Raw genomic sequence first — 81,381 nt, forward strand, 5'->3', positions numbered from 1 at the left:
TTTCGGTCCAGCCCTTCTTCTCGAAGTGATGGTGGATCGGCGCCATCAGGAAGACGCGCCGGCCGGTCATCTTGAAGAAGCCGACCTGGATGATGACCGACAGCGTCTCCATGACGAAGAGGCCGCCGATGATCGCCATGACGATCTCGTGCTTGGTAGCAACGGCGACGGTGCCGATCGTGCCACCAAGCGCCAGCGAGCCGGTGTCGCCCATGAAGATGGCGGCCGGCGGCGCGTTGAACCAGAGGAAGCCGAGGCCGGCGCCGATGACGGCGCCGAGCACGACGGCAAGCTCACCGGTGCCGGGCACGAAATTGATCTGCAGGTAATTCGCAAACACCACGTTGCCGGCGAGATAGGCGATGACACCGAAGGAGGCGGCGGCGATCATCACGGGCACGATGGCGAGCCCGTCGAGCCCGTCCGTCAGGTTGACGGCATTGCCGGCGCCGACGATGACGAAACCGCCGAAGACGACGAACATGATGCCGAGATTGATCAGGAAGTCCTTGAAGAAGGGAAAGGCGATCGAGGAGCCGAAGGTCGAGCCGGCGGTCCCCGAGGCAAGAGCGGTGCGCATCATGAAGTAGACGGCGATGCCGGCGATGACGAACTCGATGCCGAGGCGGGCCTTGCCGGAAAAGCCCTTATGGCTCTGCTTCGTCACCTTGAGATAATCGTCGTAGAAACCGATCGCGCCGAAACCCAGCGTCACCAGCAGCGTGGCGACGACATAGACGTTGGAAAGATCGGCCCAGAGGAGCGACGCCCCAACGATGCCGGCCAGGATCATCAGACCGCCCATGGTCGGCGTGCCGGCCTTCTTGAAATGCGTCTGCGGCCCGTCGGCGCGGATCGGCTGGCCCTTGCCCTGCCGGATGCGCAACGAATTGATGATCGTCGGCCCGAACAGGAAGACGATCAGTGCGGAGGTGAAAAGAGCGGCGCCCGTGCGGAAGGTAATATATCTGAACAGGTTCAGAAACTTGAAATATTCCGACAGTTCGACAAGCCAGATCAGCATTCAGGGCCCCTTGTTACCCGATCAAAGTTCGCGTTGCGTGTCGGAAAATGCCGGGAACTTGTCAAGAAGCGCGGCGACGATCTTGCCGAAACCGATGCTCAGAGACGATTTCACCATCAACACGTCGCCCGGGACGACCGAGTTCAACACGTAGTCCGTCAATTCGTCCGTCTTTTCCCGGTATTCGACATGGACGCTTTCCGGCAGTGATTCCTTCAGCGCGGCCATTTCGGCGCCCGCGAGCCAGACATGTTCGATGCCGGCCGCAAGCAGCGGCCCGGCGAGGTCGGTGTGGACCTTCTCGGCATATTCGCCCATCTCGAGCATGTCGCCGAGCACGGCGATGCGGCGACCGCGGCCGGCCGGCTCGGCGGCCGCCAGCAGCGCGATCGCCGCCCGCATCGAAGCGGGATTGGCATTGTAACTCTCGTCGATCAGCGTGAAGCTGCCGTTGCCGCCGCCGATCGAGAGCCGGTGGCGCTTGCCCCTGCCCTTCTCCGGCTTCAGCGTCGCAAGCGCTGCGATTGCCTTGCCCATGTCGGCGCCGACGATCCTGACGACGCCGAGTGCAGCCAGCGCATTTTCGGCGATGTGGCGGCCCGGCGCGCCGAGCGCGACCTCCAGCGTCTCGCCGCCGATCGTCAGCCACAGCGTCGAATTTTCGTCTGAGCCGTTGAACTCGGCGAGCCGGAATTCGGCTTTCGCATGCTGCCCGAAGGAATGGATCTGTTCGATGCCGAGCGACTGCGCCGTACGGTCGAGGAAATTGAACTGATCGTTGTCGCGGTTGAGCACGACATCGCCGCCGGGCTCCAGCCCCTCGAAGATCTCGGCCTTGGCGGCGGCGATCTCCTTGATGTTCTTGAAATTGCCGAGGTGTGCCGGTGCGATCGTCGTGATGACGGCGACATGAGGGCGGATCATCGCCGCCAGCGGCCGGATTTCGCCCGGATGGTTCATCCCGACTTCGAAGACGCCGTAATCGGTATCGCCAGGCATGCGCGCCATCGTCAACGGCACGCCCCAGTGATTGTTGAAGGAGGCGACGGAGGCATGCACCTTGCCGGAGGGCGACAGCACGTGCCGCAGCATCTCCTTGGTGGTGGTCTTGCCGACCGAGCCGGTGACGGCGATGATCTTTGCGCGCGAACGCTCGCGGGAAGCCTGCCCCAGACGGCCGAGGGCTGCGAGCACGTCATCGACGACGATCATCGGCACCGTCAGGCGGCCCATGGCCGGAAGCCTCGCTTCGCTGACGACGAGAAGGGCCGCGCCGTTCGCCATCGCCATCGACGCATAATCGTGACCGTCGACGCGGTCGCCCTTGATCGCGAAGAAGGCCTCGCCCGGGCTGATCGAGCGGCTGTCGATGGAAATTCCGGTGATGCCTTCGGGCGGAGTGCCGAAGGGGCGCCCCGCCATCGCTGCGATCATGTCTTCGGTCGTCCAGAGCCAGCTCAAGATTTCAGTTCCTCCAAGGCCTTGCGCACCTCCGCATGATCGGAGAACGGCAATGTGACGCTCCCGATCGTCTGCCCTTCCTCATGTCCCTTGCCGGCGACGATCAGCGTATCGCCCGATTTCAGCATGCCGACCGCTTCGCGGATCGCGGTGGCGCGGTCGCCGATCTCGGAGGCGCAGCCTGCTGCGGCCATGATCTCCGCCCGGATCGAGGCCGGCTCTTCCGAGCGCGGATTGTCGTCGGTGACGATGACGACATCGGCAAGACGGCAGGCGATTTCGCCCATGATCGGCCGCTTGCCGCGGTCGCGGTCGCCGCCGCAACCGAAGACGACGACGACGCGGCCGGTCGTGAATGGCCGGACAGAGTTCAACACGTTTTCCAGCGCATCGGGCTTATGGGCATAATCGACATAGGCGAGCGCGCCGTCCTTGGTATGACCGACGAGCTCGAGGCGGCCGGACGCACCGACGAGTTTCTCGAGCGCGGCCATCGCAACTTTCGGCTCGACGCCCGTCGACATGGCAAGGCCTGCGGCGACCAGCGCATTGGCGACCTGGAAATCGCCGGCCAGCGGAATGTCCACCTCGAAGATCTGGTCGCCGATATGGATCTCGGCCATCTGCTTGTGACGGAAATGCTCGACGCGTTTCAGCGTGAGGTAATCGCCCTTGCGCCCGACGGTTCGAACGTCATGACCGGCATCGGCAGCGGCCTTGACCGCTTGGCGCGACCAGGGATCGTCGGCGAAGATCACCGCCGGCGCACCCTTCGGCAGCAGCCTATGGAAAAGCCGCATCTTGGCGGCCATATAGACCTCGACGGTCGGATGATAATCCATATGGTCGCGGCCGAGATTGGTGAAGGCGGCGGCGGCAAGCTTGACGCCGTCGAGCCGGCTCTGGTCGAGACCGTGACTGGAAGCCTCCATCGACGCATGGGTGACGCCCTCGTCGGCAAGTTCGGCCAGGAGCTTGTGCAGCGACACCGGATCGGGCGTCGTCAGCGCGCCATATTCGTTGCGCGTCGGCGAGACCACGCCCGTCGTGCCGATCATCGCGGCCGCATGGCCTGCATGCGCCCAGATTTGCCGGGTGAACGAGGCGACGGAGGTCTTGCCCGCCGTGCCGGTGACGGCGACCATGGTCTCGGGCTGCCTGCCGTAGAACCGCGCGGCGGCGATCGAAAGGAAGCGGCGCGGTTCCTTGACCGCAAGCACCGGAATGGAAGCATCAACCGGCTGGGAGGCGATCGCGACGGCAGCGCCTCGGCCGGCGGCATCGACGATGAAGCCCGCGCCATCCGCCTTTGTGCCGGCGACCGCGACGAAAGCGTTGCCCGGCGCCACAAGACGGCTGTCCGAAGACAGGCCTGAAATATCAAGCAGGCCTGCCGGGCCTTCGAGCTGTGCTTCAAGTTCCGGAAACTGATCTCCGGCCAAGTCTCGCAATTTCATCGAATGCACTTTTCCCTCTTGAAGCCGATCCGCCCCTCGCGAATCGGCGCCGATATTGATTCACGCTCAATAAGACACCAGCAAGGCCGATCCGCCGTCCCCGAATTTCGGCTCGATGCCGAGGATGGGCGCCGCGCGGCGGATGATATCACGGGCAATCGGACCGGCCGTACCGGCGGAGAGCGTTCCGCCATATTGTTTCTCGCCGGTCTTCGGCTCGTCGCAGAAGGTGATCACGGCATATTGGGGATTGTCGATCGGGAAGGCGGCAATGAAGGAATTGAAGTTCAGCGTCGAGGAATAACGCCCGTTCACCACCTTGTCGGCCGTGCCGGTCTTGCTGCCGACGGCAAAACCGGGCACACGGGCCACGCGCCCCGAGCCCTTGTAGCCGTTGAAATCAAGGAGATAGCGGACCGCGTCGCTGGTCGACTTCTTGAGGACCTGCGTGGCGATCTGATCGGCCTGTTCGCGCGTGCGCGGCAGGAATGTCGGTTCGATCAGCTTGCCGCCGTTGACGAGAGCAGCCGCCGCCACCCCCGTCTGCAGCGCCGTCGTCGAAACCCCGTGTCCGAAGGAAATCGTGATCGAATTGATCTTCTTCCAGACGCGCGGCTGGCTCGGCATCTTTACTTCCGGCAATTCGGTCTGCATTTTCGTCAACAGGCCGAGCTTGGTCAGATAGTCCTTCTGCGAATCGATGCCGACGATGTCGATGACACGCGCCGTGCCGATATTCGACGAATACTGGAAAATCTCAGGCACGGTCAGCCAGCGGCGCTGCCCGTGAAAATCGTGGATGGTGAAGCCGCCGATATAGATCGACTTGCTGGCATCGAAACTGTCGGTCATCTTCACCTTGCCGCTGTCGAGCGCCATCGCCAGCGAAAAGGTCTTGAAGGTCGAGCCCATTTCGAAGGTGCCGTTGGTCATCCGGTTGAGCCAACCCTCCTTGGCCCCTTCCTGCGGATCGTTCGGATCAAAATCCGGCGCCGATGCCATGCCCAGCACTTCTCCGGTATGCACGTCGATGACAGCTGCACCCGCACCCTTGGCCTGAAAATTGTTGACGGCGTTGACCACAGCGTCTCGGACGATGTTCTGCACGCGCAGGTCGATCGAAAGCCGCACCGGCTCGAGCGGCTGGTCGCTGGTCATGCCGACCGAGGCGAGATCGGCAAGCCCCTGATCGTCGATGAACTTCTCCATGCCGGCAACGCCGCGGTTATCGATGTTGACGTAACCGAGGATATGCGCGGCGGTCGGGCCGCCCGGATAGAAGCGGCGCTTCTCCGGCCGGAAGCCGATGCCGGGAATGCCAAGTGCGAGGATCTGGCTCTGCTGCTTCGGCGTCAGCTGCCGGCGCAGCCAGGCGAAATGCGAGGTTTTGACCGAGAGCTTTTTATAGGTATCCCGAACGTCGAGCTCGGGCAGAACCGTCGCAAGCTTCTCGACCGCCTCGTCGGGATCGACGATCTTGTTGGGTTCGGCAAACAGCGAGACGGTGCGGATGTCGGTCGCCAGAACTTCGCCGTTGCGGTCGAGAATGTCGGGACGCGACGCCATCAGCCGATCGGGCGGCAGGATGCTGGAGACGACCTCCTGGTCCTTCATCGCATATTCGACGAGACGGCCGCCGATGATGACGTAGACGCCCATGAAGCCGAGGATCAGCAGGCCGACGCGGCTTTTTGCCTGTCCTGATTTCTTCTTGCGCGACCCCTCGATCGCCAGGCCGGCGGGGGACGGACCGCCGAACCGGTTATAGACGCCGGCGGAGAAATGCGCCTGGCTCTTCAAGACCATGATGCGGGAAAGAAACGACATTATTCCACCGACCCCGTTTCGATCTGGTCTGCATCATCCTCTGCCTCGCCGCGCGGCGCGGGCATTGGAACCGGCTGGGCCTTGGTGGTGACCTGCGTGCCCTTGGCAGCGTCCGGCGCGCTTTTCGCGCTGGCCACGGTCGCGCCTTTGGAGCCGGCTTTGGCCTCCGTCACGTCAGGCATGGGAACCTCGGATTTCAACATCGGCAATTCCTTGGCATGCACCAGCGCCGTCGAATCCGTCGGCTGCAGCTGCAGTTCGCCCTCATAGGCCTTGACCAGCCGCTCCAGACGGTTCGGCTGTGATTGCAGCGCCCAGTCGGCCTTGAGAAGGTCGATCGTGTCCTCCTCGAGCTTGATCTCGGCTTCGAGGCGATGGACCTCTTCGAGCTTCAATTCGGCGCGATGCTTGATCGTGTAGGTGACGGCCGCGGTGGCCGTCATGACGCCGATAAGCACGAGATCGAACGTTTTCAGCACATCAACCTCCAAGCTTTCCGAGACTGGCGAGATTGGGAAACCCAAAGAGCGACATATCGGCAGCCTCGGCGGCGGCCTCCGTCCTCAGGCCGGCGCGCAGCTTGGCGGAGCGGGCGCGCGGATTGATCTCCGCCTCAGCCTCGCTTGCCGAAACCATCGGTTTGCCGATCGCCACAAAGGTCGCTGCCCGCTCATGCGCGACCGGCAGATGCCGCGACCCCGACGCCTTGCCGGCGCGGTCGGAGAAGAATTTCTTGACGATGCGATCTTCAAGCGAATGAAAAGTGACGACGACCAGCCGGCCGCCCGGCTTCAGCACCGCCTCCGCCGCAAACAGCGCCTGCGCCAGTTCGCCGAGCTCGTCGTTGACGAAGATGCGCAAAGCCTGGAAGACGCGGGTCGCGGGATGTATCTTGTCCTTCATTTTGCGCGGCGTGACGAGTTCGATGAGACCGGCAAGATCACGCGTCGTCTCGAACGGTTTTTCCTCGCGGCGCTTCTCGATCGCATGTGCAATGCGCGGCGCCTGGCTTTCCTCGCCGAGAAAATGGAAGATACGGATCAGATCGGCGACCTTGGCGCGATTGACGACATCGGCGGCCGAAACCCCTGTCGCCGACATGCGCATGTCGAGCGGCCCCTTCTTCTGGAAGGAGAAACCGCGCTCGGCCTCGTCGATCTGCATCGAGGAAACGCCGATATCGAGCACGACGCCATCAAGCCCGCCTTGCGGCGCATGATCGGCAAGATGCGAGAATTGCGAATGGACGAGCTTGAGACGGCCACCATGGGCGGCGACCATCGCCTGGCCTGCGGCAATCGCGCTGGGATCGCGGTCGAGAGCGATCACCTCCGCGCCGGCCGCAAGGATGGCCGAGCTGTAACCGCCCGCACCGAACGTACCATCGAGGATGAGCTTGCCGGGCGAAGGCGCCAGAGCTGACAGCACTTCATCGAGAAGAACCGGAATGTGACGAACCGGTCCGCCACCGGCATCAGTTGAACCTCCGCCAGGATTCGCCGCCATTCCGTTCCCTCGCTCTTTCAGGAACGCTTGCCCGCCAGCTTGCGCTCCCCTCGTGCCTGCGTCTGCGCAGCCATAAAAGCCTGCGGCTGCCAGAGCTGAAAATGATCTGCCCGACCGACGAAGGTCACTTCGTCCGAGATACCGGTAAAGCCGCGGATGAAATCCGTGACCATCAACCGCCCCTCGGCATCGAGCCGCATGAAGACCCCGCCTCCGTGAATCAGAAGCGACATCTCGTTCGCATCCGGCGAAAACGGATCCTCCGCAGCAATCTGCCGTTCGAATCTTTCGAGAAGATCCGGACCGCCGACGCTGATCGCCGGAAACACAAAGTCCTGAAAGCAATAAAGCTCCTGGACATTGCGCTGCGCCAGCACGGAACGAAACGCCGAAGGCACGGAAACCCTGCCCTTGGCATCGATCCTGTTGGTCGCATTCGAAAGGAAGCGGCTCATCACACGAAACATCCGTTCCCGCAGGGATCCGGACCAAAAGACGCCCGAAACTCCCGATATCAGGCACAGCTTCGCAAGCCGGATGAGTAAAAACCCCTCCGACGCTTCCGGAGAGGAAGACGCCTTTGCTTTGCGATGAATGGGCAGGTGATTGCCCTGATGCAGTGCAGGTTTGGGATAGCATGGGACCATATGGGCGTCAATGGGATGCGCCTGTTTTGCAATAGACGCATGATCAAAAATTTATAAGCCGTTAAGTTTAACAAAGGGTTAGGATCACCCTCCTGCAAGCGACGCGCGACAGTGCTTTCGCAAAAACAACTTTCGCGCAGAGGATTGTATAAGCATCCGCTTGAAAACTGTCGATTTCAGCGGCTTACCTGGAGGTGATTCGTCAAATCGGAGATTTTCGTGCCACGAAAGTTAATCGCCAGTTGGCCTGTAAGCCGGGTTCTGTATGGCTCCGGCGTGAACCGGAACGTGGCAGCCATTCCTCTGGGACAGCGTTCGCACGCTGCCTCGCGCAACCCACCCGGATGACTGGCCTGGAAACCGGCCGGAAGGCCTTTCGGCCTGCCACGTCATCCCTATTCGGTCTTGCTCCCGGTGGGGTTTACCGTGCCATTTCCGTTGCCGGAGATGCGGTGGGCTCTTACCCCACCCTTTCACCCTTACCTGTCGTGACAGGCGGTCTGCTTTCTGTGGCACTTTCCCTGAGGTCGCCCTCGCCGGACGTTATCCGGCACCGTGTATCCGTGGAGCCCGGACTTTCCTCACCCTACCGCCTTTCGGCATTGGTAAAGCGCGGCTGCCCGGCCAACTGGCAGGGCTCACATAAACGAGAGAGAGCGCAATTTCCATCAAAAATGACAGGCTTAGGAAAATTGCGGTGTGAAATCCGTGGAATAGCCCTGCTGGCTGATCCTGCCTGACAAAAGCAGCTCCGCCCCGAGCCGTCCGATTTCGTCCGAACTCTTGGCCGACGTGCCGGCACAACCCGTCAGCACAGCAATGGCAGGCGACGAGCTGTAGCCGATCATCGGGTAGCCGCTTTCCGTATAGGACACCACGCAGGCGGCCGTCGAAATCGAAAGCGGCGCCAGATCGGGCACCAGCTCGGCAGCGATGCGCTGAAGATGCGTCCGCACGGTTTCGCGCCCCTCCGTTCTGAACCAGGCGCGTATCTCCGCCTCGTCACCGAGCACCAGATCGTCCGGATCGCCGCCGATCTTCAGATAGAATTTGCCGTCGGGATAACGGATCGGCGGCAGCAGATAGATATGGATGCCGGGCATATCGAGAATGAGCGACGGCATGGTCGCAAGACGCTCGGCATCGGCCTCGCTCACCTCGAAAAGCGTGACCGTCCGGCCATAAACCGTCATTGCAACGGGACGCGGCAACAGATTCTCCGCAATGGAAAATCCGCCCGCGGCGAGCAGCACCTTTTCAGCGCGATAGGTCAGGCCACCGGCCGTTCTGACGACAGCCGACCCGCCCTCCTCGCGGATAGAAACGGCATGGTCGCGGATGACGGCGGCACCCGCCTTTTCCGCCAGCAGCGACTGCGCCTTGACCAGCTTGCGCGGGCTGATATGTCCGGCGCCCCTCGCCTCGAAAACCCCGGCGCAGTCAGCGGGAAAGGCAAAGAAAGGAAAGGCGGCCTTCAGCCCCGCCTGGTCGAGAAGGCTGGTTTCGACGCTAAGCGAAACGGCGGCCTGTCGCGTCTCCTCGAGGTATTCGCTTCCACCAGGCGCGGCGACGACGCAACCGACCTCGCGATAAAATTCGATGCCGCTGTCGCGAGCGATCTCGCCATAACGGCCGATCGAGCGGTTGGCGAGCAGAGCCCAGTTGCCGTTGGGATCGATGGTGCGGGTGATGCGCCCCTCGTCGTAATGGCTGGCGAAGACGCCCTGATGCGCCTTGCGGTCGGCCGGCTCGTCCGGGCCGATCACCGCCACGCCATCCACTTGGCGCGCCAGATGCCGCGCGGCTGCCGCCCCCATCAACCCGCGGCCGACGACGATATATTTGAAATCGACTGCCATGATGCTCCCTTTCAGGCAAAGACCGGCGTCAGTTCGCCGCCGAAATCCGTGTCGCCAAGCCGCCCTTCGGTCAGAAGCACCGCGCCCAATCGTCCAAGTTCGTCGGAGGATTTGGCGGCGACGAAATTGCCGCCGGTCAGCACCGCGATGCGCGGCGACTGCGTAAACCCGGCATAGGGATAACCGGTCGGCGTGAAATTCGCCACGCACGGCCCGGATGTCACCGGGCAGCCGGCAAGCGCCGGCATCAGTTGCAGGGCGATGCGGCAAAGATGATCGCGCTCGGCAGCGCTTCCGTCGGAACGGAACCACGCGCCGGCATCCTCCAGCCGATTGATGGAAAGCGTCTCGGTATCGCCGCCGAGCTTCAGATAGATTCTTCCGTCGGGATAACGCACCGGCGGCAGAATATAAATGTGATCTTCTTCGCGGTCGCCGAGCACGATCGTCGACGGCATGTCGCCGAAGACCGCCATTTCGCGCTCACCGATTTCATAGAAGACGACCGTGCGCGCCATAACCTTGGTGTCGACGGAACGCGGCAGCAGCGCATGAAAATTGCTGAAGCCGCCAACCGCCACCAGGACCCTCTCGGCGCTGTAGCGCCTTCCGTCGACCGTCACCTCGACATGGGCACCGGTGTCGCGCACGGATGTCGCGGTTGCCTCGATCAGCGTAACGCCACCCTGTTCCGCGAGCATAGCCTGGGCGCGCACGAGCGCCCGCGGATTGATATGGCCGGCGCGCTTGCGTTCAAAATAGCCGCTGAAATCGGCATCGACGGCAAGATAGGGAAAGCGCCGCGAAAGGTCCGACGATGCGATGGTCTCGATGTCGCTGCCGAGCGTCCGGCTGACGGTCAACGCCCGATCGATATAGTCCTGCTCGCTCTTGTCAGGCGCTGCAAAGAGGCAGCCGACTTCCGAAAAGAAGGAAATGCCGCTCCTTGCCTCGATCTCACGGTAGCGGTCGAGCGCGCGGGCGGCGAAGGTTCCCCAGGCCAGATTGCCATCGAACGTCCGTGTAATACGCGCCTCGTCGTAGTGGCTGGCGAAGACGCCATCATGAGCTTTGCGCTCAGCCGGCTCGCGCGGGCCGATCAGCGCGATGCCGTCGGCCATCGCAGAGAGATGCCGGGCGGCCGCGGCACCCATCATGCCGCGTCCGATGATGATGAACCTGAAATCGACTGCCATATCCCACCTCGCTAAATTCCAGCGATACCATGGCAATCATCTTGAATCATCCAGCTCTTGTCAGGGATAAGCGCTTCAGGCTCAGAGCATTGCGAGAACCTTGCCGCAATAGGACTTGGACACCGGGTTCATGCGCGTGGCGCCATGACCGGCATTGTATTTGAGGATGGTGTTGCAGGTCTCGCCACCACCGAGATCATGGGCGGCAGCCAGATATTTCATGCCGTACTTGATGTTGGTTTCCGGATCGAACAGGCCCTTGGCGCTGCCGGAATAGCCCATCATGCGGGCAGTTGCAGGCTTTATCTGCATCAGGCCGATTTCACCGTGGCTGCCGCGCGCATTCGGATTGAAATTGCTTTCGATACGGATGACAGCGGTCGCAAGCGCAACCGGTACATCATATTGGTTCGCATATTTGCTGATCAGTGCGGAATAGGAATTGCCGGAAACATTGGCGACGGGATAACCGCTCTGGCGCTCGACCGTCTTCAGTGTGCGTTCCGCCGTCTTGAGCGGACGCTTCGCCGGCTTGACCGAACGCTCCGCTTTCTTCAACGGACGTTCTGTCTTCTTCGAAGGACGCTCGACTTTCTTCACCGGCGCATCAGCTCGCACACCCCAATCATTCGCAAAGGCAAAGCTATTTCCGGCCAGCACCATGCCAACGCATGTTGCAGCAACAACAATCAGTTTTCTCATGTAGTCTTGAACACTCCGACCCAAAGAATTTCCGGACGGCGCGCCTCGCTGTCATAATGAATACCAGATCAATGACCGATCTGGATTCGCGGCAATTCTTATTCGTTTCACATAGCGCCCGTGGTTTAACTCGAAAATAACCCCGAGTACCGCTTGGCGGAGGTTCTTAGACCATCGCAATGAGGAGATAATAGGGAAATGATGTGGCAGGCCGATTTTCGCGCTGCAGTGCGAAATTCGGCGTTCAGTAATTGTCGAGGAATCAGGAATAACGCGGCAAAGCCGACAGTAGCCGGTGCAACGTGTCGATCGTCGAGAAATCGGCGATGCCATCTATCCGTTCGGGCCGAAAATGCCGCTGGAAAGCTTCCACGTCGCCTGCCGTTTTTTCTGAAAATTGCCCCGTGATTTCAGTGCTGTAACCATAGAGCGACAGCATCGACTGCAGTGCTTCGACGGGTTGGCCGGCATCGCCGCGCTGTAAGAAGCGTCCGCCGGTTATCGTTGCCGGTTCGACCCAGTGCCCGATGCCCGCCCGGTGGAGCTCCGCCCAGGGGAATTTTTCACCCGGATCGACCTTGCGAATCGGGGCGACATCGGAATGCCCGAGCACGCGTTCCGGCGCGATCGACCAACGTTTGACACAGTCCCGACACAATTCGATCACCACCGCGATCTGCTGTTTCGGATAGTCGGGAAGGCCGCCGGGATGGCCGGCATTGGCGATCTCGATGCCGATCGACAGCGAATTGATGTCGCTCTCGCCATGCCAGCTGCTCTTCCCGGCATGCCAGGCGCGCCGCGCCTCCGGCACGAGTTGGATTACCTCGCCGCTCTCATGCACGAAATAATGGCTGGAAACCTGGCTTTCGGCGCTGCAGAGCCAGTCGAGCGCGCCATCCGGCGTCGGCATGCCGGTATAGTGCAACAGGATCATATCCGGGCGACGCCCGTCGGCCCGCTCCCCGTGATTGGGCGACGGCCGCACGCAAGCCCCCGTGTAATCCGCCTCGAAGGAGGTCATGCGGCGCGGCGTTCCTTCTCGATTGCCGCATAGGCTGCGTTGAGTGCCGCCATGCGCTCATTGGCAATCACATGGAATTCCTTCGGCACGCCGCGCGAGATCAGTCGATCGGGATGGTGTTCGCTGACGAGGCCGCGGTAACGGCGGCGGATCGTCGGAAAATCGTCGGAGGGCGACACGCCGAGCACCTTGTAGGGATCGCCGCCGGACGAGACATGGCGGGCGGCGATCTGCTCGAAGCGGGTCTCGCTCATCTGGAAGATCGCGCCGATGTGACTGAGGAAATTCAATTCCTTTTCATGAATCAGCCCGTCGGCCTTGGCGATATGGAAAAGGCCATCGAGCACGTCTTCCAGCACGGTGCAATTGGCCGCACAGGTAATGCAGAGCGCGGAGAGACGTTCGGCATAGGCCTCATAGCCGGCAACATCCTGACGCGCGAGATTATAAAGTCTGGCGACGTTCTTCGCTTGATCCTGCGGAAACTCGAAGATTTCCCGGAAAGCCTCGACCTCCCTCTCGCTGACGATGCCGTCGGCCTTGGCCATCTTTGCCGAAAGCGCGATGATCGCCACCGAGAAAGCGACCTTCCGCCGTGTCTCCGGATCGCCTTCGAAAACCGTGCGGATGGCCTCGACCACCGCGGACAGCGCGTTGCCCGCAATATTGCCAATGGCATTCACCAGTTTTTCCCAGAAGGACATCGAAAATCCCGCGTACTTGTCAACTTATAAGCAAACAGCTTGACCAAAGAATCGTAGCCTTTGCAAGGCGACGATTGGTCCTAGGCGCGAACACAGTTTTCACGATTTGGTAATTGTCGCACCACAGCAAGCGATTCACCCCTTCAATTGAGTGAATGGCGCGCACCGCCCCACCGGTCTAAGCTGTTCGAGACGCGCGCGCAATTTCCACAACAGTTCTCGGTCCGCGTATCGGGCTTGAAACGATTATATCAGCTCTTCCGGCGAGAAAGGGTGAAAAGGCAGCGTTTTTCGTAAATTCTTTACTTTACAGGCCCCTTTCCCTGCCGCATCCATGCGTTAATGCATGTCGCCCGGAACTCTACGGCGGCACCGGGACACGGCATGCACAAGCAACGGGCAAACGCATCGCATAAACGAAGGCCGATGCGACGCGCCTTAGCCAGCGCCGCCGCATCGAAACGCCATAGGAGGAATCATGGCCAAGCAGAAAGTTGCAATGCTGACCGCCGGAGGCCTCGCACCCTGCCTTTCCTCCGCTGTCGGCGGCCTCATCGAACGCTACAGCGACGTTGCCCCTGAACTCGATATCGTCGCCTATAAGTCCGGCTACCAGGGCGTACTGCTCGGCGACAGCATCGAGATCACACGTCAGATGCGTGAAAAGGCGCCGCTGCTGCACCGCTTTGGCGGCTCGCCGATCGGGAACAGCCGTGTCAAGCTCACCAACGCCGCCGACTGCGTCAAGCGCGGCCTCGTGAAGGAAGGCGACAACCCGCTGAGGGTCGCCGCCGAACGCCTTGCCGATGACGGCATCACCATTCTCCACACGATCGGCGGCGACGACACTAACACCACAGCTGCCGACCTTGCGGCCTACCTCGCTGCCAACGGCTACGATCTGACCGTCGTCGGCTTGCCGAAGACGGTCGACAACGACGTCGTGCCGATCCGCCAGTCGCTGGGCGCCTGGACGGCCGCCGAAGTCGGCGCCCATTTCTTCGACAATGTCGGCAACGAGCAGACCGCCGCCCCCCGCACCCTCGTCATCCATGAGGTCATGGGACGCCATTGCGGCTGGCTGACGGCCGCCACTGCCCGCGCCTATCTCCAGCGCACCAGCCGCAATCAATATGTCGATGGCCTGATGATGGATGCGCAACTGAAGGGCATCGACGCCGTCTATCTGCCCGAAATGGCGTTCGATCTCGATGCCGAGGCCACCCGGCTGAAGGAAGTCATGGATCGCACCGGCCATGCCACCGTCTTCGTGTCGGAAGGCGCTTGCCTCGACGCCATCGTCGCCGAGCGCGAAGCCGCCGGCGAGACCGTCAAACGTGATGCCTTCGGCCATGTGAAGATCGACACGATCAACGTCGGTGCATGGTTCCAGAAGCAGTTCGCCAGCCTCCTGAACGCCGAGCGTTCCCTCGTGCAGAAATCGGGCTATTTCGCCCGCTCGGCGCCGGCGAACGCCGACGACCTCAGGCTGATCCAGAGCATGGTCGACCTCGCCGTCGAAAGCGCTCTCAATAAGGTGTCCGGCGTCACCGGCCACGATGAAGCGCAGAATGGTAAATTGCGCACTATAGAATTCCCGCGCATCAAGGGCGGGAAGGCTTTTGACCTTTCGACGGCATGGTTTGCCGAAGTCATGGACAATATAGGCCAGAAATACAAAGAAGCATGATTGACGGATGGTTAATAAGGTGTCTTTGCTTGTTCCTGAGGAATGGGAGGAGACACCATGTCGTTTGAAGCCTGGCTCGCTTTTGCGGCCGCATCCGCCATTATGCTGGCCATACCGGGACCGACGATACTGCTCGTCGTCTCATATGCGCTTGGCCATGGACGCAGGATGGCGTTTGCGACGGTGAGCGGCGTGGCGCTCGGCGACTTCACCGCGATGACGGCTTCACTCTTCGGTCTCGGCGCCGTCCTTGCCGCCTCTGCCACTCTTTTCACTGTCCTCAAGTGGATCGGCGGCGCCTACCTGATATGGCTCGGAATCAAGCTCTGGCGGGCTCCTGTCATCGGCGAGCCGGTTGCCGACAACGACAATCTTCCGGAGGAAAGAACGCTCAGGATTTTCCTCCACGCCTACGTCGTCACCGCCCTCAATCCGAAGAGCATCGTCTTCTTTGTCGCCTTCGTGCCGCAGTTTCTCAACCCGGCCCTCCCCTTCTTCGGGCAGATGGCGATCATGGAAGCGACCTTCCTCGTGCTGGCGATCCTCAACGCTTCCACCTACGCATTCCTCGCCCATAGGGCGCGCGGACTGATTCGCAAGGCAAGCGTCCAGCGCGCCGTAAACCGAACCGGCGGCACCCTGCTGATCGCTGCGGGCGCCGTAACGGCCGGCTATCGCCGTATTGCGGCTTAGAGCCTTTCCTGGTCAGATTGAAGCATTCTGCCGGAGCAGATTTTCGTCAGGGCAGAGGCGATTGGCGATGGGCATCCCCCTCGGTATGTCTGAGCCGATCGCCTCTGATCCTCACGAGAGATGCCCGGCCACCGGCCGCACCGCTTCGCCGTGGCGAAGCGATAGGCGCGTCCGGCAATCCCCAAGTGTTGCAGATTTGCCAAGCAAATCTGCGGGAGGGTTGGCTGAAACGGGCCGGCTGGTCGACCATCCGACTCCCTTTGAGCCACAGAGTGATGCAATCTGACCGGGAAAGGCTCTAAAAATATTCCGTGGTTGCCGGAATGCAACGAATACGTTAATGGGGTCGGCAGGGTTTAAGCTTTTTAGTAACTTTTATAACGCTGCTGGGGCGGCGCGATTTCACGAAAGTGACGGAATGGTAGCGATCGGATTGTCCGGCCTGAAACGCAGTCTTGTCGTTTCTACGGTGCTCTGCTGCAGCGTGATGACCGGCTGCACGAGCGTCGAATACACCTCTCAGGCCGAACTGACAGCCGCCCAGACCGTGGTGCCGACACCCAAGCCCGGCGAAGACGCCACACTGGCCGCAGTCCCGACGGCCGAGGGCGCAGCTGGCCTGGCGGTCGCAGGCGCCATACTTCCGCAAACGCAGACGTCGCCCTCTCTGACCGCAACGGCGATGCCGACGGTTGGCGCGTCTCAGCCCGCCGATCTCACCATGCAGGCGGGCATACAGCCGGCAGCCTATGCGCAGATCCCCCTGACGCCCGAGATGACGGCGATCCAATCCGTCGTGCCGACGCCGCGTCCGGTGACCCCGGCACAGCCGGCGACGCAGCTTGCCTTTGCCGCGACACCGCAGAACAATGCACTTGCCGCACTTGCGGCAGTCGACACGACGCCCCGTTCCAGCATGGATTACGGCTTCGACGAGTCCGGTCCGATCGATCCGCCGACGGCTCCACCAATGTTCAGCGACGACGATAAGGACGACGCGCCGACCGTCGAGAAGAGTTTCGTCACCAAGCTCATCCAGAAATATTCGAAGATTTACGCGATTCCCGAGACGCTGCTCCACCGCATCGTCCATCGCGAGAGCCGCTACAATCCGAAGGCTTACAACAAGCGCGGATATTTCGGCCTTATGCAGATCAAGTACAATACTGCCAAATCGATGGGCTATGACGGTGCGCCGGGCGGTCTCTTCGATGCCGAGACCAACATCAAATATGCCGCGAAATATCTGCGTGGCGCCTGGCTCGTCTCCGACAACAAGGAAGATGATGCCGTCCGCCTCTATGCGCGGGGCTATTATTATGACGCCAAGCGCAAGGGCATGAATGACATCGCCCAGGGCAATTACTGACAACCACCAGAAGAACGGATTCGACGCTGCCGCCTATGGCTGCGTCTCGACCTGCCGCTCTGATCCGGCCTGCTGTTGCGGCACCCGCGATTGCGGAGACGCCTCCAGGACCGCCTTGAGAAGCGCCTGCGGCTGATAGCCGAGCCAGCCCGGCGTCAGGCCGAGCCGGACGACGACCAGATTGGCGGAGGGCACGATCGCCATGCTCTGCCCGTCATGCCCCGACAGCCAGAACGTATCCTCCGGCAGCCCGAACGCGGCGTTCGAGCTGCCGGGCGCAAGCCACGCCTGGCCTTGCGTATAGCGGCCGTTCGACGCTGCCGTCGGCGTGCGCATGGCGCCGACGAACCCCTCCGGCAGCAATCGCCGGCCATTCCAGACGCCATCCTGCAGCAGGAACTGTCCGAAGCGGGCCCAGTCATGCGCCGTCGCGTAGAGATAGGAGCTTCCGGCAAAGGTGCCGCGCGCGTCGAGTTCGAAGACGGCGCTGCTCATGCCGAGCGGGGAGAAGAGCGCGTCATGCGGATAGGAAAAGGCTGCCTGCGCATTGCCGACCCTGTCCATCCAGATGCGTGACAAGAGCACCGCCGTGCCGCTCGAATAGCGGAACCGCTGCCCGGGTGCCGCCTCCATCGGCGCATTGGCCGGCAGCGATACCATGTCGGGATCGAGATACAGCATGCGCGTCACATCGGCGACGCTGCCATAATCCTCATTGAAGGCGAGGCCGCTCTCCATGCCGAGTAGGTCGGAAACCTTGATCCTGGCGCGCTGATCGTCCTTCCACTGCGCCATCAAGTGATCGTCGTCGAAGGAAACCTTGCCGTCGAGCATCAGCCGGCCGAGGATGGCCGCGTTCACCGTCTTCGTCATCGACCAGCCGATCAGCGGCGTCTTCGACGAAAATCCGCGGCCATAGGCCTCGGCGATGATACGGCCGTCGCGCACCACCACAATCGCCCGCATGGCCGGGCCGACAAATCGGGCATCGGTCAGCACCGCGGCGATCTTCGCGTCCGGCTGAATGCCGCTGCCCTCGCCTTGCGGCCACACCCCGTCATTCGCCTGCATCTTGGCCGGTGCATCGAACGGCACCGCATTAATCGCCGCCTCGAAATTGCCGTCCGGCACGCTGGTGCAGCCGAGCGCGCCGCGATAGAGCGCATAACTCGGTGCGAACAGCCCCATGAAGCGCGCCGTCACCCGGCCGCTGTCGCGCTCGACACTGACGCGCACCAGCCTCAGCAGCGGATTTCCCGGCGCCTGGACGTCGTCGTGCAGCACATCGTCGGCATCCCGGCCGGCAATGAAGACATTCGAGCAGACGATCTTGGCGGCGTAGCCATCCCCGACGCGCAACAGCTCCGGCGGCCGGACGAAGAGCCAGCCGGTCCCGGCGGCGATGATGAGAACCACAAGGAGAGCAAGCGCCTTCAGGACACGCAGCACAAATCGCATGGCATTCCTCCATGCCGGGAGAGAAGCAGGAATCGCGCCGGTCGGAAAGGGGCCGGCGCGAAGAAGGCGCACCATTCCGATCACTCTTCATTGATGCCGGAGCCTCCCGGGGACCGGCGCCCACAGCCCGCGTCATCAAACTGTAGCAGTGGCGCGCTACACGCCCTGAACGCTAAAAAGGTGACAGACTCATGTCAGAATTTGCACCGGATGCCGGCTTCCGCAAGAACCGGAAACTCAAGGACGCCCTTCTCCGCCACAAGGCTTTTTCGAAGGAAGGTTTTTCCGAGCGTCTCTTCGGCCTCCTCTTCTCCGGCCTCGTCTACCCGCAGATCTGGGAAGATCCGGATCTCGACATGCAGGCGATGGAGCTGAAGCCCAACCATCGCATCGTCACCATCGGCTCCGGCGGCTGCAACATGCTCGCCTATCTCTCCAAGGCGCCGGCCTCGATCGACGTCGTCGATCTCAACCCGCACCATATCGCGCTGAACCGCCTGAAGCTTGCAGCCTTCAAGCATCTGCCGGATCACGACGACCTCGTCCGCTTCCTGGCGATGCCGAACGAAAAGTCGAACAGCCGCGCCTTCGACCGGCATCTTGCCGCCAGGCTCGACGAGGCGACCCGCAGCTACTGGAACGGCCGCAAGTTCGGCCGCCGCCGCGTCACCGTCTTCGACCGCAACATCTATGAAACCGGCCTGCTCGGCCGCTTCATCGGCGCAGCTCACCTTCTTGCCCGCCTGCACGGCGTCAAGCTTCGCGAGATGACCAAGACCCGCTCGATCCGCGAGCAGCGCCAGTTCTTCGACGAACAGATCGCGCCGCTTTTCGAAAAGCCGGTCGTGCGCTGGATCACCGGCCGGAAGAGCTCGCTCTTCGGCCTCGGCATACCGCCGCAGCAATATGACGAACTCGCAAGCCTTGCCGCCGATCATTCGATCGCGCCGGTGCTGAAGCACCGCCTGGAAAAGCTCGCCTGTCATTTCCCGATGCGCGACAACTATTTCGCCTGGCAGGCCTTCGGCCGCCGCTACGGCACGCAAGAGGAAGGCCCGCTGCCGACCTATCTGAAGCCGGAGCACTATGAGGTGATCCGCGCCAATGTCGACCGCGTGAACGTCCACCACGCAAGCTTCACCGAGCTTCTGGCCCGCGAGCCGGCCGCCTCGCGCGACCGTTACATCCTGCTCGACGCGCAGGACTGGATGACCGATGGGCAGTTGAACGAAGTCTGGCGGGAAATCACCCGCACGGCGCGCGACGGCGCCCGGGTGATCTTCCGCACCGCCGCCGAAAAGAGCATCATCGAAGGCCGCCTGTCTCCCTCGATCCGCGACCAGTGGGAATACTTCGAAGGGAAGTCATGCGAACTGACCGCGCTCGATCGCTCGGCGATCTATGGCGGCTTCCACATCTACGGGAAGAAGGCGTGAGCAAGGTTGGCACGGAGACGGCGGGAATGAGCGACGAACATGCCAGCCTGATGGATGGCATGTACCGTTACCAGCGCCATATCTACGACCTGACGCGCAAATATTACCTTCTCGGCCGCGACAGCACGATCCGCAATCTCGACGTGCCCGAGGGCGGCACCCTGCTCGAAGTCGGCTGCGGCACCGGTCGCAACATGGCCTTCGCCCACAGGCATTTCCCGACCGCCCAGCTGTTCGGCCTCGACATTTCCCAGGAAATGCTGATTTCAGCACGCAAGACCTTCGCCACCAAAGCGACTATCCCGGAATTCCGCGTCGCCGACGCCACGGCCTTCACGCCACGCGAATTCGGCGTTAGCGGTTTCGACCGCATCCTGATCTCCTATGCCCTGTCGATGATCCCAGACTGGGAGCGCGCCGTCGATGCGTCGATCGCCGCGCTCAATCCCGGCGGTCAGCTGCACATCGTCGATTTCGGCCAGCAGGAAGGTCTGCCGCGCTGGTTCCGCCGCATGCTGCAGTCCTGGCTTGCAAAATTCCACGTCACCCCGCGCTCCGATCTGCGGGAGGTTCTGGAAGCGCAGGCTGAGGAGCACAATGCGCGATTGTCGTTCGAAACCGTCGGCGGCGGTTATGCCTGGCGGGCGGCTATTATCAGCAAGCGCACATAATTCGCTTGAAACTAACCGATTTTTTACGTTGATATGGTGAAAGGAGGGTTATTCCCTCTGCGGGACTCGTCTTTTTCGAAGGTCAGGCTGTGGGGCAAAGAGATCATTCGGTTCACGACGGGATACCCATGCGCCGGCTTTTGTTTTGCGTTGTGCCTCTGGCCATCATGCTCGCCGGCTGCTCCTCCTCCGGTTATGACTCCCTCGAAACGGCATCGATCAACCCGAAAACGCGCTTCAAGGACACCGATCCGCAGAATTTTGGCGCGAAGCACCCGCATCAGAACGATGTGCACGGCATCGACATCTCCAAATGGCAGGGTGATATCGACTGGGCGAGCGTGAAGAATTCGGGCGTCGCCTTCGCCTTCATCAAGGCGACGGAAGGCAAGGACAGGCTCGATGCCCGCTTCGATGAATATTGGCGCGAGGCCCGGGCCGCCGGCATCCCGCACGCTCCCTATCATTTCTATTATTTCTGCTCCTCGGCCGACCAGCAGGCCGATTGGTTCATAACCAACGTCCCGAAGGACGCCATGCGCCTGCCGCCGGTGCTCGACGTCGAATGGAACGGCGAATCGAAGACCTGCCGCTATCGCCCCGATCCGGCAACCGTGCGCGCCGAAATGCAGCGCTTCATGGACCGGCTGGAGGCCTATTACGGCAAACGCCCGATCATCTACACTTCGGTCGATTTCCACCGGGAGAATCTCGTCGGCTACTTCCCGGATTATCATTTCTGGGTGCGCTCCGTGGCCAAGCACCCCGAGGCGACCTATTCCGACCGCCGCTGGGCCTTCTGGCAGTATACCTCGACCGGCGTTGTTCCCGGCATCAAGGGGCCGACCGATATCAACGTCTTTGCCGGCAGCGCAAAGAACTGGAACAACTGGGTCGCGACCGTTTCCAAGGATAGAAATTCTTAGTAACGTCTTTCAATCTTTCTTGCTTCCGTCACATTCCTCTGTGAAAGCGACGGCATCCATTTGCTATTTTGCTATAAGGACCGCATTCATGCACCGCTCGCTCACAAGCCGCTCTGCACTCGCCCTCCTGTTTGCCCTCACCATTGCCGGCGGCGCGGCCGCCCAGCAGGCGCCTGCTGCCTCCGCCCCCTCGACAGCGCCCTGCGGCGGCGATCTGTCCGCCTTCCTTGAGGGCGTCAAGGCCGATGCCGTTGCCGCGGGCGCCAGTGCCGCGGCCGCCGACCAAGCTCTTGCCGGCGCCGAAATCGACCAGAAGGTGCTTAGCCGAGATCGCGCCCAGGGCGTCTTCAAGCAGACCTTCCTCGAATTTTCCCAGCGTACCGTCAGCCAGGCCCGCCTCGACATCGGCCGCCAGAAGATGAAGCAGTATGCCGACGTCTTTGCCCGGGCCGAGCAGGAATTCGGCGTTCCCTCCGGCGTCATCACCGCCTTCTGGGCGATGGAAACCGATTTCGGCGCCGTCCAGGGCGACTTCAACACCCGCAACGCGCTGGTGACGCTGTCACACGATTGCCGTCGCCCGGAGCTCTTCCGCCCGCAGCTGATCGCTCTCATCGAGATGGTCCAGCACGGCGACCTCGACCCTGCCACCAATACCGGCGCCTGGGCCGGCGAGATCGGCCAGGTGCAGATGCTGCCGCGCGACATCATCGCCTACGGCATGGACGGCGATGGCGACGGCCATGTCCGCCTGAAGCAGAGCAGCCCTGACGCCGTCCTGACGGCGGCGAAATTCATCCAGCACCTAGGCTTCGAGCGCGGACAGCCCTGGCTGCAGGAAGTCACCCTGCCTGACAATCTGCCCTTCGAGAAATCCGGCCTGGGCGGCACGATGAAGGCCAGCGAGTGGTTCGCGCTCGGCGTCAAGCCGCGCGATGGGAACACCGCTTTCGGCGATCTCGAGGGCGACCTTGTGCTGCCGCAGGGCCGCATGGGACCGGCCTTCATCGCCTATCCGAATTTCAAGATCTATCTCGAATGGAACAAGTCGTTCATCTATACGACGTCGGCGGCCTATTTCGCGACCCGCCTTTCCGGCGCCCCGACCTATCTCAAAGGCACGCCTGAACAGGGGCTTGCCAACGACCAGATGAAGACGCTGCAGACCAAACTCCAGTCGCTCGGCCACGACGTCGGCGAGATCGACGGCATCCTCGGCTCCGGCACGCGTATCGCGATCCAGAAGGAACAGCAGCGCCTCGGCATACCGGCCGACGGCTGGGCGACGCCGGCGCTTCTTGACGCCCTCTGATCGCCGCTTCCGCCCGCCGCTCGCTTCGCAAGAAACGGGTGGCGCCACGCGCCGTCGGCGTTAAAGCTGATGGTGAGGGTCCGCGATCGGGTGTCGACGCGACGGCGGCGGCGCAGCTTGGGATGGAGGAAGGCGGCATGGACAACAGAATGAATGCCTGGACCTGGAGCCTGCTGCTCCTGCTCGGTCTCATCTGGGGTGGCTCTTTCTTCTTTGCCAGCATCGCCGTTCAGCATGTCCCGCCGCTGACCCTCGTCTTCCTCCGTCTGCTGCTGGCCGCGATTGCGCTGCACATCTACATCGCCGGCCGTTTCGGCATCTATCCGATCCTGGAAGCCCGCTGGCGCGAATTCCTGATCCTCGGGCTCATCAACAATGCCCTGCCGCACGCTCTGATCTTCTTCGGCCAGACCCGTATCGGCGCCGGACTTGCGGCGATCCTGAACGCGACGACGCCTATTTGGACCGTGTTGATCGCCAACTACGTCACATCAGACGAGAAGCTATCATCTGCCAAGATTGCCGGCTGCCTCGTCGGCCTGGCCGGAACGATCGTGCTGATCAGCCCCAGCCTGTCGGCCAGTGGCGAAGCGCCGCTCTGGGCGCTGCTGCTTCCGGTACTTGCCGCTGTCTCCTATGGGTTCGCAGCCACCTACGGCAAGCGGTTCAAGACTATTCCGGCCCCCGTCACCGCAGCCGGCCAGCTGACGGCGTCCTCGTTGATCACCTTGCCGTTGTCGCTCTTGGCCGATCGCCCCTGGACGCTCCCCTGGCCGTCACTCGATATCGTCGTCGCCGTACTGGCTCTGGCGCTGGTGTCGACCGCCTTCGCCTATATTCTCTATTTCCGGATCATGGCGGCGGCCGGCGCCACCAACGCCTCGCTCGTCACGCTGCTGGTGCCGCCGAGCGCCATCCTTCTCGGCGTGCTTTTCCTCGGCGAGCGGCTCACCCTTGCCGAACTCGCCGGCATGGCGCTGATCGGCTTCGGCCTTGTCATTCTCGACGGCCGTGCCTATCGCCTGCTGGCCAGGCCAGCGTGAAGAATGGTTGCAAATCCCGCATGATTTCAACCGCTTGACTATGCGCCATGTTTCAGGCGCATAGGTAAATCGGCAATCGCCCGATTTAACCGCATGTTAAATTCTGTGAATAAGATTTTGTCGCGAATACGCGTTGAATTTCAACAGCTTGCGGATTCACTGTTCGACTTATCCACCGCCTCGTTCTGCGGTGCAGCACAGATTCCGCTTCCCAACCGACACATTTCCGACATATTATTGTCAGGTTAACGCGAGGAGACAGACATGGGACTCACGCAATCCTTGAATGTTCTGTTGGTCAGTGCAGCGTTTGCCTTCGTCCTGTCCATGCTCTTTATCTGAGTTGGCCGGCGGGGTGTGACGACTGGTAGTACCTGAACTCCCCTGATCAATCCGCCAATGAAAAAGCGCATGTCCCGCCCGACATGCGCTTTTTACTTTGATGGACGCGGAAAATCAGGCAGCCGCGCCGGCGTTTTTTGCCGCCCGGCGGGAGAGGCCGAGATTGTCGAGCACGGCGGAAACCAGCGGCGAACGGTTCATCGTATAGAGATGGAAATCGCGGATGCCGCGCCGGACGAGATCTTCGATCTGCTCGGCGGCGACATCGGCTGCAACCTTTGCCCGCTCTTCGGGCTTGTCGTCGAAGCCCGCAAAACGCTCATCGAGAAAGCCGGGGATGATCGCGCCGCAGGCGCCGGCAAAACGTTTGAGCTGCGTCAGGTTCTGGATCGGCATGATGCCGGGCACGATCGGGATCGAAATGCCGGCCTGGCGCACCCGCTCCAGATAACGCTCGAAATTGTCGTTGTCGAAGAAGAACTGCGTCAGCGCCCGGTCGGCACCGTTGTCGGCCTTGCGTTTCAGCATGTCGATATCGGCGGCCGTGTCGCGGCTCTCCGGATGCTTTTCCGGATAGGCGGAGACTGAGATTTCGAAATCACCGATCGCCTTGAGGCCGGCCACCAGCTCCGCCGCATTGGCATAGCCGCCGGGATGCGGCTGGTAGGGTGCGCCGGCGCCGCCCGGCGCATCGCCGCGCAGCGCCACGAAATGCGTCACGCCGACCTTGCGGAAGGTCTCGATCATCTGATGCGTCTCTTCCTTCGTCGCGCCGACGCAGGTGAGGTGCGAAGCGGTGGCAAGCGGCGTCTGCGACAGGAAACGCGTGACGGCGGTCAGCGTCGGCGCCTTGGTGGTGCCGCCGGCGCCATAGGTCACCGAGACGAAATCCGGATCCCAGTCCTGCAGCTCGCTGACGGTATTCCAGAGCTGGCCTTCCATCTCTTCCGATTTCGGCGGGAAGAATTCGAACGAGATCCCGATGTCGCGCGCCTGCGCTTCGTTTTTCAAAGCCATTGTCATACTCTCCCGGCAAATGTAGGTTCGGCGCCTTCGCTTAGTTGCGAAGCCATGAGGCGCCTCGGATCGCGTGCGAGCCAGACGGTGACCGTCAGCCCCTGCCCGCTCTGCTGACCCGGATGAAGATCGACGACCTGCTCGACGTCGAGCCCGGCCTTGCGCAGCCAGTCGGACATCGCCTGGTGCGAAAAGCCGAGACGCACATGCGCATGCTCGTCGCGGAGATATTCGAGCGTATGCGGTGCAAGGTCGATGACGACAAGCCGGCCGCCCGGCCGCAGCATGCGCGCCGCTTCGGCGATGGCAATCTCCGGCTGGTCGAAGAAATGCAGTACCTGATGGATCGTCACCAGGTCGAAATCCTGTCCCTCGAACGGCAGGTTCAGAATATCGGCGTGGCGCACGGTGGCCTTGGTGATGCGGCACTTGTCGAGATTGGCGCGCGCCACGCTCAGCATGTCGCGGCTGGCGTCGACACCGATCGCCCGGCGGTAGAGCCCGGCCAGGAGTTCGAGGATGCGGCCGGTGCCGGTGCCGAGATCGAGCAGCGAATCGATCGGCTGGCTGCCGAGCAGCCGGATGACGGCGGCATCGACTTCCTCGTCAGCCGCATGCAGGCGGCGAAGCTCGTCCCATTCCGCCGCGTTGCGGCTGAAATAGGCCTGCGCCCGCTCGGCCCGCTGGCGTTTGACCGCCGACAGTCGCTCGCCGTCACGAAGGACGGTCGGATCGTTTTCGGAGACATGCTTCAGCAAGGCCCGCACGAGCATTGCCGCCTTGCCGTCCTGCTTGAGCCGGAAGTAGGCCCAGGCGCCTTCCTGATAGCGCTCAATCAGTTCGGCCTCGCCGAGCAGCTTCAGGTGGCGGGAGATACGCGGCTGGGACTGGCCGAGAATTTCGGTCAGATCGGTGACCGTCAGATCGCCGGCGTCGAGAAGCGCCAGAAGCCGCAGACGCGTGGGCTCGCCGGCCGCCTTCAAGACGTCCACCAAACCATCCAGTCCAAGCTTCAAAGGTTCGTTCATCATCGGCCCAATCAAGATATAAAGATATCTTTATGTGATTTGAAAAGCGGTGGCAAGCGGCAATTCGCACGCTCCGCGAAATTGCCTGCTCAAATTGCGACAGGGCCGGACATGAAAAAGCCCCGGTCGAACCGGGGCTTTCTCAATCGAAAAGAGGGACGATCAGCGCGTCAGACGCTTATGCGCCTGGCTGCCCGGGTTGAGAGCATCAGGGCCGAGGCGGCGGACCTTGTCCTCTTCATAATCCTCGAAGTTGCCTTCGAACCATTCGACATGGCCCTCGCCTTCGAAAGCCAGAATGTGCGTCGCCAGACGGTCGAGGAACATGCGATCGTGGCTGATGATGATGGCGCAGCCGGCGAAGTTCTCCAGCGCGTTTTCAAGCGCACCCAGCGTTTCCGTGTCGAGGTCGTTGGTAGGTTCGTCGAGCAGCAGAACATTGCCGCCCGCCTTCAGCATCTTGGCGAGATGAACGCGGTTACGCTGACCGCCGGAGAGATTACCGACCTTCTGCTGCTGATCGCCGCCCTTGAAGTTGAAGGCGCCGCAATAGGCACGGGAGTTCATGTCGAACTTGCCGAGCTTGATGATTTCGGCGCCGCCGGAGATTTCCTCCCAGACCGTCTTGTCGCCCGCAAGCGCGTCACGGCTCTGGTCGACATAACCGAGATGCACGGTCTCACCGATGCGGATCGAACCGCTGTCCGGCTTTTCCTGGCCGGTGATCATCTTGAACAGCGTCGTCTTGCCGGCGCCATTCGGGCCGATGACGCCGACGATGCCGCCCGGCGGCAGCTTAATCGACAGGTCGTTGATCAGCGTGCGGCCCTCGAAGCCCTTGGTGATGCCCTCCATCTCGATCACCACCTGGCCGAGGCGCTCGCTGACCGGGATGATGATCTGCGCGTCGCCGGGACGCTGCTTCTCGGCGGCATCCACCAGCTGCTCGTAAGACTTGATACGCGCCTTGGACTTGGCCTGACGGGCCTTTGGGCTGGACGCGATCCATTCGCGTTCGCGGCTGATGGCCTTCTGGCGCGAGGCCTCCTCGCGACCTTCCTGCTCCATGCGCTTGGCCTTCGCCAGCAGATAGGCCGAATAATTACCTTCGTAAGGGATGCCGCGGCCGCGGTCGAGTTCGAGGATCCATCCGGTGACGTTGTCGAGGAAGTAGCGATCGTGGGTGATCATCATCACGGCGCCGGGATAGTCGCGCAGATGCTTTTCGAGCCAGGCAATGGTTTCGGCGTCGAGATGGTTGGTCGGTTCGTCGAGCAACAGCAGATCCGGCTGCGAAAGCAGCAGGCGGCAGAGCGCGATACGGCGGCGTTCACCACCGGACAGGCTGGTGACATCGGCGTCGCGTGGCGGGCAGCGCAGGGCTTCCATCGCCATCTCGACCCGGCTTTCCAGATCCCAGAGGTTCTGGCTGTCGATGATGTCCTGCAGCTTGGCGCCCTCTTCCGCGGTCTCGTCGGAATAGTTCATCATCAATTCGTTGTAGCGATCGAGGATCGCCGTCTTCGAGGCAACGCCTTCCATGACGTTTTCGAACACCGTCTTGTTCGGGTCGAGACGCGGTTCCTGCTCGAGATAGCCGACAGTGGCACCCTCGGCCAGCCAGGCTTCGCCGGTATACTCCTTGTCCTGGCCGGCAATGATGCGCAGCACAGTGGATTTACCGGCGCCGTTCGGCCCGAGGATGCCAATCTTGGCATCCGGGTAGAAGGAAAGGTGGATGTTCTCCAGGATCTTCTTGTTGCCATAGGCCTTGTTGAGGCCGGACATATGATAGATGAATTGACGTGCCATGCTGCGCTGCTCCGGGCGGGAAACTTCGTTTCGTGCCGCTATGTAGGCGAAACAGCGCCTGTGGGCAACGCCGAAACCCGGTTTAGGCAGGATTCCGGTCAGAAGCCCGCCGCATCGACGACACCTTCATCGCAGCCGAAAGAGGTTTTTCCCGCCCCCTGGATCAGATCGCCAAGCCCCGCGCTTTTCGCCGACGCCGATCCGGCAGCCTCCGAAAGCCCGATCGTCAGGCCGCTGATCATCTTGACATTGCCGGCCCGCCGGCAGCTCATTTTGACGCGGTCGCCGGCGCCCGGCCCGAAGCTCTTGTCGAAAGCCGCCCTGATCGCTTCGGCCTTGACCGGTTTGCCGATATTGGCAGCGAAAAGCTCGCGCACCGCCGAGGCGTTGAGCCCACCCAAGAGATGCACGCCGACGCCAAAATAATCCTCGGCGCTCATTTTCGTGCAGGTGCCGTGCTTCGTCCATTCATGCCGTTCCAGGCCGGATTGCGTGCCGGGCATCGCCTTTGCCAGCGCCGCCTGTGTCTCGGCCGAAAGCGTCACCTGAGGCAAGCTAGCCCATTTGCCGTCCTTGTCAGCGGCCTTCTGATCGTCGCTGACGCCGCAATAATTCTGCCGCATCGGCCAAAGACCGTGCAGCGAGAAGTTCGTCGCATCATGGCGTTCGCCGGTCTGGCTTGCGCATTCAGCCTTCTTCTGGTTCGTCTGGCAAAAGGCGGGCTGCCAGCTCGCCGCAAGAATGAAACGGGTGCGCCCGTCGGCCTGCTGCGCCATGGCGGCGCCAGCAAGGGCCATCGATACGGCGAATGTCAAGGTACGCAACTGCATGCTGCTCATTTCAACCCCCATAGAAGAACAATGCGGGAACAGATAAGCACAAAGAGTAAACGACAGCAACCCTGAATCGCAATATTCTTGTAATTTGTTATCGACTGCATGTCGCGCTTTAAAGTCACGCAACCGACGCTTTGTCACTTTGAGTTGAAGCATAATTTCTCAAATCGATTTCGCTTTAGGAAATTATGCGCTAGCGATCTGTTCTGCTGCGGCTGGAAGGATCCGAATGTTTTCTGAAACGCAATGGCTCTCCGTGCCGGGAGCATCGCTGGCCTATCACCATGCCGAAGCCACCGGCCCCGCATGCGGCATTCTGATGATATCGCACGGCCTGGCGGAGCACTCGAAGCGGTATCGCCGCTTTGCCGAGGCGATGGCGGCGCGTGGCTATCACGTCTATGCCCATGATCACCGCGGCCATGGCGAGACGACGGCACCCGACGCTCCGATCGGCCGCTTCGCGCGGCGGGAGGGCGTCGAACGGGTGATCGGCGACATCATGGCCATGCGCGCTCATGCGGCCTCGCGCCATCCCGGGCTGAAGGTCATCCTCTTCGGCCATTCGATGGGCGGTCTCATAGCGCTCAATGCCGCCGTCACCGCTCCGGCCGACTTCGACGCTGTCGCCGTGTGGAATTCCAATTTCGCCGTCAGTCTTGCCGGCCGCGCCGCCCAGATCATCCTCACCACCGAACGCATGCTGAAAGGCTCGGACGTGCCGAGCGGCCTCCTGCCGAAACTCACTTTCGCCGCCTGGGGCCGGTCCATCGCCGACCGCCGCACGGAATTCGACTGGCTTTCGCATATTCCCGACGAAGTCGACAAATATGTCGCCGACCCTCTTTGCGGCTTCGACGCCTCGGTTTCGCTCTGGCTCGATGTCTTCGAACTGACCTTTCGCGCACCGCAAAAGATCCATCTCGACCGGCTGCGGCACGACCTGCCGATCCATCTGGTCGGCGGCGCAGAAGATCCGGCGACCGAGCGTGGAAAAGCCGTGCTCTGGCTGTCAAACCATTTGAAAGGTCAGGGCTTCTCCCGTATCAGCACTCAGATATATCAGGACATGCGGCACGAAACGCTGAATGACACCGGCGCAGAGACAGCCATTGCGGACTTCGCAAACTGGTGTGACGACGCGGTCGGCAATAGCCGGAACGGCCAAAATCCCGGATGACGAGAATTCCACCATGAGCAGTACCTCCGCCCGGCCCGTTTCGTCCCCTTCCGACGTGACGATGGGGCTTGCGCTTATGTTTCTTTCGGTGATGTTCTCGCCGCTTATCGATATCTTCGCCAAACTTGCCGTCGTCACCATCCCCTCCGCCGAGATCACCGCCGGCCGCTTCGCGGTGCAGGCGCTCTGCATGCTGCCGATCGTCATATGGCGGCGCAGCTTTGCCGATTTCTCCTGGCGCCAGAGCCTGTTCCATGCCATCCGCGGCCTGATCATCACCATCTCGATGATTTCCTTCGTCACCACGCTGAAATACATGGCGGTCGCCGATGCGATCGCGATCTTCTTCGTCGAGCCGATTATCGTGACGATCCTCGGCGGCATTTTCCTGAAGGAGATAATCGGCTGGCGGCGCTACACGGCCTGCGGCGTCGGCTTCTTCGGAGCGTTGCTGATTATCCAGCCGAGTTTCGACGAAGTCGGATACATCGCGCTCCTGCCCATCCTCACCGCACTCTGCATCGCCATATTCGTGCTGATGACCCGCGCCCTGTCGCACAAGGAAGATCCCTGGGCCATGCAGTTTCAGATGGGCATCTGGGGCCTCATCTTCTGCGCTGTCCTGCTTTTTGCCGGCGATGGCAGCGGCTCCGATATCTTCGATCCCGTCATGCCCGCAGGCAGCGCCTGGTTCTATGTCGCCGGCGTCGGCGCCATGGCCGCGATAGCGGGCATCTTCGGCGTCTACGCCTATCGCGCCGCACCGGCTTCGACGCTGGCGCCGCTGCAATATTTCGAGATCGTCTCGGCCACGATCTTCGCCTGGCTTGTTTTCGGCGACTTTCCGGATGCGATCAAATGGCTCGGCATCATGATCATCATCGCCTCCGGCATCTACATCCTTTGGCGCGAGCGCCGCTTTGCTTCCAAACCCGTATCCGATACATCTGAGGTGACGCTGGCGCCGTAGATTGCCCGGGAGGACCATGACCGAGAGCCTGACGAAAAAACCGCCGCTTGCCGGCATCCGGGTGATCGAACTCGCCCGCGTGCTGGCCGGCCCCTGGGCGGGACAAATGCTCGCCGATCTCGGCGCCGATGTCATCAAGGTCGAAAATCCCGACGGCGGCGACGATACGCGCCAATGGGGCCCGCCTTTCGTCGAAGGTGCCGACGGCGAAAATCTCTCGGCCGCCTATTACCACGCCGCCAATCGCGGCAAACGCTCCATTGCCGCCGACCTGAAAAGCCCCGAAGGCCAGGATCTCGTCCGCCGCCTGGCATCCACTGCCGACGTGGTGATCGAGAACTTCAAACTCGGCGGCCTCGTCAAATACGGGCTCGACTATGAGAGCCTGCGCAGACTGAACCCCAAGCTCGTCTATTGCTCGATCACCGGCTTCGGCCAGACCGGCCCCTATGCCAGCCTCGCTGGCTACGATTACATCGTCCAGGGCATGTCCGGCTTCATGTCGATCACTGGCGAGCCGGACGGCCAGCCGATGAAGGCGGGTGTGGCGATCGCCGACATCTTCACCGGCATCTATGCCGTCTCGGCGATCGAAGCCGCCCTGATCCATGCTTTGAAAACCGGCGAGGGCCAGCTCGTCGACATGGCGCTGCTCGATGTGCAATCGGCCGTGCTCGCCAATCAGAACATGAACTACCTCGTCTCCGGCGCTGCACCGACCCGGCTCGGCAACGCCCATCCGAACATCTCGCCCTATGAGGTCGTGCCGGCGGCCGATGGCTACTTCATTCTTGCAGTCGGCAATGACGGCCAGTTCGCTCGCCTCTGTACCATCCTCGGGCTTGAGACGATCGCCGGCGACGAACGTTTCGCCACCAACAGGGCCCGGGTCGGCAATCGGGCCGAGCTGCGCCGGCGCGTCTCGACCGAGACGCTGAAATGGCAGAAAGCGGACCTGTTGAAGGCCTGCGAAGAGAACGGGGTGCCTGCCGGCGCGATCAATACGATCGAGGAGATGTTCGCCGATCCGCAGGTGCGCGCCCGCGGTCTGCGCATCGACCTTGCGGATGCCGCCGGCACGCTCATCCCCGGGGTCAGGACGCCGGTGGTGCTGTCCGAGACGCCGCTGCATTACGTCAGGCCGAGCCCGCGCCTCGACGAACACAGGGAAGAAATTCTGGCGGAGCTCGCCGAGCGCGAGAGGGAGGCATCGTCATGAAGAAGACCGGTGGGGAACTGATCGTTGAGGCGTTGCAGGCCAATGGCGTCAAACGCCTCTCCTGTGTGCCCGGCGAGAGTTTCCTCGCCGTTCTCGATGCCCTGCGTGACAGCGATATCGATGTCCTCGTCTGCCGCCAGGAGGGCGGAGCGGCGATGATGGCGGATTGCTGGGGCAGGCTGACCGGTGAACCCGGCATCTGCATGGTCACCCGCGGCCCCGGCGCCACCAATGCTTCCGCCGGCCTGCATATATCAAGACAGGATTCGATCCCGATGATCCTCTTCATCGGTCAGGTGCAGCGCGAAGCCCGCGAGCGCGAGGCCTTCCAGGAAGTCGAATTCCGCCGCGCCTTCACCGAATTCGCCAAATGGGTTGGCGAGATCGACGATGCCGCCCGGATTCCCGAGTTCGTCACCCGCGCCTTTGCGATCGCAACCTCCGGCCGCCCCGGCCCCGTCGTGTTGACGCTGCCGGAGGATATGCTGCGCGACGAAGTCGAGGCGCCCCGCCCCAAGCGTTACGTCAGCGTCGAGGCGCATTCCGGCCGCAGCCAGATCGACGATCTCTATGTCAGACTGCTGAAGGCCGAGCGGCCGATGGTAATCCTCGGCGGCACGCGCTGGGATGCCGATGCCGTCGCCGATTTTGCAGGCTTTGCCGAGCGTTTCCAGCTTCCCGTCGGCTGCTCCTTCCGCCGGCAGATGCTGTTCGATCATCTCCATCCCTGTTACGCCGGCGATGTCGGCATCGGCATCAATCCTGTCCTCGCCAAGGAAATAAAGGAAAGCGACCTGCTGATCCTTCTTGGCGGCCGCATGTCGGAAATGCCGTCCTCGTCCTATACGCTGATCGATATCCCCTACCCCCAGCAATCGCTGGTGCACGTCTATCCCGATGCTTCCGAACTGGGACGCGTCTACCGCCCGGACCTCGCCATCTGCGCCGCTCCTGATAATTTCGTCGCCGCACTCGCCGATCTCGAAGCGCCGGCCGAACCGCACTGGGCGGAGCGCACGCAGCGCATGCATCAGGCCTATCTTTCCTGGTCGAAGCCGCCGGCAACAGGTCCGGGCGCCGTTCAAATGGGCCCGATCATGGAATGGCTGGAGGCCAATACCGCGGCGGATACGATCTTCACCAACGGCGCCGGCAACTACGCTACCTGGCTGCACCGCTTCCATCGTTTCCGCCGTTTCAATACCCAGGCCGCCCCGACCTCCGGCTCGATGGGTTATGGCCTGCCCGCCGCCGTCGCCGCCAAACGGCTTTTTCCCGAGCGCGAAGTCATCTGCTTTGCCGGCGACGGCTGTTTCCTGATGCACGGCCAGGAATTCGCGACCGCCATCCGCTACGGCCTGCCGATCATCGCAATCGTCGTCAACAACGGCATGTACGGCACCATCCGCATGCATCAGGAACGCGAATATCCCGGCCGCGTCAGCAGCACCGATCTGACCAATCCCGATTTCGCAGCCCTTGCCCGCGCCTATGGCGGCCACGGCGAGACGGTGGAACGGACGGAGGAATTCGCCGCAGCCTTCGAGCGGGCGCGCGACAGCGGCAAGCCGGCAATCATCGAAGTCAAACTCGATCCCGAGGCGATCACGCCGACCCGCACGCTCTCGGAAATCGCCCAAACAAAAAGCCGGTAAGCCCGTGACCAGCCCCATTTGGATTGGTCACGCACCTACCGGCTTTGATGCAATTCTGCAGCGGCCTTAATGCATGTCGCCCGGAAGTGTGCAGCGGTTCCGGGACAACGACATGCATAAAAACAAAGGGCTAAAGCGCGTCGCATGAATCAAATTTGATGCGACGCGCTTTAGTCGATCGCGGCCGTGACGATGAACTCGACCTTGTATTTCGGTGCAGCGAGCTTGGCTTCGCTGGTGGCGCGCGCGGGCGGATTGGCCGGATCGATCCAGGCTTCCCAGGCGGCGTTCATCTCGGCGAAATAAGCGATGTCGGAGAGATAGACGATCGTCTGCAGGATCTTCGACTTGTTGCTGCCTGATGCAGCCAGCAGGCGGTCGACTTCGGCAAGCGAGGATTTGCACTGGTCGGTGACGCTTTCGCCCTCGCCGACCTGGCCTGCGAGATAAACCGTGTTGCCGTGAATGACGGCGCCGCTCATGCGCGCGCCGACGTCGATACGCTTAATGCTCATCATAGTCTCCTGAGTGAATGGAAAAGTGACGGCGCTGCGGTGCAGCGCCGGAAAATCGGCAGCCGGAATGGGCCTAGCTGCGGATATGGTGGGTCTTCTGGTAGATCGCCGTCGAGCGGGCGCCGGAGCGGCAATAGCCGAGCATCGGCCGCGGGAATTCATCGAGCGCATCGACCATGCCCTGCACCGCCTCCTCGGTCACGCCCATTGGCCCAACAGGCACATGGGTGATCTCGAGGCCGAGTTCCCGCGCGCGCGCCTCGATGACCGAGAACGCGGTCTGATCCGGGCTCTCATGGTCGGGGCGGTGGCAGACGATCGATTTGAACCCCAGCGCCTTGATCTCGTCGAGGTCCTCGAGCGTGATCTGGCCCGAAACCGAATATTCATCGTCGATCTGGCGAATATCCATCGTCCTGTCTCCTCATAAATCCTGGGCTGAAGGTCTACGACGGAGGCCGGCGAGCGTCAACAACACTTCACTCAGAGGAAGGCAAAGCTCAGCACATAGCTGCGGCTTTCGCCGGGCGCCAGCATATTGAATTCGCCGGCGGCCTCGAGCTCGTCACGCAACACCCAGCGATGCGAGACCGGCTCTATTCCGATGATATGGGCCGGCGCCTTCTGGTTCCGCCAGACCTGCAGATAGGGCAGCGTATCGGCACGGAAGCGCACACTCAGTGTCCTGCCGCCGATCGCGGCGATCGGTCCGAGACGGACCTCCGCCAGGCCCGCCTCCGTCGCCGGCGCCGGCACGCAGAAGATACCGCCCGGCTCCTCGCCGAATGCCCAGGGGAAACCGCCATTCTCCAGCATCCGCCCTTCGAGCCGCGTGCCCGCGTCGAGCCATTTGCCGCCGGTGTTGATGTGATACATCAGGAAGGTCGGCACCGTCCGGTCGCTGATATTGACGACCCGGTCCTCGAGCCGTACTTCGCCGGTCGCCCCGTCGATCCGCCATAGCCGCTCGATGCGCTGCGGCAGTCCCTCGACGGTGACAATGTTGATATCGGCGCGGCATTCGGCATTGCCGTTTTCGTATTTCGTCCACAGCACCTTGGCCGCATGGCCGGAGGCCGATCCGTGCAGCGGATAGACCTTGCCGTCGGCCCGGCCGGCAATCGGCTGGCGATGGCGGATATGATCCGGCCCGCAAGTGAAGAGGAAGCCTTCGAGCGAGTGATCGATTCGCGGATCGCCGTCATCGGGGATGGCGCGCTTCGGCGCGATGTCGACGCCTTCAACGATGCATCCGCCGATATCCACCACCGATGTTTCATCGAGCATCAGACGCGGCCCGCTTGCGGCGGCAAATTCGATCATCTCGGGTCTCCTCAGAGATTTATCGGCCGCCGTAGGGTTAAGTTTCGCACTGCCATTCGTCAATCCGCGCCGTTTCCATCTTGTGTTTTTGCCGCAACCATGGACTTTGCGGAACTGACGCAGAGACGCAAACGTTTATGAGTAAAAGGAAATCTTAGGGATTTTCATATTTTGTTCAGCACGGTTTCAGAAATTCCACACTAGCGTCAAAATTCGCGGGTGTGTGTCGGCCCAGTCACTGTTCGAGGTGTGAGACGTGAATCGCTTTTTGAAGTCGGCATTTTCGCTTGCGGCCCTGCTGGCAGCCGTTGCGACTGCAGCACCGGAAGCCGGCGCGCAGCAGTTTCGTGACCGCCGGCAGAGCGACGTCGTCCTGGTCACGCCGACCGGCGAAATCCTCGACTATGTCCCGCGCGGCTATATCTACGCTCGCGACCGCAGCGGCAATCGCGTGCTGATCGACGACTACGGCAATGTCGTCGCCACCGAGATGCGCGCCCGCGGCTACTACCCGCCGCGGCCCGGCCCGAGCGACGTCTACGCCGACCAGAACGGCAACGATCCCTATTATGCCGACGACAATTCCTATCGCGATACGCGTTATTCCGAACGCGGCGCCGTCACCGGCGGCATTCCGCGCGACGCTGCGATCGAACGCCAGCCGCTCGGCGAGGAGCCCTTTCCTGACGACAACAGCATCGGCAATCCGCAGTCGGGCGACGATTACGCCTCTATCGAGCCTGACCAGCAGCTTCCGCCTGCCGACGCGCCCACGACCGCACCCGACGAACCCGTCATCACGCTGAAGAACAAGTCGAAGCCCGAGATCGTCGCGCTGCAGGTCTTCCTTGATCGCGCCGGCATCTCGCCTGGCGTCATCGATGGCCATATGGGCTCGAATGTCACCAAGTCGATCTATGCCTATGACCAGATGACCGGCTCGAAGCTCGACCCGAACGACACCGACGCCATCCTCGAAGAACTGCGCATGAACGGCGGTCTGCCGATCGTCAGCTACACGGTTACGCCGGCCGATGCCGCCGGCCCCTTCGTTGCAGCGATCCCGGAAGACTATTCGCATAAGGCGCTGCTGCCGTCGCTTGCCTTTACCTCGACCACCGAAATGTTGGCCGAGCGCTTCCACATGGACGAGGCCTTCCTCAAGGAGATGAACCCCGGCGCCGATTTCAGCGTCCCCGGCACGGTCATCAAGGTCGTCAATCCGGGCGAGCCGAAGAGCGGCGAGGTTGCCCGTATCATCGCCGACAAGGGCCGCAAGCAGGTCTTCGCCTATGACGGCGCCGGCAATCTCATTGCCGCCTATCCGGCCTCGATCGGCTCCACCGACACGCCCTCCCCGTCGGGCACCGTGACTGTCGAGCGCGTCGCGTTCAATCCCGGCTATACCTATAATCCGAAGATCAATTTCCAGCAGGGTGCCAACGATAAGATCCTCAACATTCCGCCCGGCCCGAATGGCCCCGTCGGCACTGTCTGGATGGCGCTTTCCAAGCCGACCTACGGCATCCACGGCACGCCGGAACCCTCGAAGATCGGCCGCACCCAGAGCCACGGTTGCATCCGCCTGACCAACTGGGATGCCACCGAGCTTGCGAAGATGGTCAAGCCGGGCGTGACAGTCGAATTCGTCGATTGAGCCATTCTGACGATAACGCGACAAGGCCGCCGGATCGCTCCGGCGGCCTTGTCGTTTCATATCGGAGATTTCAGGCGGCCGAGCGGACCATCGGGCTCGTCGCGTAGGCGGATACCGTCAGCCGGACCGGCAGCTTGCGCATCATCTCCTCGGCGAAACAGGTGGCGTTTTCGCGCGCCTTGTCGAGATTGCTGACGCGAGTCGGATCGATCGTGTGCAGCGTGCCGCCACAGTCGAAGATGTCGCGGAAGGCGGAGCGCTCGATGATCGCCGTATCCAGCACCGGCACGTGCCGCTCGCTGAGCAGCGACTTGACGAGCTGCAGCGCCCGGGTCGTCACCATCGAATTGACCCGGGTCAGCACCACCGAATGGCCGATCTTGATGCCTGCCTTCTCGTCCAGATATTGCAGCAGCTCCAGCACCTGTGCGCCGCCGCGCGCATCCATCGCACAGCCCTGGATCGGGATCAGCACGTGGTCGGAAAGGCCGACGGCGGTGGCGAGCAGCGGATTGCGCGCACCCGGCAGGTCGACGATGAAGTAGTCGGTATTGTGCTTATTCTCGCTGATATGCTGCGGCAGTGAAGCGGTGGTCACGAAATCGATCACCGAAATATTGGGCACGTGACCCGAGATCTCGTGCCAGCGCGAAATCCAGTGCTGCGGGTCGGCGTCGAGAATGGTGACGCGGTAGCCGTTGCGGGCAAGCTCGGTTGCGAGCAGCAGAACAGCGGTCGTCTTGCCGGCGCCGCCCTTGGTGTTTGCGAATGTGATGACAGGCATGTTCGGTCCTCGAAAGGAAATGGTGCGAGCCGGAATTGCTCTTTTACGCACCATCGGAGAGCATCGTGCGGTTAATCCATCCTTTCTAATCATGGTTAACAAATTCTAAACACGCGCGGTAAAATTGCAGCTGGTATTTTTCATATCGCTAAAATTCAGAATGTCCCCGAAATTGAAAAAGCCCGAAAAGCCAAAGCTTTCCGGGCCAGTCCGCGGGTCCGCTCTCTATCGTCTCAGAAGCAATCCCTGAACAGCGCCTTGGTGTTTTCGAGCGTCATGGCAACCGGGTTGCCGCCGGCACTCGGATCCTCGATCGCCATGGCCGACAATTCGTCGATGCGGTCGGAGGCGATTCCCATTGCCGTCAGCGTTTCCGGCACGCCGAGATCGGAGCGAAGCTTCAGCACATAATCGTAGAAGCCGTCGAAACCGCCCGAAATGCCGAGATAGGCGGCGGCGCGGCCGATCTTCTCTTCGATCGCCTTGCGGTTGAAGCGCAGCACCGCCGGCATGACGACCGCATTGGTCATGCCGTGATGGGTGTTGTAGACGGCGCCGACCGGGTGTGACAGCGCATGGATGGCGCCGAGCCCCTTCTGGAAGGCGACCGCGCCCATGGCGGCGGCCGCCATCATGTTGGCGCGGGCTTCAAGATCGGTGCCTTCCCGATAGGCGCGCGGCAGGAATTCCTTGACGAGCCGCATGCCTTCGAGCGCGATGCCAGCCGACATCGGGTGATAGAAGGGCGAGGAATAGGCTTCCAGGCAATGGGCGAAGGCATCCATGCCCGTGCCGGCCGTGATGATCTTGGGCATGCCGACCGTCAGTTCCGGATCGGAGATGACGACTCCAGGCAGGAACTTCGGATGAAAGATGATCTTCTTCACATGCGTTTCGGAATTGGTGATGACGCTGGCACGGCCGACTTCCGAACCGGTGCCCGCCGTCGTCGGCACCGCCACGATTGGGGCAATGCCCTCGAGGCTCGCGCGCGTCCACCAGTCGCCGATATCCTCGAAATCCCAGACCGGCCGGGTCTGGCCGGCCATGAAAGCGACGCACTTGCCGAGGTCGAGGCCCGAGCCGCCGCCGAAGGCGACGACACCGTCATGGCCGCCATCCTTGAAGGCCCTGACGCCGGCTTCGAGGTTTTTCTCGTTCGGGTTCGGATCGACATCGGCAAAAATCGCCCGACCGAGGCCGGCATCTTCGAGGATGTCGAGTGCGTTCTTGGTAATCGCCATCGAAGCGAGACCGCGATCGGTGATCAGCAGCGGCTTTTTGATGCCGAGGCTCTTGCAGGCATCGGCCAGTTCGCTGATGCGGCCCCGGCCGAGCTTAACAGACGTGGGATAGCTCCAGTTTGCGGTAATGTTGCTGCTGCTCATGCTGTGACTTTCTTCAGGTGGAAGGATTTCGGACGGGTCAGATTCTGGAAACCGATGATCGACAGCGAGCCGCCGCGGCCGGTTTCCTTGACTCCGGTCCAGCAGAGCGCTGGATCGAGGTAGTCGGCGCGGTTCATGAAAACGGTGCCGGTTTCGATCTCGCGGCCGAGACGCGCTGCCCGCTCGGCATCTTTGGTCCAGAGCGAAGCCGTCAGCCCGTATTGGCTGTCGTTCATCAAGGCCAGTGCCTCCTCGTCGCTCTTCACCTTCATGATGCCGACAGCCGGACCGAACGTCTCCTCGCGCATGAAGGCCATGGAATGGTCGACATCGACGAGAACCTGGGGTGCAAGATAGGCGCCCCCGTCATCCTGCGGGAAAAGTTTCGGGTCGACCAGCGCCTTGGCGCCCTTGGAAAGCGCATCGGCGATCTGCTCGCGCACCACCTTGGCGAAACGCTTGTTCGCCATCGGCCCAAGCGAAGTTTCGGGATCGAGCGGATTGCCGAGCTTGTAGTTCGACACCCAGGCGACCGACTTCTCGACGAAGGCGTTGTAGAGCGATTCATGCACATAGACGCGCTCGATCCCGCAGCAGCACTGGCCGGAATTGTAGGTGGCGCCGTCCATCAGCGTATCGACGGCCGCCTCGAGATCGGCGTCTTCCATGACGTAACCCGGATCCTTGCCGCCGAGTTCGAGGCCAAGACCGGTGAAGGTGCCGGCAGCCGCCCGCTCAATCGACCGCCCGCCCTCGACCGATCCGGTGAAATTGACGAAATTGAAACTACCGGCGGCAATCAGCGCCGAGGTCGTTTCGTGATCGAGGAAGACGTTCTGGAACACGTCCTCGGGAACGCCGGCCTCGGTAAAGGCCTGCACCAGCCGCTCACCGACGAGCAGCGTCTGCGAGGCATGCTTCAGCACCACCGTATTGCCGGCCATCAGCGCCGGCGCGATCGTGTTGATCGCCGTCATATAGGGATAGTTCCACGGCGCGACGACGAAAACGACGCCATGCGCCTCGCGCTCGATGCGCCGTTCGAACCGCTCGCTTTCCTCGACGACAACAGGCGCCAGCGCATCGGCCGCGATCGAGGCGACATAGTTGGAGCGCTCGTTGAAGCCCTTGTATTCGCCGCCATACTTGACCGGCCGGCCCATCTGCCAGGCAAGCTCCGGCACAACGGTGTCGGACATCTCGTTCAGCCGCGCGACACCCTTCAGCACCAGCTGCACGCGCTCTTCGAGCGGCCGTTTCGCCCAGGCCTTCTGCGCCTTGCGGGCGCGCAAGACAGCTTCCTTGGCGGCCTCGAGCGAAAGTGCTTGACGCTCCGCGTAAACCGATCCGTCGACCGGTGAAATGCATTGGATCATTGCCATGATCGATTTCCGTCCTCGTATTGATCAAAAAATTCATCGAGGCCATGCGCCCCTCATCCGCCTGCCGGCACCTCTCCCCGCCTGCGGGGAGAAGGGGATATGCCGCGACCTCTCCGTTCCCCACCAACGTCTCGCAGGGCACGTCCCCTCTCCCCGTTTAAGGGGTCCGAAGGACGGGTCGAGACCCGCGGCTCGACCCCGGTCAGGGGCAAGCCCGCAAATGCCTATTAAGCTCTTTCGAACCCGCGCGCCACTTCCCAATCGGTGATGCGGCGGTCGTATTCTTCCTGCTCCCATTCGGCGGCACGGGTGTAATGGTCGATCACTTCGTCGCCGAAGGCTTTGCGCAGCATTGCCGATTCCGTCATCGCCGTCGTCGCTGCGCGCAGCGTGCGCGGGATTTCGCGAATATCCTTGCCGCCATAGGCGTCGCCGACGAAGGGAGCTTCCAGCTCCATCTTGCTCTCGATCCCGTCGATGCCGGCGGCAAGCAGCGCGGCAAAGGCGAGGTAGGGATTGAGATCGGAGCCGCCGACGCGGCATTCGATACGGATGCCCTTGGTCTCCTCGCCGCAGAGGCGGTAGCCGGCAGTGCGGTTGTCCTTGCTCCAGATCGCCTTGGTCGGCGCAAAGGTGCCGGCCATGAAGCGTTTGTAGGAATTGATGTAGGGCGCCAGGAAATAGGTGATCTCGCTGGCATGGGCGAGAAGCCCGGCAACATAATTATGCATCAGCGGCGACATGCCGTATTTGCCGGTATGGTCGAAGAATAGCGGCTTCTCCTCCAGGCTCCAGAGCGACTGGTGGATATGCGAGGAACTGCCGGCGGCGTTGTAATTCCACTTGGCAAGGAAGGTGATGGCCTTGCCTTTCGACCAGGCGATCTCCTTGCAACCGTTCTTGATGATCGCATGCCGGTCGGCCATGGCGAGTGCGTCGGCATAGCGCACATTGATCTCCTCCTGGCCGGCCGAGGCCTCGCCCTTGGAGTTCTCGACCGGAATGCCGGCCCCCTGCAGCCCGGTGCGGATCGCCCGCATCACCTCCTCCTCCTTGGTGGTCTGGAAGATGTGATAGTCCTCGTTATAGGCGCTGGTGAGTTTCAGGTTGCGGTAGCCCGAAGCATGCGCCGCCTCATAGCTCTGGTCGAACAGGAAGAATTCGAGCTCGGAGGCCATGTATGCCTTCATGCCCATGTCTTCGAGGCGTTTCACCTGCTTCTTCAAGATCGCGCGCGGCGAATGGGCGACCTCCTCATGGGTGTGATGGTCGAGTACGTCGCAGAGCACCAGCGCCGTACCGTCAAGCCAGGGGATGCGGCGCAAGGTCGAAAGATCCGGCTTCATCGTATAGTCGCCGTAACCCTTTTCCCAGCTCGTCGCCTTGTAACCGGAGACGGTCTCCATCTCCATGTCGGTGGCGATCAGATAGTTGCAGCTGTGCGTTTCCTTCCAGGCGCTCTCGACGAAATATTCCGCCTGGAACCGCTTGCCCATCAGCCGGCCCTGCATGTCCACTTGGCAGGCCAGAACCGTATCGATGCGCCCTTCGGCGACATCCTTCCTGAGATCGTCGATTGTGTAGCTGCTGCTCATGATTGATCCGCCTGACATTGGAATTGAGAAATCGGGGCAACGAAATCGCATGCGCTCGGCCGAAAGGTACGGCCCCATGCCTTTTCGTTGATCCGGTGGCGGGGCCGCAGGAGCGGCCCCGCCATTCGAGAGGGAAGTGTCGACGCCTAGTTTTCGCCGCTTTCGCCGACAGCCGCTTCGGCAGCCGCGATCTCGGCTTGGCGCTTTGCCACTTCAGCACCGATCGGCGGACCCTTGAAACGGCGGCTTTCGAAGCCGAACCAGACGATCGCCGTGACCACGAGGAAACCGACGGTGATATAGAGCGCCCATTCGTTCGGCGGCTGGATGCCGAGAACGAAGATCAGGATCATCGCGATGACGCTGAGCACTGCGAAGAGCTTGAACATGCCTTCGCCGAGATTCCACGGCCCCATCTTGTCCCACTTCGCTGTCCCCCAGGCGAACAGGCCGAGCGTGATCGGGATCGCGAAGGAGAAGAACAGGAAGATGACCGTGCACGAGACAACGATTGTATAGACCGGCGTATCACCGATCGACACCAGCGAGGAACCCCAGACGAACAGGACCGACAAGATCGAACCGGTCCAGATCGCAGCGACCGGCGTGCGGTACTGTGGGCTGACTTTCGACAGCGCCTTCGACGCCGGCAGGCCGCCGTCGCGCGAGAAGGCGAAGATCATGCGCGAGACCGAAGTGACGGTCGCTAGGCCGCACAGCCACTGGCTGATGAAGATCGCGAGATAGAGGATGTCCTTGACAACAGGATTGACCTGGCTGTCCATCGCCCAGAAGAACACGTTCCAGCCCTGTTTTGCCGCGTCGTCCATGTTCGGTAGCATAAGGACGAAGGCGCACAGCATGATATAGCCGAACAGCGCCGACCACAGCACCGACGAAACCATGCCGCGCGGAACCGATTCTGCGGCTTTGACCGTCTCTTCCGAGGTATGGGCCGAGGCGTCATAACCGGTGATGGTGTAGATCGGCAGCAGCAGTCCGAGAAGGAAGACCCAGGCGCCCGAGGTGGAGGGCCAGACGTTGCCGCCGGCTTCACCGGAATAGTTGGCGAAGGTGAAGAGGCGACCGAACTCGTAGGAGGGAGCCGCGATCAGGCAGACGACCGCCAGCGCGATCGAGCTTGCGAAGATCAGATAACCCGAAAAGTCGGTCAGCTTCGCGGTCAATCCGATGCCCATATGGTTCACCAGCGCCTGCGCGCCGGTGATGATCACCAGGAAGATGATGCGCACCGTCGTCGAATCGGTCAGCCCGAGATAGGTGGTGCCGAACGACCCCATGAAGAAATAATAGGTGCCGACATTGATGGCGCCGAGCACGGTGACGAGGCCGAGCAGGTTGAACCAGGCGGTCAGCCAGCCGGTGAAGCGGTTGCCGAGGATCGAGCCCCAGTGATAGAGGCCGCCGGCCGTCGGATAGGCCGAGCTGATCTGCGCCATGGCCACGGCGAAGACGAGCGAGATGAAGCATCCAACAGGCCAGCCGATGCCGATGGCGGCTCCGCCGGCACCGGAGGTCGCCTGCGCCAGCGAATTGATGCCGCCGGAGAGAATGCAGATGATGGAGAATGAGACGGCGAAGTTCGAGAACGAGCTCATGCGTCGTTCGAGTTCCTGGGCATAGCCCATGGAATGCAGGATGTGCACATCCTGCTTCTTGTCCAGTTCGGAATAATCCGACATGACTTCCCCCTGTTCACGATCGGCCGCGGGATTGCGGGCCGGTTCAGTGCCAATTGCCCGCGGCATTTGCGCCGTGCGGACGTTCGCAGTTAGACTGCTCCCTCGGGTCTTCTTTTTTATCGGGCGTCCAGGCTTTGCTGGAGCAGCCCCGTTAGATAGTCGGCCATGACCCCTTGGCCGACATCGTCTGCGATGAGGTCGTTGCGGACCTCGATCATTACATTGCGCAAGCCGTTCGAAAGCCCGTGCAGGATCAGCGTGTGGGTCACGCCATCCTCGGGTCCGTAGGGCTGGTTGCGTTCCGTCCTGTAAAGCGGCGCCCCGGCGGCAGCCTCCAGCATCCGGTCAGCAAGGCGGCTGTCCTCATCGTGCAATATGCCGAGTTCCACCGGGCGCTCACGGCCGTGATAGACCGGTGTGAAGCTGTGGATCGTTACGATGACGCTGTCTTGCGCCCTCGCCCGCCGATCGCGGATCAACCTGCGAACGGCGTCGTGAAAGGGCACGTAGAGGGCGTCGGTGCGCGCCAGCCGTTCTTCGGCGGTCAGATCCTTGTTGCCGGGAATGGCATAGATCTCGCTTTTCTCAGGCATGGCGCCAGGCGAGCTCGGCGGCCGATTGCAATCGTAGATGAGCCGGGAGAAACGCTGGTAGACGAGCGTCGCATCGAGCCCCCGCGATATGCCGCGGGCGACTGAAAGCGCCCCCGGATCCCAGGCAATATGGCTCGCGAGTGCTTCGCCTGGCAGGCCAAGATCGCCGAATTGGACGGGGAGCGTATTCGAAGCATGCTCACAGACGAGAAGCACCGAGCTCCGGCCGCCGGCGCGTTCGATCCCGACGCAATCGCCGTCGGCTTCACTGAGAATTTTCGGCCGGGCCAGCACCAAGGGCGCCACTCCTTAACAAATTCCTTATAAGAAAAGAATTCTTCAGGTTCCGACGAGTGTCAAGCATTCCCTGAAAATTTCTTTTCATGACAGTAGTTGACATGGATTGTGACAGCGTTGTTAACTTCGATTGGGAAAATGGCGCCAGACCATCCCGGGGAGCAATCAGGTGACAGTTGCGTCGAAGACGGTTTCGGACGTCATACACTCGCATTTCGGGCTGTTGACGCGTGCTGAAAAGCAACTGGCCGAAAGCCTTCTCGACAATTATCCGGTTTCGGGCCTCGGCAGCATCACCACAATCGCCGAGAATGCGGGGGTCTCGACGCCGACCGTGGTGCGCATGGTGCAGAAGCTCGGCTTCAAGGGCTATCCGGACTTTCAGGCGCACCTGCATCTGGAGGTCGAGGCGACCATCTCCAACCCGATCGCCAAGCACGATCGCTGGGCGCAGAACGCACCGGGCACCCATATTCTCAACCGTTTTGCCGATGCGATCATGGGCAATCTGCGCCAGACGCTGACTGACCTCGACACCGCGACCTTCGACAGCGTTGCTTCGCTGCTTTCCAATCGCAAGCGCGGCCTCTATTTCGTCGGCGGCCGCATCACCGGCGCGCTTGCCGAATATTTCTTCACCCATATGCAGGTGATCCGGCCGGCGACGACGCTGCTGTCATCCAATTCCAGCAGTTGGCCGCAATATGTCCTCAACATGAATGCCGGCGACATTCTGATCATCTTCGACATCCGCCGCTACGAGCAGGAGATGGTGAGTCTCGCCACCGCCGCCCGCAAGCGCGGCGCCGAAATCGTCGTCTTCACCGATCAATGGGGTTCACCCGCCGCCAAACTTGCCCGCCACGCCTTCCGCGTCCGGATCGAAGCGCCCTCGGCCTGGGATTCCTCCGTCGTCACTCTTTTCATCGTCGAGGCGCTGATCGAGGCCGTTCAGAACTCCACCTGGGACGAGACGAAGGAGCGCATGAAGACACTGGAAGGCCTGTTCGAGCAGACCAAGCTTTTCCGCAAACCGGGCTAGGAGGACAAGACCAAAGGGAGGAAAAACAATGGCTGATTTTTACGGAAACAGATCGCGCTGTCGCAAATGATACATCTGTCACAAGCGCCTGCTATTCATGCAAAACCACCGTCATGCAGCCGTCACACAAGCTTCATGTAAGCTCATTAACAGCATCGCCAGACACTGAAAACCCGAAGGAGAACAACAGTGATCTCTAACATTTCTCGACTTCTGTCGCTTTCTACTGCGATGATCGTGGCTTCGACCGCGATTGCCGCTGCAGAACCGAGCGCAGAACTTATCGCCGCCGCCAAGAAGGAAGGCACGCTGACCACGATCGCTCTTCCGCACAGCTGGTGCGGCTATGGCGACGTCATTGCCGGCTTCAAAGCGAAGTATGGTATCGAAGTCAACGAGCTGAATCCGGATGCAAGCTCGGGCGACGAAATCGAAGCCATCAAGGCCAACAAGGGCAATACCGGCCCACAGGCCCCCGATGTCATCGACGTCGGCCTCTCCTTCGGCCCGTCCGCCAAGAAGGACGGCCTGATCCAGCCTTACAAGGTTTCCACCTGGGATTCGATCCCGGACAGCGCCAAGGATGCTGAAGGCTACTGGTACGGCGACTATTACGGCGTTCTCTCGTTCCTCGTGAACAAGGACCTCGTCAAGGAATCGCCGGCCGACTGGGCAGATCTGAAGAAGAGCGACTATGCAAACAGCGTCGCGCTGGCAGGTGATCCGCGCAGCGCCAACCAGGCTGTCCAAGGCGTTTATGCCGCTGGTCTTTCCGCATCGGGCGGTGACGCCGCCAAGGCGGGCGAAGAAGGCCTGAAGTACTTCGCCGAGCTCAACAAGAACGGCAATTTCGTGCCTGTCGTCGGCAAGGCTGCGCCCTTCGCACAGGGCTCCACGCCGATCATCATCGCCTGGGACTACAACGCGATGTCCTGGGGTGAAAGCCTGAAGGGCAATCCTCCGTTCGAAGTCGTCGTTCCGAAGACGGGCGTCGTCGCCGGCGTTTACGTCCAGGCAATCTCCGCCTTCGCTCCGCACCCGAATGCTGCCAAGCTCTGGATGGAATATCTCTATTCCGACGAAGGTCAGCTTGGCTGGCTGAAGGGCTATTGCCACCCGATCCGCTTCAACGATCTTGCCAAGAACAACAAGATCCCGAAGGAACTGCTCGACAAGCTGCCGCCGGCAGCAGCCTATGAAAAGGCCGTCTTCCCGACGCTCGAAGAGCAGGCCGCCGGCAAGGAAACCATCACCAAGAACTGGGATAGCGTCGTCGGCGCCAACGTTAAGTAAACTCCGATCCGGCCTCCCCGCCCTTAAAGGCGGGGAGGTTTCCTCACTCCGATGCCCAGGATGAGCTTTTCATGAGTACCGTTTCAACGCCGATGGTGAGCAGCGCCCCCTTGATCAACAAAGACCGCGTGATCGACTGGCTGGGCATTACACCCTTCATCATTTTCTCTCTGCTGTTCCTGATCATCCCCACGCTCTATCTCGTGGTGGGCGCATTCCTGACGCCCGAGGGCGATTTCACGCTGAAGAATATCGGCGATCTTTTTACTCCATCGATCATGAGCGCCTACTGGATCAGTATCAAGGTCTCGGTGGCGTCCGCTCTCGGCGGGGCAGTGATCGGCTTCTTCCTCGCCTGGGCCGTCGTGCTTGGCGGCCTGCCCGCCTCGGTGCGCTCGACGCTGCTGACCTTTTCCGGCGTCGCCTCGAATTTCGCCGGTGTGCCGCTCGCCTTCGCCTTCCTGGCAACGCTCGGCCGCACCGGCCTCGCGACGGTCTTCCTGCGGGAATGGTTCGGCTTCAATCTCTACGGCACCGGCTTCAACCTGCTATCCTTCTTCGGTCTCACCATCACCTATATGTATTTCCAGATCCCGCTGATGGTGCTCATCCTGACGCCGGCACTCGACGGCATGAAGAAGGAATGGCGCGAGGCCTCGCAGATCCTCGGCGCCACCAACCGCCAGTACTGGACGATGGTTGCCCTGCCGATCCTCTGGCCGAGCCTGCTCGGTACCACGCTCCTGCTCTTCGCCAACGCCTTCGGCGCCATCGCCACCGCCTTCGCGCTGACCGGCAGCTCGCTCAACATCGTGCCGATCCTGCTCTACGCGCAGATCCGCGGCGACGTTCTGCACAACGCCAATCTTGGTTACGCCATCGCGCTCGGTATGATCGTCATCACAGGCGTCTCCAACGTCCTTTACCTCATGCTGCGCATGCGCGCCGAGCGGTGGCAGAAATGAAAACACAACGCCTTGGAGCCTGGATCGCCATCATTCTCGGCGCGTCCTATTTCATCATTCCGCTGATCGGCACCATCGAGTTTTCGCTGCGCATGCGCCGCGGCGAATACAGCTTCGATGCCTACCAGTCGGTCTTCTCGGACGCCCAGTTCCGCGAAACCTTCGGCTACTCCATGCTGATGGCGCTGCTGACCATCATCTTCGGCATGCTGCTCGTCGTGCCGACTGCCTATTGGGTGCGGCTGCGGCTGCCGCAGATGCGCCCGGTCGTCGAATTCATCACGCTGCTGCCGCTGGTCATTCCCGCGATCGTCATCGTGTTCGGCTACCTCAGAATGTACAACTCGTCGTCCTACCTGCCCTTGACGGGTTCGACGACCGGCACGAACGCCCTGCTGGTCTTCTCCTATATCACTCTGTCGCTGCCCTACATGTACCGCGCCGTCGATACCGCCATGCGCGCCATCGACGTCCGCACGCTGACGGAGGCGGCCGAAAGCCTCGGCGCCCGCTGGACGACCATCATGTTCCGCTGCATCTTCCCTAATGTCATGAGCGGCGTGCTCTCCGGCGCCTTCATCACGCTCGCGATCGTCATGGGCGAGTTCACCTTCGCCGCCCTGCTCAACCGCCCGGCCTTCGGGCCCTACCTGCAGCTCGTCGGCGCCAACAAGGCCTATGAGCCTTCGGCGCTCGCCGTCATCGCCTTTTCGATCACCTGGCTCAGCATGGGCCTGCTCAATCTCGTTTCCCGTTTCGGCAAAGCCCGCCCGGCAAAGGCTTAAGGTAACTGGCTCATGTCTTTTCTCACACTGAACAATCTCCAGAAATCCTTCGGTCCGGTCCAGGTCGTCAAGAATTTCAACATGAACATCGAGAAGGGCGAATTCATCTCCTTCCTCGGGCCGTCGGGCTGCGGCAAGACGACGGTGCTGCGCATGATCGCCGGCTTCGAAACCCCGACCGGCGGCACGCTGACCATCAACGGCAAGGACCAGAGCGCGCTGAAGCCGAACCAGCGCAATATCGGCATGGTCTTTCAGGCCTATGCGCTGTTCCCCAACATGTCCGTACGCGACAACGTCGCCTTCGGCCTCAAGGTCGCCGGCGCCCCGAAGCCTGAGATCGACGCCCGCGTCAAGGAAATGCTCGGCCTGATCAAGCTCGATCACCTGGCCGACCGCTATCCCTACCAGCTGTCGGGCGGCCAGCAGCAGCGCGTAGCACTTGCCCGCGCGCTCGCCGTCAAGCCGCAGGTGCTGCTGCTCGACGAGCCGCTGTCGGCCCTCGACGCCAAGATCCGCGTTTCGCTACGCGAGGAAATCCGCCAGATCCAGCAGCAGCTCGGCATCACCACGGTTTTCGTCACCCATGATCAGGAAGAGGCGCTGTCGATCTCCGACCGTATCGTCGTCATGAATGCCGGCAAGGCCGACCAGATCGGCTCGCCATTCGAGATCTACAACAAGCCGGCCACGCGTTTCGTCGCCTCCTTCGTCGGCACGCTGAACCTCATCGAGGCCAAGGTCGTTGATCCTGACGCCAACCTCATCCAGATCGGCGACCAGAAGATCACGCTGAAGCAGTCGGTCGCGGCCCATAAGGCCGGCGAGACCATCTCGCTGGCGCTGCGCCCGGAAGCGGGCTCGCTCTCCGACACCGCCAGAAGCGATACGGCGCTGACCGGCCAGGTCGTCTCGGCCCACTTCCTCGGCTCGGTCATCCGCACCCGCATGAATGTCGGCGGCAACGTCATCTCCTTCGACATGTTCAACAGCCCCGGCGTCACTCCGCCGCAGGCCGGCGAAACCGTGACGCTGCGTTTCATGGCGGCTGATCTACTCGTCATCCGCGACTGATTTCGCGCACACCGTTCATGCAAAAGGGCGCCGCGAAAACGGCGCCCTTTTACATCGCTCGGAATGATGGGATCGTTCAGCGGATCGCCCGATCGTCCGCATCGAAGCGATGCACGCGCGCCTGATCCGGCGTCGCATAGACGATCTCGTCGGGCTTGTACTGGTGCTCGCCGAAGAGGCGCGCCGTCAGCAGGCCGTACTGATCGGATTCCAGATAGATGATCGTGTCGGCGCCGAGATGCTCGACATGCACGACCTTCGCCGCCCAGCTCCCCTGCTCGCGCGACAGCGTCATATGCTCGGGACGCACGCCGATCGTCTTGGCGCTGTGGTCGCCGACCTTCTCCCCCGCGATGAAATTCATCTGCGGCGAACCGATGAAGCCGGCGACGAATACATTGGCCGGGCGATTGTAAAGCTCCATCGGCGAACCGATCTGCTCGATCGTGCCGGCATTCAGCACGACGATCTTGTCGGCCAGCGTCATCGCCTCGACCTGGTCATGGGTGACATAGATCATCGTCGCCTTCAGGCTACGGTGCAGCCGGGCGATTTCGAGGCGGGTCTGAACGCGCAGCGCCGCATCGAGGTTCGACAGCGGCTCGTCGAACAGGAAGAGTTCCGGTTCGCGCACGATGGCGCGGCCGATCGCGACGCGCTGGCGCTGACCGCCGGAGAGTTCGGCCGGACGCCGTGCCAGATAGGGCGCGAGCGACAGCATGCCGGAAGCCTTGCCGACACGGCTGTCGATCTCGTTCTTGGGCGTGCCCGCCTGCTTGAGGCCGAGGCCCATATTGTCCTTGACCGTCAGATGCGGATAAAGCGCATAGGACTGGAACACCATGGCAATGCCGCGCTTGGCCGGCGGCGTCAGCGTCTCGTCGCGGCCATTGATGACGACGGCGCCCGAGGTGACATCCTCGAGGCCTGCAATGCTGCGCAAGAGCGTCGACTTCCCGCAGCCCGACGGCCCGACGAAGATGACGAATTCGCCGTCTTTGACTTCAAGGTCGATGCCCTTCAGCACTTCATGCGTGCCATAGGTCTTGCGGATGGATTTGAGTTGAAGCGATCCCACTGATTTTTCCTTACAATCTGACCGGCTGGCCGGTACGCACGCTCTCGTCGGCGGCAAGGCAGATGCGCAGCGACGCCACCGCATCCGCCATATGGCGGTCGAGGTTGAGATCCTCGCGGATCGCCCTCAGCATGAAGGCCTGTTCCAGGTCGCAGAGCGCCTGATGACCGGGCTCGCCCGTCATCCTCATATCCTGGTCGGGCCGGATGAATTTGCCGTCCGGGCCGGTCTCGGCCGTGTGTAGACGGATCACCGAGGTTTTGGTGTGCGTGTCGATATCGTCGGACTTGGCGTTCGGATCCATGACGATCGACACCGCCCCCTTCGGCGACATCACGTCCTTCACGAAGAAGGCGGTCTCCGAAATCATCGGCCCCCAGCCGGCCTCGTACCAGCCGACCGAACCGTCTTCGAAAAGCACCTGCAGGTGGCCATAATTATACATCCCGGCGACGATCTCATCGGAGAGCCGCAGTCCCATGCCGCGCACTTCGACCGCCCTGGCATCGGTGATCTGGCACATGACGTCGACATAATGCACGCCGCAATCGACGATCGGTGAGGTCGTCTGCATCAGCGACTTGTGCGTCGCCCAGGTCGGGCCGCTGGACTGCTGGTTGAGGTTCATGCGGAAGACGTAAGGCGGGCCAAGCTTGCGCGCTTCCTCGATCAGCTTCGTCCAGGACGGGTGATGCCGAAGGATATAGCCGATCACCAGCTTGCGCCCCGCCTTCTTCGCCGCCGCCACGACACGCTCGGCGTCGGCGACAGTGGTCGCCAGCGGCTTTTCGACGAAGACATGGCAGCCGGCCTCGAAGGCGGCGACGGCATAATCGGCATGGCTGTCGGAATAGGTGTTGATCGAGCAGAGGTCCGGCTTCAGCTCTGCCAGCGCCGTCATGAAATCGGGATGGATCGTATAGGCCTGCAGCTCGGGCTCCAGCTTCGGCGTCGAGCGGTTGACGAGACCGACGATCTCGAAGCCGGGATTGTTGTGATAGGCAAGCGCATGGCTGCGGCCCATATTGCCGAGACCGGCAACGAGAACGCGGATCGGTTTTTCCTGGCTCACTTGACGGCTCCCGAGGTGATGCCGCGGATCAGCTGCCGCGAGAAGATGACGTAGAGGACGAGGATCGGCAGGATCGCCAGCGACAGTGCCGCCAGCACCGCATTCCAGTTGGTGACGAACTGGCCGATGAAGATCTGCGAGCCGAGCGTGACCGTCTTCGTGGCCTCGGAGGGCGCCAGGATCAGCGGGAACCAGAGATCGTTCCAGATCGGGATCATCGTGAAGACCGCGACGGTCGCCATGGCCGGCCGCACCAGCGGCAGCACCAGACGGAAGAAGATCGCGTATTCGGAAAGCCCGTCGATGCGCCCGGCATTCTTGAGATCATCGGAAACCGTGCGCATGAATTCCGACAGGATGAAGATCGCCAGCGGAATGCCCTGCGCGGTATAGACGAGGATCAGCGCCGTCAGCGTATTGACGAGGCCTGCCGCCACCATGCCCTGCAAGATCGCCACGGTGCCGAGACGGATCGGGATCATGATGCCGATCGCCATGTAGAGACCGAGCAGCGCATTGCCGCGAAAACGATATTCCGACAGCGCAAAGGCGGCCATCGCGCCGAAGAGCAGCACGAGCAGGATCGAGATGATCGTCACGATGAAGCTGTTCTGGAAATATGTGGCGAAATCGCCCTGGCCGAGTACGGTCTGGTAGCCGACAAGGCTGAAGGTCGACGGTGTCGGGATCATCAGCGGCTCGCGGAAGATCGAGGCGCGATCCTTGAACGAGTTGACGATGGTCAGGAAGACAGGAAACAGCGCGACCAGCGTGTAGGCGGAGAGCGCCAGATGCACGAGGCCGGTGCGGATGGGAGATGTGCGTGCCGTGGACATGCGCGCTCCTCAGAACTGGTAGCGACGCATGCGCCGCTGGATGACGAAGAGATAGAGCGAGACGCCGGCGAGGATGATGAGGAACATCACGGTAGCGATCGTCGCGCCCATCGAGCGGTCGCCAAGCTGCAGCTGGAAACCGAAGAAGGTGCGGTAGAGCAGCGTGCCGAGAATGTCGGTCGACATGTCAGGCCCGGCCAGCGCTCCCTGCACGGTGTAGATCAGGTCGAAGGCATTGAAATTGCCGACGAAGGTCAGGATCGAGATGATGCCGATCGCCGGCAGGATGAGCGGCAGCTTGATCTTCCAGAATTGCGCCCAGCCGGTGATGCCGTCGCATTCGGCCGCCTCGATCACCTCTTCGGGAATGCTGAGCAGCGCGGCATAGATCAGCATCATCGGGATGCCGATATATTGCCAGTTGGAGATCAGCGACACGGCGATCAGCGCCGATCCGGGCTTGCCGAGCCAGGGCGCGAACAGGAATTTCAAACCGATGAGATCGAGCATCCAGGGCGCCACCCCCCAGATCGGCGACAGGATCAGTTTCCAGATGAAGCCGACGATGACGAAGGAGAGCAGCGTCGGCAGGAATATCGCGGTGCGGTAAAAGGCCACTCCGCGCAGCTTCGGCACCGAAAGCAGGGCAGCAAGCGCAATGCCAATCGGGTTCTGCACGCACATATGGATGGCGAAGAAGATCAGGTTGTTGACGAGCGCATTCCAGAAATCATGCGCCCAGCGCGGATCGCCGAACAGCACCTTGAAATTCGCGAGCCCGACGAAGGCCGGCTGACCGTCGACGGTATTGTAGAGCGAAAGCCTGAGCGTCTCTATGAGCGGCAGCACCATGACGGCGGAATAGACGATCACCGCCGGCAGCATGAAGACGAAGATGTGCCAGCGCACCGGGCGCTTGATCGGGACGATATCGATCGCCTTGTCGGTTTCGCTCATGGCTTTTGCCTGTTCTTGTCGAATGGCCGCGAGGCGCAGCTGAGATGGAAAATTTGCTCCCGCCCTAACCCTCTATCCGCCTGGGAAGAGGGCACGCGCCCTGATGACATTGGGCTCTGGGAGGTCGCTGCGAGTCTCCTTCTCCCCGCGAGCGGGGAGAAGGTGGCCGGCAGGCCGGATGAGGGGCTGCAAACGCCGCCCCTCCGCATCATCACTTGGCCGGCTTGTACCAGCTGTCGAGGCCCTTCTGGAGCTTTTCGGCAGCGACCTTCGGCGTATCTGTGCCGTTGATCACGTTGGCCGACTCGACCCAGGTCTCGTTTTCAAGGTTCGGCGTGCCGCGCGACAGGATCTGATAGGTCGAGCGCACGGTCGACTTGAACGGACCGCGCCAGGAAACGAATTCTTGAGCGAGCGGATCGGACATCTTGACCGGGTTGGAGTTCAGGCTGAAGAAGCCCGGCAGCGCATTGGCATAGATATCGGCGAACTCGGGCGAAGCGACCCAGCTGAGGAATTTCTTGGCTTCCTCGGCATGCTTACTCTTCGAATTCAGGGCAACGCCGATGTCGGGATGGTCGGAAATGTAGCCTGTGTCGCCGGCCTTCGGAACCGGCGGCGGGAAGGCGCCCATCTTGAACTGAGCCTGCGTGTTGAACAGCGCAATCTCCCAGGAACCGGCCGGATAGATCGCGGCGCGGCCGAGCGTGAAGAGGTTCTGGCTGTCCGAATAGGTCTGGGCTTCGAAACCGTCACCGAGATAAGGCTTCCACTTGGCAAGCTCCTCGAAGGGCTTGACCCATTCCGGATCGGTCAGCTTCTGCTTGCCCGCAATCAGGGCTTGGCGGCCCTCTTCACCCTTCCAGTAGTTCGGGCCGATGTTCTGGTAGCCCATGGTCGCGGCTTCCCAGAGATCCTTCGTACCCATGGCGAGCGGGATGTAGGTGCCGTCGGCCTTGATCTTGTCGAGCGCTGCGTAGAACTCGTCCTGCGTCTTCGGCACGGAGATGCCGAGCTTGTCGAAGGCATCCTTGTTGTAGATGAAGCCATGGATGACCGATGCCATCGGCACGCAGAAGGTCGACTTGCCGTCGTCGGTGGTCCAGGCGGCCTTGGCGACCGGTGAGAAGTTCTCCATGCCAGGTAGGCTGGTGATGTCGACGAGCTGCTTCTTGTTGAAGAGTTCGAGCGAGGCGTCGAACGGACGGCAGGTGATGATGTCGCCTGCGGAGCCGGCATCGAGCTTGGCGTTCAGCGAGGCGTTGTATTCGGTCGGCGCGGTCGGCGAGAAGACGATCTTGATGCCCGGGTTCTTCGCTTCGAAGGCCGGAATGATCTTCTCCTGCCAGATCTGCAGGTCGTCATTGCGCCAGCTTTCGACTGTCAGCGTGACGTCGGCGGCATGCACGAGACCGGCCGACGTCAGAAGGCTGGAGGCAAGCAGCAAGCTTTTCAGAGCAGTGTTTTTCATTTCCCTCTCCTGGGTTTTGAGCGCCGCAAGGCGCTGTTTTCGATCTGAAACAAGCAGTTGGCATGCTTGAGGAAACACCCAACGCCTCTTGGAGGGCCGCCAGCACCTGCCGGCCCCGAAAGCTCGACGGACGCAAAGGCGAATCGCTTGCGGCCGGACTGCGCGCTGCCCCATCACCTGCATCGGGCGCGGCAAAATCGATCGGGAAAAGCCGATGGATGCTGAACTTCGCCACCGGCCTGACGGGCGGCGGTCGTTCTCGATCATCCTCGAAGCGGTTCCGGCTTCTTAGCTGCCGGTTTTCGTTGGCTTCGATGTGCTGTTCCCTTTTACCGAATTAAGGCCAAAAAAATACCAATTGTCCAGTCGATTTTAACTTTTCGCCCTCAAAAAATTTATTTAAAAATTTTTGCCAATAAAATCAATATGATAAAAAGACGAATTTTCTCCATATTTCCCACTTGGTAAATGGTATTTTTTTGGTATTGTATTAAAAAACACGGGGAACGGCATATTCGGAGGCGCGATGACGGAGCTTGCAATCGGCATAGACGGCGGCGGAACGAGCTGCCGGGCCGCAGTGGCGGATGGAAACGGCAATATCATCGGCCGCGGCAAAGCAGGCCCGGCCAATATCCTGTCCGACCTGGAAAACTCTCTTCGCAACATCGTCGAATCCGCCCGGCAGGCGTTGCGCGATGCCGGGCTTGCCGATGAAACAATCTCGTCGGTTGCCTCGGTCGTCGGTGTCGCCGGCGCCAATGTCACGGATTATGGCCAGCGAATCGAAAAGGCCCTGCCCTTTGCCGAAGGCCGCGTCGTCACCGATGCGCTGATCGCCCTGCAGGGCGCGCTCGGCGACTCCGACGGCATCGTCGGCGCCTTCGGCACAGGCTCGGTCTATAATGCCCGCAGGAATGGCCGGCTGAATGGCATCGGCGGCTGGGGCTTCGTCGTCGGCGACCAGGCGAGCGGCGCCCGGCTCGGCCGCGACCTCATGGAACGATCACTGCTCGCCCATGACGGCGTGCGTCCGGCTTCTGCGATCACCGAAGCGCTGATGGCCGAATACGGCAACGATCCGGAGCGCGTCGTCGAATTCGCGCATTCGGCAAGACCGATGGATTTTGCCCGCTATGCACCTGTTGTCTTCGACCATGCGGCCAAGGGCGATGCCGTCGCGGTCGGCATCGTCACGGTTGCGGCAACGGCGATCGGCGAAAGCCTTGACGCACTGCTCTGGCCCGAATGCCCATCGATCTGCCTGCTCGGCGGCCTTGCCGGAGCCTATGAGCCATGGCTTTCCGAACGTTACAGATCGCGGCTTGCCAGCCCCAGGGGCGATGTCCTGCAGGGTGCGGTGGAACTCGCCGTCAAGCTTTTGAACGACCGGCAGAGAGGTGCGGCATGACCGACGACCTCGCTACCCTCCTTTCCCTGCAGCGCCTGCAGGCCGCCGGCACCGGCCCGCTCTATGTCAAGCTGCGCCGCACGCTCGAAGAGGCCGTGCGCACCGGCACGCTCGGTCACGGCGATGCGCTGCCGCCGGAACGTGATATCGCCGAATTTGCCGCCGTCAGCCGCGTCACCGTGCGCAAGGCGATCGACGAACTCGTCGCCGACGGCCTCTTGGTGCGCCGCCACGGCTCCGGCACCTTCGTCGCCAAACCGGTTTCAAAGGTCGAGCAGCGCCTTTCGCAGCTCACCTCCTTCACCGAGGACATGGCGCGCCGCGGCATGACTTCCCGCTCCGAATGGCTGCACAAGGGCGTCCACACCCCCTCGCCCGACGAGATGATGATCCTCGGCCTCGGCACCGACGTGAAAGTTTCGCGCCTCTCCCGCCTGCGCATCGCCGATGATCAGCCGCTGGCAATCGAGAATGCCAGCGTCTCCGGTGAATTCCTGCCCGATCCGTCCGTCGTCACCAATTCGCTCTACGCCGAACTCGAACGCCTCCAGGTCCGCCCCGTGCGCGCGGTGCAGCGCATTTCCGCAACCAATATGAAGGAAGCCGACGCCCAGCTTCTCGGCGTCCCCGTCGGCGCCGCCGGCCTGTCGATCGAGCGCATCTCCTATCTCGGCTCCGGCCGCGCCGTGGAATTCACCCGCTCGCTCTATCGCGGCGACGCCTATGATTTCGTCGCCGAGCTGACGATCGGGGTGACCTGACGGAGCCGGGAAGTGAACCACTTCTCAGCTTACCATTCATTCAATCGATCTCTGAATACGGCGCCTCCAGCGACTGCCAAGACTCGGCATTATGCCGCGTCCTCGATCTCCTCGTCCGCCTTACGCGGCACGTAGTTCAGCACCGGCCCGAGCCAGCGCTCGACCTCGGAAACCTCCATTCCCTTGCGCTTGGCATAGTCTTCCACCTGATCGCGCTCCACCTTGGCGACGCCAAAATAATAGGAGTCGGGGTGGCCGATATAGAGGCCAGACACGGACGAGCCGGGCCACATCGCGTAGCTTTCCGTCAGCTTCACGCCCGCGGCATGTTCCGCATCGAGCAACTTGAAGAGCGTCTTTTTCTCGGTGTGGTCGGGCTGAGCCGGATAGCCTGGCGCCGGACGGATGCCGGCATAGGCTTCGCCGATGAGGTCCTCATTGCTGAGGTGCTCATCCCTGGCATAGCCCCAATATTCGCGCCGCACCTGCTCGTGCATGCGCTCGGCAAAGGCTTCGGCAAAGCGGTCGGCCAGCGCCTTGACCAAGATTGAGGAATAATCGTCGTTCGCCCGTTCGAAGCGTTCGGCGATGGCGATCTCCTCGATGCCGGCCGTCACGACGAAACCGCCGACATAATCCTGCACACCGCTTGTGACAGGTGCGACGAAATCGGAGAGGGCCACATTCGCCCGTCCGTCCCGCTTCGAAAGCTGCTGACGTAGCGTGTAGAAGGTAGCCAGCTCCTGGCTGCGGCTCTCGTCAGTGAAGAGGCGGATATCGTCGCCGACAGCGCCGGCCGGCCAGAAGCCGATGACGGCGCGCGGCCGGAACCACTTCTCGTCGATGATCTTCTTCAGCATCGCCTGCGCATCGGCCCAGAGCGCCCGCGCCGCCTCGCCCTGCTTCTCGTCCTCGAGGATGGCCGGGAAACGGCCGCGCAACTCCCAGGTCTGGAAGAACGGCGTCCAGTCGATGTACTTCGCAAGGTCGGCCAGATCGTAATCCTCGAACACCCGCGTGCCGAAAAACTGCGGCTTCGTCGGCTGGTAAGCCGACCAGTCGATCTTATGGGCATTCTCACGCGCCCGCGGCAATGGCAGCCGCACCTTCTCGGCTTCGCTGCGCGCATGGGCGGCCGCCACCTTGGCATATTCGGCTCTTGTATCGTCGACATAGCCCTGGCGCGTCTCCGGCGACAGCAGCGCCGAGACGACGCCGACCGCGCGGCTTGCATCGGTGACGTAGATCGCCTGGCCCTTGTTGTAGCCGGGATGGATTTTCACCGCCGTATGCACGCGGCTGGTGGTCGCGCCGCCGATCAGCAGCGGGATCTCGAAACCCTGACGCTCCATTTCGGCCGCCACATGCACCATCTCGTCGAGCGACGGCGTGATCAGGCCGGAAAGGCCGATGATATCGACCTTCTCGGCGATTGCCGTTTCGAGGATCTTCGTCGCCGGCACCATGACGCCGAGGTCGACGATCTCGTAATTGTTGCAGGCCAGGACGACGCCGACAATGTTCTTGCCGATATCGTGCACGTCGCCCTTGACCGTCGCCATCAGGATCTTGCCGGCCGAACGACGTTCTTCGCCGCCGTTGAGGCGCTTTTCCTCTTCCATATAGGGCAGCAGCACGGCGACCGCCTGTTTCATCACGCGCGCCGACTTGACCACCTGCGGCAGGAACATCTTGCCCGAACCGAACAGATCGCCGACGACGTTCATGCCGGCCATCAGCGGCCCTTCAATGACGTGCAGCGGCCGGGCGGCCTGCTGACGCGCCTCCTCGGTATCGGCTTCGATATATTCGGTGATGCCGTTGACCAGCGCATGTTCGAGGCGCTTCTCGACACTCCATTCGCGCCAGGAGAGGTCCTGGACGCGGCCTTCCCTTGCACCGGCGCCACGGAAGCGCTCGGCCACTTCGAGCAGCCGCTCGGTGCCGTCGGGCCGGCGGTTCAGCACCACGTCCTCGCAGGCCTCGCGGAGTTCAGGATCGATGTTGTCGTAGACCGCCAGCTGGCCGGCATTGACGATGCCCATGTCCATGCCCGCCTGGATGGCGTGGTAGAGGAACACGGCGTGCATCGCCTCGCGCACCGGCTCATTGCCGCGGAACGAGAAGGACAGGTTCGAGACGCCGCCGGAGATATGGACGAGCGGCATGCGCTCGCGGATCGTCCGCGTCGCCTCGATGAAGTCGACGCCGTAATTATTGTGCTCTTCGATGCCGGTCGCCACCGCGAAGATGTTCGGGTCGAAGATGATATCCTCGGGCGGGAAGCCGATCTTTTCGGTCAAAAGCTTATAGGCGCGTGTGCAGATTTCCACCTTGCGCTCATAGCTGTCAGCCTGCCCCGTCTCGTCGAAGGCCATGACGACGACGGCAGCGCCGTAATTGTGCAACAGCCGCGCCTGGGCGAGGAAATTCTCCTCGCCTTCCTTCAGCGAGATCGAGTTGACGATCGGCTTGCCCTGCACCCGCTTCAGGCCGGATTCGATGATCGAGAATTTCGAGCTGTCGATCATCACGGGCACGCGGGCGATATCGGGCTCGGCGGCGATCAGGTTCAAGAACTCGACCATCGCCTTTTCGGAATCGATCAGGCCCTCGTCCATGTTGATGTCGATCACCTGGGCGCCGTTCTCGACCTGATCGCGGGCGACATCGAGCGCTGCCGTGTAATCGGCATTGGTGATCAGCTTGCGGAACTTCGCCGAGCCGGTGACGTTGGTGCGCTCGCCGACATTGACGAAGGGGATGTCCTTGGTCAGCTCGAAAGGTTCGAGGCCCGACAGCGACATGAAGGGGCGATGCTCGGGAATCGGCCGCGGTTTATACTTGGCGACGGTCTCGGCGATCGCCTTGATATGTTCAGGCGTCGAGCCGCAGCAGCCGCCGACGATGTTGACCAGGCCTTCGCGCGCGAAGCTGTCGATCTGGGCCGCCATCAGCTCCGGCGTTTCGTCATACTGGCCGAATTCGTTCGGCAGGCCGGCGTTCGGATAGGCGCAGATGAAGGTGTCGGCGACGCCCGAAAGTTCCTGCAGATGCGGACGCATCGCATTGGCGCCGAGCGCGCAGTTGAGCCCGATCGTGAAGGGATTGGCGTGGCGCACCGAGTTCCAGAAGGCCGACGGCGTCTGGCCGGAGAGCGTGCGGCCGGAAAGGTCAGTGATCGTGCCGGAGATCATCACCGGCAGGCGCACGCCCTTGGCCTCGAAGCGCTCCTCGCAGGCGAAGATCGCCGCCTTGGCGTTCAGCGTGTCGAAGATCGTCTCGATCAGAATGATATCGGCGCCGCCGTCGATCAGCCCGTCGATCTGCTCGCCATAGGCGGAGCGCAGATCGTCGAAGGTGACGGCGCGGAAACCCGGATTGTTGACGTCGGGCGAGATCGAGGCGGTGCGGTTGGTCGGGCCGATGGCGCCGGCGACGAAGCGGCGGCGGCCATCCTCACGCTCGGCGCGCAGAGCCGCGCGGCGGACGATCTCGGCGCCCTCCTTGTTGAGGTCGTAGACGGCGCCTTCCATCGCGTAATCGGCCTGCGCGATGCGGGTCGAGGAGAAGGTGTTGGTCTCGAGAATATCGGCGCCGGCCTTGGCATAGCGGTAGTGGATCTCTTCGATCGCATCCGGCTGGGTCAGGATCAGAAGGTCGTTATTGCCTTTCTGATGGCAGGCGCAGCCGATGAAGCGGGTGCCGCGGAACTGGTCTTCGTCATAGCCGAGCCCCTGGATCTGCGTGCCCATGGCGCCGTCGAGGACGAGGATGCGTTCGCTCGCGGCTTTGCGCAGCGCTGCGAAAACTTCATTGCCGTCACGCTTGCCCGTTTCCGGACCAAAGAGGTTGTCAAACACGGGAGGCTCCTTGACGTCGTAAGACCAGACAGTCCAAATCACATAAAGATATCTTTATGTCAATATATGCCTGTCGATTTCGTGCTTTGCAAGCCTCGCCAGATGACAGGCTTGAACGGCCTCTATATAGGCAATTGATACGCATTGCCCACAAATCGGAGGAGTATCATGGCACCCGCAACCGGCAACGCTGCGCTTGGAAACTGGACGAGCCGCGCCTATCATCGCGCCTGGCTGCTTGACCAGGCAAACGGCCTCTTCGATTTCTTCCAGCACAATTCGGTCAATCCCAGGGGCGGCTTCTACGACCTCGACGATACCGGCAAGCCGCTCGACGCCGAGGGGCAGATCCGCAGCATCCATATTGCGGCGCGCGCCGTGCATTGTTTTGCCATCGGCGCCCTGCTCGGCCGTCCGGGTGCTGCCGACCTCGTCGACCACGGCATGGACTATCTCTGGAACCATCACCGCGACCTAGAGAATGGCGGCTATTTCTGGTCGCTCGACAATAATGGTCCGGTCGACAGCAACAAGCAGGGCTACGGCCACGCCTTCGTGCTGCTCGCCGCCTCCTCCGCCAAGACGATCGGCCATCCGCTCGCCGACGGCATGCTTGCCGACATCACCGAGATCCTCAACACCAAGTTCTGGGAACCCCGCCACGGCGCGATCGCCGAGGAATTCACCGCCGACTGGCAGCCGCTCGACGGCGGCGCCTATCGCGGCCAGAACTCCAACATGCACCTGACAGAAGCGCTGATGGCCGCCTTCGAAGCGACCGGGGACAAGCAATACCTCACCAAGGCCGAAAGCATCGCCGATCTCGTCATCCGCCGCGCGGCCGGCTCGGTCGACTGGCGCGTCGCCGAACATTTCGACGCCGAATGGAAGCTCGACAAGCAATATTATCATCCGAACGAAATGTTCCGCCCGGCCGGTACGACGCCCGGCCACTGGCTGGAATGGGCCCGCCTCATCCTGCAGCTCTGGGTGCTCGGCGGCAAACGCATCGAATGGATGCCGGATGCGGCCAAGGCGCTCTTCGAGCAGTCGATGGCACTCGGCTGGGACAGCGACAAGGGCGGCTTCTTCTATACGCTCGATTGGAACGACACGCCCGCCAAGCGCAACAAGCTATGGTGGCCGGCCTGCGAGGGTGCCGCCGCCGCCCATTTCCTCAACGAGCATCTGCCGAGCGACTACCACGAGGAATGCTACCGCAAGATCTGGAACGTGATCGAGCGCGCCTTCATCGACCACAAGAACGGCGGCTGGCACGAGGAACTGACGGAGGATCTCGTTCCCTCGCATTCGCTCTTCCCCGGCAAGGGCGACATCTATCACGCCCTGCAGGCCTGCCTCATTCCGCTCTTCCCGGCAACCGGCAGCCTGACGAAGGGTATCGCCGAGGCCGGCGGCAGACTCTGAGGTTCACGTCCGACACCCGTCGGCGCAGCCAACGCCCGCTCAGAGCGGGGCAAGCCGCAGCGTATCCAGATCCTTCGCCAGCATCAGCGCCAGGGCCTCGACCACGAGATTATGGTCGTCGCGCTGCGGCAGGCCGGAGACGGTGACGGCGCCGATGCAGCCGGTGCCCTTGACGTTGATCGGAAAACTGCCGCCATGCGGCGCATAATCGTCGCCGGAAAGGCCGTTGTCCTCGACGGTCTTGCCGTCTTTTCTCAGCTTCAGACCGGAGGCATAGCTGCTGCGGAAATAGCGCAGCACCATGTTGCGCTTGCGGCGAACCCAGTTGACGTTGTCGGGCGTCACGCCGGGCAGCGCCGCATAGAAGACCGGCATCGAATGCAGGGTCACGTCGATCGCAACCCCGAGGCCGCGCTCGGTGGCGAGTTCTTGCAGGAGTTTGCCGAGCTGCCATGCCGTCGTCAGGTCGAAGGCGTCGAAACTCAGCGCTTTTTCCTGCTCCGCGATCCGGTTGAGATCGTCGTCGAGTGTCATGATAAGGCGCTCCTCTGCCGCAATGATCCGTTGCAGACCATTCTCGCCGCAGGCGGAAAAGTAAAGCAAAACTTGGACCTGCCCTGATGTCAGAACTTCGGCGTCAGCATCTCGAAACGGTCGCGTGTTGTGGTGCAAGTATCGCCGCCGAGGCGCGCAATGGCATCGATCGCGGCCGGATCGACATGCAGCCGTTCCGGATCGACGACGCCGTCGCGGTAATGTGCATAGACGATCTCGCCCATGATGATCTGCCGCGAGCGGCCAAGCTCGAGCGTCACATGCCGCCGGCACTCGAAGGCGGCCGGCGCCTCGGCGATATAGGGTGACGCCACCTTCTCGCCCGGCAGCGCCGTCAAGTCCGCTTCCTTCAGTTCGTCGACGCCGCGCGGATATTTGGCGCCGCAGACATGCATCGCCTCGGCAATGGCAAAGGAGACGATATTGACCGTAAAAACCTCGGTCATGCGGATATTGTGGCCGGTGTCCTTGAACGACATGTCGGCATTGTTCTCGACGCCGATCGCCAGGATCGGCGGATCGGCCGACAGGCAGTTGAAGAAGCTGAAGGGCGCGGCGTTGATCCGCCCGTGCTCGTCGACCGTCGTCACCAGCGCGATCGGCCGCGGAATGATCGTGCCGATCATCAGCTTGTAACGCTCGCGCTCGGAAAGCTCTTTGAAGTCGAAGGAAACGGCCATGGCTCAGCCGAGCTTTCCGGCCGGCGAGAAGGCGCTCATCGCACCCATGAAAGGTTTCGGCAACGGCGAGGCGTAGGAGCCGCGCTTGCTGGTGGAAAGCCCGAGCGAGACCAGCGCCTCGGCCTGCTTGACGGCGGCCGAGACACCGTCGACGACGGGCACGCCGTAGATTTCCTGCAATTCCCTTGCGAGATCCGTCATGCCGGCGCAGCCGAGCACGATCGCCTCGGCGCCGTCCTCGGCCAGCGCCCGCTCGATCTCGGCCCTGAGCTTGCCGATCGCGCCCGAGGCCGCGTTCTCCAACTCCAGCACCGGAATGTCGGAAGCCCGCACCTTGGCGCGCGCACCCATGCCGTAACGGCGCACCAGATTGTCGATCAGCACCCGCGAGCGCTCCAGCGTCGTCACGACGGTAAAACGCTGCGCCAGGAAACCGGCCGTTGCGACGGCGGATTCGCAAAGCCCGAGGATCGGCACATCGGCGAAGCTCCGTGCCGCGTCGAGCCCGGTATCGTCGAAGCAGGCGATGACGGCCGCGTCATAGCCGGCCGCCTGCCGTTCCTTCAGTTCGGCAAGCAGTCCGGGGATCGCCAGCGCCCCGTCATAATGGCCCTCGATGGAAACCGGCCCCATGCGCGCGGTGGAGGCGATGATTTCCGTGCCGGATGCGGCAACCGCGCGCGCCGCGGTCGCCGCCTTCTCGGTCATGGAGGCGGTGGTGTTCGGATTGACGATGAGAATGCGCATGTCAGTGGATCTTTGCCTGTCGCCGGCTGAGCATGGTCATGATGCCGAGGGCGATGAGAATGATGGTGAAGGAAAACAGCGTCGTCACCGTGCCGAGCGCATAGAGCACCGGCGTCGTGACATTGGTCGTCATGCCGTAGATTTCGAGCGGCAGCGTATTATAGGTGCCCGACGTCATCAACGTGCGGGCGAATTCGTCATATGAGAGTGTGAAGCCGAACAGGCCGACGCCAACTAGGCTCGGCGCGATCATCGGCAGCACGACATGGCGGAAGGTCTGCCAGGAGCTGGCGCCGAGGTCGCGCGCCGCCTCTTCATAGGCCGACGAGAAACGGTTGAAGACGGCGAACATGATCAGCACGCCGAAGGGCAGCGTCCAGGTCAGATGCGCGCCGAAGGCCGAAGAATACCAGGCAGGCTTCAGCCCGCCCTCCTGGAAGACGACGCCGATACCGAGCGAGACGATGATCGACGGCACCACGAGGCTGGCGACCGTGGCATAGAACAGCACGGTCGAACCGCGGAAACGGCGGCGGAAGGCAAGGCCGGCGAGCAGCGACACGACGACGGTCACCACCATCACCATCAGCCCGAGCGAGAAGGAGCGGCGGAAGGAGGCGCCGAAATCGCCGACCGCCTGCTTTTCGAACAGGTTGAAGAACCAGTGCGTGGAAACGCCGTTCATCGGGAAGGTCAGGCCGCCATCCGGTCCCTGGAAGGAGAGAATGAGGATCGCCGAGAGCGGGCCGTAGAGGAACAGCACGAAGACGGCGAAGAAGAGCGCCAGCAGATAGAATTCGAGGCCGCGTTTCTCGTGGTTCATCTCAAAGCTCCTTGCGAATATCGACGACCCGCAGGATCGCCGCGACCATCAGCAAAACGACGGCGAGCAGCACGACCGCATTGGCGGCAGCTGCCGGATATTGCAGCAGCGACATCTGGTTCTTCATCATCAGCGCCACCGAGGCGCTCTGGCCGCCGGACATCACCTGCACGGTCGAGAAATCGGCCATGACGAGCGTGACGACGAAGATCGTGCCGATCGCCATGCCGGGTTTGGCCAGCGGAATGACGACGTTCCACAGCACCTGCCAGCCCGAGGCGCCGGCATCGCGGGCCGCCTCGAACAGCGACCGGTCGATGCGCATCAGCGTGTTGAAGATCGGCGTCACCATGAACAGCGTGTAGAGGTGCACCATGGCGAGCACGACGGCGAAATCGGAATAGAGCAGCCATTCGATTGGCTGCGGGATGACGCCCATTTCGATCAGCGTCGAATTGACGAGGCCGTTGCGCCCGAGCACGGGGATCCACGAGATCATGCGGATGATGTTCGAGGTCATGAACGGCACGGTGCAGATGAGAAAGAGGATCATCTGCGTCGAGGTCTTGCGGATGTGGAAGGCCAGGAAATAGGCGACCCAGAAACCGATGACGAGCGTCAGCGCCCAGACGATGGCGGTGAATTTCAGCGTGTTGAGATAGGTCTTCCATGTCACCCACGAACCGAGTGTATCGGTGTAGTTCATCGTGAGGAAATCGGGATAGAGGCCGGCGAAATCATAATCCCAGAAGCTGACGACTGCGATCATGGCGATCGGCAGCAGGAAGAAGAAACCGAGAATGGCGATCAGCGGCGTCGCCTGGAGATAGGAGATGGCGGAGGGGGAGAGACGGAAGGCGCGTCTGCGGCGGGCGCCGTGGCTGCCTTCTTCCGTTTCTGCTGCGATGGTTGCCATGTCAGGTTCTCCGATCTGATTACGTCAGGTGGACGGAAGCGTGCAGCCCCCTCATCCGCCTGCCGGCACCTTCTCCCCGCTGGGGAGAATCGCGGCGGCGTCTCGGCCACCGCAAACCTTGCGTCGGTTGGGGAGGGGAAAGCGGCAACCGCTTACGCCGCGATGAACTCGTTCCAGCGGCGGACCATGTAGCGGTCTTCGTCCATGACGGAGTTCCAGCAGGCCACAGCACCCATGCGGGCTTCGAAGGCGCCGCCGTCGCGCACGGCGCCGGCCTTCTCCATGACCTTGCCTTCCGGCGACAGAATATCGCCCTGAGCTGGCTTGCCCTCGATCCAGTAGCCCCATTCGTCTGCCGTCATGAAGTTCTTGGCCGTCTCCATGCAGGCGGAATAATAGCCCTGGCGGTTGAGGTAGCCGCCGACCCAGCCCGATGTGTACCAGTTGATGTATTCATAGGCCGCATCGAGCTCGGCGCCCTTGAGGTGCGAGGCAAGGCCGAGGCCGCCGCCCCAGGCGCGGTAGCCTTCCTTCAGCGGCTGATACTTGCAGGCGATGCCCTTGGAGCGGACGGCGGCGACAGCAGGCGACCACATGGACTGGATGACGACCTCGCCCGAGGCCATCAGGTTGACCGACTCGTCGAAGCTCTTCCAGAAGGCGCGGAACTGGCCGTCGCCCTTGGCCTTGATCAGGAATTCGATCGTCTTGTCGATCTCTTCCTTGGTCATGTTGCCCTTGTCGGCATATTTGATGTTGCCCATGGCTTCCATGATCATCGCCGCATCCATGATGCCGATCGACGGGATGTTGAGGATCGAGGTCTTGCCCTTGAACTTCGGATCCATGATGTCGGCCCAGCTGGTGATGTCGCGGCCGACGAGATCCGGGCGGATGCCGAGCGTATCGGCGTTGTAGATGGTCGGAACCATCGTCATCCACTGCGTCGGCTCCTTGGCGAATTTCTTGGAATCCTGCCCCTCGACGAAGCCGACCGTGTGCGGCGCCGTGCCCTGGGCGATGACGCTGTCCGGCTTCATCTTGCCGTTGATGAACAGCGGCACGATCTTGTCGTAATATTTGAGCTTCTTGACGTCCATCGGCTGCAGCACGCTTGTCGGAAACACCTTCTTGGCGATCCAGTATTCGATGTCGGCGATGTCGTAGCTGTCGGGCTGGGTGACGGCGCGCTGGGCGGCGGCGTCGGAATCGGTCGCCGTCATCTCCAGCGTGATGCCGAGATCGGCTTTGCACTTCTCGGCGATCGCATTGATGTTCGAAACGCCGGTGCCGAACTGGCGAAGCGTGATGTTCGTCTTCGCCCAGATGGTGGGAAAGCCGGTGATGGCGCCGGAGCCGGCGATGGCGCCGACGGCGGCAGCACCCGTCTTCAAGAGCGTGCGGCGGGACAGGCCCTTCGCAGCCTTGGTCGATGTCGTTTCAGTCGTCATGTCAGTTCCCCTTTTTGTTGACGCGGAAGGTTGGTTGATGATGGTTCATCGGAAGAGCGGCCGAGAAGCACGGCATCCTCGAGCGCCCAGCTGAGCGCGACGGTCTCGCCGATGGCGACCGGCCGGGCGAAATAATCGCTGTCGTCGGCAATGACGGTGAAGTCGTCGCTGCCGGCGCCGACAACGGTGATCTTCACCGAAGAGCCGCGATATTCGACGTTGGAGACGATGCCGTTGAAGCCGAGTGTCCATTCGGTCGCCACCTGCAGCCGCACGCGGTCGGTGCGGATGCCGATATCGACAGGCTCGCCGACCTCCCTGCCCGCGCCGCGCACGGAAAAACTCTGCCCCTCCGGCACGGTCATGACGAGCACGCCGTTCGCGCTCGATGTCACCCGGCCGGTGAGCACATTGTGATCGCCCATGAAGCGGGCGACGAAGGCGGTCGCCGGCCGCTCGAAGACTTCGCGCGGCGCGGCCGCCTGCTCGATCCGGCCGTCATTCATGATGACCATGATGTCGGCGAGCGCCATCGCCTCTTCTTGGCTGTGGGTGACGTGCACGAAGGTGATGCCGAGCGATTTCTGCAGTTTCTTCAGCTCGGCACGCATGCGGATCTTCAGGAACGGATCGAGCGCCGACAGCGGCTCGTCGAGCAGCAGCGCTTCCGGGTCGGTGATCAGTGCGCGCGCCAGCGCCACACGCTGCTGCTGGCCGCCGGAAAGCTGGGCCGGACGCCTGCTGGCATAGGGCTCCATCTGCATCAGCTTCAGCATTTCGAGCGCCTTGGCCCGCCGCTCCGCCTTGTCGACGCCCTTCATCTTCAAGCTGAAGGCGACGTTGTCGATCAGGTCGAGATGCGGGAACAGCGCATAGGACTGAAACATCATCGCCGTGCCGCGCCGGGCCGGCGGAAAATCGGTGACAACAGTATTGCCGAGCCGGATATCGCCGGAGGAAATGCTCTCATGGCCGGCGATCATGCGTAGCGTCGAGGTCTTGCCGCAGCCGGACGGGCCGAGGAAGCAGCAATAGGAGCCGGCCGGAATCTTCAGGCTGATCCCATGGACGGCAGTCGTCGCCCCATAGACCTTCGAAACGGATACTATATCGATCTCTGCCGCTTTCGACATCATGCCTTCCCCTGTTTGGGAGAAGATGATGCATCTGCCGTGCCAATCCGATTTCAGCAGAGCAAAGCATTGTAAATAAATGACTTTAACAAAAACGAGCCCGCAAGAGCAGATAATGAGCATGGCATCGTCTGCACATGATTTAGGCTATTGTTCGCAATTTACGCAAAAAATCGTATACAATTAGCCGTCGCTTCGTCAACAAATTCCGTTTAACTTTTGCCGCGAAGCCGGATATGGTTTGCCCGTCATCAGGGAACAGAATTTCATGAAATCCGCCGTCAAGGCTCAACAGGCCGAAGACTCCGCCGAAACCGGCGCGCAGCAGATCCGCGATGCCATTCGCGAGGCGATCGTCGAGCGCAGGCTTTCCCCCGGCACCAAGCTCTCCGAAAGCGATGTCGGCAATCTCTTCAACGTCAGCCGCACGCTTGCCCGCGCCGCCCTTCAGGCCCTCTCCTATGAGGGTCTCGTCAGCGTCGAGAAGAACCGCGGCGCCTTCGTCGCCTATCCCTCCCCCGACGAGGCCCGCCAGATCTTTGCCGCCCGCCGCCTGGTCGAGCCGGGCATACTCCGCGAAGCAGCAGCGCGGATCACGCCCGGCGACATCAGCCAGTTGAGACAGCTTCTGCTGGAGGAAGGCCGGCTGATGAGCGAGCGCGGCCAGACGGCGCGGCGCGCCGAGATCAAGGCGTCAGGCGATTTCCATCTGATGCTGGCGGAAATCTCCGGCAATGCGATCATGCAGCGCTTCATGGAGGAGCTCGTCGCCCGCTCCTCGCTGGTGATCGCGCTTTACGGCCAGTCGACGGCCTCAAGCTGCGGCCATTCCGAACATGGCGATATCATCGCCGCGATCGAAAACGACGATCTCGACCGCGCCTGCCAGCTGATGCTGCATCACATCGCCCATATCGAGGCCGATCTCGATCTGCGCGAGCGCAAGAGCCTCGGCCTCAAGGAAGCTTTCGAACTCTGACGGTAGCGCCCGCGCGGGTGCTTTCAGCCACGCCGTGCGGCAGTCACCAGGGCGTCGTCTTCGGCAGGCTGTCCAGGGCCTCGAAAATCTCCTCGGCCGTGCGCGGCTCGCTCGAACGCAGCTTCACCGTTCCGTCACGCCCGATCAGGATCAGCCCGAACTCGCCCGACGGCGGCCCCTGCAGCCGCTCTCTTACATCGTCTGCATCAAGCTCCCAGGCATCGTCGAACAGCGAGAAGGCGCCGCCACCGGCGATGATGAACACTTCGACATCTTCCTCGATGAGACGCATGTGGGCATTGCGCAACCATTCGTCTTGGATCACCGCGCGATCGTCCTGCGCATCGGCGAAGATGATCAGCACCCGCTTGTTGTCGCGAAACTGTTCGAGCGATTGCGGAAGTTCCGGCTCACGCCGCGGTGTGCCGATGATTTCTTGAACGATGGATTTCAGCATGGTGGCATTCCTCGCCCGTCATCTTGCTCCGGGCTGTGTCTGTCGCATTCCAGCGCCGGCGCACAAAAGGCGCAGAGAACGCTGGTACGCGCTGAATGACTGAATAATTCCCAACCCTGTGCGAATTGGGATCACGGAAATAAACGGCTGGGAATAAGGGAGGTTCCGCCGAAACAGAAAAGGACCGAAGTCCTAAAGCGTGTCGCGATCTTTCAGATTCGCTTGCCACGCTTTAGGTCTTGATTCCGGCATGTCGTAATCGCAAAGCTGCACAGTTTTGCGCGACGCGCGTGTGCGATCCTTTTCCTGTCAGTCGCGGCTCTGGTCTTCGGCCGCATGCGCCGAAACGGCGACGAGATCCGCCGTGCCATTGGCGAGAAGACGTTTGCGCACCAGCACGCGCATGACGCGTGCCGCCGTCGAGAAGGTCATCTGGTCGAGCGGACCTTCGCCTTCCCACGGCTTGGTCAGCCGCTCGGTGACGGCGCCGACGATATTCATCGGCACGATGTCGGTGCATTCGCGCATGGCTTCGAAAACGAAGCTGATCGGGATGACCCGTCCTTCGTGGGTCACGATCGGTTCGGTCAATTCAATGTCCCATTCCTCGAAGGCGTAAAGTGCTTCGCGGAACAGCTGCTGGAGGGTAAACGGCGCGTGGCCGTTGTGAAGTGGCGGCAGGGCATTCATCATGTCTGTCTCCTCTTGATGGATTGAAGCCAAAGTCCTCCTGGATCGGTCGGCTTCGACGCGGGGAACGCAGCTTTTTGCCCCTCGCAGACCGAATAACACGATTGATTCTATAGAGTAACGCGCTAGGGATAAAGCCCATTTCTCCGCCGAAACGGAAGCCGTTTGCTTAACGGTATGAAATTCCTGCATGTTTTAGGCGAAATTTTCTCACCACACGCCATTCTTGAAAATCCATGCCAGCCGCGCCCGGGCGTTCCGGAATGGTTCAAAAGGCCGAAAAAACCGAGAAAAATCACGGAACTTTTGCGGCTGTAATCTGTTTTGTTCTCACACTTCGCAAAAGTAGATGGGGTTACCACCAATGACGCAAATCCGTGAACCGGAGCGGCGGGCCAGGGTCCTGCGCGGCCGCCCCTATAGTCTTGACGAATTCGCCTCCAAATATGGCCTGCGCAGGGAGCAGGCCGAAAGCCTGTTCACCCGTTTCGGACCTTCCTCGATCGAACTCGATTTGCTGATGGCAGCCAAGCGCCGCGCGCCTGTTCTGCCGGACAGAATTGCCCAATAACGCCTTTCACGAACGGAACCGACAGATGAGCGACAGACGCCACGAATGGATCAGCAAACGGGCCTACGCGATCTGGGAAGAACAGGGCCGCCCTGACGGCCGGGACGACGAACACTGGCGCCAGGCGGTTGCCGAGCGCGACGCGCTGGAACGTACGCAGGCCTCGATCGACGGCCGCGAGGTGCTGGTGAAATTCCGCCCGAAGCCGCCACGGCCGGAACTGCCGCGCCAGGATTGGATCAATCCTTCGACAAAGGTCGGCTGAGCCGGCCATACGATTTAACAATCAGCCCAGCCACACGGCACCTCGACCAGCGGGGGCTGGGCGCTTCAACCCACATTTATTGCCGGAGCAGACGCCGGTGGCCGACCGTCGTCCTTCGAGGCCCTGCGGGGCACCTCAGGATGAGGGGGGAGAGGGTGCGGCTTGTGGTCGGCGTGCCATGTGGCGGTGGTTTAACCCGCGTGTCATGCCGTGTAGAGACTCTGGCTTGCCGCTCCGCCCTCCGGTGAGGCGTGCCGCGCCCTCTCTCCGCCCTCATCCTGAGGTGCCCCGCAGGGGCCTCGAAGGACGAGGTCGGCCACCCGCAGCCCGAAGGTCGGAGCCTCGAAGGACGGGGGCGGGTGGCTGGCCGATCCAGCGCCGCCCGATTGCTGCCCGATCACCCCCCATGCTAGCCTGCCGTCATGGAAGTCACCGTCTACATCCTCCGCTGCAGCGACGGCTCATACTATACCGGCCTCACCAAGCAGGAGATCGAGGCGCGTGTCTGGGAGCACAATGCCGGAACCTATGACGGCTACACCGCCAAGCGCCTCCCCGTCGAACTCGTCTTTACCGAAACCTATGACCGCATCATCGACGCCATCGCCCGCGAGCGGCAGATCAAGGGATGGTCGCGCCGTAAGAAGGAGGCGTTGATTGCCCTGGATTACGAGGCCTTGCCGGAACTGTCGAAACGGGGGCCCGCAGGGCTGAGTAAGCGGTGGCCGACCCTGGTCCTTCGAGGCCACTGCGGGGCACCTCAGGATGAGGGCGGAGAGCGGGAGCGGCCTGCCTCACCCGGAGGCGGAGGACGAGTGCGACGGGCCTCACCGGAGGGCGGAGGGAGGGCGCGACCTGCCTCAACGGAGCGGCAAGCCGGAGCTCCAGCCATGGCGCTTCGATCAACCCGCCTGCCACACGGCCCAGCGTCGGACTCCAGCCACACGACACCACAATCAGCCCTCATCCTGAGGTGCGCAGGCCGAAGGCCGCAGCCTCGAAGGACGGGGTGGGTGGCTCGGCGCTTTAAGCTTATCCATTGCCGGAGTAGACACGGTAGCCGACCCTCGTCCTTCGAGGCCCCTGCGGGGCACCTCAGGATGAGGGTAGAGAGAGGCTGCGGCCGTGCAACCACAGGGTGGAGAGAGGGCCCAACCTGTCTCACCGGCGGGCGGGGAGAGTGTAACGAGCGCCGCTCTCGCGGAGCAATGCTTTCCAAGCCGACCGATGGAAATCTCGCTCTTCAGCCAGGAAGTGTCAGTAATGGCACAGTCTAGCCGCTTCTCCGACCGCCAACTGTTCCCGCTCGAAACGTTTCGTCAAGCATATTGGCACAAAGACGGGGGATAAGCGCGATCCCCCTCCCCGCCGGCGACATTGCCGCTCGACACCCTCTTTGCAAAATCGGAAACGGGTAGGAATGAAAACCGACTCATCGGCCGAGCGCGGGTTTCATCTCGCCGGGGGGCCGGTTTCGATGCCAGGCGATGCTGTTCATATCGGGGAAAAGACTGAAATCGTCCGCCAGGGCAAACCTGTCAGAAACCCTTGTGCTCCTGGCAAAGCGCCCGATGAACCTCGGTCCAGAACAGCGCCAGCGGACTGTCGCCGTTGCGTTCGGCAACGAGGGCGCGGATCAAGGCTTCGGAACCTGCCATGTCCTGCCAGCTGGATTTCAGGCCTTTGGCGGCCTGTTGGCATTCGGCAATCTCGAATGGTCTCGTGCTGTCCATATGAGGCCTCCTTATGAAGGCGCTAGCAGGTGGTGCCCGGATTGTCACTCCCGCATATGTGGGGATGCCTTGTATTTTAGATGGTCCTCACGGTAGGATTGAAGCAATTGGGACGATGGAAATGATCGAGAATACTTACAGCGACAAGTTCGAACCCGCTTTCGAACAGATCAAGGCTGCGCCCAATGTGGATGCCGCCATCCGTATTCTCCAGGCAGAATACGGCCTCGATTTCGTCACCTACCATCTCGCCCAAACCATTGCGAGCAAGATCGATTCCCCCTTCGTGCGCACAACCTATCCGGATGCCTGGGTCTCCCGCTACCTCCTGAACAGCTATGTGAAGGTCGATCCGATCGTCAAGCAGGGTTTCGAACGCCAGCTGCCCTTCGACTGGAGCGAAGTCGAGCCGACGCCGGAGGCCTATGCGATGCTGGTCGACGCCCAGAAGCACGGCATCGGCGGCAACGGCTATTCCATTCCCGTCGCCGACAAGGCGCAGCGCCGCGCGCTGCTGTCAATGAACGCCCGCATTCCGGCCGAGGAATGGGCCGAACTCGTGCGCCGCTACCGCAACGAATGGATCGAGATCGCCCATCTGATCCACCGCAAGGCCGTCTATGAGCTGCACGGCGAGAACGACCCGGTGCCGACATTGTCGCCGCGCGAGATCGAGTGCCTGCACTGGACCGCGCTCGGCAAGGATTATAAGGATATCGCGGTGATATTGGGCATTTCGGAGCACACCACCCGCGACTACCTGAAAACCGCCCGCTTCAAGCTCGGCTGTGCCACGATTTCGGCGGCCGCCTCGCGGGCGGTGCAGCTGCGCATCATCAATCCATAGCGCATTTCCGTTTTCTTCGATCCCTGTTTTCGCAAGCTAGATTGAAGACGTTGAAGCGTTGCCACGCTTCAACGGCTTGCTTTGCGCATGGCGCAAACCCCAATCCTCATACTTTTGGGCTAATCCCCCCATCTGGGGGGGCCCATCTGAGGGAATTTCCGATGCGGCCCGCCTGAACCATTGTGCCTTCCACGAACTGCAAACGCTGGAGGGCAAAATGTTCGTTATCATTCAGGCACATGAATATCAGAAATACGCTGCCGTACTCGACCAGATGTTCCGCCTGCGCAAGAAGGTCTTCGCCGACACGCTCGGCTGGGACGTTCCCGTTATCGGTCCTTACGAACGCGACAGCTATGATGCGCTCGCACCGGCCTATCTCGTCTGGTGCAACGACAGCCGCACGCGCCTTTACGGCGGCATGCGCCTGATGCCGACGACCGGCCCGACCCTGCTCTACGACGTCTTCCGCGAGACGTTTCCCGCGGCCGCCGAGCTCGTCGCCCCCGGCATCTGGGAGGGCACGCGCATGTGCATCGACGAAGAGGCGATCGCCAAGGATTTCCCCAATATCGATGCCGGCCGCGCCTTTTCGATGATGCTGCTCGCGCTGTGCGAATGCGCGCTCGACCACGGCATCCATACGATGATTTCCAACTACGAACCCTATCTCAAGCGCGTCTACAAACGCGCAGGCGCCGAAGTGGAAGAACTCGGCCGCGCAGACGGCTACGGCAAGTACCCCGTCTGCTGCGGCGCCTTCGAAGTGTCGGATCGCGTGCTGCGCAGGATGCGCGCCGCCCTCGGCCTGACCCTACCCCTTTATGTCAGACATGTTCCGGCCCGCTCGGTCGTGACGCAATTCCTGGAGATGGCAGCATGAACCGCCTCGCTGAAACCGCAATGCAAAAAGATATCAGCGCCTTGGAGCGCCACGTGCTCGCATCCCGCGACATCGCCACGCAGATAGGAGATCCCTTCCTCTCCTATTTGCTCTCGATGGCGCTGTTTACGATCTACGAGAAGAAGGCCCATCACGAGAACGAGGCGCTGAAGAGCAGCTTCCGCTGAGGGTGCGGTTCCCTCCGCCCCGCCTGAAGAGGAGCATGGCTCCCGGCGCCTCGCGCGCAGCCGCAAAACCTGTCCCCGTTTTGCGGCTGCGCGAATCACGTCATCAAGGAATCGATCGTCGTAATCAGCGTATCGTGCATATAGGGTTTCGGCAGGAAGGCTGCGTTGGCGGGCAGCGCCATCGGATCGAGCCGCACCATGCCCGAGGTGATGATGATGCCGATATTCGGCCGCATCGCCCTCACCCGCTTGGCAAGCTGGATGCCGTCCATCGACCCGGCCATATTGACGTCGGTGAACAGGATATCGACATCCTGCCGGCTCTTCAGCACCACCATCGCCTCATCGGCATTCGCCGCCTCCAGCGCCACGTGTCCGACATCCTCCAGCACATCGAGGATATTAAACCGGATCAGCGGCTCATCCTCCACGATGAGCACCACGGCACTGTTCGAAGCCACCATCTGCAAACGCCCTTTTCATGCGGAATCTGATTCGAATAAGTGTACCCCGCGCGGCAAGGTTCCAGTGCTTTTGCCCGTGATATATGCATCATCCACAGATGTTGCCTTGCCCGCTTGTAGCTCCCTGCAATTTGGGCTAGAGCGAACCGATGCTGCGGGAACCATTGCCCCGGCATCACGGTGCCGATCTTCGGCGCCACGGCGCCGGCCACCGGCGTCAGGGCCTGTAGCTCAATGGTTAGAGCCGGCGGCTCATAACCGCTTGGTTGGGGGTTCGAGTCCCTCCGGGCCCACCATTATTTTTTTAAACCGCTGTAGCCGGACGTGATTTTTCGGAATTTGACACGGACTTCCGGAATTTTTGAAATTGCTTCAAAACCGCTTAAAAGTTGATTTGAGGGCCTCCCTCCTCCGGCCCTGCTATGGGCGCTTGAGATGAAAGCCGAAATACTCGCAGGGCGCCCCATCTACGGGGTTCGTGTACTCTGCATGCCGCCACGTAGACATCTGGCGCTCCGATGACAGGATCTCTTCTATTTTGCGCCTAGAGAAAAACCAGTGCGGCACGGACATGGTGGCGACCGTCGGAGAGACATATTCGACCGTCAGTCGGTCCTCGCCGTCGTTCGTCAAGGGGATGAGTGGAAAGATGAAATGGGACGCGTCAACAGAAAGAAGCCGCTCGATAGTCTCATAGGGTCGAGACAGAACTTGAAAGACACAACTGGCAACGACGACGTCGGCCGAGGCCTCTTCATCCAGCCTGTCGGCGAATGAAAGCTCCTCGTTGCCAAACGCCTCAGTGGCGAGCGAGGCTGTTCTCGGAAGATCGACCACGAGCCATTGGAGGCGATACTTTTTGGGAAGCAGTCGCCTGACGTGAAAGTAATGCGCGCCCATCGCGCCGCCGTAGTCGATCACCTTGATCGTATGACCGATATCAGCCGCAGCCAGAAAAAATGAGGAGAGAAACGGCGCTATGTGTGGATGGATATCCGCTCTGTCCGACTCACGGATTTTTGCAGTGTTGCGCATTGTGATGTCGAGGATCGCATCCGACTGATAGCCCTCACCGCAGTCCGCGAGGGCCTCATCATAAGTGCGATAGTCACCAAAGAACCCAACGCGCGGTCCGGCCTCCGGCTGAGGAACCTTTCGTAACTGCCTCGCGACACGTAATAATGCTGGAGGTATCAATTCGCGTGCTAGATCCTTGATCATTCCCCCTCCAACGAATTGTTTTTGTGCTGCTGACCCCGAACATTAGCGAATGACGCCCTAGGCGGCAATGATGAGTTCCTTCGCATTGGTACCGGATTCGCCGGCAATCGAATAGGTCAATTCGATGGGCGTCATTTGGCATCCGCTGAATACCTGTCGGATTTCAGGAACATCGTTAATCGAGAAAATGAAACGGCCTTTGATCGTCGTAGCGGTCGGCCATAGCTGCGAACTGGTCTCGGCCGAACAGGCGCTTTGCCGCGGTCTCCTTCGCTGCCGAAGTAGGGCGGATCGAGATAGAAGAGTGTGCTCGCCCGGTCGATTGTGAACGCCAGCCAGTCTAGGTTCTCTGACCAGCCACTGAAGTTTCATCCGGCTGCGATTAGACCGTTTGCGAGGGCGAACCATGTAATTTTCATCGGCTTGGATACATCGAAGTTGAAGATTTCGGTGGCGATTGCCGACTCCTCGACGCAATGTCGGATAGCGCCTTCTGGGCTTTTTGGACTTGCTCATCGACCTGACGGCTTTGATCAGCGCAGCGACAGCGAGATGCTCGACTGAACCGTGATATACGCCTCGGGTATCGCCCCATTTCGTGGGGGTGCGGTGGGGCAAAAGCGCCGGTTACGGCGAGGTAAAGACGGTGACGGCAGCGCTAAAACGGGTAGCGATCATTAAATCCTCCATGATCCACTACGCATCGCATGAGGCGATTAACTCTGGCTGATACATTTACCTAAAATTGCACTCGTCGTTACCAATCACCCCTGAAACGGTACGGCCATGCGACGGGTCGCCGTTCCGATTCGCATGTTGAACGCGTGGTCCGCCAAGGCCGTGGCAGGCAAAGCCATCCTAATAACTGCAAGAACGCCCATCGCTCGGCCTGAATCCATCCGTGCATGCCGGATTAAGCGGGCGACCTTCCTGATAGTAACCGCCGTTGATCGACGACGTCTGATCGAGATCAGGGGACGAAGTGCAGGCCGAAGTGATCGTGGCAAGGCTGATCAGCGTTCCGGTCGCGACAAGTGCGAAAAGGCGGTTCATCTGAGCTTCTCCTTCGGAGGGCTTGGGTTTAGCCCAAGCGCCCAGTCTACCACGCCACGTCGGCAGCCGCCGAGGATTTATGGTGGCGGAGTGGCCCCGACGGGTTCTTCTAACGCCAATGTGATCATCCACTGTCACATAACTGTCATGCAAAATTGCCCATTGCGACGGCAGCTTGGGCAAAATATATGCTGCCGACTAACAAAAAAAAGAATGAGTGAAATGCCATGAGTGCCATACAGAAGCTTTTCAACCGCAATCTCCTGTCCCGTTTCGTGACCGGTCTCGGTGCGGTTCCCCAGCGTTTTCGCGAAGCCCGCGAAGAGCGCAAGCCTGCCATCCATCCCTCTTTCATGGATGATTTCGGCGCTTAATTCAGCGCGGCATCCTTCGGCGGTCACGGCAAATCCGGTTCCGGATGATGTAATGCTTTCCGCCAGGGATAGCGAAGTAAGCCGAATGCGCTCCACTGCGCAGTTGCGGTCCTAGCCACACAAGCTCCCCACCCTCCGTCGTCCTCGGGCTTGACCCGTGGAACCACGGATGCGCGTCCTCAGTTGACCGCGGGCGCCGGTTCGCCCCAACTTGATATCGGTTGGCCGGCCTTGGTCGCCACGCGCGCATCGTAGAGCGCGAGCGAAGCCTGCAGCTGACGCATATCGTTGCAGCGGTTGATGATGCCGCCGATATATTGCACGCAGTCGCTGGCGCTGCCCTGTACCGAGCCCGTCGCCCAATCCTTGACGAGGCCGTCGGCGCCCACCAGGAAATAGGAAAGCCGGTTATTCTCAGACACGGTGGAGCTGCCGACCATGCCGGCGAAATTCGTGCCGGTCTCGGTTTTGGCGGCGGGCGCCATATGCCGGTAGACCGTCATGCCGTTCGTCAATGGCGTCGCGCCGATCATCGGGCCGTAGGTGGCGTCGGAGCCGGAAAGCCGCGCCATCGGCGACTGGCCGAGATTGGCGATCTCCGTATAGGGTTTGCCCAGCGCATAGCTGGTGAATGAGCGGTTGGCGGCGTTCTCCGCCTTTTCCGCCACCTGAGAGCAGCTTGCCAGGCCGATGGCGAGGCCGATTGATAGAATTGTTATGAAGCGCATGTTGTCCCCCTTGCCGGGCACAGCGTGTCCGGAAGCCCCTGTTTCTTAACCCGCCGTATTTGCTATCAGGTTTGGGGGATTTGGGAAGGTGGCGGGGTGGAAGACGCAGGAATGGAGAGGCCCTGCCGTGGCCGCCCTCCTCTGTTACTCAATGTCGCGCCCAGTTCGAACTCCACTCCGCACCCGCATATTTTTCTCTCACCACACGCGCACCCTTCCCTTCCGCCGCAATAGCTTCACAATCAACCGACAGAACGTTCATCCGGGAAACGACAACTAGGGAATGAAACATGGCGCTGTACCTGTCCAAGACTGTTCTGATGACTGCCCTTCTGGCCCTGCCGCTGGCGGCGGCAGCGCCTGCAATGGCGCAGGAGGCGAAGCCGCGCGAAGCGGTGATCTCGGTGACGGGGGATGGCGAATCGTCCATGGCGCCCGACATGGCCGTCGTCACGCTTTCCGTCGTCAAGCAGGCGAAAACCGCCCGCGAAGCGCTCGATGAGAACAACAAGGCGATGAAAGACGTGCTCGGCGCGCTGAAGAGCGGCGGCATCGCCGAGCGCGATCTGCAGACCTCCGGCTTTTCCATCCAGCCGCAATACAATTACCCGCAGCCGGTCGACGGCCAGCAGCAGCAGCCGCAGCTGATCGGCTACCAGACCATCAATTCCATCACCGTCAGGCTCCGCGATCTTGCCACGCTCGGCCAGGTGATTGACCAGTCCGTCACGCTCGGCATCAATCAGGGCGGCGAGATCCAGTTCACCAACGACAAGCCGGAGGCCGCCATCGAAGAGGCGCGCAGGAACGCCGTCGCCGAAGCGGTCAAGAAGGCGAAGACGCTGAGCGAAGCGGCCGGCGTCAAGCTCGGTCGTATCATCGAGATCAACGAGAATGAGCCGCGCCCGCTGCCGCAGCCGGCCTATCGCGCCACGATGATGAAGGAAGCCGACGCGGCCGTTCCCGTCCAGGGCGGCGAGACCACCTACCATGTCAGCGTCACGGTGACGTTTGCGATCGAGCGGTGAAATGAAGGCGCCGCGCGTCCTTTCCGACGTGCGGCATTCAGACCGTTGATGAAGTCGGTTCAGTTGCCCTTTCGACATGTTCGGCCTGGTGGCCTGCCAAGACCCCTCCCCAACCCCTCCCCACAAGGGGGAGGGGCTAGCTGCGGCCCGCGGCGGCCCTCAAAAAGAGACGTCTTTCTGGCTGTTAGCGTTCCACGAATTGCTCCGATGGAAATTATGCGAAGCGGTGCAGCAAGTTAGCCCCTCCCCCTTGTGGGG

75 protein-coding genes, 1 tRNA gene, 1 other RNA gene and 1 pseudogene (1 of these 78 only partly in view) are annotated in these 81,381 nt (G+C 61.6%); 31 read left to right on the top strand and 47 right to left on the bottom strand.

Translation table 11 applies throughout. From position 1 onward, the window contains the following. The 13 genes from mraY to K6M89_RS09355 all read right to left on the bottom strand — a co-directional run. Positions 1-1,024 carry the 5' portion of a phospho-N-acetylmuramoyl-pentapeptide-transferase gene (mraY, locus tag K6M89_RS09295; protein WP_085737793.1) on the bottom strand. The gene continues 77 nt to the left of window position 1, outside the view, so the window shows 1,024 of its 1,101 coding nt (coding positions 1-1,024); it begins with the start codon at positions 1,022-1,024; its stop codon lies off the left edge, out of view. Positions 1,025-1,045: 21 nt separating this feature from the next. Then, entirely contained in the window at positions 1,046-2,485 is a 1,440-nt protein-coding gene (locus tag K6M89_RS09300) for a UDP-N-acetylmuramoylalanyl-D-glutamyl-2,6-diaminopimelate--D-alanyl-D-alanine ligase (protein ID WP_222139220.1), read from the bottom strand. Continuing rightward, the gene (locus K6M89_RS09305; RefSeq protein ID WP_222139289.1) at positions 2,482-4,002 is read right to left on the bottom strand and encodes a UDP-N-acetylmuramoyl-L-alanyl-D-glutamate--2,6-diaminopimelate ligase; all 1,521 of its coding nucleotides are present in this window, start codon (positions 4,000-4,002) and stop codon (positions 2,482-2,484) included. The genes K6M89_RS09300 and K6M89_RS09305 overlap by 4 nt, the downstream gene beginning before the upstream one ends. Positions 4,003-4,008: 6 nt before the next feature. Next, entirely contained in the window at positions 4,009-5,769 is a 1,761-nt protein-coding gene (locus tag K6M89_RS09310; protein WP_097604902.1) for a peptidoglycan D,D-transpeptidase FtsI family protein, read from the bottom strand. Then, positions 5,769-6,248: a cell division protein FtsL gene (ftsL, locus tag K6M89_RS09315; RefSeq protein WP_222139221.1), complete on the bottom strand. Its 480-nt coding sequence runs from the start codon at positions 6,246-6,248 to the stop codon at positions 5,769-5,771. The genes K6M89_RS09310 and ftsL overlap by 1 nt, the downstream gene beginning before the upstream one ends. 1 nt (position 6,249) lies before the next feature. Then, complete coding sequence (gene rsmH / locus K6M89_RS09320) at positions 6,250-7,275, bottom strand: 16S rRNA (cytosine(1402)-N(4))-methyltransferase RsmH (protein ID WP_222139222.1); 1,026 nt, start codon at positions 7,273-7,275, stop codon at positions 6,250-6,252. Positions 7,276-7,292: 17 nt separating this feature from the next. Further along, complete coding sequence (mraZ, locus tag K6M89_RS09325; protein ID WP_222139223.1) at positions 7,293-7,730, bottom strand: division/cell wall cluster transcriptional repressor MraZ; 438 nt, start codon at positions 7,728-7,730, stop codon at positions 7,293-7,295. 426 nt (positions 7,731-8,156) lie between these two features. Next, an RNA gene (gene rnpB / locus K6M89_RS09330) (RNase P RNA component class A) lies at positions 8,157-8,554 on the bottom strand. A 51-nt stretch (positions 8,555-8,605) separates the two neighbouring features. Then, the gene (locus tag K6M89_RS09335; RefSeq protein WP_222139224.1) at positions 8,606-9,781 is read right to left on the bottom strand and encodes an NAD(P)/FAD-dependent oxidoreductase; all 1,176 of its coding nucleotides are present in this window, start codon (positions 9,779-9,781) and stop codon (positions 8,606-8,608) included. Positions 9,782-9,792: 11 nt separating this feature from the next. Further along, a complete protein-coding gene (locus K6M89_RS09340) occupies positions 9,793-10,977 on the bottom strand; it encodes an NAD(P)/FAD-dependent oxidoreductase (protein WP_222139225.1) in 1,185 nt (394 codons plus the stop codon). Positions 10,978-11,058: 81 nt separating this feature from the next. Further along, positions 11,059-11,679, bottom strand: a complete 621-nt coding sequence (locus tag K6M89_RS09345; RefSeq protein ID WP_097578789.1) for a lytic transglycosylase domain-containing protein — start codon at positions 11,677-11,679, stop codon at positions 11,059-11,061. 262 nt (positions 11,680-11,941) lie between these two features. Then, entirely contained in the window at positions 11,942-12,703 is a 762-nt protein-coding gene (locus tag K6M89_RS09350) for an N-acetylmuramoyl-L-alanine amidase (RefSeq protein ID WP_222139226.1), read from the bottom strand. Further along, a complete protein-coding gene (locus K6M89_RS09355; protein ID WP_222139227.1) occupies positions 12,700-13,407 on the bottom strand; it encodes a TerB family tellurite resistance protein in 708 nt (235 codons plus the stop codon). The genes K6M89_RS09350 and K6M89_RS09355 overlap by 4 nt, the downstream gene beginning before the upstream one ends. 478 nt (positions 13,408-13,885) lie before the next feature. On the opposite strand from K6M89_RS09355, the gene K6M89_RS09360 reads away from it, so the two are divergent. From K6M89_RS09360 to K6M89_RS09370, 3 genes are all read left to right on the top strand, one after another. Further along, positions 13,886-15,097, top strand: coding sequence for a pyrophosphate--fructose-6-phosphate 1-phosphotransferase (locus K6M89_RS09360; RefSeq protein ID WP_222139228.1), 1,212 nt, complete (start codon positions 13,886-13,888; stop codon positions 15,095-15,097). Between the two features lie 57 nt (positions 15,098-15,154). After that, a complete protein-coding gene (locus K6M89_RS09365; RefSeq protein WP_097578785.1) occupies positions 15,155-15,790 on the top strand; it encodes a LysE family translocator in 636 nt (211 codons plus the stop codon). A 418-nt stretch (positions 15,791-16,208) separates the two neighbouring features. Then, entirely contained in the window at positions 16,209-17,159 is a 951-nt protein-coding gene (locus tag K6M89_RS09370) for a lytic transglycosylase domain-containing protein (protein WP_222139229.1), read from the top strand. A gap of 33 nt (positions 17,160-17,192) precedes the next feature. Here K6M89_RS09370 and K6M89_RS09375 read toward each other — a convergent pair whose 3' ends face one another. Next, complete coding sequence (locus K6M89_RS09375; protein ID WP_222139230.1) at positions 17,193-18,617, bottom strand: serine hydrolase domain-containing protein; 1,425 nt, start codon at positions 18,615-18,617, stop codon at positions 17,193-17,195. Between the two features lie 191 nt (positions 18,618-18,808). Between K6M89_RS09375 and K6M89_RS09380 the strand changes: the two genes are divergently transcribed. The 5 genes from K6M89_RS09380 (at position 18,809) to K6M89_RS09400 (ending at position 24,005) form a co-directional block, all read left to right on the top strand. Further along, a complete protein-coding gene (locus K6M89_RS09380) occupies positions 18,809-20,053 on the top strand; it encodes a BtaA family protein (protein WP_222139231.1) in 1,245 nt (414 codons plus the stop codon). Then, a complete protein-coding gene (locus K6M89_RS09385) occupies positions 20,050-20,724 on the top strand; it encodes a class I SAM-dependent methyltransferase (RefSeq protein WP_222139232.1) in 675 nt (224 codons plus the stop codon). The genes K6M89_RS09380 and K6M89_RS09385 overlap by 4 nt, the downstream gene beginning before the upstream one ends. A 128-nt stretch (positions 20,725-20,852) precedes the next feature. Beyond that, positions 20,853-21,650 carry a glycoside hydrolase family 25 protein gene (locus K6M89_RS09390; protein WP_222139233.1) on the top strand — a complete coding sequence of 266 codons (798 nt, stop codon included), beginning with the start codon at positions 20,853-20,855 and terminating at the stop codon, positions 21,648-21,650. 88 nt (positions 21,651-21,738) lie between these two features. Further along, complete coding sequence (locus K6M89_RS09395; protein WP_222139234.1) at positions 21,739-22,962, top strand: lytic murein transglycosylase; 1,224 nt, start codon at positions 21,739-21,741, stop codon at positions 22,960-22,962. A gap of 137 nt (positions 22,963-23,099) precedes the next feature. Then, positions 23,100-24,005, top strand: a complete 906-nt coding sequence (locus K6M89_RS09400; protein WP_222139235.1) for a DMT family transporter — start codon at positions 23,100-23,102, stop codon at positions 24,003-24,005. Between the two features lie 456 nt (positions 24,006-24,461). Here K6M89_RS09400 and metF read toward each other — a convergent pair whose 3' ends face one another. The 4 genes from metF to K6M89_RS09420 all read right to left on the bottom strand — a co-directional run bounded on the left by metF (position 24,462) and on the right by K6M89_RS09420 (position 29,043). Then, positions 24,462-25,364: a methylenetetrahydrofolate reductase [NAD(P)H] gene (gene metF / locus K6M89_RS09405; RefSeq protein WP_097578779.1), complete on the bottom strand. Its 903-nt coding sequence runs from the start codon at positions 25,362-25,364 to the stop codon at positions 24,462-24,464. Positions 25,365-25,366: 2 nt separating this feature from the next. Continuing rightward, complete coding sequence (locus K6M89_RS09410; RefSeq protein WP_222139290.1) at positions 25,367-26,392, bottom strand: ArsR/SmtB family transcription factor; 1,026 nt, start codon at positions 26,390-26,392, stop codon at positions 25,367-25,369. A gap of 162 nt (positions 26,393-26,554) precedes the next feature. Further along, positions 26,555-28,204, bottom strand: a complete 1,650-nt coding sequence (ettA, locus tag K6M89_RS09415) for an energy-dependent translational throttle protein EttA (protein WP_038690165.1) — start codon at positions 28,202-28,204, stop codon at positions 26,555-26,557. Between the two features lie 98 nt (positions 28,205-28,302). After that, positions 28,303-29,043: a ribonuclease T2 family protein gene (locus tag K6M89_RS09420; protein WP_222139236.1), complete on the bottom strand. Its 741-nt coding sequence runs from the start codon at positions 29,041-29,043 to the stop codon at positions 28,303-28,305. 226 nt (positions 29,044-29,269) lie between these two features. Between K6M89_RS09420 and K6M89_RS09425 the strand changes: the two genes are divergently transcribed. The 4 genes from K6M89_RS09425 to K6M89_RS09440 are packed head-to-tail and all read left to right on the top strand — an operon-like array spanning position 29,270 to position 34,064. Then, a complete protein-coding gene (locus K6M89_RS09425) occupies positions 29,270-30,220 on the top strand; it encodes an alpha/beta fold hydrolase (RefSeq protein ID WP_222139237.1) in 951 nt (316 codons plus the stop codon). 13 nt (positions 30,221-30,233) lie between these two features. Then, positions 30,234-31,190 carry a DMT family transporter gene (locus K6M89_RS09430; protein WP_222139238.1) on the top strand — a complete coding sequence of 319 codons (957 nt, stop codon included), beginning with the start codon at positions 30,234-30,236 and terminating at the stop codon, positions 31,188-31,190. A 16-nt stretch (positions 31,191-31,206) separates the two neighbouring features. Then, positions 31,207-32,409 (top strand): succinate--glutarate CoA-transferase, encoded by a 1,203-nt coding sequence (caiB, locus tag K6M89_RS09435; RefSeq protein WP_222139239.1) that lies wholly within the window; start codon positions 31,207-31,209, stop codon positions 32,407-32,409. Beyond that, positions 32,406-34,064: a thiamine pyrophosphate-binding protein gene (locus tag K6M89_RS09440; protein WP_097578774.1), complete on the top strand. Its 1,659-nt coding sequence runs from the start codon at positions 32,406-32,408 to the stop codon at positions 34,062-34,064. Before caiB ends, K6M89_RS09440 begins: the two co-directional genes overlap by 4 nt. Before the next feature lie 170 nt (positions 34,065-34,234). Here K6M89_RS09440 and K6M89_RS09445 read toward each other — a convergent pair whose 3' ends face one another. The 3 genes from K6M89_RS09445 to K6M89_RS09455 form a co-directional block, all read right to left on the bottom strand. Next, complete coding sequence (locus K6M89_RS09445; protein ID WP_003580917.1) at positions 34,235-34,579, bottom strand: RidA family protein; 345 nt, start codon at positions 34,577-34,579, stop codon at positions 34,235-34,237. Between the two features lie 73 nt (positions 34,580-34,652). Continuing rightward, positions 34,653-34,991, bottom strand: coding sequence for a protein tyrosine phosphatase family protein (locus K6M89_RS09450; RefSeq protein WP_097604841.1), 339 nt, complete (start codon positions 34,989-34,991; stop codon positions 34,653-34,655). A gap of 71 nt (positions 34,992-35,062) precedes the next feature. Then, positions 35,063-35,902, bottom strand: a complete 840-nt coding sequence (locus tag K6M89_RS09455) for a DUF4432 family protein (RefSeq protein ID WP_097578773.1) — start codon at positions 35,900-35,902, stop codon at positions 35,063-35,065. A gap of 256 nt (positions 35,903-36,158) precedes the next feature. On the opposite strand from K6M89_RS09455, the gene K6M89_RS09460 reads away from it, so the two are divergent. Next, positions 36,159-37,559: a L,D-transpeptidase gene (locus tag K6M89_RS09460; RefSeq protein WP_222139240.1), complete on the top strand. Its 1,401-nt coding sequence runs from the start codon at positions 36,159-36,161 to the stop codon at positions 37,557-37,559. Positions 37,560-37,629: 70 nt separating this feature from the next. Here the strand turns inward: K6M89_RS09460 and K6M89_RS09465 are convergent, their stop codons facing one another. The 6 genes from K6M89_RS09465 to K6M89_RS09490 all read right to left on the bottom strand — a co-directional run bounded on the left by K6M89_RS09465 (position 37,630) and on the right by K6M89_RS09490 (position 45,301). Continuing rightward, positions 37,630-38,343: an AAA family ATPase gene (locus K6M89_RS09465; protein ID WP_222139241.1), complete on the bottom strand. Its 714-nt coding sequence runs from the start codon at positions 38,341-38,343 to the stop codon at positions 37,630-37,632. Between the two features lie 233 nt (positions 38,344-38,576). After that, complete coding sequence (locus K6M89_RS09470) at positions 38,577-39,731, bottom strand: iron-containing alcohol dehydrogenase (RefSeq protein WP_222139242.1); 1,155 nt, start codon at positions 39,729-39,731, stop codon at positions 38,577-38,579. After that, a complete protein-coding gene (locus K6M89_RS09475) occupies positions 39,728-41,113 on the bottom strand; it encodes an aldehyde dehydrogenase family protein (RefSeq protein ID WP_222139243.1) in 1,386 nt (461 codons plus the stop codon). The genes K6M89_RS09470 and K6M89_RS09475 overlap by 4 nt, the downstream gene beginning before the upstream one ends. 227 nt (positions 41,114-41,340) lie before the next feature. Next, positions 41,341-42,708, bottom strand: coding sequence for a glutamine synthetase family protein (locus K6M89_RS09480; protein WP_222139244.1), 1,368 nt, complete (start codon positions 42,706-42,708; stop codon positions 41,341-41,343). 146 nt (positions 42,709-42,854) lie between these two features. After that, positions 42,855-44,411 carry an amino acid permease gene (locus tag K6M89_RS09485; RefSeq protein WP_222139245.1) on the bottom strand — a complete coding sequence of 519 codons (1,557 nt, stop codon included), beginning with the start codon at positions 44,409-44,411 and terminating at the stop codon, positions 42,855-42,857. A 116-nt stretch (positions 44,412-44,527) separates the two neighbouring features. Beyond that, positions 44,528-45,301, bottom strand: a complete 774-nt coding sequence (locus K6M89_RS09490) for an N-formylglutamate amidohydrolase (RefSeq protein ID WP_097578989.1) — start codon at positions 45,299-45,301, stop codon at positions 44,528-44,530. A gap of 169 nt (positions 45,302-45,470) precedes the next feature. Between K6M89_RS09490 and K6M89_RS09495 the strand changes: the two genes are divergently transcribed. The 5 genes from K6M89_RS09495 to K6M89_RS09515 all read left to right on the top strand — a co-directional run bounded on the left by K6M89_RS09495 (position 45,471) and on the right by K6M89_RS09515 (position 50,460). Then, positions 45,471-46,343, top strand: coding sequence for a MurR/RpiR family transcriptional regulator (locus K6M89_RS09495; RefSeq protein ID WP_097578767.1), 873 nt, complete (start codon positions 45,471-45,473; stop codon positions 46,341-46,343). 189 nt (positions 46,344-46,532) lie between these two features. Beyond that, the gene (locus tag K6M89_RS09500; RefSeq protein ID WP_097578765.1) at positions 46,533-47,636 is read left to right on the top strand and encodes an ABC transporter substrate-binding protein; all 1,104 of its coding nucleotides are present in this window, start codon (positions 46,533-46,535) and stop codon (positions 47,634-47,636) included. Positions 47,637-47,707: 71 nt separating this feature from the next. Beyond that, positions 47,708-48,601, top strand: coding sequence for an ABC transporter permease (locus K6M89_RS09505; RefSeq protein WP_222139246.1), 894 nt, complete (start codon positions 47,708-47,710; stop codon positions 48,599-48,601). Further along, positions 48,598-49,386, top strand: a complete 789-nt coding sequence (locus K6M89_RS09510; protein ID WP_222139247.1) for an ABC transporter permease — start codon at positions 48,598-48,600, stop codon at positions 49,384-49,386. Before K6M89_RS09505 ends, K6M89_RS09510 begins: the two co-directional genes overlap by 4 nt. Positions 49,387-49,398: 12 nt before the next feature. Next, positions 49,399-50,460: an ABC transporter ATP-binding protein gene (locus K6M89_RS09515; RefSeq protein WP_183836998.1), complete on the top strand. Its 1,062-nt coding sequence runs from the start codon at positions 49,399-49,401 to the stop codon at positions 50,458-50,460. Positions 50,461-50,536: 76 nt separating this feature from the next. On the opposite strand, the gene K6M89_RS09520 is transcribed toward K6M89_RS09515, so the two are convergent. From K6M89_RS09520 to K6M89_RS09540, 5 genes are all read right to left on the bottom strand, one after another. Next, a complete protein-coding gene (locus K6M89_RS09520) occupies positions 50,537-51,538 on the bottom strand; it encodes an ABC transporter ATP-binding protein (RefSeq protein ID WP_222139248.1) in 1,002 nt (333 codons plus the stop codon). Positions 51,539-51,548: 10 nt separating this feature from the next. Further along, positions 51,549-52,610 carry a Gfo/Idh/MocA family protein gene (locus tag K6M89_RS09525; protein WP_222139249.1) on the bottom strand — a complete coding sequence of 354 codons (1,062 nt, stop codon included), beginning with the start codon at positions 52,608-52,610 and terminating at the stop codon, positions 51,549-51,551. Further along, complete coding sequence (locus tag K6M89_RS09530; protein ID WP_222139250.1) at positions 52,607-53,446, bottom strand: carbohydrate ABC transporter permease; 840 nt, start codon at positions 53,444-53,446, stop codon at positions 52,607-52,609. Before K6M89_RS09530 ends, K6M89_RS09525 begins: the two co-directional genes overlap by 4 nt. Positions 53,447-53,455: 9 nt before the next feature. Next, complete coding sequence (locus K6M89_RS09535; RefSeq protein WP_222139251.1) at positions 53,456-54,403, bottom strand: carbohydrate ABC transporter permease; 948 nt, start codon at positions 54,401-54,403, stop codon at positions 53,456-53,458. A 211-nt stretch (positions 54,404-54,614) separates the two neighbouring features. Continuing rightward, positions 54,615-55,874, bottom strand: a complete 1,260-nt coding sequence (locus K6M89_RS09540; RefSeq protein ID WP_222139252.1) for an ABC transporter substrate-binding protein — start codon at positions 55,872-55,874, stop codon at positions 54,615-54,617. Between the two features lie 526 nt (positions 55,875-56,400). On the opposite strand from K6M89_RS09540, the gene K6M89_RS09545 reads away from it, so the two are divergent. Together K6M89_RS09545 and K6M89_RS09550 are read left to right on the top strand one after the other, a co-directional pair. Then, positions 56,401-57,285 (top strand): glucosamine kinase nucleotide-binding domain-containing protein, encoded by an 885-nt coding sequence (locus K6M89_RS09545; protein WP_222139253.1) that lies wholly within the window; start codon positions 56,401-56,403, stop codon positions 57,283-57,285. Continuing rightward, a complete protein-coding gene (locus K6M89_RS09550; protein ID WP_016733629.1) occupies positions 57,282-58,046 on the top strand; it encodes a GntR family transcriptional regulator in 765 nt (254 codons plus the stop codon). Before K6M89_RS09545 ends, K6M89_RS09550 begins: the two co-directional genes overlap by 4 nt. Before the next feature lie 89 nt (positions 58,047-58,135). Here K6M89_RS09550 and metH read toward each other — a convergent pair whose 3' ends face one another. Beyond that, entirely contained in the window at positions 58,136-61,909 is a 3,774-nt protein-coding gene (gene metH / locus K6M89_RS09555) for a methionine synthase (protein WP_222139254.1), read from the bottom strand. A gap of 168 nt (positions 61,910-62,077) precedes the next feature. On the opposite strand from metH, the gene K6M89_RS09560 reads away from it, so the two are divergent. Continuing rightward, positions 62,078-63,337, top strand: a complete 1,260-nt coding sequence (locus K6M89_RS09560; protein ID WP_222139255.1) for an AGE family epimerase/isomerase — start codon at positions 62,078-62,080, stop codon at positions 63,335-63,337. Positions 63,338-63,376: 39 nt separating this feature from the next. Here the strand turns inward: K6M89_RS09560 and K6M89_RS09565 are convergent, their stop codons facing one another. The 7 genes from K6M89_RS09565 to K6M89_RS09595 form a co-directional block, all read right to left on the bottom strand. Further along, positions 63,377-63,871: a heme-degrading domain-containing protein gene (locus K6M89_RS09565; protein ID WP_029531405.1), complete on the bottom strand. Its 495-nt coding sequence runs from the start codon at positions 63,869-63,871 to the stop codon at positions 63,377-63,379. An 89-nt stretch (positions 63,872-63,960) separates the two neighbouring features. Then, entirely contained in the window at positions 63,961-64,572 is a 612-nt protein-coding gene (locus K6M89_RS09570) for a flavin reductase family protein (RefSeq protein ID WP_222139256.1), read from the bottom strand. 3 nt (positions 64,573-64,575) lie between these two features. Then, positions 64,576-65,319 carry an aspartate/glutamate racemase family protein gene (locus tag K6M89_RS09575; protein WP_222139257.1) on the bottom strand — a complete coding sequence of 248 codons (744 nt, stop codon included), beginning with the start codon at positions 65,317-65,319 and terminating at the stop codon, positions 64,576-64,578. A 1-nt stretch (position 65,320) separates the two neighbouring features. After that, positions 65,321-66,142, bottom strand: a complete 822-nt coding sequence (locus tag K6M89_RS09580; RefSeq protein ID WP_222139258.1) for an ABC transporter permease — start codon at positions 66,140-66,142, stop codon at positions 65,321-65,323. A gap of 1 nt (position 66,143) precedes the next feature. Next, positions 66,144-67,058, bottom strand: coding sequence for an ABC transporter permease (locus K6M89_RS09585; RefSeq protein ID WP_222139259.1), 915 nt, complete (start codon positions 67,056-67,058; stop codon positions 66,144-66,146). Between the two features lie 152 nt (positions 67,059-67,210). After that, entirely contained in the window at positions 67,211-68,509 is a 1,299-nt protein-coding gene (locus tag K6M89_RS09590; protein ID WP_222139260.1) for an ABC transporter substrate-binding protein, read from the bottom strand. After that, entirely contained in the window at positions 68,506-69,642 is a 1,137-nt protein-coding gene (locus K6M89_RS09595; RefSeq protein ID WP_222139261.1) for an ABC transporter ATP-binding protein, read from the bottom strand. Before K6M89_RS09595 ends, K6M89_RS09590 begins: the two co-directional genes overlap by 4 nt. A gap of 268 nt (positions 69,643-69,910) precedes the next feature. On the opposite strand from K6M89_RS09595, the gene K6M89_RS09600 reads away from it, so the two are divergent. Continuing rightward, on the top strand, positions 69,911-70,621 hold the full coding sequence (locus K6M89_RS09600) for a GntR family transcriptional regulator (protein ID WP_222139262.1): 711 nt from the start codon (positions 69,911-69,913) through the stop codon (positions 70,619-70,621). A gap of 43 nt (positions 70,622-70,664) precedes the next feature. Here the strand turns inward: K6M89_RS09600 and K6M89_RS09605 are convergent, their stop codons facing one another. Both K6M89_RS09605 and K6M89_RS09610 read right to left on the bottom strand, forming a co-directional pair. Then, positions 70,665-71,078, bottom strand: a complete 414-nt coding sequence (locus K6M89_RS09605) for a DUF4174 domain-containing protein (RefSeq protein WP_097578729.1) — start codon at positions 71,076-71,078, stop codon at positions 70,665-70,667. Between the two features lie 309 nt (positions 71,079-71,387). Then, positions 71,388-71,771: a BRA0787 family protein gene (locus tag K6M89_RS09610; protein WP_097578726.1), complete on the bottom strand. Its 384-nt coding sequence runs from the start codon at positions 71,769-71,771 to the stop codon at positions 71,388-71,390. Positions 71,772-72,132: 361 nt separating this feature from the next. Here K6M89_RS09610 and K6M89_RS09615 point away from each other — a divergent pair, with 361 nt between their 5' ends. From K6M89_RS09615 to K6M89_RS09625, 3 genes and pseudogenes are all read left to right on the top strand, one after another. After that, positions 72,133-72,339: a hypothetical protein gene (locus K6M89_RS09615; protein WP_222139263.1), complete on the top strand. Its 207-nt coding sequence runs from the start codon at positions 72,133-72,135 to the stop codon at positions 72,337-72,339. Positions 72,340-72,364: 25 nt separating this feature from the next. After that, complete coding sequence (locus tag K6M89_RS09620) at positions 72,365-72,604, top strand: DUF2934 domain-containing protein (protein ID WP_097578722.1); 240 nt, start codon at positions 72,365-72,367, stop codon at positions 72,602-72,604. Positions 72,605-73,026: 422 nt separating this feature from the next. Beyond that, positions 73,027-73,308 (top strand): annotated as a pseudogene (locus K6M89_RS09625) (GIY-YIG nuclease family protein); the annotation flags it as partial. Positions 73,309-74,142: 834 nt separating this feature from the next. Here the strand turns inward: K6M89_RS09625 and K6M89_RS09630 are convergent. Continuing rightward, positions 74,143-74,337, bottom strand: coding sequence for a hypothetical protein (locus K6M89_RS09630; RefSeq protein ID WP_222139264.1), 195 nt, complete (start codon positions 74,335-74,337; stop codon positions 74,143-74,145). Between the two features lie 121 nt (positions 74,338-74,458). Here K6M89_RS09630 and K6M89_RS09635 point away from each other — a divergent pair, with 121 nt between their 5' ends. The 3 genes from K6M89_RS09635 to K6M89_RS09645 all read left to right on the top strand — a co-directional run bounded on the left by K6M89_RS09635 (position 74,459) and on the right by K6M89_RS09645 (position 76,255). Further along, positions 74,459-75,184 (top strand): LuxR family transcriptional regulator, encoded by a 726-nt coding sequence (locus tag K6M89_RS09635; protein ID WP_097578987.1) that lies wholly within the window; start codon positions 74,459-74,461, stop codon positions 75,182-75,184. A 217-nt stretch (positions 75,185-75,401) separates the two neighbouring features. Further along, positions 75,402-76,067 (top strand): acyl-homoserine-lactone synthase, encoded by a 666-nt coding sequence (locus K6M89_RS09640; protein WP_097578718.1) that lies wholly within the window; start codon positions 75,402-75,404, stop codon positions 76,065-76,067. After that, positions 76,064-76,255 (top strand): hypothetical protein, encoded by a 192-nt coding sequence (locus K6M89_RS09645; RefSeq protein WP_097578716.1) that lies wholly within the window; start codon positions 76,064-76,066, stop codon positions 76,253-76,255. The genes K6M89_RS09640 and K6M89_RS09645 overlap by 4 nt, the downstream gene beginning before the upstream one ends. A 95-nt stretch (positions 76,256-76,350) precedes the next feature. Here the strand turns inward: K6M89_RS09645 and K6M89_RS09650 are convergent, their stop codons facing one another. Beyond that, entirely contained in the window at positions 76,351-76,719 is a 369-nt protein-coding gene (locus K6M89_RS09650) for a response regulator (RefSeq protein WP_222139265.1), read from the bottom strand. 220 nt (positions 76,720-76,939) lie between these two features. Here K6M89_RS09650 and K6M89_RS09655 point away from each other — a divergent pair. Next, positions 76,940-77,015, top strand: a tRNA-Ile gene (locus tag K6M89_RS09655). A gap of 124 nt (positions 77,016-77,139) precedes the next feature. On the opposite strand, the gene K6M89_RS09660 is transcribed toward K6M89_RS09655, so the two are convergent. Both K6M89_RS09660 and K6M89_RS09665 read right to left on the bottom strand, forming a co-directional pair. Further along, positions 77,140-77,940 carry a methyltransferase, TIGR04325 family gene (locus tag K6M89_RS09660; protein WP_222139266.1) on the bottom strand — a complete coding sequence of 267 codons (801 nt, stop codon included), beginning with the start codon at positions 77,938-77,940 and terminating at the stop codon, positions 77,140-77,142. Between the two features lie 858 nt (positions 77,941-78,798). Next, positions 78,799-78,993, bottom strand: a complete 195-nt coding sequence (locus tag K6M89_RS09665; RefSeq protein ID WP_222139267.1) for a hypothetical protein — start codon at positions 78,991-78,993, stop codon at positions 78,799-78,801. Positions 78,994-79,220: 227 nt separating this feature from the next. Here K6M89_RS09665 and K6M89_RS09670 point away from each other — a divergent pair, with 227 nt between their 5' ends. Beyond that, complete coding sequence (locus K6M89_RS09670; protein WP_004677729.1) at positions 79,221-79,367, top strand: hypothetical protein; 147 nt, start codon at positions 79,221-79,223, stop codon at positions 79,365-79,367. A 179-nt stretch (positions 79,368-79,546) separates the two neighbouring features. Here the strand turns inward: K6M89_RS09670 and K6M89_RS09675 are convergent, their stop codons facing one another. Further along, positions 79,547-80,095 carry a hypothetical protein gene (locus K6M89_RS09675; protein ID WP_222139268.1) on the bottom strand — a complete coding sequence of 183 codons (549 nt, stop codon included), beginning with the start codon at positions 80,093-80,095 and terminating at the stop codon, positions 79,547-79,549. Positions 80,096-80,385: 290 nt separating this feature from the next. Here K6M89_RS09675 and K6M89_RS09680 point away from each other — a divergent pair, with 290 nt between their 5' ends. Then, the gene (locus tag K6M89_RS09680; protein WP_222139269.1) at positions 80,386-81,123 is read left to right on the top strand and encodes an SIMPL domain-containing protein; all 738 of its coding nucleotides are present in this window, start codon (positions 80,386-80,388) and stop codon (positions 81,121-81,123) included. Positions 81,124-81,381 lie beyond the last annotated feature (258 nt).

The organism is Rhizobium croatiense (assembly GCF_019793465.1).
GTDB lineage: Bacteria > Pseudomonadota > Alphaproteobacteria > Rhizobiales > Rhizobiaceae > Rhizobium > Rhizobium croatiense.

Bases quoted from the DNA above. Each gene is read 5' to 3' on its own strand.
- K6M89_RS09310 (WP_097604902.1), bottom strand. From the start codon at position 5,769: ATGTCGTTTCTTTCCCGCATCATGGTCTTGAAGAGCCAGGCGCATTTC.
- rsmH (WP_222139222.1), bottom strand. From the start codon at position 7,275: ATGGCGGCGAATCCTGGCGGAGGTTCAACTGATGCCGGTGGCGGACCG.
- mraZ (WP_222139223.1), bottom strand. From the start codon at position 7,730: ATGAGCCGCTTCCTTTCGAATGCGACCAACAGGATCGATGCCAAGGGC.
- K6M89_RS09335 (WP_222139224.1), bottom strand. From the start codon at position 9,781: ATGGCAGTCGATTTCAAATATATCGTCGTCGGCCGCGGGTTGATGGGG.
- K6M89_RS09340 (WP_222139225.1), bottom strand. From the start codon at position 10,977: ATGGCAGTCGATTTCAGGTTCATCATCATCGGACGCGGCATGATGGGT.
- K6M89_RS09345 (WP_097578789.1), bottom strand. From the start codon at position 11,679: ATGAGAAAACTGATTGTTGTTGCTGCAACATGCGTTGGCATGGTGCTG.
- K6M89_RS09350 (WP_222139226.1), bottom strand. From the start codon at position 12,703: ATGACCTCCTTCGAGGCGGATTACACGGGGGCTTGCGTGCGGCCGTCG.
- K6M89_RS09355 (WP_222139227.1), bottom strand. From the start codon at position 13,407: ATGTCCTTCTGGGAAAAACTGGTGAATGCCATTGGCAATATTGCGGGC.
- K6M89_RS09360 (WP_222139228.1), top strand. From the start codon at position 13,886: ATGGCCAAGCAGAAAGTTGCAATGCTGACCGCCGGAGGCCTCGCACCC.
- K6M89_RS09365 (WP_097578785.1), top strand. From the start codon at position 15,155: ATGTCGTTTGAAGCCTGGCTCGCTTTTGCGGCCGCATCCGCCATTATG.
- K6M89_RS09370 (WP_222139229.1), top strand. From the start codon at position 16,209: ATGGTAGCGATCGGATTGTCCGGCCTGAAACGCAGTCTTGTCGTTTCT.
- K6M89_RS09375 (WP_222139230.1), bottom strand. From the start codon at position 18,617: ATGCGATTTGTGCTGCGTGTCCTGAAGGCGCTTGCTCTCCTTGTGGTT.
- K6M89_RS09380 (WP_222139231.1), top strand. From the start codon at position 18,809: ATGTCAGAATTTGCACCGGATGCCGGCTTCCGCAAGAACCGGAAACTC.
- K6M89_RS09390 (WP_222139233.1), top strand. From the start codon at position 20,853: ATGCGCCGGCTTTTGTTTTGCGTTGTGCCTCTGGCCATCATGCTCGCC.
- K6M89_RS09395 (WP_222139234.1), top strand. From the start codon at position 21,739: ATGCACCGCTCGCTCACAAGCCGCTCTGCACTCGCCCTCCTGTTTGCC.
- K6M89_RS09400 (WP_222139235.1), top strand. From the start codon at position 23,100: ATGGACAACAGAATGAATGCCTGGACCTGGAGCCTGCTGCTCCTGCTC.
- metF (WP_097578779.1), bottom strand. From the start codon at position 25,364: ATGGCTTTGAAAAACGAAGCGCAGGCGCGCGACATCGGGATCTCGTTC.
- K6M89_RS09410 (WP_222139290.1), bottom strand. From the start codon at position 26,392: ATGAACGAACCTTTGAAGCTTGGACTGGATGGTTTGGTGGACGTCTTG.
- ettA (WP_038690165.1), bottom strand. From the start codon at position 28,204: ATGGCACGTCAATTCATCTATCATATGTCCGGCCTCAACAAGGCCTAT.
- K6M89_RS09420 (WP_222139236.1), bottom strand. From the start codon at position 29,043: ATGAGCAGCATGCAGTTGCGTACCTTGACATTCGCCGTATCGATGGCC.
- K6M89_RS09425 (WP_222139237.1), top strand. From the start codon at position 29,270: ATGTTTTCTGAAACGCAATGGCTCTCCGTGCCGGGAGCATCGCTGGCC.
- K6M89_RS09430 (WP_222139238.1), top strand. From the start codon at position 30,234: ATGAGCAGTACCTCCGCCCGGCCCGTTTCGTCCCCTTCCGACGTGACG.
- caiB (WP_222139239.1), top strand. From the start codon at position 31,207: ATGACCGAGAGCCTGACGAAAAAACCGCCGCTTGCCGGCATCCGGGTG.
- K6M89_RS09440 (WP_097578774.1), top strand. From the start codon at position 32,406: ATGAAGAAGACCGGTGGGGAACTGATCGTTGAGGCGTTGCAGGCCAAT.
- K6M89_RS09445 (WP_003580917.1), bottom strand. From the start codon at position 34,579: ATGAGCATTAAGCGTATCGACGTCGGCGCGCGCATGAGCGGCGCCGTC.
- K6M89_RS09450 (WP_097604841.1), bottom strand. From the start codon at position 34,991: ATGGATATTCGCCAGATCGACGATGAATATTCGGTTTCGGGCCAGATC.
- K6M89_RS09455 (WP_097578773.1), bottom strand. From the start codon at position 35,902: ATGATCGAATTTGCCGCCGCAAGCGGGCCGCGTCTGATGCTCGATGAA.
- K6M89_RS09465 (WP_222139241.1), bottom strand. From the start codon at position 38,343: ATGCCTGTCATCACATTCGCAAACACCAAGGGCGGCGCCGGCAAGACG.
- K6M89_RS09470 (WP_222139242.1), bottom strand. From the start codon at position 39,731: ATGAGCAGCAGCAACATTACCGCAAACTGGAGCTATCCCACGTCTGTT.
- K6M89_RS09475 (WP_222139243.1), bottom strand. From the start codon at position 41,113: ATGGCAATGATCCAATGCATTTCACCGGTCGACGGATCGGTTTACGCG.
- K6M89_RS09480 (WP_222139244.1), bottom strand. From the start codon at position 42,708: ATGAGCAGCAGCTACACAATCGACGATCTCAGGAAGGATGTCGCCGAA.
- K6M89_RS09485 (WP_222139245.1), bottom strand. From the start codon at position 44,411: ATGTCGGATTATTCCGAACTGGACAAGAAGCAGGATGTGCACATCCTG.
- K6M89_RS09505 (WP_222139246.1), top strand. From the start codon at position 47,708: ATGAGTACCGTTTCAACGCCGATGGTGAGCAGCGCCCCCTTGATCAAC.
- K6M89_RS09510 (WP_222139247.1), top strand. From the start codon at position 48,598: ATGAAAACACAACGCCTTGGAGCCTGGATCGCCATCATTCTCGGCGCG.
- K6M89_RS09515 (WP_183836998.1), top strand. From the start codon at position 49,399: ATGTCTTTTCTCACACTGAACAATCTCCAGAAATCCTTCGGTCCGGTC.
- K6M89_RS09530 (WP_222139250.1), bottom strand. From the start codon at position 53,446: ATGTCCACGGCACGCACATCTCCCATCCGCACCGGCCTCGTGCATCTG.
- K6M89_RS09535 (WP_222139251.1), bottom strand. From the start codon at position 54,403: ATGAGCGAAACCGACAAGGCGATCGATATCGTCCCGATCAAGCGCCCG.
- K6M89_RS09540 (WP_222139252.1), bottom strand. From the start codon at position 55,874: ATGAAAAACACTGCTCTGAAAAGCTTGCTGCTTGCCTCCAGCCTTCTG.
- K6M89_RS09545 (WP_222139253.1), top strand. From the start codon at position 56,401: ATGACGGAGCTTGCAATCGGCATAGACGGCGGCGGAACGAGCTGCCGG.
- K6M89_RS09550 (WP_016733629.1), top strand. From the start codon at position 57,282: ATGACCGACGACCTCGCTACCCTCCTTTCCCTGCAGCGCCTGCAGGCC.
- K6M89_RS09560 (WP_222139255.1), top strand. From the start codon at position 62,078: ATGGCACCCGCAACCGGCAACGCTGCGCTTGGAAACTGGACGAGCCGC.
- K6M89_RS09565 (WP_029531405.1), bottom strand. From the start codon at position 63,871: ATGACACTCGACGACGATCTCAACCGGATCGCGGAGCAGGAAAAAGCG.
- K6M89_RS09570 (WP_222139256.1), bottom strand. From the start codon at position 64,572: ATGGCCGTTTCCTTCGACTTCAAAGAGCTTTCCGAGCGCGAGCGTTAC.
- K6M89_RS09575 (WP_222139257.1), bottom strand. From the start codon at position 65,319: ATGCGCATTCTCATCGTCAATCCGAACACCACCGCCTCCATGACCGAG.
- K6M89_RS09580 (WP_222139258.1), bottom strand. From the start codon at position 66,142: ATGAACCACGAGAAACGCGGCCTCGAATTCTATCTGCTGGCGCTCTTC.
- K6M89_RS09585 (WP_222139259.1), bottom strand. From the start codon at position 67,058: ATGGCAACCATCGCAGCAGAAACGGAAGAAGGCAGCCACGGCGCCCGC.
- K6M89_RS09590 (WP_222139260.1), bottom strand. From the start codon at position 68,509: ATGACGACTGAAACGACATCGACCAAGGCTGCGAAGGGCCTGTCCCGC.
- K6M89_RS09595 (WP_222139261.1), bottom strand. From the start codon at position 69,642: ATGTCGAAAGCGGCAGAGATCGATATAGTATCCGTTTCGAAGGTCTAT.
- K6M89_RS09600 (WP_222139262.1), top strand. From the start codon at position 69,911: ATGAAATCCGCCGTCAAGGCTCAACAGGCCGAAGACTCCGCCGAAACC.
- K6M89_RS09605 (WP_097578729.1), bottom strand. From the start codon at position 71,078: ATGCTGAAATCCATCGTTCAAGAAATCATCGGCACACCGCGGCGTGAG.
- K6M89_RS09610 (WP_097578726.1), bottom strand. From the start codon at position 71,771: ATGATGAATGCCCTGCCGCCACTTCACAACGGCCACGCGCCGTTTACC.
- K6M89_RS09615 (WP_222139263.1), top strand. From the start codon at position 72,133: ATGACGCAAATCCGTGAACCGGAGCGGCGGGCCAGGGTCCTGCGCGGC.
- K6M89_RS09620 (WP_097578722.1), top strand. From the start codon at position 72,365: ATGAGCGACAGACGCCACGAATGGATCAGCAAACGGGCCTACGCGATC.
- K6M89_RS09630 (WP_222139264.1), bottom strand. From the start codon at position 74,337: ATGGACAGCACGAGACCATTCGAGATTGCCGAATGCCAACAGGCCGCC.
- K6M89_RS09635 (WP_097578987.1), top strand. From the start codon at position 74,459: ATGATCGAGAATACTTACAGCGACAAGTTCGAACCCGCTTTCGAACAG.
- K6M89_RS09640 (WP_097578718.1), top strand. From the start codon at position 75,402: ATGTTCGTTATCATTCAGGCACATGAATATCAGAAATACGCTGCCGTA.
- K6M89_RS09645 (WP_097578716.1), top strand. From the start codon at position 76,064: ATGAACCGCCTCGCTGAAACCGCAATGCAAAAAGATATCAGCGCCTTG.
- K6M89_RS09650 (WP_222139265.1), bottom strand. From the start codon at position 76,719: ATGGTGGCTTCGAACAGTGCCGTGGTGCTCATCGTGGAGGATGAGCCG.
- K6M89_RS09660 (WP_222139266.1), bottom strand. From the start codon at position 77,940: ATGATCAAGGATCTAGCACGCGAATTGATACCTCCAGCATTATTACGT.
- K6M89_RS09665 (WP_222139267.1), bottom strand. From the start codon at position 78,993: ATGAACCGCCTTTTCGCACTTGTCGCGACCGGAACGCTGATCAGCCTT.
- K6M89_RS09670 (WP_004677729.1), top strand. From the start codon at position 79,221: ATGAGTGCCATACAGAAGCTTTTCAACCGCAATCTCCTGTCCCGTTTC.
- K6M89_RS09675 (WP_222139268.1), bottom strand. From the start codon at position 80,095: ATGCGCTTCATAACAATTCTATCAATCGGCCTCGCCATCGGCCTGGCA.
- K6M89_RS09680 (WP_222139269.1), top strand. From the start codon at position 80,386: ATGGCGCTGTACCTGTCCAAGACTGTTCTGATGACTGCCCTTCTGGCC.